At 73.1% G+C, this 114,280-nt stretch carries 100 protein-coding genes and 3 pseudogenes (2 of these 103 cut by a window edge); 47 read left to right on the top strand and 56 right to left on the bottom strand.

Going from position 1 to position 114,280, the window contains the following annotated elements; translation table 11 throughout:
• Both ACSNOA_RS29490 and ACSNOA_RS29495 read left to right on the top strand, forming a co-directional pair.
• On the top strand, window positions 1–1,045 hold the 3' portion of the coding sequence (locus ACSNOA_RS29490; protein ID WP_436663024.1) for a class I SAM-dependent methyltransferase. The gene continues 104 nt to the left of window position 1, outside the view; the window shows 1,045 of its 1,149 coding nt (coding positions 105–1,149); the start codon falls outside the window, past its left edge; its stop codon occupies window positions 1,043–1,045.
• Between the two features lie 320 nt (window positions 1,046–1,365).
• Window positions 1,366–1,782 (top strand): helix-turn-helix domain-containing protein, encoded by a 417-nt coding sequence (locus tag ACSNOA_RS29495; protein WP_436663025.1) that lies wholly within the window; start codon window positions 1,366–1,368, stop codon window positions 1,780–1,782.
• Window positions 1,783–1,950: 168 nt separating this feature from the next.
• On the opposite strand, the gene ACSNOA_RS29500 is transcribed toward ACSNOA_RS29495, so the two are convergent.
• The 4 genes from ACSNOA_RS29500 to ACSNOA_RS29515 form a co-directional block, all read right to left on the bottom strand.
• Window positions 1,951–2,871: a hypothetical protein gene (locus ACSNOA_RS29500; RefSeq protein WP_436663026.1), complete on the bottom strand. Its 921-nt coding sequence runs from the start codon at window positions 2,869–2,871 to the stop codon at window positions 1,951–1,953.
• Window positions 2,864–3,091, bottom strand: a complete 228-nt coding sequence (locus tag ACSNOA_RS29505) for a heavy-metal-associated domain-containing protein (protein ID WP_436663027.1) — start codon at window positions 3,089–3,091, stop codon at window positions 2,864–2,866. Before ACSNOA_RS29505 ends, ACSNOA_RS29500 begins: the two co-directional genes overlap by 8 nt.
• 134 nt (window positions 3,092–3,225) lie before the next feature.
• Window positions 3,226–5,394, bottom strand: coding sequence for a DEAD/DEAH box helicase (locus ACSNOA_RS29510; RefSeq protein ID WP_436663028.1), 2,169 nt, complete (start codon window positions 5,392–5,394; stop codon window positions 3,226–3,228).
• Window positions 5,395–5,450: 56 nt separating this feature from the next.
• Window positions 5,451–7,376 (bottom strand): BTAD domain-containing putative transcriptional regulator, encoded by a 1,926-nt coding sequence (locus ACSNOA_RS29515; RefSeq protein ID WP_436663029.1) that lies wholly within the window; start codon window positions 7,374–7,376, stop codon window positions 5,451–5,453.
• A gap of 164 nt (window positions 7,377–7,540) precedes the next feature.
• Here ACSNOA_RS29515 and ACSNOA_RS29520 point away from each other — a divergent pair, with 164 nt between their 5' ends.
• The gene (locus ACSNOA_RS29520; protein ID WP_436663030.1) at window positions 7,541–8,368 is read left to right on the top strand and encodes a hypothetical protein; all 828 of its coding nucleotides are present in this window, start codon (window positions 7,541–7,543) and stop codon (window positions 8,366–8,368) included.
• 60 nt (window positions 8,369–8,428) lie between these two features.
• Here ACSNOA_RS29520 and ACSNOA_RS29525 read toward each other — a convergent pair whose 3' ends face one another.
• The 6 genes from ACSNOA_RS29525 to ACSNOA_RS29550 all read right to left on the bottom strand — a co-directional run bounded on the left by ACSNOA_RS29525 (window position 8,429) and on the right by ACSNOA_RS29550 (window position 13,632).
• A complete protein-coding gene (locus tag ACSNOA_RS29525; RefSeq protein ID WP_436663031.1) occupies window positions 8,429–9,562 on the bottom strand; it encodes a branched-chain amino acid ABC transporter permease in 1,134 nt (377 codons plus the stop codon).
• On the bottom strand, window positions 9,559–10,449 hold the full coding sequence (locus tag ACSNOA_RS29530; protein ID WP_436663032.1) for a branched-chain amino acid ABC transporter permease: 891 nt from the start codon (window positions 10,447–10,449) through the stop codon (window positions 9,559–9,561). The genes ACSNOA_RS29525 and ACSNOA_RS29530 overlap by 4 nt, the downstream gene beginning before the upstream one ends.
• Window positions 10,449–11,225 (bottom strand): ABC transporter ATP-binding protein, encoded by a 777-nt coding sequence (locus tag ACSNOA_RS29535; protein ID WP_436663033.1) that lies wholly within the window; start codon window positions 11,223–11,225, stop codon window positions 10,449–10,451. Before ACSNOA_RS29535 ends, ACSNOA_RS29530 begins: the two co-directional genes overlap by 1 nt.
• Window positions 11,222–11,965 carry an ABC transporter ATP-binding protein gene (locus ACSNOA_RS29540; RefSeq protein WP_436663034.1) on the bottom strand — a complete coding sequence of 248 codons (744 nt, stop codon included), beginning with the start codon at window positions 11,963–11,965 and terminating at the stop codon, window positions 11,222–11,224. The genes ACSNOA_RS29535 and ACSNOA_RS29540 overlap by 4 nt, the downstream gene beginning before the upstream one ends.
• Window positions 11,966–11,969: 4 nt before the next feature.
• Complete coding sequence (locus ACSNOA_RS29545) at window positions 11,970–13,169, bottom strand: substrate-binding domain-containing protein (protein ID WP_436663035.1); 1,200 nt, start codon at window positions 13,167–13,169, stop codon at window positions 11,970–11,972.
• A 190-nt stretch (window positions 13,170–13,359) separates the two neighbouring features.
• Window positions 13,360–13,632, bottom strand: a complete 273-nt coding sequence (locus tag ACSNOA_RS29550) for a hypothetical protein (RefSeq protein WP_436663036.1) — start codon at window positions 13,630–13,632, stop codon at window positions 13,360–13,362.
• 286 nt (window positions 13,633–13,918) lie between these two features.
• On the opposite strand from ACSNOA_RS29550, the gene ACSNOA_RS29555 reads away from it, so the two are divergent.
• The gene (locus ACSNOA_RS29555; RefSeq protein ID WP_436663037.1) at window positions 13,919–14,149 is read left to right on the top strand and encodes a GntR family transcriptional regulator; all 231 of its coding nucleotides are present in this window, start codon (window positions 13,919–13,921) and stop codon (window positions 14,147–14,149) included.
• 622 nt (window positions 14,150–14,771) lie between these two features.
• Here ACSNOA_RS29555 and ACSNOA_RS29560 read toward each other — a convergent pair.
• Window positions 14,772–15,905, bottom strand: a complete 1,134-nt coding sequence (locus ACSNOA_RS29560; RefSeq protein WP_436663038.1) for a glycerophosphodiester phosphodiesterase — start codon at window positions 15,903–15,905, stop codon at window positions 14,772–14,774.
• 140 nt (window positions 15,906–16,045) lie between these two features.
• Between ACSNOA_RS29560 and ACSNOA_RS29565 the strand changes: the two genes are divergently transcribed.
• Window positions 16,046–17,380: a TrkH family potassium uptake protein gene (locus tag ACSNOA_RS29565; RefSeq protein ID WP_436663039.1), complete on the top strand. Its 1,335-nt coding sequence runs from the start codon at window positions 16,046–16,048 to the stop codon at window positions 17,378–17,380.
• A complete protein-coding gene (locus ACSNOA_RS29570) occupies window positions 17,370–18,038 on the top strand; it encodes a potassium channel family protein (protein ID WP_436663040.1) in 669 nt (222 codons plus the stop codon). The genes ACSNOA_RS29565 and ACSNOA_RS29570 overlap by 11 nt, the downstream gene beginning before the upstream one ends.
• Before the next feature lie 19 nt (window positions 18,039–18,057).
• On the opposite strand, the gene ACSNOA_RS29575 is transcribed toward ACSNOA_RS29570, so the two are convergent.
• The 7 genes from ACSNOA_RS29575 to ACSNOA_RS29605 form a co-directional block, all read right to left on the bottom strand.
• On the bottom strand, window positions 18,058–19,731 hold the full coding sequence (locus ACSNOA_RS29575) for a protein kinase domain-containing protein (protein WP_436663041.1): 1,674 nt from the start codon (window positions 19,729–19,731) through the stop codon (window positions 18,058–18,060).
• 70 nt (window positions 19,732–19,801) lie between these two features.
• The gene (locus ACSNOA_RS29580) at window positions 19,802–21,355 is read right to left on the bottom strand and encodes a fused MFS/spermidine synthase (RefSeq protein WP_436663042.1); all 1,554 of its coding nucleotides are present in this window, start codon (window positions 21,353–21,355) and stop codon (window positions 19,802–19,804) included.
• A gap of 36 nt (window positions 21,356–21,391) precedes the next feature.
• Window positions 21,392–22,408: a coiled-coil domain-containing protein gene (locus tag ACSNOA_RS29585; protein ID WP_436663043.1), complete on the bottom strand. Its 1,017-nt coding sequence runs from the start codon at window positions 22,406–22,408 to the stop codon at window positions 21,392–21,394.
• Between the two features lie 192 nt (window positions 22,409–22,600).
• Window positions 22,601–23,410: an inositol monophosphatase family protein gene (locus tag ACSNOA_RS29590; RefSeq protein ID WP_436663044.1), complete on the bottom strand. Its 810-nt coding sequence runs from the start codon at window positions 23,408–23,410 to the stop codon at window positions 22,601–22,603.
• Window positions 23,403–23,855: a response regulator gene (locus ACSNOA_RS29595; RefSeq protein ID WP_436663045.1), complete on the bottom strand. Its 453-nt coding sequence runs from the start codon at window positions 23,853–23,855 to the stop codon at window positions 23,403–23,405. The genes ACSNOA_RS29590 and ACSNOA_RS29595 overlap by 8 nt, the downstream gene beginning before the upstream one ends.
• Window positions 23,852–25,585, bottom strand: coding sequence for a sensor histidine kinase (locus ACSNOA_RS29600; RefSeq protein WP_436663046.1), 1,734 nt, complete (start codon window positions 25,583–25,585; stop codon window positions 23,852–23,854). Before ACSNOA_RS29600 ends, ACSNOA_RS29595 begins: the two co-directional genes overlap by 4 nt.
• Entirely contained in the window at window positions 25,582–26,772 is a 1,191-nt protein-coding gene (locus ACSNOA_RS29605; RefSeq protein ID WP_436663417.1) for a PP2C family protein-serine/threonine phosphatase, read from the bottom strand. The genes ACSNOA_RS29600 and ACSNOA_RS29605 overlap by 4 nt, the downstream gene beginning before the upstream one ends.
• A 325-nt stretch (window positions 26,773–27,097) precedes the next feature.
• On the opposite strand from ACSNOA_RS29605, the gene ACSNOA_RS29610 reads away from it, so the two are divergent.
• The gene (locus tag ACSNOA_RS29610; protein WP_436663047.1) at window positions 27,098–29,515 is read left to right on the top strand and encodes a M28 family peptidase; all 2,418 of its coding nucleotides are present in this window, start codon (window positions 27,098–27,100) and stop codon (window positions 29,513–29,515) included.
• A gap of 379 nt (window positions 29,516–29,894) precedes the next feature.
• Window positions 29,895–30,404 (top strand): SigE family RNA polymerase sigma factor, encoded by a 510-nt coding sequence (locus ACSNOA_RS29615; protein WP_436663048.1) that lies wholly within the window; start codon window positions 29,895–29,897, stop codon window positions 30,402–30,404.
• 837 nt (window positions 30,405–31,241) lie between these two features.
• Here the strand turns inward: ACSNOA_RS29615 and ACSNOA_RS29620 are convergent.
• Window positions 31,242–31,571, bottom strand: a complete 330-nt coding sequence (locus tag ACSNOA_RS29620; RefSeq protein ID WP_436660908.1) for a hypothetical protein — start codon at window positions 31,569–31,571, stop codon at window positions 31,242–31,244.
• A gap of 329 nt (window positions 31,572–31,900) precedes the next feature.
• Between ACSNOA_RS29620 and ACSNOA_RS29625 the strand changes: the two genes are divergently transcribed.
• Window positions 31,901–32,455, top strand: coding sequence for a hypothetical protein (locus ACSNOA_RS29625; RefSeq protein WP_436663049.1), 555 nt, complete (start codon window positions 31,901–31,903; stop codon window positions 32,453–32,455).
• Window positions 32,456–32,996: 541 nt separating this feature from the next.
• Here the strand turns inward: ACSNOA_RS29625 and ACSNOA_RS29630 are convergent.
• Window positions 32,997–34,052 (bottom strand): IS110 family transposase, encoded by a 1,056-nt coding sequence (locus ACSNOA_RS29630; RefSeq protein ID WP_436663050.1) that lies wholly within the window; start codon window positions 34,050–34,052, stop codon window positions 32,997–32,999.
• An 800-nt stretch (window positions 34,053–34,852) separates the two neighbouring features.
• Here ACSNOA_RS29630 and ACSNOA_RS29635 point away from each other — a divergent pair.
• Together ACSNOA_RS29635 and ACSNOA_RS29640 are read left to right on the top strand one after the other, a co-directional pair.
• Window positions 34,853–35,110, top strand: a complete 258-nt coding sequence (locus ACSNOA_RS29635) for a hypothetical protein (RefSeq protein ID WP_436663051.1) — start codon at window positions 34,853–34,855, stop codon at window positions 35,108–35,110.
• A gap of 222 nt (window positions 35,111–35,332) precedes the next feature.
• A complete protein-coding gene (locus ACSNOA_RS29640) occupies window positions 35,333–35,758 on the top strand; it encodes a hypothetical protein (RefSeq protein WP_436663052.1) in 426 nt (141 codons plus the stop codon).
• Window positions 35,759–35,762: 4 nt separating this feature from the next.
• Here ACSNOA_RS29640 and ACSNOA_RS29645 read toward each other — a convergent pair.
• A pseudogene (locus ACSNOA_RS29645) lies at window positions 35,763–35,891 on the bottom strand (IS630 family transposase); the annotation flags it as partial.
• 168 nt (window positions 35,892–36,059) lie between these two features.
• Here ACSNOA_RS29645 and ACSNOA_RS29650 point away from each other — a divergent pair.
• Complete coding sequence (locus ACSNOA_RS29650; RefSeq protein ID WP_436663053.1) at window positions 36,060–36,554, top strand: flavin reductase family protein; 495 nt, start codon at window positions 36,060–36,062, stop codon at window positions 36,552–36,554.
• 24 nt (window positions 36,555–36,578) lie between these two features.
• On the opposite strand, the gene ACSNOA_RS29655 is transcribed toward ACSNOA_RS29650, so the two are convergent.
• Window positions 36,579–37,322 carry a glycosyltransferase family 2 protein gene (locus tag ACSNOA_RS29655; protein ID WP_436663054.1) on the bottom strand — a complete coding sequence of 248 codons (744 nt, stop codon included), beginning with the start codon at window positions 37,320–37,322 and terminating at the stop codon, window positions 36,579–36,581.
• On the opposite strand from ACSNOA_RS29655, the gene ACSNOA_RS29660 reads away from it, so the two are divergent.
• The gene (locus ACSNOA_RS29660; protein WP_436663055.1) at window positions 37,306–37,839 is read left to right on the top strand and encodes a tyrosine-type recombinase/integrase; all 534 of its coding nucleotides are present in this window, start codon (window positions 37,306–37,308) and stop codon (window positions 37,837–37,839) included. The genes ACSNOA_RS29655 and ACSNOA_RS29660 overlap by 17 nt on opposite strands.
• 57 nt (window positions 37,840–37,896) lie before the next feature.
• On the opposite strand, the gene ACSNOA_RS29665 is transcribed toward ACSNOA_RS29660, so the two are convergent.
• From ACSNOA_RS29665 to ACSNOA_RS29675, 3 genes are all read right to left on the bottom strand, one after another.
• A complete protein-coding gene (locus ACSNOA_RS29665) occupies window positions 37,897–38,151 on the bottom strand; it encodes a Smr/MutS family protein (RefSeq protein WP_436663056.1) in 255 nt (84 codons plus the stop codon).
• Between the two features lie 120 nt (window positions 38,152–38,271).
• Window positions 38,272–38,640 carry a tetratricopeptide repeat protein gene (locus ACSNOA_RS29670; RefSeq protein ID WP_436663057.1) on the bottom strand — a complete coding sequence of 123 codons (369 nt, stop codon included), beginning with the start codon at window positions 38,638–38,640 and terminating at the stop codon, window positions 38,272–38,274.
• 107 nt (window positions 38,641–38,747) lie between these two features.
• The gene (locus tag ACSNOA_RS29675; protein WP_436663058.1) at window positions 38,748–39,509 is read right to left on the bottom strand and encodes an ROK family protein; all 762 of its coding nucleotides are present in this window, start codon (window positions 39,507–39,509) and stop codon (window positions 38,748–38,750) included.
• 63 nt (window positions 39,510–39,572) lie between these two features.
• On the opposite strand from ACSNOA_RS29675, the gene ACSNOA_RS29680 reads away from it, so the two are divergent.
• The 3 genes and pseudogenes from ACSNOA_RS29680 to ACSNOA_RS29690 all read left to right on the top strand — a co-directional run bounded on the left by ACSNOA_RS29680 (window position 39,573) and on the right by ACSNOA_RS29690 (window position 42,519).
• Window positions 39,573–41,210: an ABC-F family ATP-binding cassette domain-containing protein gene (locus ACSNOA_RS29680; protein ID WP_436663059.1), complete on the top strand. Its 1,638-nt coding sequence runs from the start codon at window positions 39,573–39,575 to the stop codon at window positions 41,208–41,210.
• A 38-nt stretch (window positions 41,211–41,248) separates the two neighbouring features.
• Window positions 41,249–41,494: pseudogene (locus ACSNOA_RS29685) on the top strand (hypothetical protein); the annotation flags it as partial.
• A 299-nt stretch (window positions 41,495–41,793) separates the two neighbouring features.
• Window positions 41,794–42,519: a methyltransferase domain-containing protein gene (locus tag ACSNOA_RS29690; protein ID WP_436663060.1), complete on the top strand. Its 726-nt coding sequence runs from the start codon at window positions 41,794–41,796 to the stop codon at window positions 42,517–42,519.
• 5 nt (window positions 42,520–42,524) lie between these two features.
• Here ACSNOA_RS29690 and ACSNOA_RS29695 read toward each other — a convergent pair whose 3' ends face one another.
• Window positions 42,525–43,532, bottom strand: a complete 1,008-nt coding sequence (locus tag ACSNOA_RS29695; RefSeq protein WP_436663061.1) for a LacI family DNA-binding transcriptional regulator — start codon at window positions 43,530–43,532, stop codon at window positions 42,525–42,527.
• A 145-nt stretch (window positions 43,533–43,677) separates the two neighbouring features.
• Between ACSNOA_RS29695 and ACSNOA_RS29700 the strand changes: the two genes are divergently transcribed.
• From ACSNOA_RS29700 to ACSNOA_RS29720, 5 genes are read left to right on the top strand one after another with little or no spacing between them, the layout of a single operon-like run.
• The gene (locus tag ACSNOA_RS29700; RefSeq protein WP_436663062.1) at window positions 43,678–45,189 is read left to right on the top strand and encodes an alpha-N-arabinofuranosidase; all 1,512 of its coding nucleotides are present in this window, start codon (window positions 43,678–43,680) and stop codon (window positions 45,187–45,189) included.
• A gap of 41 nt (window positions 45,190–45,230) precedes the next feature.
• Window positions 45,231–46,559 (top strand): ABC transporter substrate-binding protein, encoded by a 1,329-nt coding sequence (locus tag ACSNOA_RS29705; protein ID WP_436663063.1) that lies wholly within the window; start codon window positions 45,231–45,233, stop codon window positions 46,557–46,559.
• A gap of 6 nt (window positions 46,560–46,565) precedes the next feature.
• A complete protein-coding gene (locus ACSNOA_RS29710) occupies window positions 46,566–47,531 on the top strand; it encodes a carbohydrate ABC transporter permease (protein ID WP_436663064.1) in 966 nt (321 codons plus the stop codon).
• 10 nt (window positions 47,532–47,541) lie between these two features.
• Window positions 47,542–48,399 carry a carbohydrate ABC transporter permease gene (locus ACSNOA_RS29715; RefSeq protein WP_436663065.1) on the top strand — a complete coding sequence of 286 codons (858 nt, stop codon included), beginning with the start codon at window positions 47,542–47,544 and terminating at the stop codon, window positions 48,397–48,399.
• On the top strand, window positions 48,396–49,418 hold the full coding sequence (locus ACSNOA_RS29720; RefSeq protein WP_436663066.1) for a glycoside hydrolase family 43 protein: 1,023 nt from the start codon (window positions 48,396–48,398) through the stop codon (window positions 49,416–49,418). Before ACSNOA_RS29715 ends, ACSNOA_RS29720 begins: the two co-directional genes overlap by 4 nt.
• Window positions 49,419–49,504: 86 nt before the next feature.
• Here the strand turns inward: ACSNOA_RS29720 and ACSNOA_RS29725 are convergent, their stop codons facing one another.
• Window positions 49,505–51,016 carry an amino acid permease gene (locus tag ACSNOA_RS29725; protein WP_436663067.1) on the bottom strand — a complete coding sequence of 504 codons (1,512 nt, stop codon included), beginning with the start codon at window positions 51,014–51,016 and terminating at the stop codon, window positions 49,505–49,507.
• A 292-nt stretch (window positions 51,017–51,308) separates the two neighbouring features.
• On the opposite strand from ACSNOA_RS29725, the gene ACSNOA_RS29730 reads away from it, so the two are divergent.
• Both ACSNOA_RS29730 and ACSNOA_RS29735 read left to right on the top strand, forming a co-directional pair.
• Complete coding sequence (locus ACSNOA_RS29730; RefSeq protein ID WP_436663068.1) at window positions 51,309–52,967, top strand: family 10 glycosylhydrolase; 1,659 nt, start codon at window positions 51,309–51,311, stop codon at window positions 52,965–52,967.
• Window positions 52,968–53,147: 180 nt separating this feature from the next.
• Window positions 53,148–53,690, top strand: a complete 543-nt coding sequence (locus ACSNOA_RS29735) for a phospholipase (RefSeq protein WP_436663069.1) — start codon at window positions 53,148–53,150, stop codon at window positions 53,688–53,690.
• Between the two features lie 85 nt (window positions 53,691–53,775).
• Here ACSNOA_RS29735 and ACSNOA_RS29740 read toward each other — a convergent pair whose 3' ends face one another.
• Window positions 53,776–56,619 carry an ATP-binding protein gene (locus tag ACSNOA_RS29740; protein WP_436663070.1) on the bottom strand — a complete coding sequence of 948 codons (2,844 nt, stop codon included), beginning with the start codon at window positions 56,617–56,619 and terminating at the stop codon, window positions 53,776–53,778.
• Window positions 56,620–56,901: 282 nt separating this feature from the next.
• The gene (locus tag ACSNOA_RS29745; RefSeq protein WP_436663071.1) at window positions 56,902–61,287 is read right to left on the bottom strand and encodes a S8 family serine peptidase; all 4,386 of its coding nucleotides are present in this window, start codon (window positions 61,285–61,287) and stop codon (window positions 56,902–56,904) included.
• Window positions 61,288–61,579: 292 nt separating this feature from the next.
• On the opposite strand from ACSNOA_RS29745, the gene ACSNOA_RS29750 reads away from it, so the two are divergent.
• Window positions 61,580–62,584: a LuxR C-terminal-related transcriptional regulator gene (locus tag ACSNOA_RS29750; protein ID WP_436663072.1), complete on the top strand. Its 1,005-nt coding sequence runs from the start codon at window positions 61,580–61,582 to the stop codon at window positions 62,582–62,584.
• 2 nt (window positions 62,585–62,586) lie between these two features.
• The gene (locus ACSNOA_RS29755) at window positions 62,587–63,570 is read left to right on the top strand and encodes a helix-turn-helix domain-containing protein (RefSeq protein WP_436663073.1); all 984 of its coding nucleotides are present in this window, start codon (window positions 62,587–62,589) and stop codon (window positions 63,568–63,570) included.
• A 60-nt stretch (window positions 63,571–63,630) separates the two neighbouring features.
• Here ACSNOA_RS29755 and ACSNOA_RS29760 read toward each other — a convergent pair whose 3' ends face one another.
• On the bottom strand, window positions 63,631–63,852 hold the full coding sequence (locus ACSNOA_RS29760) for an FmdB family zinc ribbon protein (protein ID WP_436663074.1): 222 nt from the start codon (window positions 63,850–63,852) through the stop codon (window positions 63,631–63,633).
• A 57-nt stretch (window positions 63,853–63,909) separates the two neighbouring features.
• Between ACSNOA_RS29760 and ACSNOA_RS29765 the strand changes: the two genes are divergently transcribed.
• The 3 genes from ACSNOA_RS29765 to ACSNOA_RS29775 all read left to right on the top strand — a co-directional run bounded on the left by ACSNOA_RS29765 (window position 63,910) and on the right by ACSNOA_RS29775 (window position 69,818).
• Window positions 63,910–65,355, top strand: coding sequence for a lytic murein transglycosylase (locus ACSNOA_RS29765; RefSeq protein ID WP_436663075.1), 1,446 nt, complete (start codon window positions 63,910–63,912; stop codon window positions 65,353–65,355).
• 73 nt (window positions 65,356–65,428) lie between these two features.
• Complete coding sequence (locus ACSNOA_RS29770) at window positions 65,429–66,445, top strand: GNAT family N-acetyltransferase (RefSeq protein ID WP_436663418.1); 1,017 nt, start codon at window positions 65,429–65,431, stop codon at window positions 66,443–66,445.
• Window positions 66,446–66,542: 97 nt separating this feature from the next.
• A complete protein-coding gene (locus ACSNOA_RS29775; RefSeq protein WP_436663076.1) occupies window positions 66,543–69,818 on the top strand; it encodes a lamin tail domain-containing protein in 3,276 nt (1,091 codons plus the stop codon).
• A gap of 114 nt (window positions 69,819–69,932) precedes the next feature.
• Here ACSNOA_RS29775 and ACSNOA_RS29780 read toward each other — a convergent pair whose 3' ends face one another.
• The 6 genes from ACSNOA_RS29780 to ACSNOA_RS29805 all read right to left on the bottom strand — a co-directional run bounded on the left by ACSNOA_RS29780 (window position 69,933) and on the right by ACSNOA_RS29805 (window position 77,027).
• Window positions 69,933–70,637 carry a helix-turn-helix domain-containing protein gene (locus ACSNOA_RS29780; protein WP_436663077.1) on the bottom strand — a complete coding sequence of 235 codons (705 nt, stop codon included), beginning with the start codon at window positions 70,635–70,637 and terminating at the stop codon, window positions 69,933–69,935.
• Window positions 70,638–71,348: 711 nt separating this feature from the next.
• Window positions 71,349–72,332 (bottom strand): porphobilinogen synthase, encoded by a 984-nt coding sequence (hemB, locus tag ACSNOA_RS29785; RefSeq protein ID WP_436663078.1) that lies wholly within the window; start codon window positions 72,330–72,332, stop codon window positions 71,349–71,351.
• A gap of 15 nt (window positions 72,333–72,347) precedes the next feature.
• Window positions 72,348–73,928 carry a uroporphyrinogen-III synthase gene (locus ACSNOA_RS29790; RefSeq protein ID WP_436663079.1) on the bottom strand — a complete coding sequence of 527 codons (1,581 nt, stop codon included), beginning with the start codon at window positions 73,926–73,928 and terminating at the stop codon, window positions 72,348–72,350.
• Complete coding sequence (hemC, locus tag ACSNOA_RS29795) at window positions 73,925–74,920, bottom strand: hydroxymethylbilane synthase (protein ID WP_436663080.1); 996 nt, start codon at window positions 74,918–74,920, stop codon at window positions 73,925–73,927. Before hemC ends, ACSNOA_RS29790 begins: the two co-directional genes overlap by 4 nt.
• Entirely contained in the window at window positions 74,917–76,260 is a 1,344-nt protein-coding gene (locus ACSNOA_RS29800) for a glutamyl-tRNA reductase (RefSeq protein WP_436663081.1), read from the bottom strand. Before ACSNOA_RS29800 ends, hemC begins: the two co-directional genes overlap by 4 nt.
• Complete coding sequence (locus tag ACSNOA_RS29805) at window positions 76,257–77,027, bottom strand: redox-sensing transcriptional repressor Rex (protein WP_436663082.1); 771 nt, start codon at window positions 77,025–77,027, stop codon at window positions 76,257–76,259. Before ACSNOA_RS29805 ends, ACSNOA_RS29800 begins: the two co-directional genes overlap by 4 nt.
• A gap of 504 nt (window positions 77,028–77,531) precedes the next feature.
• On the opposite strand from ACSNOA_RS29805, the gene ACSNOA_RS29810 reads away from it, so the two are divergent.
• A complete protein-coding gene (locus ACSNOA_RS29810) occupies window positions 77,532–78,830 on the top strand; it encodes a sensor histidine kinase (RefSeq protein ID WP_436663083.1) in 1,299 nt (432 codons plus the stop codon).
• Window positions 78,831–78,855: 25 nt separating this feature from the next.
• Window positions 78,856–79,512 (top strand): response regulator transcription factor, encoded by a 657-nt coding sequence (locus tag ACSNOA_RS29815; protein ID WP_436663084.1) that lies wholly within the window; start codon window positions 78,856–78,858, stop codon window positions 79,510–79,512.
• 13 nt (window positions 79,513–79,525) lie between these two features.
• On the opposite strand, the gene ACSNOA_RS29820 is transcribed toward ACSNOA_RS29815, so the two are convergent.
• The 3 genes from ACSNOA_RS29820 to ACSNOA_RS29830 are packed head-to-tail and all read right to left on the bottom strand — an operon-like array spanning window position 79,526 to window position 82,104.
• Window positions 79,526–80,176, bottom strand: a complete 651-nt coding sequence (locus tag ACSNOA_RS29820; protein ID WP_436663085.1) for an HAD family hydrolase — start codon at window positions 80,174–80,176, stop codon at window positions 79,526–79,528.
• Window positions 80,177–80,198: 22 nt separating this feature from the next.
• The gene (locus ACSNOA_RS29825) at window positions 80,199–80,453 is read right to left on the bottom strand and encodes a glutaredoxin family protein (protein WP_436663086.1); all 255 of its coding nucleotides are present in this window, start codon (window positions 80,451–80,453) and stop codon (window positions 80,199–80,201) included.
• The gene (locus ACSNOA_RS29830; protein WP_436663087.1) at window positions 80,443–82,104 is read right to left on the bottom strand and encodes an AMP-binding protein; all 1,662 of its coding nucleotides are present in this window, start codon (window positions 82,102–82,104) and stop codon (window positions 80,443–80,445) included. Before ACSNOA_RS29830 ends, ACSNOA_RS29825 begins: the two co-directional genes overlap by 11 nt.
• Window positions 82,105–82,697: 593 nt before the next feature.
• On the opposite strand from ACSNOA_RS29830, the gene ACSNOA_RS29835 reads away from it, so the two are divergent.
• The 3 genes from ACSNOA_RS29835 (at window position 82,698) to ACSNOA_RS29845 (ending at window position 85,808) form a co-directional block, all read left to right on the top strand.
• Entirely contained in the window at window positions 82,698–83,657 is a 960-nt protein-coding gene (locus ACSNOA_RS29835; protein ID WP_436663088.1) for an ECF subfamily RNA polymerase sigma factor, BldN family, read from the top strand.
• Window positions 83,658–83,940: 283 nt separating this feature from the next.
• The gene (locus tag ACSNOA_RS29840) at window positions 83,941–84,834 is read left to right on the top strand and encodes a DUF5667 domain-containing protein (protein ID WP_436663419.1); all 894 of its coding nucleotides are present in this window, start codon (window positions 83,941–83,943) and stop codon (window positions 84,832–84,834) included.
• Window positions 84,835–84,935: 101 nt separating this feature from the next.
• Window positions 84,936–85,808, top strand: a complete 873-nt coding sequence (locus ACSNOA_RS29845) for an HAD family hydrolase (protein ID WP_436663089.1) — start codon at window positions 84,936–84,938, stop codon at window positions 85,806–85,808.
• Window positions 85,809–85,847: 39 nt separating this feature from the next.
• Here ACSNOA_RS29845 and ACSNOA_RS29850 read toward each other — a convergent pair whose 3' ends face one another.
• The 8 genes from ACSNOA_RS29850 to ACSNOA_RS29885 form a co-directional block, all read right to left on the bottom strand.
• Window positions 85,848–86,858, bottom strand: a complete 1,011-nt coding sequence (locus tag ACSNOA_RS29850; protein WP_436663090.1) for a lysophospholipid acyltransferase family protein — start codon at window positions 86,856–86,858, stop codon at window positions 85,848–85,850.
• Complete coding sequence (locus ACSNOA_RS29855; RefSeq protein ID WP_436663091.1) at window positions 86,855–87,928, bottom strand: NAD-dependent epimerase/dehydratase family protein; 1,074 nt, start codon at window positions 87,926–87,928, stop codon at window positions 86,855–86,857. Before ACSNOA_RS29855 ends, ACSNOA_RS29850 begins: the two co-directional genes overlap by 4 nt.
• Before the next feature lie 120 nt (window positions 87,929–88,048).
• Complete coding sequence (locus ACSNOA_RS29860) at window positions 88,049–88,150, bottom strand: 30S ribosomal protein bS22 (protein WP_007465623.1); 102 nt, start codon at window positions 88,148–88,150, stop codon at window positions 88,049–88,051.
• Window positions 88,151–88,438: 288 nt separating this feature from the next.
• On the bottom strand, window positions 88,439–88,648 hold the full coding sequence (locus ACSNOA_RS29865; RefSeq protein ID WP_007465625.1) for a helix-turn-helix domain-containing protein: 210 nt from the start codon (window positions 88,646–88,648) through the stop codon (window positions 88,439–88,441).
• A 393-nt stretch (window positions 88,649–89,041) separates the two neighbouring features.
• Window positions 89,042–90,328: a hypothetical protein gene (locus tag ACSNOA_RS29870; protein ID WP_436663092.1), complete on the bottom strand. Its 1,287-nt coding sequence runs from the start codon at window positions 90,326–90,328 to the stop codon at window positions 89,042–89,044.
• 158 nt (window positions 90,329–90,486) lie between these two features.
• Window positions 90,487–91,065, bottom strand: a complete 579-nt coding sequence (locus ACSNOA_RS29875; RefSeq protein ID WP_436663093.1) for a TetR/AcrR family transcriptional regulator — start codon at window positions 91,063–91,065, stop codon at window positions 90,487–90,489.
• Window positions 91,058–91,858: an alpha/beta fold hydrolase gene (locus tag ACSNOA_RS29880; protein ID WP_436663094.1), complete on the bottom strand. Its 801-nt coding sequence runs from the start codon at window positions 91,856–91,858 to the stop codon at window positions 91,058–91,060. The genes ACSNOA_RS29875 and ACSNOA_RS29880 overlap by 8 nt, the downstream gene beginning before the upstream one ends.
• A gap of 72 nt (window positions 91,859–91,930) precedes the next feature.
• The gene (locus ACSNOA_RS29885) at window positions 91,931–92,851 is read right to left on the bottom strand and encodes a proline dehydrogenase family protein (protein ID WP_436663095.1); all 921 of its coding nucleotides are present in this window, start codon (window positions 92,849–92,851) and stop codon (window positions 91,931–91,933) included.
• 130 nt (window positions 92,852–92,981) lie between these two features.
• On the opposite strand from ACSNOA_RS29885, the gene ACSNOA_RS29890 reads away from it, so the two are divergent.
• From ACSNOA_RS29890 to ACSNOA_RS29900, 3 genes are read left to right on the top strand one after another with little or no spacing between them, the layout of a single operon-like run.
• Complete coding sequence (locus ACSNOA_RS29890; protein ID WP_436663096.1) at window positions 92,982–93,248, top strand: hypothetical protein; 267 nt, start codon at window positions 92,982–92,984, stop codon at window positions 93,246–93,248.
• 1 nt (window position 93,249) lies between these two features.
• Window positions 93,250–94,416: a glutathionylspermidine synthase family protein gene (locus ACSNOA_RS29895; protein WP_436663097.1), complete on the top strand. Its 1,167-nt coding sequence runs from the start codon at window positions 93,250–93,252 to the stop codon at window positions 94,414–94,416.
• Window positions 94,417–94,435: 19 nt separating this feature from the next.
• Window positions 94,436–95,020, top strand: a complete 585-nt coding sequence (locus ACSNOA_RS29900) for a CGNR zinc finger domain-containing protein (RefSeq protein WP_436663098.1) — start codon at window positions 94,436–94,438, stop codon at window positions 95,018–95,020.
• A gap of 22 nt (window positions 95,021–95,042) precedes the next feature.
• On the opposite strand, the gene ACSNOA_RS29905 is transcribed toward ACSNOA_RS29900, so the two are convergent.
• Both ACSNOA_RS29905 and ACSNOA_RS29910 read right to left on the bottom strand, forming a co-directional pair.
• Window positions 95,043–95,849 (bottom strand): sugar phosphate isomerase/epimerase family protein, encoded by an 807-nt coding sequence (locus ACSNOA_RS29905; protein ID WP_436663099.1) that lies wholly within the window; start codon window positions 95,847–95,849, stop codon window positions 95,043–95,045.
• Between the two features lie 76 nt (window positions 95,850–95,925).
• Window positions 95,926–96,870, bottom strand: coding sequence for a Ppx/GppA phosphatase family protein (locus ACSNOA_RS29910; RefSeq protein ID WP_436663100.1), 945 nt, complete (start codon window positions 96,868–96,870; stop codon window positions 95,926–95,928).
• A gap of 79 nt (window positions 96,871–96,949) precedes the next feature.
• Here ACSNOA_RS29910 and ACSNOA_RS29915 point away from each other — a divergent pair, with 79 nt between their 5' ends.
• On the top strand, window positions 96,950–97,747 hold the full coding sequence (locus ACSNOA_RS29915) for a hypothetical protein (protein WP_436663420.1): 798 nt from the start codon (window positions 96,950–96,952) through the stop codon (window positions 97,745–97,747).
• Window positions 97,748–98,231: 484 nt separating this feature from the next.
• On the opposite strand, the gene ACSNOA_RS29920 is transcribed toward ACSNOA_RS29915, so the two are convergent.
• Together ACSNOA_RS29920 and ACSNOA_RS29925 are read right to left on the bottom strand one after the other, a co-directional pair.
• Window positions 98,232–98,915 (bottom strand): response regulator, encoded by a 684-nt coding sequence (locus tag ACSNOA_RS29920; protein ID WP_436663101.1) that lies wholly within the window; start codon window positions 98,913–98,915, stop codon window positions 98,232–98,234.
• Window positions 98,916–98,937: 22 nt separating this feature from the next.
• Window positions 98,938–100,218, bottom strand: a complete 1,281-nt coding sequence (locus tag ACSNOA_RS29925; RefSeq protein WP_436663102.1) for a sensor histidine kinase — start codon at window positions 100,216–100,218, stop codon at window positions 98,938–98,940.
• 198 nt (window positions 100,219–100,416) lie between these two features.
• On the opposite strand from ACSNOA_RS29925, the gene phoU reads away from it, so the two are divergent.
• Window positions 100,417–101,070, top strand: coding sequence for a phosphate signaling complex protein PhoU (phoU, locus tag ACSNOA_RS29930; protein ID WP_436663103.1), 654 nt, complete (start codon window positions 100,417–100,419; stop codon window positions 101,068–101,070).
• A gap of 58 nt (window positions 101,071–101,128) precedes the next feature.
• On the opposite strand, the gene ACSNOA_RS29935 is transcribed toward phoU, so the two are convergent.
• Entirely contained in the window at window positions 101,129–101,896 is a 768-nt protein-coding gene (locus ACSNOA_RS29935) for a phosphoglyceromutase (RefSeq protein ID WP_436663104.1), read from the bottom strand.
• A gap of 150 nt (window positions 101,897–102,046) precedes the next feature.
• On the opposite strand from ACSNOA_RS29935, the gene ACSNOA_RS29940 reads away from it, so the two are divergent.
• Window positions 102,047–103,369 carry an MDR family MFS transporter gene (locus ACSNOA_RS29940; RefSeq protein WP_436663105.1) on the top strand — a complete coding sequence of 441 codons (1,323 nt, stop codon included), beginning with the start codon at window positions 102,047–102,049 and terminating at the stop codon, window positions 103,367–103,369.
• A gap of 109 nt (window positions 103,370–103,478) precedes the next feature.
• Window positions 103,479–104,759, top strand: coding sequence for an MFS transporter (locus ACSNOA_RS29945; protein WP_436663106.1), 1,281 nt, complete (start codon window positions 103,479–103,481; stop codon window positions 104,757–104,759).
• A 486-nt stretch (window positions 104,760–105,245) separates the two neighbouring features.
• Here the strand turns inward: ACSNOA_RS29945 and ACSNOA_RS29950 are convergent, their stop codons facing one another.
• Entirely contained in the window at window positions 105,246–106,013 is a 768-nt protein-coding gene (locus ACSNOA_RS29950) for a hypothetical protein (RefSeq protein ID WP_436663421.1), read from the bottom strand.
• 244 nt (window positions 106,014–106,257) lie between these two features.
• Between ACSNOA_RS29950 and ACSNOA_RS29955 the strand changes: the two genes are divergently transcribed.
• The gene (locus ACSNOA_RS29955; protein WP_436663108.1) at window positions 106,258–106,380 is read left to right on the top strand and encodes a hypothetical protein; all 123 of its coding nucleotides are present in this window, start codon (window positions 106,258–106,260) and stop codon (window positions 106,378–106,380) included.
• Between the two features lie 87 nt (window positions 106,381–106,467).
• On the opposite strand, the gene ACSNOA_RS29960 is transcribed toward ACSNOA_RS29955, so the two are convergent.
• Together ACSNOA_RS29960 and mshA are read right to left on the bottom strand one after the other, a co-directional pair.
• On the bottom strand, window positions 106,468–106,980 hold the full coding sequence (locus ACSNOA_RS29960; protein ID WP_436663109.1) for a YbjN domain-containing protein: 513 nt from the start codon (window positions 106,978–106,980) through the stop codon (window positions 106,468–106,470).
• 64 nt (window positions 106,981–107,044) lie between these two features.
• Complete coding sequence (gene mshA, locus ACSNOA_RS29965; protein ID WP_436663110.1) at window positions 107,045–108,409, bottom strand: D-inositol-3-phosphate glycosyltransferase; 1,365 nt, start codon at window positions 108,407–108,409, stop codon at window positions 107,045–107,047.
• 189 nt (window positions 108,410–108,598) lie between these two features.
• On the opposite strand from mshA, the gene ACSNOA_RS29970 reads away from it, so the two are divergent.
• Entirely contained in the window at window positions 108,599–109,363 is a 765-nt protein-coding gene (locus ACSNOA_RS29970) for an SDR family NAD(P)-dependent oxidoreductase (protein ID WP_436663111.1), read from the top strand.
• Window positions 109,360–110,157: a class I SAM-dependent methyltransferase gene (locus ACSNOA_RS29975; protein ID WP_436663112.1), complete on the top strand. Its 798-nt coding sequence runs from the start codon at window positions 109,360–109,362 to the stop codon at window positions 110,155–110,157. The genes ACSNOA_RS29970 and ACSNOA_RS29975 overlap by 4 nt, the downstream gene beginning before the upstream one ends.
• Window positions 110,158–110,163: 6 nt before the next feature.
• Here ACSNOA_RS29975 and ACSNOA_RS29980 read toward each other — a convergent pair whose 3' ends face one another.
• Window positions 110,164–111,255 carry a UDP-N-acetylmuramate dehydrogenase gene (locus ACSNOA_RS29980; protein WP_436663113.1) on the bottom strand — a complete coding sequence of 364 codons (1,092 nt, stop codon included), beginning with the start codon at window positions 111,253–111,255 and terminating at the stop codon, window positions 110,164–110,166.
• Between the two features lie 70 nt (window positions 111,256–111,325).
• On the opposite strand from ACSNOA_RS29980, the gene ACSNOA_RS29985 reads away from it, so the two are divergent.
• From ACSNOA_RS29985 to ACSNOA_RS30000, 4 genes and pseudogenes are all read left to right on the top strand, one after another.
• A complete protein-coding gene (locus tag ACSNOA_RS29985) occupies window positions 111,326–112,087 on the top strand; it encodes a maleylpyruvate isomerase family mycothiol-dependent enzyme (RefSeq protein WP_436663114.1) in 762 nt (253 codons plus the stop codon).
• A gap of 166 nt (window positions 112,088–112,253) precedes the next feature.
• Window positions 112,254–112,454, top strand: a pseudogene (locus tag ACSNOA_RS29990) (family 1 glycosylhydrolase); the annotation flags it as partial.
• A 23-nt stretch (window positions 112,455–112,477) separates the two neighbouring features.
• Window positions 112,478–113,485, top strand: a complete 1,008-nt coding sequence (locus ACSNOA_RS29995; protein ID WP_436663115.1) for a LacI family DNA-binding transcriptional regulator — start codon at window positions 112,478–112,480, stop codon at window positions 113,483–113,485.
• 146 nt (window positions 113,486–113,631) lie between these two features.
• On the top strand, window positions 113,632–114,280 hold the 5' portion of the coding sequence (locus ACSNOA_RS30000; RefSeq protein ID WP_436663116.1) for a GNAT family N-acetyltransferase. It continues 257 nt past the right edge of the window; only the first 649 of its 906 coding nucleotides appear in the window; it begins with the start codon at window positions 113,632–113,634; the stop codon falls past the right edge of the window.

The raw sequence follows: 114,280 nt of genomic DNA on the forward strand, positions 1-114,280 counted from the left end.
CTCGGTGGTCCGGGCAGAACTGCGCCCGGTGACCCTCAAGGCGGGCGCCCGGTTGCAGATCTCCACCTCCGACGGCGCCCGTCCATACACCCGTAACGTGGCTCCCGGGCCGGAGACGGACGCCGCGCTGGACGCGCTGCTCGCGGAGCCGTTCGGCAACTGGCACGTGGAGACCGCCGACACGACGCTCCAGTTGCGGGTGACGAAGTCGGGTGAGGCGCAGGTGCACCGGGCCGCGACCGCCCGGCCGGCCGTCGCCCCCGCCGGGCACGACCGGGAGAAGGAGTACCTGCTCGACCCGGGCGACCCGATCTTCGCCGAGATCGGGGGCTCGGCTGCGAAGCGCCGGCAGGTCGACGCCTTCCTCCGGGCGCTCGCGGCGACGCTGCCCGACGAACTGACGGGCCCGCTGCGGGTGGTGGACCTGGGCTGCGGCAACGCGTACCTGACCTTCGCGGCGTACCGGTACCTGGCGGGGCGCGGGCTCGACGTGGAACTGGTCGGTGTGGACGTCCGGGAGGACCAGCGGCGCCGCAACACCGAGCTGGCCGAGCGGCTGGGCTGGGGCGAGCACGTCCGTTTCGTGGCCGGCACGATCGCCGACGCGGTGGTCGAGCCCGCCCCCGACCTGGTGCTGGCCCTGCACGCATGCGACACGGCCACCGATGAGGCGTTGGCCCGCGCGGTGCGGTGGGACGCCCGTTGGGTGCTCGCGGCGCCGTGCTGCCACCACGACGTCGCCGCGCAGCTGCGCGCCCGGCCGGCTCCGGCCCCGTACGAGCTGCTGACCCGGCAGGGCATCCTCCGGGAGCGGTTCGCCGACGTGCTCACCGACGCGCTGCGCGCCGGACTGCTGCGGCTGCACGGCTACCGCACCGAGGTGGTCGAGTTCGTCGACTCCCGGCACACCCCACGCAACCTGCTGATCCGGGCCCGCCGCACCGGGACCGAGCCCACCGACGAGCAGCGCCGGGACTACCGGGACCTCGTCGACCAGTGGCAGGTGACCCCGCGACTGGAGAGCCTCCTGTCACCGACGCGCTAGCGGAGGTGTCCACGAGCAGCCGCTTGATCTCCGAGTGCCGGACGGCCGCGCCGCGCTGGAGGCCATCCGCGTCCCGAGCGCCACGCCGACGAGGGTGGTCGTCACGGCGCCGGCGGGCGACGGCGCCGGTCAGGCATCGAGGTTGGTTGAACGACGGCAACCATCGTCGCACCGCGCGGCGTCCCGCAGACGTTGCGTGAAAAAAGGTCCCGTCCATGGGACAGTTTGTGCGGTCAGTCAATTGTTTCCGGGCCGCGCGGTACTACGCTCGGATGCGACATCGTCCCGGTGTACCGCCTCGGGAGGGAAGACCCGCACGAATGGGTTCCGCAGAGGTTTCGCCGCAGATGGCCTTCGCACGGTTCGTGCGGCGCGCCATCGACGACGCTCGTGACGAGCGAGGCTGGACCGTCACCGACCTGGCCAGCCACACCGGCGTCGGCCGCTCCACGGTCTTTCGGTGGTTGGCCGGCGACTGGCAGGACTACCCCGAACTGGCCAAGGTGCGCGGTTTCTGCGCCGCGCTCGACCTGCCGGTCGCCGCGGCGTTCCGCGCCCTCGGCCTGCCGGACGCCGGTCCCATGCCGCGTCGCCGCAGCGAGGAGGGGCCGGTCGAGGCGGACGTCCGGGTGATCCTGGACCGGCTCGCCGACCCGACGGTGCCGCTGGAGGAGAAGCACCACATCCGCGACCTGCTGCGCTACCTCGCCCGCCGCCCGATCCGGCGGGCCGGCTGAGCGGGCCGGCCGAACAAGTCGGCTGAGCGAGCGGCTGAGCGAGCCGGCTGAACAAGCCGGTTGAGCGGGCCGGCTGAGCGGCCCCGCTGAACGAAGTCCCCGGGACCCGCCGGCCACATCGGCCCGACCCGCGCGGCGGGCGGGCGCACCACCCCCCGCCGGTCCTCGTCACGGCACCGTGACCGTGAACTCCGCGGTCCGCACCACTCCGGCGACCTGGAAGTCGAGGTAGAGCCGGTAGCGGCCGGGGCCCGGCGTGGTCAGCGAGAACCGCACCGCCCCGTCGACGAGCTGCGACTCGGGGTGCACGTGCAGGTAGCCGAGGTCACCCTCACGCAGCGCCACCAGGTGGCCGTACGCCCCGAGATAGCGCTCCACCGGGGCGGTGGCGCCGTCGGCCGTGATCCGGAACGTCAGCGCCACGGTGGCGCCCGCCTGCGGGGTGCCCGCGTACTCGACGGTGAACCCGCCCACGGTGGTCGAGGTGGCGGCGGCCGGCAGCGGGCGCGGGTCGTACCGGCCGGGAACGGTCAGGTCGACGCCGAGGGTCAACGCCGTCTGCGCGCCGGTGTCGGCGACGGTGGTGAAGTCGGCGTACGCGCGCCAGGTGCCCGGCTGGGGCAGGGTGAGCGGCACCGACCAGGTGCCGTCGGGCGCCATCGTGGGGTGCAGGTGCTGGAAACCGGTGAGGTCGCGACGCACCACGATGAGGTGCAGGGGCTTGTCGTGCACGACGGCGAACCGGGTGACCGGCCGGCGCTGCGCGTCCCGGATCTGGAACCGGAAGGGTTCCGCCCGCCCGGCGGTGAACCCGGTGGTCAGCGGGGCGAGGGTGTACCCGGCGGCGCTGATCGCCAGCCCACCGGCGTCCGTGCTCGCGGACCCGTCGGCGACGGCGCCGTGGTCGTGGGGCGCGGTGCCCGGCGGATGCGTGTGGTCGGTCGTCTCCAGGCCGACCGCCGTGGCGGCGCCGCCGGAGTTGAGCCGTCCCAGACCGAAGCCGAGCAGCACGGCGAGCACCAGCCCGCCGACCGCGAGGGCCAACCGGAGCGTGCTGCGGTCGGGCGCGGCGGAGACCTGGTCAGGCACCGCCGTCGCCCAGCTCGTAGCCGGCCTCGTCGACGGCCGCCCGCACCACGTCGTCGGGCAGCGGCCCGAGGCTGGTGACCGTGGCGGTCCCGTGGCGCAGGTCGACGCGGACCTCCCGCACGCCGGGGAGCGTGGACAGCTCGTCGGTGACCGCGCGGACGCAGTGCTCGCAGGTCATGCCGGTGACGGCGTACGTGCGGCTGACGGGCTGCTCATCCATGCCGCCCACGGTACCGCCGGGCCGGGCCGGGGCCCGCCGGTCTCCGGGCGGCGTGGCGACGGTCGCACCTCACCGGGCACGGGAACTTTTCCCACCCGCCGCCCGACGGGAACCGGGCGGCGCGTCACCGCGGCTCAGCCGGCGACGGCCAACGCGAGCGGCAGCACGTCGGGGGCGCCGGCGCGGCGGAGGGCGCGGGCGAGGAGCGTCATGGTCCAGCCCGAGTCGACCAGGTCGTCGACGAGGAGCACCGGGCCGCCCAGGTCGGCGAGCGCGGCGGCCAGATCGGCCGGCACGGTGAAGGCGTCGTGCAGCGCGCGTACCCGCTGGGCGCTGTTTCCCCGCGCGCCCCCGGCGGCCGCGGCGGCCGGCGGAAGCTGGCCGAGCAGCGGCAGCCGGCCGACCGCGGCGATCCGGTCGGCGAGCGAGCCGACCAGGCGGGGCCGCCGGTGGGAGCCGGCCGCCACGACGGCGACGGGCCGGCGCGGCCAGGGATCGTCGCCGTGCGCCCACGCCTTCAGCACCTCGACCACGGCGGCGGCCACGTCGTCGGGGACCGGGGCGTCGGGGGCGTCCGGGCCGGTGAGGGCGCGCAGCCGCGCGCCCCAGCCGAGGTCGGAGAGCCGGCCCACGGCCCGCCCCGGCAGCGCCTGCTCTGCGGGGGCGATGCGTCCCTTCAGGGGTACGCCGACCGCGTCCAGCCCGGTGGGCCACAGCTTCTTCGGCGGGATCTCCACGCCGGGGCGGCCGAGGAACGTCTGCGCGCCGGTCAGCGCCTCGGCCGACACGTCGGTGGTGAACAACGGCTCGGCGCACCGGTCGCACCGGCCGCAGTCGGTAGCGTCGGCGTCGTCCAGGCACTCCCGGAGGAAGCGCATGCGGCAGCTCGTCGTGGTCGCGTACTCCCGCATGGCCTGCTGCTCGGCGGTGCGTGCGGCGGCGACGCGGCGCAACCGGGCCTCGTCGTAGGTCCAGGGCTCGCCCGTGGCGAGCCAACCGCCGCGCACCCGGCGCACCGCGCCGTCCACGTCGAGGACCTTGAGCATCAGCTCGAGCCGGGCCCGGCGCAGGTCGACCAGGGGTTCCAGGGCCTGGGTGGAGAGCGGCCGGTCGGTGTGCAGGGCGGCCAGCACGGCCCGTACCTGCTCCTCGGGAGGGAAGGCGAGCGAGGCGAAGTAGCGCCAGATGGCCGCGTCCTCGGCACCGGGGAGCAGCAGCACCTCGGCGTGCTCCACGGCGCGGCCCGCGCGACCGACCTGCTGGTAGTACGCGATCGGCGAGGGCGGGGCGCCGAGGTGCACCACGAAGCCGAGGTCGGGCTTGTCGAAGCCCATCCCGAGCGCGCTCGTCGCGATCAACGCCTTGATCTTGTTGTCCAGCAGGTCCTGCTCGGCGGCCCGCCGGTCGGCGTCGTCGGCCTGTCCGGTGTACGCGGCTACGGCGTAGCCACGGGAGCGCAGGAACTCGGCGGTCTCCCCGGCGGCGGCCACGGTCAGCGTGTAGACGATGCCGGAGCCGGCCAGCCGGTCGAGGTGGTCGGCGAGCCAGGCCAGCCGGTGTGCCGGGCTCGGCAGGTCGAGGACGCCCAGACGCAGTGACTCGCGGTCGAGTGCGCCGCGCAGGACGAGGGCGTCGCTGCCGTCACCCGTGCTGAGTTGTTCGGCGACGTCCGTGGTGACCCGGGCGTTGGCGGTCGCGGTGGTGGCGAGCACGGGCGTGCCGGCCGGCAGGTTGCCCAGGAAGGTCCGCAGCCGCCGGTAGTCCGGGCGGAAGTCGTGCCCCCAGTCGGAGACGCAGTGCGCCTCGTCCACCACGAGCAGCCCGGTCGTGGCAGCGAGCTTCGGCAGCACCCCGTCGCGGAAGTCCGGGTTGTTGAGGCGTTCCGGGCTGATGAGCAGCACGTCCACCGCCCCGGCGTGGATCTCGGCGGTGATCTCGTCCCACTCCTCCAGATTGGCGGAGTTGATGGTGCGGGCGCGGATCCCCGCCCGCGCCGCCGACTCGACCTGGTTGCGCATGAGCGCCAGCAGGGGCGAGACGATCACGGTCGGCCCGGTCGGGACGCGGTCGCCGTCCCGGTCGCGGTCCCGGCCGAGGTCCCGGTCGCGCAGCAGGGCGGTGGCCACGAAGTAGACGGCCGACTTGCCCCAGCCCGTGCGCTGGACGCAGAGCACCCGGCGCCGGTCGACCACGAGCGCCTCGATGGCCCGCCACTGGTCCTCGCGGAGCCGGGCGTGCTCGCCGGCCAGCCGCCGCAGCACCGCCTCGGCCCGCTCCCGCACCGCCACCCGATCCTGGCTCATCCGGCATTTCTACCAGCGACGACCGACGACACCATGCCCGCCGCCGGAGATCCTGGTCAGGATTCGGGCGGGGCCGCCGGCCCCCCGGTGCGAACCGACATCGGCGGCAGGAAGACGAGCAGGTCGCGGAGGGGTTCGGTGAGGTTGGGCGGCAGCATGCAACGGCCCGCGAGCTCCTCGATCGAGGCGTACGGGCCGCGTAGCCAACGGTCCACGGCCAGGTGCCGGCACTGGTCGGCACTCAGGCCGGGCAGCCTGGCGAGTACGTGCTCCGGTACCGAGTTGACGTCGATCAGGCCGCCGTCGTCGAAGGAGCGGGGCAGGTCGGGACGCCCGATCCGCAGCTCGCCCCGGGCCGCCGGGTAGTGGTAGAGCAGGTAGCGGGAGTGCTCGCGCCGGAGGCGACGCTCCTCCTCCCGGCTCTTGGCGATGCTCTTTCCTCCGGTGAGCGTCGCCCAGACCCCGCGGTTGAGCACGATCACGTGTGCCGCCCCGACGAACAGACTGATCGCCGCCAGCCCGACGAAGAGCGCCGCCGTGGCCATGGGCGGCTCGGCCTCGGGATTCTCGAGGTCGAGCAGGGACAGCTCGACGACGACCAGCGCCAGGTAGCCGACGCCGGCGAGCGCGAGCCGCCAGCTGCGCCGCCAGGCGGCGTACGCGAGCATCACCAGCCAGGTCGAGCAACCGAAGGAGAGCAGGACGAGGAGGGTGCCGACGACCGTGGCGGTGGCACTCGCCCACCGGGGCGCCGTGGTCCCACGCCGTGTCCCGCGCTGCGACGGCACCGGGTCGGTGAGCGGGGAGGGCGTGGGCGCCGGTGGGACGTACGGCGGAAGGGACGCCGGGTCGACGGATGGCGCGCCGAGCGGCGGCGGCACCGCGGACGTCGGCAGGATCCGCGCGTCGGACGGCGGCGCGGCCGGGCCACCGGGCGGAGCCGCGCCCTGTCCGGCGGGTGCCGGCAGCACGGTCGGGTGGACCGGCGGCTCGGCGGACATGGCCGGCGGCGACACGGGCGGAGCCGGCGCCGCCGGCGGCGGTTCGGGCGCTGCCGGCACGGCGGGCGGCGTTCCGGGCACGGCCGGCGACGATGCGGGCGCCGCGGGCGACGATGCGGGCGCGGCGGGCGACGATGCGGGCGCCGCGGGCACGTCCGGCGGCGGGGCTACGGCAGGCTCGGCGGGCGACGCCGCCACCTCCGCGGCGGGCAGCAGGGTCGGGTCGGAGCGGAGGATGCGCCGGTGCAGCTCCTGGAGCCCCTCACCCGGTTCGATGCCGAACTCCTCGCGCAGCAGGTCGGCGTGATCCCGGTAGGCGGCGAGCGCCTCGGCATGCCTGCCACTGCGATACAGCGCCAGCATGAGCTGGTGCCGCAGCCGTTCCCGCAGCGGGAAGTCGGCGACCAGCTCCACCAGCTCACCGACCAGCTCCCGGTGCCGGCCGAGGTCGAGGTCGAGGTCGGCGCGCGTCTCCAGGGCAGCGGCCCGCAGCTCCACCAGCCGATGCCGCGCCGAATCGAACAGTGGACCGGGCAACCCGGCGAACGGTTCACCGCGCCAGGACTCCAGCGCCGACCGCAGCTCGGCGACCGCCTGTGCGGTTCGGCCCTCCGAGCGCAACCGCTGCGCCCGCCGCACATCGCGTTCGAACCGCACGGCGTCCACCGACTCGGGCGGCACCCGCAGCAGATAGCCCGCGTCGGTCAGGGTCAGCACCTGCCCGGGCGTACGTGGGGAACGGCCCGGCTCCAACACCCGACGCAGGCCGGCCACGTACTTCTGCACCACGTTCGGGCCGTTCGCCGGCGGGTCCTCCGGCCAGACCGCCTCGATGATCTGCCCGGTGGGCACGGGCCGGCCCGGCGAGAGCAGCAGGACCGCCAGGACGGCGCGCTGTTTGCCGGGCCCGGTGTCGAGCTCCCGTTCGCCGTACCAGGCGCGCTGGGGACCGAGGACCTCGAAGCGCAGCGTTCCTGACATGCGAATTCCCGCTCCTGACAGCCCCCGTTCCCGTCGGCGGCAGCCGCACGACAGTCGGACCGCAGCACCGGCAGTCCGACCGAAGCATAACCGCAGCGATTCGGCAGCGACGGCCCCCAGCATCGTCATCGGCAACCGCCGGAACTGCGAGAAAGAGAACCGCGATGACAGAGCGCACCCGTACCGTCGGATTCCTCCGTCGGGCCACCGTCACGAGCGCCGCCCTGGCCGTGGCCGCCCTTGCCGGCGGCTGTGGACCCGGCGGTGGGACGGACCGGGCGGCCGAGCCGGGGCAGCAGCCCAGCGCCGCCATGACGCCGAAGGAGGCCCTGCTCGCCGCCGTGCCGGACGGCACGGAGGGAACGATCCGCTTCTCCGGGCGCGATTCCTCCAGCACCCTGTCCGGTGTGGTCGACCCGGCCGCGAAGGGCGCCGAGATCACCACCGCGGTCAAGGACGCCGACCTGGGTTTCACCACGACGCTGTCGTTCCGGATCGTGGCCGACGAGGCCTGGATGAAGGTGAAGTTCAGCAACACGAAGGGCCTCACCGGCTTCCCCAAGCTCCCGGACCGGTGGCTACGGCTGGACCGCGCCCGCATCACCGACGCCGAGAGCGCGCCGGTCTACGAGGGCGCGGACCTGGGCAACGCCGGCCCGCTGATCGAGGCGGCGACGGAGGTGAAGGAGGAGGCCGATCGCCGGTACGCCGGCACGATCGACCTCACCTCCGGCGAGGCGGCGAAGGTGCTGGACGCGGAGGAGATGACCGCGCTCGGTGCGAAGGCCGCGGCCGTGCCGTTCACGGCGCAGGTCGGCCCGGACGGCAATCTCGCCGCGCTCTCCCTCCAGGTGCCCGCCGCGGGTGGTCGGAAGGCGTACGAGTACCTGGTGCAGTACCGCGACTACGGCACCGCGCCCAAGGTCACCGCGCCGACCGGCACCGCCGCACAGGAGGCGCCGGCCGCGGCGTACGAGTTGCTGAACGGCTGACCCACCACGGTACGAGGGAGGCGACGCGCCCACACGGGGGGCCGCGTCGCCTCCCTGCCGTCAGGTGCCGCTCCTCCCCGGAGACCTCCCCAGGGAGCGGCGCAGCAGGGTCAGGCGGGGGGTGAGGCTGGCCAGGCCGCCCGGGAAGAAGTACACGGCCAGGATGAAGATCGTGCCGAGCACGAACAGTGGCTGGGAGAGCGGGCGGCTGAGCACCGCGGGCAGCGAGTCGACCGCCGCCGAGCTGCCGAACGCGGTGAGCCGGTGGTCCAGGTACATGTAGAGGATGCCGCCGAGCACCGGTCCCCACCGGGTTCCGGGCCCGCCGAGCACCACCATGACCAGCAGCGACAGCGTCAGCTCCGACGAGGTGATGTGCGGCGACGCCCCGCCGACGATGAGGCAGTAGACCACTCCCCCGGCCGCCGCGAGCCCGCCGGCCAGCGTGAACGCCACCAGCTTGTAGCGGTACGGGTCGAGGCCGAGCACGCCGATGCGCCGCTCGTCGTCGCGCAGGCCGGCCAGCACCCGCCCCGTCGGCGAGCCGCTCACCCGGTGCACCACGAACACGACCACGGCCAGGTAGGCGAGCGCCAGCCAGTACAGGTTCACCGTGTTGGTCACGCCGACCAGCCCGGCGGGCAGCCCGGAGACGTCCAGGGGCAGGCCCTCCTCGCCGCCCGTCAGCCCGCCGAAGTCGCGGGCCACCAGGATCGCGCCGACCTGCGCGAAGGCCAGCGTCACCATGGCGAACGCGATCCCGACCGTACGCAGCGCCACGGCGCCGAGCAGCGCCGCGAGGATGGTGCCGCCACTGATCGTGAGCAGCGCCGCCTGCCACAGCGGCAGTCCTGCCTTCGTGACGAGCACGTCGGTGCCGTACACGCCGGCCGCGAAGTAGAGCGCATGCCCGAAGGAGAGCATCCCGGTCCGGCCGAAGAGCAGGTCGTACCCGGCGGCGAGACCACCGAAGACCAGGCAGATGGCGAGCAGTTGCAGGGTGCCGGGAGAGTTCAGCGGACCCTCGAAGATCCCGGGGAGCTGCACCGTCGAGTACGGCAGGATCGCCGCGACCAGCAGCGCGACCAGCGGCAGGAACGGGCGTGCCCGGTGCCACCGGCCCCGCCCCGGGGTCAGCTCGGCGGGCACCGCCGCGGGCGGAGCGGGTACCTCGGGGCTCTTCACCTCGGTCATGCCGTTGCCACCTTTCCGGCGATGCCCTGCGGGCGCAGCAGCAGCACCACGGCCAGCAGCCCGACCACGCAGATGTCGCCCAGGCCGGAGGTGCCGTAGTAGTTGACGAACTGTTGCAGCAGGCCGACGGCGACCGCCGCGTACGCGGACCCGAGCACCGAACCCATCCCGCCGATGACCACCACGATGAACGCGAAGATCAGCAGGGAACTGCCCTGCCCGGGCGAGACGGTGCCGAAGTAGACCCCGCCCAGCGCCCCGGCGAGCGCGGCGGCGGCCCCGCCGATCGCGAAGACCAGCGTGAACGCCTTGCGGACGTCGATGCCGAGCGCCGTGACCATCTCCCGGTTCTCGACCCCGGCCCGGATCACCAGGCCGTAGCGGGTCCAATGAAGGAAGGCGAGCAGCGCGCCGAGCACCAGCACGGCCGCGACGATCAGCAGCAGGCCGCCGTTGGGCACCTGCGCGCCGAGGATCCCGGTCACCCCGCGCGTCCACTCCGGCCTCGGGAACGGCCGGGCGTCGGCGCCCCAGGCGGCCTGGAGCAGGGCCACCCCGGCCAGCGACAGGCCGACGGTGACGAGCACCTGTTCGATGGTGCGCGAGTAGAGCGGGCGGATCAGCACCAGTTCGACGAGGACGGCCACGAGGGTGCCGGCGGCCACCCCGAAGGCGACCGCGAGCACGAACCCGAACCCGTCGGCCCCGGCGCCCGGCAGGTTGCCCGCCGCCCACCACGTCGCGTACGCCCCGACGCCGAGGAAGAGCCCGTGCGCGAAGTTGAGCACGTCGGCCAGGCCGAAGACGAGGGAGAGCCCGGAGGCCACCAGGAAGTAGAGCGCCGCCAGGCCCAGCCCGGTCAGCGTCAACAGGATCACGGTGCCCATCAGTGCGCGTCCTTCCCCGCCGCGGCGGCCCGGCCCGACGCGTGGTGCGACTCGCCCGTGCCCACGCCGAGCAGGGACTTGGTGAGCGCCGTCTCCAGCAGCAGCTCCTGCGCGTCGCCGGTCCAGGCCACCTGGCCGGCGGCGAGCACCACGGCGTCGCGCGCGAGCCGCCGTACGACGGCCAGGTTCTGCTCGACCAGCAGCACCGGCACCGCCTCCGCGACGCGTTCGAGCACCTCGGTCACCTCGGTGACGACCTTCGGCGCCAACCCCTTGGTCGGCTCGTCGACCAGCAGCAACCGGTTGTCGTTGAGCAGCACCCGCCCGATCGCGAGCATCTGCTGCTGCCCGCCCGAGAGCGAGCCCGCCCGTTGCCGTCCGCGCCGCTCCAGCTCCGGGAAGAGCGCATAGACCTTGTCGTACGCCGGGGTCGTGCCCCGCCGTTCGGCGAGCCGCAGGTTCTCGGTGACGGTGAGGCCGGCGAAGACGCACCGGTCCTCCGGCACGTAGCCGAGCCCCCCGCGGACCAGCCGGTACGTGGGGCGGGCCAGCAGGCTCTGCGCGCCCATGCGGATGGTGCCGCGCACCTCGCCGTTGCGCGGCGTCAACCCGACGATCGCGCGCAACGTCGTGGTCTTGCCGACGCCGTTGCGACCGAGCAGCACGGTCACGCCGGTCGGAGCCACCGCGAACGAGACATCCTGGAGGATGTGCAGCCCGGCGATCCGGACCGACAGGTCCTCCACGGTGAGAACCGGCTCGTTCCTCGCGCTCACAGTGACTCCCCGAGGTAGGCCTCCTGGACGGTCGGGTTGGCCATGACCGTCTCCGGGGTGTCGCAGGCGAGCAGCGCCCCGTGGTGCATCACGGCGATGCGGTCCGCCAGCTCCAGGATCACGTCCATGTGGTGTTCCACCATGAGCACCGAGCGGCCGCTGTCCCCGGTCAGTGACCGGATCACCGTCACGAGTTCCGGCACGTCCTCGGCGCTCACCCCGGCCATCGGCTCGTCGAGCAGCATGACGCGCGGCTCGCCGGCGAGCAGCAGCGCGATCTCCAGCTTGCGCTTCTCACCGTGGGCCAGGGTGCCGGCGAGCGCCGTACCCCGGTGGGCGAGGCCGACCCGGTCGAGCGCCGCGTCGGCGGCGGCGGCCACCTCCCGGTCGGCCGCCGCCCGCCGCCACAGCTTCATCGAGCCCCCGCGGTGCGCCTGTACGGCGAGCCGGACGTTCTCCCGCACGCTGAGCGAGCCGAAGACCGACGACGCCTGGAAGGTACGGCCGAGCCCGAGCCGGGCCCGTCGGTGCGGTGGGAGGGTGGTGATGTCCTGCCCGTCGAGGGTCACCCGACCTTCCGTGGCCCGGCGCAGGCCGGTGATCAGGTTGAACAGCGAGGTCTTGCCGGCGCCGTTCGGGCCGATCACGCCGAGGAACTCCCCGGGCGCCAGGTCGAGGTAGACGCCGTCGACGATGGCGACCTCACCGATCCGCCAGGTCAGACCGCGGGTGGCGAGCATCAGGTCAGCCCTTCATCGCCACGACCGGCGGCGCGGTCTCGTCGCCGGTCAGGCTCTTCTGGGCGGTGGCCGTGAACTCGGTGCCGCTGCCCGTGAGCTTGGCCTGGTACATGGGCTGGAGCAGGGCGTGGTCCTCGGCGCGGACCGTGGTCTTGCCCTTGATCCCGTCGAAGCTCCAGCCCTCCAGGGACTTGACCATCTTGTCGACGTCGTCCCCACCCTCCTGCACGGCGCGGACCACCATCTGGGCGGCCGCGAAGCCGTCGGGGTGGAACAGGTCGACGGTGCCGACCTTCGCCTTGAGCGCCTTGGCGGCCTCGGTGTCGCTGGCCCCGTCGAAGTAGTGCGACAGGAAGGAGATCTTGGTGCCGGCCGCGCCGAAGGTGGGCCAGGAGGCACGGATGTCCAGGCCGGTGACGACCGTCGTGGACGAGAGCACGCCCTGCTGGTCGAGGGTCTGCCACATGGCCGGGGCGGTGGTGCCGGCCCAGGCGACGAAGAGCAGGTCCGGCTTGGCGGCCTTGATCTGGCTGGCGAACGGGGTGAACTCGGTGGCGCTGGCCGGGGCGCGCACGCTGCTCACGGTGGCGCCGGCGCCACCGATGACGGTCTTCACGGCCGCCTCGTTGGCGTCACCGAACGCGCCGTCCTGCGCGAAGACGACGACCTTCTTGCCGGCCGGGTCCCCGATGAACGACTTCGCGGTCACCACGTCCTGGTAGGACTGGCGGCCCGAGCGGAAGGTGTACTTGTTGGCGCCGGTCACCGCGTCCGTGGCGGCCGGCCCGGAGATGAAGAGGACCCTGTTCTGCGCCGCGATCGGCGCCACCTGGAGTGCCACGCCGGAGGCCGTGGAGCCAGCGATGATCTTGGTGCCCTTGCCGATCAGGTCCTTGGCGGCGGAGACGGCCTTGGCCGGGTCACCGGCGTCGTCCAGCTCGGTGATCTCGATGGCCCGGTCCCCGACCTTGTTGGTGCCCTTGGTCGCGTAGTCGAGCCCGGCCTTGAACCCCTCGATGTACTGCTTTCCGTAGCTGGCCAGGGCACCCGACTGCGAGTACACCAGACCAACCTTGATCGGGGCGGCGCTGTCGCCGCCGCCGGAGGCGGTGTCCTGCGGGCTGCCACAGGCCGTGGCGGCCAGGGCCGCGGCCATCATCGTGGCGGCGGAGAGGAACGCCCGCCGCGTCGTCCGGACCGTCATTGCGACTCCACGTGAGGACTCGGAGGGAGGGAACTCATTGTCGGCTCACGCTAGAAGTGACGTCACCCACGGGCTATGTGGTCGCAACACACAAGTAACAGAAGTAGGGTGGCCTGCCCTTACAGCGGCCCGCCCATACCCGCCTCCGCGGCCGCGCCGCGATGGGCGTCACCACCGTTCCCGTCGGACGTCATGTGTCGGCCCCGGCCATCGACCGCGGTGCCGGGCCACAGGGCCCGTCGTGGTCGGCCGGGCGCGGGCAGCGGCGGCCTCCGTCGAGCCGCGTGTCACAGAAGACCCGATGGCGTACGAACTGCGCGTCCTCCTCCGACACCGTCGTCTCGCCCGGATCCACGTCGGGCAGGAAGCCCAGCGCCCGGGTGATCGCCCGGGCGAACCGCTTCGCGGCGGCGAGATCGCGGGCGATCACGGGCAGGTGCACCACGAACCGCTCCCGGCTCATCCGTTCCCCCCTGCGGGCCGATCGGCTTGGAGGCGGCCCGGCCAGCGGATAGGGGACGCAGGCCGGGCCGCCGGCCCCGCGACCGCAGCCCACCTCGGCGGTACGACCACGGAGCCCATCTGACGTCCGCTCCCGAGGCTTGCCGAACCAACCGGAGCCGGACGCTGTCAACCTACACCAGTTACTTGTGTAGGTCGACCCCGTGCCGTCACGACACGATGGCTTGTTGCAGTTACTGGTGTAGGCCGGCATGATCGGAGACGCCGAACCAAACCGGAGTCTCCCCATGCCCACAGCTGAAGCGCCATACCGCCGGATCGCCAACGACATCACGGCGAAGATCAAGAGTGGTGAACTGAAGCCTGGCGAAAAGCTGCCGTCGACACGCGAGCTGGCCGAAGCCTACGAGGTCCACATGAACACCGCCTCCCGGGCGCTGTCACTTCTGCACGACCGTGAACTGATCACCGGGCACCCTGGGCGCGGCACCTACGTCGCCGACCGCCCGGCGCAGTAGCACCGACGCGCTGTCGCCCTGCCCCCGTCGACACCTGCCCCAGCCGACGCTGTCGACCTGCCCCAGATCTGGGGCAAGCCGGGGCCGGCGTCCGAAGGGGACCGACTTTTCCCCGATCAGGGTTGTGGATCACCGCGCGCCCGGCTCACGCTCACCCCGTGCGCCCCCGCACCCCGCCCGCGTTCGAACGCCCCCGGACCCATGATCCGCACAACTTCAGAGATGTAGCGGCCTCAGACCGCGCGGGAGGCAACTACATCCCTGAAGTTGCGCACACACCGCCCCGACGCGGCGGCGAGCAACCACATCCGGGGGGCGTCGACAGCCCGACCCGGGCCACAGCCCCTCCCACCCGACACCACACACCCCCACTCACCGCGCACGTCACACCTCCCACGCCGACGAGCCACCCACCCCGCGCAAGATCCGCACAACATCAGAGATGTAGCGGCCTCAGACCGCGCGGGAGGCAACTACATCCCTGAAGTTGCGCACACACCACCCGACGCGGCGGTGAGCAACCACATCCAGGGCACGCCGACGGGAGCAGCGAGAAGGGGGCTGGCCCGTCACCGAGGGGGGTGGTGACGGGCCAGCGGCTCACGTGATGCTCGGGAAGGTGTCAGGCGATACCGGCGCGGGCGGCCGCCGCGGTGTCCGGCTGGTCGGTGAAGACGCCGTCCAGGCCGAGGCGGAAGAACAGCTCGTACTCGCTGGTGATGTCGCCGCGGGCGTTCGGGTCGGTGCCGATCCGGAAGTCGACCGGCAGGAACTGGTTCTCCACCCGGAACGTCCAGGCGTGCACGATCAGGCCCTCGCGGTGGGCGTCCCGCACGACGGTGGTGGGGGCCAGCAGCTTGCCGGCGGCGTCCCGGGGCACGATGAGGTTCTTGTTGGCGCCGATGCCGTCGGCGTACGCGGCGATCCACCTCAGTCCGGCCGCCGACGCCAGGTCCTGGTAGTTGCGGGCGTCACCGGCGACCGTGAAGTCGTACGGGCGGCCGGCGGCGTCGAGCAGCTGCGCCAGCCGGACGTCGGTCATCCGGTTGAGCCGGCGCAGGTTCGCGGTCTCGAAGGACTGGATGATGACGGGCGAGTTCGCCCGGGTCAGCTTGTTGGCCCGCAGCACCTTCACGAGCGGCTCCTCGAGCGCCAGCCCGATCGACGCGAAGTAGGTCGGGTGCTTGGTCTCCGGGTAGATCCCGATGGTGCGGCCCCGCGCCCGCCCCTCGGTGCGGGCCAGGTCGATGACCTCCTGGAGGGTCGGCACCTCGAACCGCCCGTCGAACGCGGTGTTCGTGACCCGCACCTGCGGCAGGCGCTCCTTGGCGCGCAGCGTCTTCAGCTCGGCCAACGTGAAGTCCTCGGTGAACCAGCCGGTCACCGCGACGCCGTCGATGGTCTTGGTCGCCTTGCGCCCGGCGAACTCGGGGTGTGCCGCCACGTCGGTGGTGCCCGAGATCTCGTTCTCGTGGCGCGCGACGAGAACGCCGTCCCTCGTGGATACCAGGTCCGGCTCGACGAAGTCGGCGCCCATCCGAATCGCCAACCGGTACGCCTCGAGGGTGTGCTCCGGCCGGTAGCCGCTCGCGCCGCGGTGGCCGATGACCAGCGGCTGGTCGCCGGCCCGGGCGGCCGAGAGGTCGGCGGCCGAGCGGCCCGCGGCCGGCTCGGCGGACGCGGCCATGGTCGGCACGGCGACGGCCGCGGCGAGCAGCGCGCCGGCCACGCCGAGGGCGGAAAGGGTACGTCGCAACGCGGTCTCCTGTCGTCGGGGGGACCGCCTCAGGAGACCGCCTTCGATTGACCGGCAGTTGGTCGTCGACTGGCCGACAGGTGAATCTCCGGATTGCGCGTTCGGCCACCCCGCTACCGGCACGAAAGGAAGATTGTCTGGTGCGCCGGATCTTCCGTCATCCCGTACGCCTGGTGCCGTTCGGGTTCCTGGTGCCGATCCTGATCGGCACCGGGCTGCTGTCGATCCGCCCCGCCACCATCGAGTACCAGCGGCCGCCGTTCGTCACGGCGCTCTTCACGGCGACCTCCGCGCTCTCGGTCACCGGCATGGCGGTCAACGACACCCCGAACTACTGGTCAGGTTGGGGGCTGCTGGTCATCACCGTGCTGACCCAACTGGGCGGCCTCGGCATCCTCTTCGTCGCGGCGCTCGTCATCCTGGCCGTGTCCCGCCAGCTCGGACTCCGCAACCGGCTGCTCGTGCAGGCCGAGACCCAGGCGTTCGGCATCGGTGACGTGGCGCGCCTGCTCCGCCGGATCACCGTGACCGTCTTCGCCTGCGAGGCGGTGATGACCGCGGTGGTCGCCGGGCGCCTGTGGACGGCCTACCACTACACACCCGGGCGCGCTCTCTGGACCGGCCTCTTCCACGCCGTGCAGGCGTTCAACAACGCCGGCTTCGCCCTCTACACCGACGGCCTGCTGGCCTTCTCCCAGGATCCCTGGGTGGGCCTCCCGCTGGCGTTCGGCGCCATCGTCGGCGGACTCGGGTTCCCGGCGCTCTTCGAGGCGGTCCGCGAGTGGCGGAGGCCGGTCCGCTGGGCGGTCGCCACCAAGCTGACCATCTGGGGCACCGTCACGCTGCTGACCTTCGGCTTCGTCTGGGTGCTCCTGTCCGAGTGGACCAACCCGCTGACCATCGGCCAGTACGGCATGCGTGGCAAGGCGCTGGCTGCCTTCACCCAGGTCGCGCTCAGCCGCACCGGAGGGTTCGACGTCATCAACATCGATTCGCTCCAGGAGGAGAGCTATCCCCTGTTCGTGGCCCTGATGTTCATCGGTGGCGGCAGTGCCAGCACCGCCGGCGGGATCAAGGTCTCGACCTTCTTCCTGCTGGCGTTCGTCATCTGGGCCGAACTGCGTGGCGAGCCCGACGTCTCCGTGGGCCGGCGGCGGGTGGCCACGGCGAGCCAGCGGCAGGCCCTCACCGTGGCCCTGCTCAGCGTCGCGCTGGTCGCGCTCGGCACCGTGGCGGTGATCCTGCTGACCGAGGGAACCCGGTTCCACCAGGCGCTATTCGAGGTGACCTCGGCGTTCAGCACCACCGGCCTCAGCGTCGGGCTGGCCCCGTCGATGCCGGAGAGCGGGCAGCTCGTGCTCACCCTCCTGATGTTCATCGGCCGGGTCGGCCCACTCGCCCTCGGGTCGGCGATCGCGCTCAACACCCGCCACCGGCGGTACCGATACCCGGAGGAGCAACCCATTGTCGGCTAGGACCTCGAACGACGACAGCGTCGCGGTGATCGGGCTGGGCCGATTCGGCGCGCACCTGGCCGAGTCGCTGGCCCGGCTCGGGCACGAGGTGATGGCGATCGACCGCAACCCGGAACTCGTGCAGCGCTGGTCGGACCGGCTCGACCGGGTGGTACAGGCCGATGCCACGGAGGAGGACGCGCTCCGCCAGATCGGAATGCCGGACATCCCGCGTGCCGTGGTGGCCATCGGGGCGTCCGTCGAGGCCAGCGTGCTCACCGTGCTGGCCCTCGTGGAGGTCGGTGTGCCGCGGGTCTGGGCGCGGGCCACCTCGGCGGAGCACGCCAAGATCCTCTCGTCCGTGGGAGCCCACCACGTGGTCTTTCCCGAGGCGGAGACCGGCGAGCGGGTGGCCCATCTGATCGTCACCCGGATGCTCGACTTCATCGAGTTCGGCGACGACTTCGCCGTCGCCAAGGTGCGGGTGCCGGGCGCACTCGTGGGACGGTCACTGGCACAGATCCGGCCGATCGACCGCTACGGCGTACGGGTGATCGGCGCGAAGCTGCCGGGCGAGCCGTTCCGGTACGCCTCGGACACGACGGTGCTCGACGCGGGAAGCGTGCTGGTGGTGGAGGGCAGCATCGAGCAGGTTCAGGGCTTCGCCGGCCTGGAGTGAGGGCCACCCTTACCCGCCTTCACCCTTTTCCCGGACCACCTCCGGACTTCCCCTTCCCGGGCTCGTCCGCCTTCGGGGGCTTGGGCGGCTTCGGCGGCTTCGGCTTCGCGCCGCCGCCGGAACTGCCGGACCCACCGGACGTGCCGGAATTGCCGGACCCACCGCGCGTCGTGGTCGCCTTCGTGGCCGGCGCCTTGCCGGCGGCCGGCGACGTGACGGTGGCCGGCGTCGGCGCGGCACCAGCCACCCCGGACACCTGCACCTGGCACCGCTCGCCGCCCACGGTGAACGTCACCGGCAGCGGGTTGGCTCCCGTGTACCGGCCGGTGAGGCTCACCTTCTCGGTGGCGCCCGGTGCCAGGGCGGACCGGTCCGCAGGCGGGCGTACGACCACGGCCGACCCCTCCTGGCTCGCCGAGGCCGGGGTCGCCCGGGTCACCGTCTGCTCGCCGGGAAAGGTGAAGTTCATGGCCCAGTCACGCAGTTCCCGGTCGCCGGTGTTCGTCAGCGAGAGGTCGGCGCTGAAGTCCTTGCCCGAGTCCGCGCGCATCGCGTACGTCACCTGGCACGCGGGCGGCTTCTCCATCCCCATCCGGGCCTCGGTGGGCTGCTCGGTGCCGCCGCTGGCCGGGCTGCGCCCGGTCACCCCCCACAGCGCGGCCGTGACCGCCACGAGGCCGGCCGCCGCGGCGCCCGCCTCCAGCCGCCGGCGCCGGGTCACCGACCGCTTCTGCCGGGTACGCGAGAACGGAAGCGCGTCGGTCTCGGCCGACCAGGGCAGGATCGTCGTGCCGACGTTCGCCAGCGAGGCCGGGTCGACCGGTCCGGCGGCCGGTGACACGGGCACCACGGCCAGTACGCCGGCCGCGTCGGCGAGCGTCCGGGCCAGCTCGGCGGTGGGCGGCCGTTGCTCGGGGCGCTTGGCGAGGCAGCGGCGCACCAGGTCGGCCACCTCGTGGGGAAGCCCCGGCACCGCGGGCATCGGCTCCGGGTCGTTGTACATGTGCGCCCGCAGCATCTGGGTGGTGGTGCTGGCCTGCCAGGGCAGCCGACCGGTGAGCATCCGGTAGAGCAGCAGCCCCACGGCGTACACGTCGGTGGCGGGTGAGACCTGGCCGTTGTCGAGCCGCTCGGGCGCGAGGTACGCGGGGGTGCCGAGCAGCGTGCCGTCGGCGCCCTTCTCGCTCTCCCCTACCAGGGCGGAGATGCCGAAGTCGACGACCTTGACGCCGGTCGCGGTCAGCATGACGTTGCCCGGCGTGACGTCCCGGTGCACGACCCCGCGCGCGTGGGCGGTGGCGAGCGCCGAGGCGACCTCCGCCGCGATGGTCACCGCCTCCCGCCAGGGCAGCTGCCTCTCGCGGCCCAGCCGGCTGCTCAGCGAGCCGCCGTCGATCAGCTCCATGACGACGTACGGCACGGTCACCCCGGCCTGCTCGGCCTCCCCGTAGTCGTACACGTTGGTGATGTTCGGATGGCAGAGCCGGGCGGCGGCCTGCGCCTCGATCCGGATGCGGTGCCGGAAGGCCCGGTCGGCGGCCAGCCGGGACGCGAGCACCTTGACCGCAACCTGGCGGCCGAGCACCTCGTCGTAACCGCGCCAGACCACGGACATGCCACCCGCGCCGAGCTGTTCGATGAGCCGGTAGCGCTCACCGAGCGACCACATGCCGTTCCGGTCCCCTCCACCCATGGTGGGGGTTGTTGCCCGGAGCCGGCCCCGCTACACCTCAGTGGTCGAAATCGGTCCGCACGTCACTCGTTCAGGCGGTGGCCAGGAGCTGGTCGACGGGCGCGTAGTCGTCGGTGAGCACCAGCGCGTCGCCCACGAAGTCGTCCAGCTCGGCGTCGGCGATCAGGCTCGCGCGGGAGTCCACCTCGGCGAGCCGCCCGCGTACCGCCTCCAGCGGCAGCGGCGCGTCGGAGGCGACGATCACGAAGTTGGAGCCGTGCTCGCCGGCGATCGCCTCGGGCGGCCCGATGAGCGCCACGTGCCGGAACTCGGCGCCCACCGTGGCCAGTTCGCTGCGGATGAACCGCAGCGGCGGGTAGTCGATGACGTTCTGGATGTAGATGCCGTTCGGCCGCGTGACCCGCTGGATCTCCGCGGCCATCTCCCGGGTGGCCAGGTGCCACGGCACCACGAGGTGCCCGAACGCGTCGCCCACCACCAGGTCGCGGCTGTCGGTGGCCTCCGCGGCGACCAGCAGCCGCGCGTCGCCGGCCACCGCGCGCAGCGCCGGCCCCTGGCGTACGCCGAGTGCCTTCTCGCCCAGCTCGATGAGCCCGCCGTCGATCTCGAAGACGAGGTTGTCGGTGCCGGGCCGCGTGGCCGTCAGGTAGCGGGGCATCGTGAAACCGCCGCCGCCCAGGTGCAGCGCGTCGAGCCGCGCCCCGGCCGGCGCGGCCACGTCGGCGACCGCGCCGAACCACTTCGTGTACGCGTACTCCAGGTGGCGCGGGTCGGCCAGGTCCACGTACGAGTGCTGCGCCGAGTTGAGCAGCAGCGTCCGCCCGCTCGCGCGGCCCGGGTCGGCCTCCACCTTCGCGCAGTGGTACGCCGTCTCCACGTCGCACGGGTTCGGCGCGACAGTGGTCAGCCCGGCGCCGACCAGCCCGAGCACGGCCAGCGCCGCCTTGGCCCGGCCGCGGCCGGGCAGCTCGGTGGCTGCCCGCCGGTGCAGGTACCAGCCGAGGACCAGGCCGGTGACCCCGAGCGCCACGGCCAGCGAGAGCAGGATGACCGTGCTGGGCAGCGCGGCCACCAGCACGAAGCCGGTGAGCAGGGTCGCCGTGATGCCGCCGAGGGTGCCGATGCCGGAGAGCCGGCCGACCACCTGGCCGGTGCGGCGCAGGTCGGCGAGCTGGAGCTTGACCACCAGCGGCGTGACCGCGGCGAGCAGCGCCGCCGGCACGAACACGGCCAGCGCCACGAGCAGCAGGATGCCGCTCGCGGCCTCGCCGCGCAGCACCTCGCCCGCGTAGCGCACGACGGGGAGCGTGACGGCGGTGGCGATGCCGGCGAGCACCAGCGCGGGCGCCAGCAACGGCCGCGGGTCGCGCCGGTCGGCGAGCCAACCCCCCGACCACGCGCCGTACGCGATGGCGGCCAGCGCGATGCCGATCACCGAGCTGGTGACCTGGAGCGTCACCCCGACGTACGGGCCGACGAGGCGCAGGGCGACGGTCTCCAGCACGAGGACGGCACCGCTGGAGAAGAAGACCAGGAACGCGGCGAGCCCGTTGGGCAGCGCACGGCCGGTGACGGGAACGGTGGACGCGGACGGGGCCGCGACGTCGGGCGGTGAGGCGCTCATCGTCGCGATGGTACGCAGCCAACCCGCCCCCGCGGGTCAGTACATCGATAGATGAACGTGGTTCGTGTGGCTGGCGGCCGGGCTGCCGCTGCCGCTGTAGGAGCGCCAACCCGTGCCGGGGTGCCAGATCTGCCGGTACCAGATCACGTAGAGCACGCCGAGCCGGTTGGCGTTGCGGACGTGCCACGCGGCCAGGTTGTCGCCGTACGCCTTGTCGCCGCCTGTCGCGTTCTCGTCCTTGAAGCCGCCCGCGGCGGCGGAGAAGTCACACGCCCGCCCCTTCGGGTGCTCGCCACCGCCGCCGCTGCGGTGGCAGGAGACGTAGCGGGTGTAGCCGGCCGCCTTGGTCTGCTGGAGGGCGTTGAGGGTGCGCGGCGTGATGCAGCCGGAGGTGGTCGGGTCGTCCACCGAGCAGGACTCCGACGGCCACGAGCCGTCCGAGTTGCGGGGCGCCGGCTTGGCCGACGTGGAGCTGCCGCCGCTGAACCCGCCGCTGCTGCCCGAGCTCACCTCGGCGAGCGCCGCCTCGGCCTCACGCTTCTTCTTCGCGATCACGGCGAGCTGCTTCTGCTGCTCCCGCACCTCGGCGTCGACCGCGAGCTTGGCCTGCTGCGCCTGCTCGTGCGCGGCGGCGAGCTCACGCAGCCGCTTGCCGTCCCGCTGGGCCATCAGGTCCAGGTTGGCCGCCCGCTCGAGGAAGACCTCCGGGGAGGCGGTGTTGAGCAGCATCGACGTCGGGGTGAGCCGCCCCATCCGGTAGGAGCGGGCCGCCACCTCGCCGACCTGCCCGCTCAGCTCGGTGACCCGCCCCTGGAGGGTGGTCAGCTCGGTGGTCAGCTGCTTCTGCCGGCGCTTGGAGTTGTCGAGCTTCGCCTTGGCCTCGATGTGCGCGCGGGCGGTGGCGTCCAGCGCGTCGCGCAGCTTCTTGCTCCCGCCCTCGTCCGGTTCCGCGTACGCGGGCACCGCACCGGCGCCGAGCAGCAGCGCGACGGCGGCGAGCAGGGCGATCAACGGGCCGCGGGCGCGACGCCGGCTGGGCACTGTCCTGGGCACGACTGCGTCCTTCCATCGACCGCCGGCCCCCGGTTGATCCTGCGCGGCGGCGGCACCGCCGGCGCCGGACGGCGGCCTGCTGGCGGTGACCGCCGGTCACGATACCGGACCAGACGCCGCCCGCCGGTCCCGTGAACGCGCGCAGCACGAAACATCGACGGGGCGTGTCGGCGTTGTCGCCGAGCGCGCGGATCAGCCGTCGAGCAGGGCCTCGCGGACCTCCGTCCACACCTGCTCGTTCGCCGCCACGAGCAGGCCGTGGCCCTCGTCGGCCGGGTTGTACTCGGTGCCGTCGAACCGGCGGGCGACGCCACCCGCCGCCCGCACGAGCAGTGTGCCCGGGGCGTGGTCCCAGGGCAGCGTCCGCCAGAAGAGCGCGAACTGCTGCCGCCCGAGGAGGATGTCCAGGTACTCCCGCCCGGCGCAGTGCTGCCCGGGCAGCAACTCGCCGATCCGGTCCCCGCCGGCACGCACGCGGTCACGGGCGGACGGCGGCAGGAACCGGGTCATCGCCACGCCGCGCAGCCCACCGGGTCCCGGCGGGGCCTCGATGGCGGGCACCGGTTGCCCGTCGACGGACGTGCCCGCACCGGCCCGCGCCACGGCGAGCGTGTGGGCCAGCGGGTCGAGCACCCAGGCGCCGACCGGCCCGCCGTCGCTGAGCAGGGCGACCATCAGCGCGAACGGGCGGCGCCCGGCAGCGAAGTTCGACGTGCCGTCGACCGGGTCGACGAGCCAGACGTCCCCGGCGCCGCGCAGGTGCCGCAGCAGCTCCGGGTCCTCGGCGACCGCCTCCTCGCCGACCACCACCGAGCCCGGCCGCAGTCGGCGCAACCCCGCCGAGATGAGCTGCTCGGCCCGGCGGTCGGCGACGGTGACGATCTCACCGGGCGCCTTCTCGGCGACGTCGGCGTCGTCGAGCTTGCGGAACAGCGGGAGCACGACCTGGTCGGCTGCCTCCCAGAGCAGCGCGCCGACGTCGTCGAGCAGGGTGTCAGCCACGCGGCGGCAACTTGACCACGCTGACGAAGAACTCGTCGATCTGGCGCACCACCGAGATGAACCGCTCGAAGTCCACCGGCTTGGTCACGTAGGCGTTGGCGTGCAGCTGGTAGCTGCGCAGGATGTCCTCGTCCGCCTGCGAGGTGGTCAGCACGACCACCGGGATCCGGCAGAGCTGCTCGTCCTTCTTGATCTCCGCGAGCACCTCCCGGCCGTCCCGGCGCGGCAGGTTGAGGTCGAGCAGGATCAGGTCGGGGCTCACGGCGTCCGCGTACTGGCCCTCGCGGCGCAGGTACGCCAGCGCCTCGGCACCGTCGGAGACGACGGTCAGCCGGTTGCGCAGCTTGTGCTCCTCGAACGCCTCCTGGGTCATCAACACGTCGCCCGGGTCGTCCTCGACCAGCAGGACCTCGATCGGGCTCTTGCCGTCTGCCGGCGCGGTCATCCCACCGTCTCCCTCATGCCACCCGTTCTACCGCCTTCCGGCGCTTCCTCAGCCCGGTCCGGCCCGTCCGGCTGCTCCGGCGGCCCGCTCCGGTCCCCGGCCGGGGCCGGCGCCGCCTCCCCGGTTTCCTCGCCGGCGGTCTCGCCGCCGTCGGCCGCGGGCTCGTCGGCCTCCGCCTGGACGTCCTTCGGCAGCGCGGGAAGCGTGAACCGGATAGCCGCGCCCTCCGGGACGTCGGTGTCCACCCAGACCCGGCCGCCGTGGTACTCCACGATCTTCTTGACGATCGCGAGCCCGATCCCCGTGCCCGGGTACGCGTCCTTCGAGTGCAGCCGCTGGAAGATGACGAAGATCTTGTCGGCGAACTCGGGCTCGATGCCGATGCCGTTGTCCTGGCAGGTGATCTCCCACTCGGCGCCCACGAGCCGGGCCGAGACGTGCACCTTCGGCGGCACGTCGTGACGGCGGAACTTGATGGAGTTGCTGACCAGGTTGGCGAGCAGGTTGGTGAGCAGCGGCTCCTCGCCCTGGATGACCGGCAGCTCGGACCAGGTCAGCTCGGCGTCCGCGTACTGGCGGGCGGCCTCGGTCTGGCCGGCCACGTCGCCCATCACTTTGTTGAGGTCGACCTCGGTGAAGCCGGCGGTGATCCGGCCGATGCGGGAGAAGGCCAGCAGGTCGTTGATCAGACGCTGCATCCGCTGCGCCCCGTCGACGGCGAAGGCGATGTACTGGTCGGCCCGCTCGTCGAGCTGGCCGGCGTACCGCCGCTGGAGGAGCTGGCAGAAGCTCGCCACCTTGCGCAGCGGCTCCTGGAGGTCGTGCGAGGCCACGTACGCGAACTGTTCGAGGTCCCGGTTGGAGCGGGTCAGTTCCTCGGCCTGCTTCTGCAACTGGCCGTTGACCCACTCGATGCGCTCCCGGGCCTCCCGCACCTCGGCGAGGTCGGCAGCGATCCTGCGGCGCATGGCGTCCACGTTGTCGGCGAGCTGCACGAACTCCGGCGGGCCGGAGCCGGAGATCACGTGCTGGAAGTTGCCCTCGGCGACCTGCTCCACCTCGCGGGCGAGGACGGTGATGGGGCGCACGACCGTCCGGTCCAGCGAGAGCAGCAGCAGCGCGCCGGCGATCACCACCACCAGGGCGGCGGCGACCAGCACCACGGCCAGCAGGTTGCCCGTACGCCGGACGTCCCGGGCGTTGCTCTCCCGGGCCTGGAGGATCTCGGCCTGGAGGTCCTCCACGGCGGCGCGGACGTCGTCGAACTGCTGGCGGGCCGCCTGGGTGATGAGCGCCTGGCCGGCCGCCGTGCCCCTCTGCTCCGTCGTCGTGACCACGGGGACGGCCACCGCCTGCCGCCACTGCTCGGCCCGGCCCTCGACGTCGTCCAGCTCCTCGCCGATCTGCGGGTAGTCGTCCAGGAGCTTCCGCATCGAGGCGACCCGGTCGCGCTCCTGCTCGACCCCGGCGGCGTACGGCGCCAGGTCGTCACGGTCGCCGCTCACCGCGAAGCCGCGCACCGCGGTCTCCTGGTCCAGCAGGGCGTTGAGCAGCTCCTGCGACTGCACCCGCAGCGGGCCGGTCTCGTTGAGCAGCGCGTCGACCTGGGTGCGGTTGCGGGCGGCGAGGACGCCCTCGACGACGGCCAGCCCCGTCAGGAGGACGGCGCCTACCACGAGCAGCGCGACCACCCGCTGGCGGAGGCCCCAGCTGCGGACATCCAGCCTCACCGGCCACCACCCCGGGTGAGCAGGAGCATGGCGACGTCGTCGGCGAGCGGGCCGCCGTTGATCTGCTCGGCCCGCCCGACCAGCCAGGCCGGCAGGTCGGACAACGGCACCGCCCGGCTGTCCGGTTCGTACAGGAGCTCACTGAGGCCGGGCACGTCGAGCCGCTCGTCGCTGTCGCCCACGCGCCCCTCGATCAGGCCGTCGGTGTACATCAGCAGGGACCAGTCCTCGGTGTCGAATTGAAGGTCGTACGCGACCGGCGGGCGAGGCCGGACGCCGAGCAGCAGGCCACCGGGCGCCGGCACGGGCGACACCGCGCCGCCGGCGAGCAGCAGCGGCGGCGGGTGACCGGCCAGCCGTACGGTGGCCCGGTTGGCGGCCAGGTCGAGCCGAGCCGTCGCCACGGTCGCGAAGATCTCCTGGAGCCGGCGCTCGCTCATGAGCACCTGCTCCAACGCGGGCAGCACCTCGTCGTCGGACACGCCGGCCAGCACCAGCGCGCGCCAGGCGACCCGCAGCTCGACGCCGAGCGCCGCCTCGTCCACCCCGTGCCCGCACACGTCGCCCACCATCACATCCACCCGGTCGGGCCGAGTCTGCACCACGTCGTAGAAGTCGCCGCCGATGAGCGCGGCGTGCCGGCCGGGCCGGTAGAACGTGTGCACGGCCACCTGGTCGGTGGACATCAGCGGCTGCGGCAGCAGGCCCCGCTCGAGACGGGCGGACTCGGCCTGGCGCAGCTCGACCTCGCGCAGCCGGCGGGCGTTCTCGTCGGCGCGCTTGCGCTCGACCGCGTAGCGCAGCGCCCGCGTCAGCAGGACCCCGTCGACCTGGCCCTTGACCAGGTAGTCCTGGGCGCCCTCGGCGACCGCCACGATGCCCAGGTGCTCGTCGGTGCGCCCGGTCAGGACGCAGACCGCCGCGCCGCTGGCCATCTCCAGCACCTGGCGCAGCCCGTCCAGCCCCTGCGCGTCCGGCAGGCCGAGGTCCAGCAGCACGCAGTCGACGCCCATGATCCGCTGGCGCGCCTCGCTCAGGCTCGTGGCCACCAGGAGGTCGATCATCGAGTTGGTCTCGGCCAGCAGCTCGCCGACGAGGAACGCGTCCCCCTCGTCGTCCTCCACCAGCAGGACGCGGAGCCGCTCGCCCGGAGGAACGTGCGGATGCTGCCCGAGATCGCCCGGCACCCGGGGCACGACGGAAGGGCCGGCCAGGCCGGCCCCCCGGTACGGCCGGGTCACCGCCGCGAGACGCGGAAGATCGCTGGTGATGTCGGGCTCCTTCCGAGTGCCCTGCTGATCCTGTATTACACAACGGTCGCACACAACACGACCGCCTCGGTGCCGGCCCGCATGGGCCGGGTCACTACACGCTAGGGGACAAAGCGGGCCAGCATCGACCCGCGGGAGGCCACCGGTCCCGCCGGCGGGACGGCCGTCGCACCGGGCGTACCGCTGCCGGCCGGGCCGGGGCAGGATGGTGCCACCCTGGCCCCGTCCCCGAGGAGTCCCCGTGGGCGCACCCCCCACCCCGGCCGCGGACCGCGCGCCCGCCCACAACGTCGCCGGCGTGCCCGGCGCCGACCGCGCCCTGGCCCGGCCCCGACGGCGCCTGGTGGCCGCCGTCGCGGCACTCGTCGCCCTGGTCGCCGTCGGCGCGGGCAGCCTCGTGGACCTGCGCCCTCCCGCCCCGCTTCCGGTCGACGCCCCGGCCGACGAGTTCAGCGCCGGCCGGGCGTACCGGAACGTCGAGGCCATCGCGGCGCGCCCGCACCCGGCCGGCAGCGCGGCCAACGACCAGGTGCGCGCACACGTCGAGCAGGTCCTACGGGGTCTCGGCCTCGAGACACAGGTGCAGGACGCCGTGGCGCCGGAGGCCGGGCAGCTCAGCGGGGCGGCCGGCGGGGCCACCCTGGCCCGGGTCCGCAACGTGGTGGCCCGGCTGCCCGGCACCGACCCGACCGGGCGGGTCTTCCTGGTCGCCCACTACGACTCCGTGCAGACCGGCCCCGGTGGCAACGACGACGCGGCCGGCACCTCCGCGATCCTGGAGGTGGCCCGGGCGCTGGCCGCCGGGCCACGGCCCCGCAACGACATCGTCCTCGTGCTCACCGACGCCGAGGAGGCGTGTCTGTGCGGCGCGTCCGCGTTCGCCTCCGCCCACCCGCTCGCCGCCGACGGCGGGGTGGTGGTCAACCTGGAGGCGCGCGGGTCCAGCGGGCCGGTGATCATGTTCGAGACGTCCCGGGACAACGCGAAGCTCGTGGACGTCTTCAGCCGGGCCGCGCCGCACCCGGTGGGCACCTCCTTCGCCGTGGAGATCTACCGGGCGCTGCCCAACGACACCGACTTCACGGCGTTCCTCGCGGAGAACTTCGTGGGGCTCAACTCGGCGTACATCGACGGTGCGGCCGTCTACCACACCCCGCTGGACATCCCGGCGCGGATGGACCGGGCCAGCCTCCAGCAGCACGGGGACAACGCGCTCGGGCTGGCCCGCGAGTTCGGCCGGATCGACCTCACCGACCTGCGGGCCGGCGGCGACGCCACGTACTTCCCGGTGCCCGGCGCGCTGGTCCACTACCCGGGCTGGCTCACCCTGCCGCTCGCCCTGCTCGCGCTGGCCGCCGTGATCGCGCTCGGCTGGCTGGTCCGGCGGCGGGGCCGCAGCTCGGCGGGCCGGCTGGCCGCCGGCTTCGGGCTGGCGCTGGTGCCGATCGTGGCCGCCCCGCTCGCCGCGCAGGCGCTCTGGGCCGTGGTCACGGCGATCCGGCCCGGCTACGCCGAGCTGCTCGACCCGTACCGCCCGACCTGGTACCGGCTCGCCGTGCTGGCGGTCGCCGCCGCGGTCGTCCTCGCCTGGTACGCGCTCACCCGCCGCTGGATCGGCCCGGCCGCGCTGGCCGTGGGCGGGCTGGGCTGGCTGGCCGTGCTCGGGGTGCTGCTCGCCGTGGCGGTGCCGGGCGGGGCGTACCTCACCACCCTGCCGGCGCTGGCCGGCGCTCTCGGCGGCCTCGTGGCGCTCCGCACCCGCATCGACGGCCCGTGGCCGGTGGTCACCGTGACCGTGGCCGGCGCGGTGGGCGTCGCGATCCTGCTGCCCACGGTGGTGCTGCTCTTCCCGGCGCTCGGCATGGCGATGGCCGGGGTCGGGGCGCTCGTCGCGGCGCTGCTCGGGCTGGCCGCCCTGCCGGTGGTGGACCTGCTGCACCCGCAGGCCGGCGGGCAGCGCGGCCTCGTGGCGCTGCGGGCCCGCCGGCTCGGCGCGCTGCCGGCGCTCGCCGCCGCGCTGGCGGCGGTGGTCTGCGCCGGGGTAGGGCTGCGCGCCGACCGGTTCGACGCCGCGCACCCCGCGCCCACCCATTTGATGTACGCCCTGGACGCCGGCACGAACTCGGCCCGATGGCTCACCGACGAGACCGACCCGCAGCCCTGGACGAGCCAGTACGTGGACGGCCGCACGTCCGCGGCCGACTTCCCGGCCCTGGGCGACCACGAGTTCTCCGGTGGCCCGGCGCAGCCCGCGAACCTGCCCGCCCCTCGGCTGGACGTGCTCGCCGACAGCACCGCGGGCGGCGAACGGACGCTGCGCCTACGGCTCACCCCCCAGCGCCCGGTACGTCTCGCCAGCCTGCACGTCGACACCACCACCGCGACGGTGCTCCGCGCCGAGGTGGCCGGCCGCGCGGTGCCCGTCGAGGCGCGCGACGGAAAGTGGGGCTTCGGGATCGTCTTCCACGCGCCGCCGCCGGAGGGCCTCGAGGTGACGCTCACCGTCGCGCCGAAGGGCGAGCGGGTGGACCTGCGCGCCATGGACGCGAGCGACGGGCTGGACGGGCTGCCGGGCTTCCACCCCCGGCCGGCTGACGTCGGGATCGTGGGCTCGCACAGCTCGGAGATGCTCGCCGTGGCCCGCACGTACCCGGTCTGACCGGGCCTGGCCGATCGGCCGGGGGCTGGTGGGCTGGGGTGGCCGGGGTCGCCGGGGCGGCCGGGGCGGCCGGGGCGGCCGGGGCGGCCGGCTTCAAGATCCGCGCAACTTCCCGGAAGTTGTTGTCTCCCTGACTCGGGAGGCAGCTATTTCCGTGAAGTTGCACGGATCATGGCGATGCAGATCGAAAGTCGAGGCTCTCACCCGACCACCGTCAGCCGGGCGCCAGACAGGGCGGCGTCGACCAGGCCGTGGGTGCCTTTGCCTGACGAGCGCCGTACCGCCCCAACCGGAAGCTAGAAAACTTTGACGAGGCAGCGGATAGGTCCGTCAACCCCAGGCGTCTGTATCAGTGATCGAGGATCAAGGGGCGGGTTGATTGGACAAGGACGAGAGCGCACGGCTGACCGAGTTCGTGGCGAGCCGCACTCCCGCACTGATGCGGGTCGCGTACCTACTCACGGGAGATCCGCGCGGCGCGGAAGATCTCCTTCAAGCGGCGTTGGCTAAGACCATCGCGAAGTGGCCGACCCTGCGCAACGCCGACCCGGAGGGGTACGTCCGGGCGGTCATGTACCGGGAGCAGGTGAGCCTGTGGCGGCGGCTACGTCGATACCGGGAGATCCTCCGTATCTCTGCTGACGAGGGGATCGAACCGGATCCGAGCAGTGATACCGACATACGGCTCACCATGCGTGCGGCGCTGCGCCGGCTGCCGCCGGCGCAGCGCACGGTTCTGGTCCTGCGCTATTACGAGGACCTGACCGAGGCCCAGATCGCAGATGCCCTGGGCTGCTCCGTCGGCACCGTCCGAAGCCGAACGCATCGTGCGATCGGTCGACTACGCCAACTGCTGCCGGACGTGCACCGCCTGGAGGTGATGCGGTGACCACCGCGTTTGAAGACCTTATCCGCTCCACCCTCTCCGAACTAGCCGAGGAGGCGCCGACAGTGGCAGACCAGTTCAGCCGCGCAGAACGACGGGCCCGGCGACGCCGTCGCACAACCCTGGCACTGGGGGCGGCCGGCACGCTGGCCGCGGTGCTCATCGCTGCGCCGATCGCAATCGCTGCGACCAGTTCCGACAACCACCGTCCGACCGCGCCGACCGCACCGCCGACCCCGTCGGGCTACCCGACCGCACCGCCGACCCCATCCGGTTACCCGACCGCACCGCCGACCCCGTCGGGCTACCCGACCGCACCGCCGACCCCTACTTCAGTGCGATAGCCAGTCGGTGAACCACTAGGCCCCGGTCGTCCGAGATGACGCGCTCCGCGGCTCGTTAGCCAACTCGGCGGTAGCGCACCAGGTCGGGGAGCCGGGGCTCTTACTTCCAGCGGTATTGATCACCGGCGGCGGCGTAGTCGATCAAATCGGACGACATGGCCTTTGAGCTGCTGCCATGCCTGGCATTAATGGTCGACGATGGGTGCTGCGGGGCCACCTCGGACGGCCTCAAAACGGCATGATCTTGATGGCGCTTCCCAGCCTGCTGTCGTGAGCCTGGGTGATCAGCACTGCGGCTCGACTGCCACACACGATTTAGGAACGGGGTAGCGCTCGCCGCGCAGATCTGCCTCCTACCAGGACATACGCCCGATAGCCTGCCAGGGTCGCGCCTAATTATTCCGCAGATCCTGCGGATCTTGTCGGGCCGGTCGAACCTCTCCAGGTGGCGGTCCAGCTCGCGGCCCACCTGACGGCTTCGCCAACCTGGTCGCCGTCACGGTTGGGCGCGGCGGATCAGCAACCGGCCGCCGAGCAGTAGCACGACTCCGCCGCCGAGTGCGGTGCCGCCGATGATCAGCCCGTCCCGCAGCCCACTTTCCTTACGCCGCACCATTTCCTCGTAGCTGACCGACTCACCCTGCCCGTTCCGAATGATGTGGCACCGGTTGTCAGGGCGCATAACCTTCCCATCACACGTCGGCGGTCCGCCGTCGGAGCTGAGCACGCCGCCTAACAACGCGACCAGTCCAGCACCCACAGCACCAACCCCGAGAGGCAGCATCAGCACGCCAATCACCGCCATCGCGATCCGACCGGCTGCCATTGCGACTCCCTTCGCGCTTACAGTGGGCGGGCGCGGCGCTTCCAGCCGTCTGCGGCCAACTCTAAGGCATCCGGCGACCCGGTCGAGTTGCGGTGCATGTCGATGATCGCCTCGCGGAAGGCGCAGCGCACACCGCGGTCAAGGGACGGGCAACGCCTGATCCGCACATACGAGTCAGTCCCCTGGCGCTGGTCCAACCCTTGGTCCTCATGCCGGACCGGGTGCCCCGGTCCGCCGTCGTCCGCTGATGCTCGCTGGTTTGGCTGCTCGCTTGGCTGCTCGACCGGCAGCCTCCTGGCTACTGGCCTTTGAGTTGTAGCGTCCGCTGCATGCCTCGCATCATCCGCCGCGCCGTCAGTCTGGCCATGATCCTCTCGGGCGTGCTCATGGGCACCTATGGCGCACAGACGTTCGCGACGGCCGTGGGCCTGGCCGGCACCGGCGGCACACTCACCGTCGCTTCCTGCCGGGTGGACATTTCCTACAGCGACAGTGACCGCGACGCCGAGGACCGCTACGAGACCCGGCGATGCTCGGGCAAGTTCACAGCCGACGACGGCTCGGCCCCGGAGCCTCAACGAGAGCTTGCCAGCGACACAGCGCACCCGGGCGACCGAATCAAGGTCCGCGACAACGGCACCGTCTATCTGGAGCTGGGCGCAGGATCGGTGATCGCGGGCGCAAGCATGGTCTTCATCGCCCTCGGATTGACACTGGGGGGAGTGCTCGGACTTGTGACCGGCCAATTCCCTCTGCGCGGTTACGAGGGCTACCGTTTCTACACCGCCATCCATGCCCTTCCCTATGGCCGCGCTGCCTTCTGGGCATGGCTCGGGGTATTGGCTGCGGGGCTGATCGGCCTCGTGCTGACGGAGGTGCTCTGACTGACGAGCGATCCTCCTGCCAAGCGCCCAGACGTTGAAGCGGGACTTAGAGCCGCTGCCTCGCCATCAGCGCGAACGGCTCCCAACGCCTGCTCACACGACGTCTCGGGTTGCCAACGTTGATGGCTAGTTCACGACCTTTCACGATGTCTTGTGCCCCGAATGTGCCCCACACTGCCAGGGGGCTCTCTCGAATCGCCCTGGCCGGCGGTGGTCGTGACCTTGCGGCCAGGCGGTCACTCTCCCCGCCAGTTCCCGTCAATCCCCCGCTGCGACCCATCGACCTGCCATGGATCTGGCACGCTTCGCCCTCGTGAGCGTGGCTGGCCGACCCGGCCGATGCCGGCCGGAGGTCGCCAGCGGGCCGGGCCCACCCCGGACACCCTGGGACAGCCTGGGACACCACGATCGCTACAAGCGGCTACTGAGGAAACACGACAGTCGGCTCCCAGATGTAGAGATATAGACTGGTGCAGGAGCTTTGATGCCCGTCGCCCTGAAATGCCGTCTCTCGTCTGCCATCCCGATGCTCCTATGGAGGTCAAGGGGCGATTGCGGCGAAGTCGGCGCGTAGGGCGGTGTAGACGTCGCGGACGATGTAGCGCTTCAGGCAGCGCAGGATTTCCTGCTTGCTGAGGCCTTCGGTGATGCGTCGTTGCAGGTAGGCGCGTGTGCGTGGGTCGTAGCGCATGCGGCAGAGTGCGATGGTGTGCAGGGCGTGGTTGGCGCCGCGGTCGCCTCCGCGGTGCAGGCGGTGGCGGCGCACCCGTCCAGAGCTTGCGGGGATGGGTGCTGCGCCGCAAAGGTGGGCCAGCGCCGCTTCGGAGTGCAGTCGGTCTGGGTTGTCGCCGGCGGTGGTGAGCAGCTGGGCCGCGACTTCGGGGCCGACACCGAACAGGGCCGTGGTGCGGGGCGCCGCTTTCTGGACGAGGGGTGTCACCTGCCGGTCGAGGGTGGTGATCTCCTCGGTGAGGGCGGTGACCCTGCGGGCGAGCCCGACCAGGGCTGCGGCGGTGGCGTGCTCCGGCTCGTGAAGTCTGGCCGGGTCGTAGGTCAGTGCGGCGGACCGGTTGACCAGCACGGCGGCGCTGACCCTGGTCAGGCGGGCTCGCAAAGGCTCGGGGGCGGCGGCGACCAGGCCGCGCATCTGATTTAGGGCGGCGGTGCGGGCCTTGACCGCTCCTGGGCGGGCGACCCTGAGGGCGCGAATCGCCTCGACCGGCCCGGTGCGGGTCTTCGGGGTGCCCATCGCGGTGCCGGCGAGGGTGGCCCGGGCGGCGGCGACAGCGTCGATCGGGTCGGACTTGCCCTGTGCGCGACGAGCGCGGCGGTCAGGCCGGTCCACCTCCACGACGGCCATCTTCTTGCTGGTCAGATAGCGGGCCAGCCCGGCCCCGTAGCTGCCGGTTCCCTCCACGCCCACGGCCGCGACCCGCCCGAAGGAGCGCATCCAGGCCAGCAGATCGGTGTAGCCGGCGGTGGTCGCCGGGAACTCGGCGTCGCCCAGGAGCCCGCCGGTGCTGTCGATGACGGCGGCGTGGTGCGTGTCGCGGTGGGTGTCGATACCACCGATGACCGATCGCTTCTTGGCTGCCATGCTGGTGGGGTCCGCCTTTCTCGGTCGAGTCGAGAACACGTGGACACGTCACCGGTCAGGCGATGCGGACAACACAGTGGTGGGTGCCTCTCGCACAGGCTCCTATCAAGTCACGACGCCTGACCGGTGACATTGCCGGGGCCACCGAGCTGGCCGACGAATCGGGATCAGGACAGCAACCGTCCGTCTGCCGGTGAGTCAGACCAACCCGGCGACCCACCCCACCATCCTCACTGTCTGCCGTCGACCCGCCCCTCTTGGGGAGCGGGCCGCCGCCCGGCCCGCCACGACGGGCGGACCTTGACGGCTCGTACGGACGCTGGCGGGTCGGGCGGTGGTCTGCTCGGCTCGCCCGGGTCGATGGCAGGCGGGATGGCCCCGCGCAACCACCCACGGACCGTGACGCGCCGACGGAGCCCCGGTCATCCTGGAGCCGGAGCGCCCCCGCCGGAGGCGCAGTAGCCGCAACCCCGCGCCCGCCGCCAACTCGCCGACGCGGCTGGCGTGCGCTCCCTTGCGTCGCGCGGGCTCGTGGCCGCGCGGCCCGGCCGGCTGCCGGCCCACCGTCCCACGGTCAACGGCCTTTCCGTTCTGCGGCGGCCCCTTGGGCTCCCCGCTCTCCGCGCCAGCCGCCGGGCATCAGGCGTGACGGCCGCAGAGCGACAGCGGCAGCGGCCGGCGCGCGCCCAGGCGGCGGCGCGTGCGGCCCGCCAAGGGCCGCCTTGACGACGTACAGAAACTTTGAACAACTTCGCCGGCAGCCGGCCAACCCGAACAGGTGTTCGACTAGGCTTCTCCGGGTGGAGGTACGCGGTCGCTGGTGGAACGGGAGCTGGGACCGCATAGCCCGACGCGACATCTGGCTGACATCAGACGGTCGGGCCTGGCGGGTTCGTGGCCGCCTCGGCGGTGATGAAGGGCGCGAGGTCATCCACGACTTCGCCGACGAACGGTCTGCGCGCGCGATGGTCGAGCAGATGATGAGGGCGTCGAGCGGGACGTGGCGCGATCTCACCGAGGCTTTGCGGCAGGAGTCCAGCCGCCGGCGCAGTGACTAGTGCGGTGACCACATACGTTTGCCGGCTCTCAGTTCGGTTGCCAGTGCCGCGGCGCGGTCCAGGCGGCGATACGGGCACGCCGCCAGTCATGGTCTGGACCCGGTGCGGCGGACGTCCGTGGAACCGCATTAGCATCGATGCGGCGCGGGCGGGGCACTGCCCGACCGGAACGGGGGGCCAGTGGGCGCGGCGAGACCGGCATCGCTCTGGCGGTGGGTCGGCGTGCCCCGGTGGATTCGGGTCGTCGTGATCGTCGCCGTCTGCGTCCTCGGGTACGGCGGGATCGTCCACCTGGGCGACCTGCTCGGCGTCCGGCCGGGCGGTCCCAGCCCGTCCACCCCCACCTGGCTGATGCTGTACTTCACCTCGCTGACCGTGTTCGATCCGCTCGCGGCACTGTTGCTAGCGCTGCGCCGGATCGAAGGGCTGCTGCTCGGCTGTGCCGTGTTTGGCAGCGACGCGGCGGCGAACGGGTACGCCAACTACGTGCTGGACACCACGCCGGGGATCACGCCCGGCCGGATCGGGCAAGCGGTGATCACGGCGCTTGCGGTCGCCCTGATCGCGGCGGCGCCCACGGTCGCGCCCTGGCTGCACGGGCCGAGACGTGCCGGCGAGTGCGCTATCCATAGACGTCATCGGGTCTGATCGGTCAGGCGGCTTTCGTGCGGGGTCGGCCCCAGCGGTGTTGGCGTTCGCTGCGGACTCGGGCGCGTTCTCGGCGTTGAGCGGCGAGGACGTCGGGGTGGCGGGCGTTGGTGTTGCGCCAGCGTAGGTGTTTCTACAACATCATCGCCGTCGAGGGTGAGCCCCTACCGCCTGTCCCGGCGGACGGCGCCCGGCGTGTCACCAACCCGGTGAACGTTCATGGACAGCCCCACTAGCCGCGTCTGAGTGGCTATCGGGTTTCCTACCTACGATGGCCGTACCGTCTCGGGAGGAGGCATTCATGGGGGAGCGCGCTGGCCTCGATCCGTTCCTGAACGGGCTGGACAGTCCGATGTTCGTCGTCACCACTGTCGACCCGCGATCAGGCGAGCGTGCCGGCTGCCTGGTCGGCTTCGCCTCGCAGTGCAGCATCGAACCGGACCGGTTCGTGGTGTGGCTCTCGCAGAACAACCACACGTACCGAGTCGCCATGCACGCTGACTGCTTAGCCGTGCACGGTCTGGCCGCCGACCAGCGGGCTCTCGCCGAGCTGTTCGGTACCGAGACCGGTGACGAGGTGGACAAGTTCGCCCGGTGCTCGTGGCGACCAGGCGGCTCGGGTGTTCCCATTATCGAGGACTGCCCGCGCCGGTTCGTCGGCAGAATCCTCGACCGGACTGCATGGGGCAACCACACTGGTTTCTTGCTCGAACCCCTGTCGGCTGCGGGTGAGCCCGACCCGCCTCCGCTGATGTTCTCCGCCGTCGCGGACCTGCGCGCCGGTCACAAGGCCTAACGCGCGTACTCCTCGATTCTGCGGCTAGAGCTGCTTCCAGAGGTCCCCAAGCGCGAGAGCGCGTGCCTCGATCAGTTGCATACGAGGCAACCACTCGCTCGGCTCGGTCCAGTTGGCCTGGCCGGTGATCTGGTCTGGGTGCTTCCGGTAGAGCAAGCCCGGTTCGGCGATGAAGAATCCGTCCGCAACGACTGACGCCGCGAGTAACAAGCCGGTGTCCTCGCCACCGGGTAACGCCATCCACCCGCCTAGCGCGAGTGCTAGCTCTCGTCGAATGCACAGCGTGGCCGGATGGACCGGCAGTCGGTAGTTGTTCTGCTGGAAGTAGCCGAGCACATCAGTCCGTCGCAGCTTCCCTCCGGGCGGGTCCGCGTGCTGCCACCCGACCGTCGATCCGTCCGGCATCAGGTCAAGGACACTCGATGTCGTCCAGCTAACGTCCGCCCGGTTAGTCAGTGCATCGATCTCCCGTGCCAGCGCACCAGAGGTGAGCTGGTCGTCGGCATCGAGAACTCTCAACAGGGCGCCATCGCTACGGGCCATGGCCATGTTGCGGGCGACGCCCGGACCGCCCGGCCTGCCGGTTGCAACCCGGATGCGAGGGTCCGCGGGCAACGCGTCGGCCACCTTGCCGGTGCGTCCGTCCTCCTGGACAAGCCACTCCCACGTCCACCCGTCTGGCAGCTCCTGCAAACACAACGATTCGTATGCGCTGGCCAGGTAGGGAATGCTCGGCGGGTGAACCGGAGTGATGACTGAGATCTTCACTCAGACCACCGCGCAAGCTTCGTGGTGTAGACGAACTCCGAAAGGCGGCAAGTCGCGGGAGGTCCCTCTACCGCGTTCGGTGGCCGCCAGGTTGAGGCGGCATGCCGAGGATTGCCCGCCGGTCGCAGTGACGCTGCCCTGGGGAACTCTGACGGGCGAGCCACGAACCGTCGAGCTGTACCTGACCACCCCCGCCGGGACGGCGCTGACCCGCTCGATATTCAACTCCGGCGTTTGGAAACCCGCCATCCGCGCTACCGGCATCCCTGACGACCGGCACAACGGCATGCACGTGCTCCGGCACACCTACGCCTCGGTGCTCCTGGATGCCGGGGAGAGCATCAAAGCCCTGTCGGCATACCTGGGCCACGCGGACCCCGGCTTCACCCTCCGGACCTACACCCACCTACTGCCGACTAGCGAGGACCGGACCCGCCGGGCCATCGATAAGGCGCTCGGCGAGGACCAAGCCGACGAAGACGGCACGGAAGCCCGTGACGGCCTGGAAACGGCATGATCATGGTTCACCGGCCGTCCGTGGGGCTTGCGATGCAGGTCAGAGGGCGTTTCGTCACTACTTCCAGCGGAAGTGCACGAAGAGGCGGCCGAAGTTCTTCGAGTCCTTCTCCACCCGGTGGTAGAGCTGCTTGACGTCCTTCTGGTCGAGGAACCGCAGCACGCGCTTCTTGAGCTGCCCGGAGCCCTTGCCCGGAATGATCTCCACGAGGGTGGCCTTCTTCTCCACCGCCTCGTCCATGATCCCCCGGAGCGCACGGTCGATGTCGTGGCCCTTGTTGAAGATGTCGTGGAGATCGAGCTTGAGCTTCACCCGTCCATCCTAGGCGCGGCCGGGAGTCGACCCCGGAAACGTCGAAGGGCAGCCCAGCAGGGCTGCCCTTCGTCCGGTTGCGCCGCCGACGGCGTTTCAGTGACCGTCGCCTACGGCGTTTCAGCGTCCGCCGCCCACCCGGGTCTCGACCCGGCGCAGGGCCGTGCGGTAGTCGTCGTTGCGGCTGTGCATGGCGGCCGCGATCCGCAGGTGCCGGAGCGCGTCGGTGTGCCGGTTCAGGCGCTCCAGCGTCCGGCCCAGCACGTGGTGCGCGTAGTGGTCGCTCGGGTCCCGGTCGACCAGCTCGCGCAGCTGCTCCTCGGCGCGGTTGAGCTGGGCGGACTGGAAGTACGCCCGGGCGAGCAGCTGCCGTACCGAGGAGTTGTCCGGTTCGGCCTCGACGATCGGCTCGAGCAGCCGGGCCGCTCCGGTCGGGTCACCGGCCTCGAAGAACAGGGTCGCCCGCCGGTACTCAGCCAGGAGATCCATTTCGACCCACCCCCTCGTCTCACGTCGTCTTTTCCCCGACGCTGGCACAACACCGCCGAATCGGCGAGTGTTCCCCCGGCGGCAGGGGGCGGCGGACCGCCCGCCGGTCAGGCCGGACGGGTGGCCGCCAGGTCCCAGGCGCGCACGCCACCCACGATGCCGGCCGTGTTCGGCACCACCACCACGTCGTCGCCCATCCGGGCGAGCTGCTCGGGGCGGATCAGGCGCGAGTTGCCCCCGCCCAGGTAGAGCCGGTCCCAGCGGAACACCGGCCGCAGCCCGTCCACCACCCCGCGGACCCGCCGGGACCAGAACGCGTCGCCGAGCCGGCGGCGTTCCGGCTCCCCGATGTAGGTGTCGTAGGTCATGCCCCAACGCACGGGCGCGTGCGACAGCTCCAGGTGCGGCGCGAGCACCCCGCCGTCGAAGAGGGCGGAGCCGAGCCCCGTGCCGAGGGTGAGCACGAGCTCCAGCCCGGTGCCGGCGACCACCCCGGCGCCGTGCACCTCGGCGTCGTTGAGCACGAGCGCGGGCACCCCGAACGCGTCGGCCAGCGCGGACCGCACGTCCCACCCGGACCACTCGGCGAGCAGGTCCGGGTCGATCTTCGTACGCGGCCCGGCCCGGGTGACGTAGTGCGGGGTCGCCACCACCACGCCGTGCCGGAGCATGCCGGGCATGCCAACGGTCACCCGGTCGGCCGGGGGCAGCTGGGCGCCGAGGTCGAGCAGGGTCTTGACGAAGAGCGCGGTCGGCAGCGGGTACGGCGTGGGCACGCGCAGCGGACGCGTCCGCATCGTTCCCTTCGCGTCCAGGACGGAGGCCTTGATCCCACCGCCGCCGCAGTCGATCGCCAGAGTGGTCACCACCCGTGCAGTGTGCCCCCTTCCGAGCGGGAACGGCGGTACCGGGCCGGATAGGCTCGCCTCCTCATGAGCGCCACGTTGATCGTCAAGGACCTCTCCGCCGGGCACGGCGACCGTCCGCTCTTCTCCGGGCTGGACCTGGTGGTCGCGCCCGGGGACGTGGTCGGGCTCGTCGGGCCGAACGGGGCCGGGAAGTCGACGCTGCTGCGTACCCTCGCCGGGCTGCTGCCCGTGGAGGCCGGCAGCGTGACGCTGAGCCCGCCCACGGCGAGCATCGGTCACCTGCCGCAGGAGCCGGACCGGCGTCCGGGCGAGACCGTACGCGGCTTCCTGGCCCGCCGGACGGGCGTGGCCCCGGCGCAGGCCGCCCTTGACGCCGCCACCGAGGCGCTCGCCGCCGGGGCGGACGGCGCCGACGACCGGTACGCCGACGCGCTGGAGCGCTGGCTCGCCCTCGGCGGCGCGGACCTGGAGGAACGCGCCGAGCAGGTCGCCGCCGAGCTGGGGCTCACCGTCGACCTGGACCAGGAGATGACCGGCCTCTCCGGCGGCCAGGCCGCCCGCGCCGGGTTGGCCTCGCTGCTGCTCAGCCGGTACGACGTCTTCCTGCTCGACGAGCCCACCAACGACCTGGACCTCGCCGGCCTGGAGCGGCTCGAGGAGTTCGTGACGGGGTTGCGGGCCGGCACCGTGCTGGTCAGCCACGACCGGGAGTTCCTGACCCGGACGGTCACCCGGGTGCTCGAACTGGACCTGCCGCAGCAGCAGGTCAACCATTTCGGCGGGGGCTACGCGGCCTACCTGGAGGAGCGCGAGGTGGCGCGCCGGCACGCCCGCGCCGACTACGAGGAGTACGCCGACACCCGCGCCGCCCTGGAGGCACGCGCCCGGTCGCAACGGGCCTGGATGGAGAAGGGCGTCAAGAACGCCCGGCGCAAGGCCACCGACAACGACAAGATCGGCCGGAAGTTCCGCGCCGAGGCGACGGAGAAGCAGGCGGCGAAGGCGCGGCAGACCGAGCGGCTCATCGAACGGCTCGACGTGGTCGAGGAGCCCCGCAAGGAGTGGGAGCTGCGGATGGAGATCGCCGCCGCGCCCCGCGCGGGCGCCGTCGTGGCCGCGCTCCGCGACGCCGTCGTACGCCGCGGCAGCTTCACACTCGGGCCCGTGAACCTCCAGATCGACTGGGCCGACCGGGTGGCCGTCACGGGCGCGAACGGCTCCGGGAAGTCCACGCTGCTGGCCGCGCTGCTCGGGCGGCTGCCGCTGGACGCCGGGCACGCCACGCTCGGTCCCGGCGTCGTCGTCGGCGAGGTGGACCAGGCGCGCGGGCTGTTCCTCGGGGACGTGCCCCTGATCGACGCGTTCCGCGCGGCCGTGCCGGACCTGTCGCCGGCGGACGCCCGGACCCTGCTCGCGAAGTTCGGCCTGCGCGCGGGCCACGTGCTCCGGCCGGCCGCGACGCTGTCTCCCGGCGAACGGACCCGGGCGGCGCTCGCTCTCCTCCAGGGGCGCGGCGTGAACCTGCTGGTGCTCGACGAGCCGACCAACCACCTGGACCTGCCCGCCATCGAGCAGCTGGAGTCCGCGCTGGCCAGCTACCCGGGGACGCTGCTGCTCGTCACCCACGACCGGCGGATGCTCGACGCCGTGGCCACCAACCGGCGGCTACGGGTGGACGCGGGGCGGATCGCCGAGGATTGATCCGTGCCTCCCGCCCGGGACGGGGGAAGAATGACCCCATGCTCAAGTGGGAGTACGCGCTGCTGATCCGGCGGCGGCAGGCCGCCACGAACGACCTCGGCTGGGAGGTCGTCTTCGTCTGGTACGGCCCGGACGGCTCGATGGTCGACGTCACCCCGTACGGGGACACCGCGCTGGCCCACCTGAACCGGGCGGGCGACCAGGGCTGGGAGCTGGTCGCCATGAGCGAGGACCCGTCGCTGCCCGGCAACAACGAGCTGCACCGTTACCACCTGAAGCGGCCGAAGCCGGCCGCTCCCCCGCCGCGGCAGCGGATGCGGATGGGGGGCCGGGCGCGCCGCGGGGTCGGGGGCTGACGCCTTCGGGCTTCGGGCTTCGGGCGCCGGGCTCCGGGTTCCGGGCGCGGCGGTTGTCTCCGGGGGGCGTGATGCCGCAGAGGCATATTTATGACTCTGCGGCATCACGCTCGCTCGGCACACCTGCCCCGGGCCGGCCCGCCGTTGGAACGGCGACGGGCCGCACCACCCGCCGTCGGCAGGCATATCGGACGGAGATGCGGGTAACGGGCGGCCGGAGGTGGCCCATGGTCGCGTTGGCACAGACCCCGCCGTCCGGCGACCGGCTGCGGGCGGTCGACGAGTTCCTCGCCGAGGCGTGGGCGGACGAGGCCGGCCACGACGACCGGTTGCACGGTCTCGCCGTCGAGGTGCGCTTCGACCGCGGGGTCGCGCACGTGACCGGCGAGGTCGCCGACCAGGCCGAGCTGCGGCTGGTGCGGGAGCGCATCGGCCGCCTCGCGGGGGTGTTCGGCGTCTGGTGCCGGGTCCGCGTGGGCGGGCACGATCCGGTGGTCGTCGACCTCGGTTGCGGGGCCACCAAGCAGTGGCCGGGCAACCTGGGGCTCGACATCTTCCCGGCGCCCGGCGTCGACGCCGTGGCCGACCTGTCCGGCTCGCTCCCGCTGGCCGACGACTCGGTCGACGTGTTCTTCGCCGTGCACATCCTGGAGCACCTGATCGACTTCCTGCCCCTCGTCGACGAGTGCCACCGCGTGCTGCGGCCGGGCGGCGTGCTGCACGTCATGAGCCCCTGGTGGGGGCACGTGAACGCGGTGGCCGACCCGACGCACGTGCGGCTGCTCGACGTACAGACGATCAAGGGCGTCTGCCTCCAGCGGCCCCCGGGCACGCCGCGCTGGTATCCCCTGCACGCCGGCTGCGACGGCGCGTCGATCTTCGCCGACCTCACGCCCGTCCCGGCCGACGCCGACCCACCGTCGAAGGCCCACCTGGCGCGCTTCTTCGACTGAGCGCGCTAGCGGCCCCGGGTGCTCTCGCGGGGCTCCAGGCGGTACGGGGCGGAGAGTTCGCGGGCCGGGGCGGCGGGGTCGCCGTCGATGCGGTTGGCCAGCAGCTCGACGGCGAGTCGGGCGATCCGCTCCTTGTCCGGGGCGATCGTGGTCAGCGTGGGCACCGAGAAGCGCCCGTCCTCGATGCCGTCGAACCCGGCCACGGCGACGTCCTCGGGGACGCGCAGGCCCGCCTCGTGCAGCGCCCGCAGGGCGCCGAGGGCGAGGGTGTCGTTGAAGCAGAAGACGGCGTCGGGGCGTACGCCGGAGGTCAGCAGGGTGCGCATGGCGGCCGCGCCGTCCGCGCGGTGCCAGGCCGGTGCGGGCGCCACGAGTGCGTCGTCGTAGCCGAGGCCGGCCTCCTCGAGCGCGACCCGGTAGCCGTCCAGGCGCAGCCGGGCGCTGGCGCCCTCCGGGGTGCGCTGCGAGCCGATGGCGGCGATGCGGCGCCGGCCGAGCCCGACGAGGTGGGTGGTGATCTCCCGGGCGGCGGCCACGTTGTCGATCACGACGTGGTCGGCGGGGCCGTGGTCGACGCGCTCGCCGAGCAGCACCATGGGCGTGCCGTCGAGGTTGGTGAGGTCGTCGGCGGTGAGCGCCAGCGGGCTGAAGATCAGGCCGTCGATGAGGTGGTCGGTGATGCCGGAGGCGACCACCCGCTCCTGCTCGCGCGCGCCACCGGTCTGGTCGATGAGCACCGTCCAGCCGAGTTCGGCGGCGGCCGTGACGACGTGCCGGGCCAGCTCGGCGAAGTACGGGATGTCGAGCTCGGGCACGGCCAGCGCGATGACGCCGGTGCGGCCCTTGCGCAGGTTGCGGGCCGAGAGGTTGGGGCGGTAGTTGAGCTCGGCGATGGCCTCCTCGACCCGGGCCCGGGTGTCGGGCCGGACGTGCACGTAGCCGTTCACCACGTTGGAGACGGTCTTCACCGACACCCCGGCCCGTTCTGCGACGTCCTTGAGCCTGTGCCGCACTCCGCAACCTCCCCGCTGCAACCACCGGCACTCTACCTCGTGAACAGGTCTTTACAACGTTGACTACAACGTTGTAGAAACCAGGGACACCGGGTGAGCGGTGACTACGGTCACCCGGCATCAGAAATGACGAAAGGTGACATTCGTGCGGACCGCGCAGCTCACGATCGACCCCGCCTTCGCGATCGGACCCGCCGACCGGCGACTCTTCGGCTCCTTCGTCGAGCACATGGGTCGGTGCGTCTACGGCGGGATCTATGAGCCCGGCCACCCCGAGGCCGACGCCCGCGGGCTGCGGCGCGACGTGCTGGACCTGACCCGGGAGCTGGGCGTCTCGGTGGTGCGCTACCCCGGCGGCAACTTCGTCTCCGGCTACCGCTGGGAGGACGGCGTCGGCCCGGTGGGCGACCGCCCGCGCCGGCTCGACCTGGCCTGGAAGACGATCGAGACCAACGCGTTCGGCCTGCACGAGTTCATGACCTGGGCCGACGAGGCCGGTGTCGAGCCCATGATGGCCGTGAACCTCGGCACGCGGGGCGTGCAGGAGGCGCTGGACCTGCTGGAGTACGCCAACCACCCGGGTGGCACCCACCTGTCCGACCTGCGGCGCAAGAACGGCGCCGAGGACCCGTTCGGGGTCCGGCTCTGGTGTCTCGGCAACGAGTTGGACGGCCCGTGGCAGGTGGGGCACAAGACCGCCGACGAGTACGGCCGGCTGGCCGCCGAGACGGCCCGCGCCATGAAGATGATCGACCCGTCGATCAGCCTGGTCGCCTGCGGCAGCTCCAACCGGCGGATGCCGACCTTCGCCTCCTGGGAGGCGACCGTGCTCGAGCACACCTACGAGCACGTCGACTACATCTCCGCCCACACCTACTACGACCCGTCCGACGGGGACCGGGCCAGCATCCTGGCCTCGGCCGTGGACATGGACAACTTCATCAACGAGGTCATCGCCACGGCCGACCACGTGGCGGCCCGGCAGCGGCAGAAGCGCAAGCTCAAGATCTCGTTCGACGAGTGGAACGTCTGGTACGAGTCCCGCCTCCAGGCCGACCTCGACCGGCGCGGCTGGGTCGAGGCGCCGGCGCTCATCGAGGACGACTTCACGGCGGTCGACGCCGTGGTGGTCGGCGACCTGCTGATCACCCTGCTCCGGCACGCGGACCGGGTCGGCGTGGCCTGTCAGGCGCAGCTCGCCAACGTGATCGCGCCGATCCGCACCCGCAACGGCGGGCCGGCCTGGCGGCAGAGCATCTTCCACCCGTTCGCGCTGACCGCCCGGTACGCCCGGGGCACGGTCCTGCGGACCGAGCCGGTCTCGCCGCGCTACGAGACGAAGCGGTACGGGGACGTCCCGGTGCTGGACACCGTGGCCGTGCACGACGAGGAGACCGGTGACCTGACCGTCTTCGCGGTGAACCGCGGCGACGCGGAGCTCGCGCTCGACCTGGACCTGCGCGGCATCGCGGGACTTTCCGGTCACTCCCACGTGAGCCTCGCCGCCGGGGACGACCCGGCGGCGACCAACACCGAGGCCGAACCGGACAGGGTGACGCCCCGGGAACTGAACACCCCCACCATCGACGCCGGCCGGTGCTCGGTGCGCCTGCCGGCCGCCTCCTGGAACGTGCTGCGCTTCGGAAACCGGCCCTGACCAGGCACACTTCAACCCGTCCCCCCAAGGAGAGATACGGCATGATCCACAACGAAATGAGCCGACGGCGGCTCCTCGGCCTCGGCATCGGCCTGGGCGCCGCGGCCACGCTGACGCTGGCCGGCTGTGGCGGTGGCGACGACTCGTCCGGCCCGGCGGCCGGAAACGGTGGCAAGGACTACACCGGCCCGAAGGTGGACCTGAAGCTGTGGAACGGGTTCACCGGCGGCGACGGTGAGATCTTCAAGACGCTGGTGAACCAGTTCAACTCCGAGCACCAGAACATCGCGGTGTCGGTGGCCACGTACCAGTGGGAGGACTACTACAACAAGCTCCCCGGCGCGGCCTCCAGCGGCAACGGGCCGGACATCGCGGTCATGCACATGGACCAGCTCGCCACCTTCGCCGCCCGCGGTGTGATCACCGAGCTGGACGACGTGGCCAAGACCCTGGAGCTGACCGAGGCGGACTTCGCGCCGACGGTCTGGAAGGGTGGCCTCTACAACAACAAGCGGTACGGCATCCCGCTGGACATGCACCCGCTCGGCTTCTACTACAACAAGTCGGTCATGCAGAAGGCGGGCCTCGACCCGAACAAGCCCCCGACGACCAGGGACGACTTCACGGCGGCGCTCACCGAGCTGAAGAAGTCGGGCGTCCAGGGCTTCTGGATCAGCCCGTTCCAGTTCACCGGCGGCATGTCCTTCTACTCGCTGGTGTACCAGTTCGGCGGCAGCCTCTTCGACGCCGAGGTGAACAAGGCCACGTTCAACTCGGACCAGGCCGTCGAGGCGTGCACCTGGATGGTCGACATGATCAAGCAGGGGCACTCGCCGTCGAACGTCGGCCAGGACGCCGAGTACCTGGCGCTGAAGAGCGGCAAGAACGCCTTCACCTTCAACGGCATCTGGCAGATCAACGACCTGAAGAAGAGCCCCGAGGTGCAGTGGGGCGTCGCGCCGCTGCCGCAGATCGGGAGCAAGCCGGCCGCCTGGGCGAACTCGCACAACTTCACGATCGTGAAGCAGCGGGCCAACAACGCCAACAAGATCTCCGCGTCGAAGGTCTTCATCAACTGGCTGAGCCAGCACTCCCTCGACTGGGCCAAGGGCGGCCAGGTGCCGGCCCGCAAGACTGTACGGGACAGCGCCGACTTCACGGCGCTGGCCGAGGTGAGCGCGCTCGCCCCCGAGCTGGAGTACGCGGCCTTCCCGCCGGCGACCCCCGGCCTGGGCGAGGTCCTCACGACCTTCTACAACTCCTTCAACGAGGCCGCGCTGGGCAAGAAGTCGCCCAAGCAGGCGCTCGACGACGGCGTGGCGAAGGCCAACAAGCAGCTCGAGGACAACCGCAAGAAGTACGGGAGCTGATTCTCCGTGGCGGACGTGATCGAGGTCGGGGCGGCGCGCGGTGACGCGCCGCCCCCGGCGGCCAGCGCTGCCCGCCGGCGCGCCTCGGCGGGCCGGACGGGACGGCTGACGCCGTACCTGTTCCTCGCGCCGTACCTGGTCCTGTTCACGGTGTTCGGCCTGCTGCCGATCCTGCTCGGGATCTGGCTCAGCCTGCACCAGTGGGACTTCCAGTTGCCCAACCGGCCGTTCGTGGGGCTGGACAACTACAAGGAGTTGTTCTCCAGCGACTCGGCCGTGTACGGCGACTGGTGGCAGAGCGTACGGGCCACGGCGATCTTCACCGTCCTGTCGGTGCCGCTGCTCGTGGTGGTGCCGCTGGGGCTCGCGGTGCTGCTGAACCGCTCGTTCCCGGGTCGGACGTTCTTCCGGGCCGTCTACTTCGCCCCGTACGTGCTGGGCGTCGCGGTGATCGGCCTGCTCTGGCGGTTCCTGCTCGACGCGAACCTGGGTCTCGTCAACCGGCTGCTCGGGGTGCTGGGCCTGCCGGCGGACACCCCCTGGGTCACGGACGTGCCGTGGGCGTGGATCTCACTGGTCGGCGTGACGGTCTGGTGGACGTCCGGCTTCAACGCCGTGATCTACCTGGCCGGGCTCCAGGACATCCCGCAGGAGCTGTACGAGGCGGCGAAGGTGGACGGCGCGACGGCCTGGGAACGGTTCCGCCACGTCACGCTCCCCGGGCTGCGCCCGGTGCTGCTCTTCGTCATGACCACGACGATCCTCGCCTCGGCGAACGTGTTCGGGCAGTCGTTCCTGATCACCCAGGGCGCGCCGGGCACGGAGACCCGCACCGTGGTCTGGTTCATCGTCGAGGAGGGGCTGCGCGACAACGACGCGGGCCGGGCCGCCGCCATGAGCATCGTCTTCGCGCTGATGCTGGCCGTGGTCAGCCTCGCCAACTTCCGCCTCTTCCGCTACCGGGAAGACTGAGGGGACTGCCATGACGACGCCCACGCGCACCACGGGCGGTTCGGCGACCGCGCTGCGCCGCGCCGGCCTCTACGCCATCCTGGTGATCCTCGCCCTGGTCTTCCTGACCCCGCTGGTCTGGATGGTCATCACCTCGCTGAAGACCTACGACGGCGCGCAGCGGATCCCGCCGACCTGGCTGCCCGATCCGATCTCGGGGTACGGCTACCAGCAGATCCTCAACAACTCGGCGAACCCGGTCCTGCGCTGGTTCCTCAACAGCATGCTGGCCGCCACGCTGCACTCGCTGCTGGTGCTGGCGACCGCCTCGATGGCCGCGTACGCCCTGGCCCGGATGCGGTTCCGCGGCCGCGGGGCGAGCTTCGCGCTGATCGTCGGGACGCTCTTCATCCCGCCGACCTCGCTGATCGTCCCGAACTTCCTGATCGTCGACACGCTCAACTGGATCGACACGCTGACCGTGGTGGTGGTGCCCGGCGCGGCCAGCGCGTTCGGGGTGTTCTTCCTGCGGCAGTTCTTCCTCTCCCTGCCCCGGGAGCTGGAGGAGGCCGCGGTGCTCGACGGGGCGAACCAGTGGCAGATCTTCTACCGGGTGGTGCTGCCGCTGTCCAAGCCCGCGCTGGCCACCCTCGCGGTGCTGTCGTTCCTGACCAACTGGAACGACTTCCTGTGGCCGATCTTCGTGCTGTTCAGCCCGGAGAAGCTGACCCTGCCGCCCGGCCTCGGCCTGCTCCAGGGCTCCTACGTGACCGACTACCCGGTGATCATGGCGGGGGCGGTGCTGGCCAGCGTGCCGGTGCTGATCCTCTTCGTGCTCGCCCAGCGGCACATCATCCAGGGCGTTTCCCGCAGCGGCCTGAAGGGATGACGGCCGGGTCACTCCGGCGACGTGGTGCGGCGGCGGTCCTCGCCGCCGCACTGCTCGTCGCCGGCTGCGGCGGCGACGACCACGGCGGTTCCACGAGTACGGGGAGCGACCCGAGCATGTTCACCAATCCGGTCATCCGGACCGACGCCCCCGACCCGCAGGCGATCCGGGTCGGCGACACCTGGTACCTGTTCCACACCAACGCCGGCGGCCACAACGTGCCCGTGCACACCTCCCCCGATCTGGTCGACTGGTCGGAGGCCGGCGACGCCCTGCCGGAACTGCCCGACTGGGCGGACGCGGGGAAGACCTGGGCGCCGGAGGCGATCCAGCTCGGCCCGGACCGGTTCGTGCTCTACTACACGGTCGCCGGCCGGGAGTCGGGCCGGCAGTGCGTGGGGCGCGCGGTGGCCACCGCACCGCAGGGCCCGTACCGGGACGACTCGACGGGGCCGCTCATCTGCCAGGCCGACCTCGGCGGGGCAATCGACGCGAGCCCGTTCCGGGACACCGACGGCAGCCTGTGGCTGCTGTGGAAGAACGACGGCAACGCCATCGGGGTGGACACCTGGATCTGGTCGCAGCGCCTGTCGCCGGACGGGCTGACCCTGGTCGGTGAGCCGACGAAGCTGCTCAAGCAGACCGAGCCGTGGGAGGGGACCCTCGTGGAGGGGCCGTTCCTGCACCGCCAGGACGGCAGGTTGTACCTGTTCTTCGCGGCGAACGCGTACGACCGGGCGGAGTACGCCGAGGGCTACGCGGTCTGCGAGTCGCCGAGCGGGCCGTGCGTGAAGGCGCCGGAGAACCCGATCCTGAAGACGAACGACGTGGCCTCGGGGCCCGGGCACGCCTCGATGGTGGTCAAGGATGGCCGGACCTGGCTGCTCTACCACGCCTGGCCCCCCGGCCAGGAGGGCAGCACCGACCCGGGCCGGCAGACCTGGCTCGACGAGGTCGTCTGGACCGACGGAAAGCCCGTGGTGAAGGGCCCGACCGGCACTCCCCAACCCCGCCCCTGACCGTCGACCGTGACGGTGATCATGAGGTTTGCGGCAAGTTCGATCTTTCAGATCCGCCGCAAACCTCATGATCACCAGGGTGGGGGTCAGCTGCCGGCGACCGGTTCGCGGGGCTGCGGGGCGGCGCCCTGTTCGCGGCGGGCCAGGCGGTTCTTCCGGTAGCCGTACCCGAAGTAGATGAGCCCGCCGAGCACCATCCAGGCCAGGAACCGCAGCCAGGTCTCGACCGAGAGGTTGAGCATCAGGTAGAAGCAGGCCAGCGCGGACGCGATGGGCAGCACCGGAGAGAACGGCACGGTGAACGGCCGCTCCAGGTCGGGCCGCTTGCGCCGCAGGATCGGCACCGCCACCGAGACCAGCACGAACGCGCAGAGCGCGCCGATGCTCACGAGGTCGGCCAACGCGGACAGCGGCAGCAGGCCGGCCAGCAGCGCGACACCGACGGTCATGATCGCCGAGATGCGGTACGGGGTGCCCCAGCGCGGGTGCACCTTGGCGATCGCCGGCGGGATCAGCCCGTCCCGGGACATGGCGAAGCCGATCCGGCCCATGGCCACGAGGTCGACCAGGATGACGCTGGTGAGGCCGGCGATGGCGGCGATCGAGACGAGAACGGCGGCCCAGCCGGCGCCGACCGACTCGAAGGCCGCGGCGATCGGGGCGCCCCGGTCGATGTCGGTGTACTTCACCATGCCCACCACGACCAGCGAGACGCCGATGTAGAGAACGGTCGAGACGAGCAGCGTGCCGAGCAGCCCGAGCGGCAGGTCGCGGCGCGGCTTGCGGGTCTCCTCGCCGAGGTTGGCCACCGCCTCGAAGCCGGTGTACGCGAAGAAGACCACCGCGGCCGCGCTGAGCACCCCCACGAACCCGAAGACGGATGGTTCCAGGCCGAAGATGGCCTGGGTGACCGGCTGCTTGATGCCGCCGTCCCCGCCGGTGGCCGGCTCGGCGGGCGGGATGAACGGGCTGAGGTTGGCGGCCTTGACGAAGAACAGGCCGGCGACCACCACGAACACGCAGATTGCCACCTTGACCAGCACCAGCAGGTTGGTGACCCGGGCCGATTCGCGGATGCCGACGATGCCGACCATGCCGAGGATCAGCACGATGGCGATCGCGCCGACGTTGACGACGCTGCCCTCCTCGCCGAACCAGGTGGTGGGCAGGTTGAGCAACTCGGCCAGGTAGCCGGACCAGCCCCGGGCGACCACCGCGGCGCCGAGCGCGAACTCCAGCAGGAGGTCCCAGCCGATGATCCAGGCGACGATCTCGCCCATGGTGGCGTACGCGTAGGTGTACGCGCTGCCGGCCGCCGGCACGCTGGAGGCCAGTTCGGCGTAGCAGAGCGCGGCGAGCAGGGCGACCACGCCGCCGATGGCGAAGGAGATGACGACGCCCGGCCCCGCGCTGTCCCGGGCCTCGATCCCGGTCAGCGTGAAGATGCCGGTACCGATGACGATGCCGATGCCGAAGCCCGTGAGGTCGAGCGCGCCGAGCCGTCTCTTGAGGCCCGGCCCGCCGTCTTCGCCGTCCGCCTCGCTCTGCGCGAGCACGTCCTTGATCGGTTTCGTACGCAGCACGGACACCGCGTTCACCCCTCCCACCGTGCGACCACCACCGTGGCGGCCGGTGACGGGCGTTGCTACCCAATACGCATCACCGCCAACCGCCACGCTCTTCGCGAATACGGGCATGGCCGGGAGCCGTACCGGACGGGCGGGACGGGGGGACATTCGATGGGACGGACGGACAGATCCGGCGCGGAACCCTTGCGCAGGGCGCGCGCCGTGTGAAAATTTCCTACCAGCGGCACATAGCCAACGGCGAATCTTGCCGCAGGCGCCGCGACGCCAGGACAACGGGAGCCCCAACGAAGGGACACACCCCATGAAGGCAACTCGGCTCGGCGCGGCCGGGCTCGCCGCGGCGCTGCTCGGCGCGCTCGTCGCCGCGACCCCCGCGACCGCCGCGCCCGACGCTGCGAGCGCTACCGCCACCACCGCGTGCACCACGGACCCGGCGACGCCCAAGCGACAGTTCCGGGCGATGTGGATCGCGTCCGTCACCAACATCGACTGGCCCAGCAAGGACTCCTGGACGGCCCCGGACCGGGTCGCCAAGCAGAAGGCCGAATACCTGGCCTGGCTCGACCTGGCCCAGAAGCTCAACCACAACGCCGTCGTGGTCCAGGTCCGCCCGACCGCCGACGCGTTCTGGCCCTCCGAGATCGAGCCCTGGTCGGAGTACCTGACCGGGGTCCGCGGCCAGAACCCGGGCTGGGACCCGCTGGCCTTCCTCGTCGAGGAGTCGCACAAGCGCAACCTGGAGTTCCACGCCTGGATGAACCCGTACCGGGTCTCCATGCCGGCTCCGGGCGGCGCGGGCGCGGACATCTCGAAGCTCGCCCCGAACCACCCGGTACGCCAACACCCGGACTGGGTGTTCGCCTACCCGCCGGCCGGGGTCGCCGGCAGCCGGCTCTACTACGACCCCGGCGTCCCCGAGGTCCGCGAGTTCGTGCAGACCGCGATGATGGACGCCGTCAAGCGGTACGACATCGACGGTGTGCACTTCGACGACTACTTCTACCCGTACCCGAGCGGCACCTACCAGGTGCCCGACGACGTCACGTTCGCGGCGTACAACCGGGGCTTCACCGATCGTGCGGACTGGCGACGGGACAACATCAACCTGCTGGTCAAGGAGATGAACGCCAGGATCAAGGCGGCCAAGCCCTGGGTGAAGTTCGGTGTGAGCCCGTTCGGCATCTGGCGGAACGCCTCCGCCGACCCGCTGGGCTCGGACACCACCGGCAGCCAGTCGTACGACATCATCTCCGCCGACACCCGCAAGTGGGTCAAGGAGGAGTGGATCGACTACATCGTCCCGCAGCTCTACTGGTACATCGGTCAGTACCCGGCGGCCGACTACGCGCGGCTGGTGCCGTGGTGGGCGGAGACCGTCCGGGGCACGAAGGTGCAGCTCTACATCGGACAGGCCGACTACAAGAGCGGCGACCCGGCGTACGGGACGTTCTGGATGAACCCGCGTGAGCTGTCCGACCACCTGACCCTCAACCGGTCCTACCCGGAGGTGCAGGGCAACGTGCACTTCTCCGCGGTGCAGGTGCGGGCCAACCGGCTCGGCGCCACCGACATCTACGCCACCGAGCACTACTCCCGGCCCGCGCTGATCCCCACCATGTCGCACCTGCCGGCGAAGCCGCTGCTCATGCCGGTGGTGACCCGCGCCACGCGGGAGGACGGCGCGGTCCGGCTCAGCTGGCGGCAGCCGGCCGACGGGGTCGGGCCGTTCGGCACCGCCGCGTCGTACGCCATCTACCGTTTCGACGGGGTGAAGCTGGCCGGCGCCTGCGACCTGGCCGACGCCGCGCACCTCGTGGACACCGTACGCGGCACCGGCGGCACGCAGTCCTGGGTGGACACCACGGCCGAGCCCGGCCACCGGTACACCTACTACGTGACCGCGCTCGACCGGCTGGCCAACGAGAGCCCGGCCAGCCCGCCCGCCTTCGTCCTGCGCTGACCCACGCGGACGCGAATGCCCCGGGGTGCCTCCCGCACCCGGGGCATTCGTCTGTTTCGACGCATGTCACCAATAGTCCGGGTCGGCGCAAGATCTGCGTCCATCGATTGATCGACACTGGTCGACATCCGGTGACCCGCCGGTAACTTCCTCGCACCGCACACCCCCGCGGAGGTCCCAGTGCCCAGACGTCTCGCCACCCTCCTCACCTCGGGCGCGCTCGCGCTGCTCGTCGCGTTCGGCCTCGCCTCCCCCGCCGCTGCCGCCGTCTCCCGCGAGCAGAAGCTCGCCGTCCTCTCCGGCTGGACGCAGACCAGCGCCAGCAGCTACAACGCCTGGAACGCGGCCCGCCTCAACAGGGCCGCCTGGTCCGAGTACGCCTTCGACTGGTCCACCGACTACTGCTCGACGAGCCCCGACAACCCGCTCGGGTTCACCTTCGAGCTCGCCTGCTACCGGCACGACTTCGGCTATCGCAACCACAAGGCGATGGGCGTGTTCGCCGCCAACAAGTCCCGCCTCGACAGCGCCTTCTACGAGGACCTGAAGCGGGTCTGCGCCACGTACAACTCGGTCGTCCGGCCGGCCTGCCTCAGCCTGGCCTGGACCTACTACCAGGCGGTCAGCATCTTCGGCTCGGTGGCCGCCGTCAACCCGGCCGACATCGAGCGCGCCGCCACGATGAAGGCCGACGCGGAGCGCCGCGCCGGACTGCGCGCCTGACCACGCGCGGGCCCGTGCCGCCGGCGCCGGCGGCACGGGCCCGTCGGCGGTACGCCACCTCGCCGGCACCCGGGCCGGCGCGTGTTCAGGCCCGCTCGGTCTGGCCGGCCGGTCGGCGCTCCGGCTCCGGCCCGGCCTGGCGGGGCGCCGTGCGGGTCGGTCCGGCACTGAACCGGGTGGAGTCCGCGGCCAGGTCCGGGTGTTCGACGTCCAGCGCCAGTTGGGCGGCCTCCTCCAGGCTCAGCTCGGCGCCCTCCCCGTACGCGTCGTCGAACGACGCGTCACCCAGGCGCTGCCGCAGCTCGGCCTGCCACTGCGACCAGTAGCCGCCGTAGATCCCGGGCGTGCACCGCAGGTGCGCGCCGGTCGCCTGGGCGGCGCCGAACAGCCGTGCGGCCAGGAGCTGGTCGCCACCGGCCGCACAGCGCACGGCGATGGCGTTCAGGGTGTCGCAGGCCCGGCCGTGGAAACCGTGAGCCATCCGCGACCGCAGCGCCACGAGCAGGTGCTCGTGCGCGGCGATCAGGTCCTCCCGGGCCAACGCCACCATGCCGAGCAGCATGTCGACCGAGCGCCGGCCGCGCTCCACCGGCCGGGCGGCCTCGACCGGCCGGGCCGCCCCGAGCAGCTCCGCCGCCTCGTCCAGCGCGCCGCGCCGCCACAGCAGCTCGGCAAGGCTGTAGACGGCGAGCAGCGCGTCACCCAGCACGTCCTCGCTGTGCGCCCAGTCGATGACCTCACGGCAGACCCGCTCCGCCTCGGCGAACTGGCCCATGTCGACAAGCGGCGCGGCCCGGCCGGCGAGCACCCGCGCCAGCAGGCCGGCGTCACCGGCCTGCCGGGCCGCCGCCTCGGCGCGCTGCGAGTAGCGCAGCTCCTCGGCGAACTCGCCGTCCGCGCCCGCGTGCAGCGAGTGCATGTGGTACGCGGCCGCCAGCTCGGCCTCCGGGATCCGCTCACCCGTCTCGGCGATACGCCCGTAGAGCCGGAACAGCCACAGCCGCCCCTCCCGGGCCAGCCCGCGCTCCCGCCACCACTGGTCCAGGCCGCCGGCCAGCCGCAGCCCCGCCGCCGCGCTGCCCCCGGTGGCGCACCAGCGCAGCGCCGCGCGCAGTTCGCCGGCGAGCGGGTCGAGGGCGTACAGGGACAGGGTGACCGGTCGGCCGTCGGGGCCGAGGTGCGCCCGCTCGAGGGCGTGCGCCGACCAGGCGACGTGCCGGTTCCGGGCGGCCTGCTCCTCGCCGGCCTCGGCGAGCCGCCGCGCCGCGTACGCCCGGATGGGGTCGAGCATCCGGTACGTGCTGCCCGACGCGTGCGGCTCGGCCAGCACCATCGACTTGTCCACGAGCACCGAGAGCGGGTCGAGCGGATCGTCGCCGAGCAGCCACTCGACCGTCGCCAGGTCCACCGGACCGGCGAAGACCGACAGCCAGCGCAGCAGCCGTGCCGCCCGCGGCCCGAGCGTCCGGTAGGACCAGGTGACGGTCGCCTGCATGGTGAGGTGCCGTTCGGTGGCGGAACGCTGCACGGCCCGGGTGGCCGGGGTGGGCGGCGACAGGCCCGCCGCCGCGGCCACCAGGTCCACGGTGTCCTGCTGGTTGCCCATCCAGCCCCGGTCCAGGGGCGGCGGCTCGGGGTCGTCCCGCCCGGCGTCGAGGGTGCCGAGCACGTCGTCGAGCCGCTCCGCGAGCTGCCCGACCGAGAGCACCCGCAGCCGGGCCGCGGCCAGCTCGATGGCGAGCGGCAGGCCGTCCAGCCGCTGCACCACGCGGCGCAGGTCGGCCGACTCGGCCGGGTCCGGCTGCCGCCCGCCGCGCGCCGCCGCCGTCCGGTCGAGCAGCAGGGCGATGGCGTCGCTCTCGCCTCCGTCCACGGCCGGCTCGACCGAGAGCGGCGGAATCCGCCACACCACCTCGCCGGGCAGGCCGAACGACTCCCGGCTCGTGGCGAGCACCCGCACGCCGCGACCGCCCGCGAGCAGCCGGGAGATCACCTCGGCGGAGGCGGCCGGCTGGGCGTCGCAGGTGTCGAGGAGGACCAGCATCCGGCGTGCGGCCGCGTACTCCACGAGGGTGTCCACCATGGGCCGGCCCGGCTCGGGGCGCAGGCCGAGCACGGCGGCGATCTCGAACGCCACCAGCCCCGGGTCGGTCACCGCCGCGATGTCGACGAACCAGACCCCGTCCGGGTACGCCTCGACCACCCCGCAGGCCAGCTCCACCGCGAGCCGGGTCTTCCCCGCGCCGCCCGCCCCGAGCACCGTGACGAGCCGGTGCTCCTCCACGAGCCGGCGCAGCTCGGCCCGCTCTGCCTCCCGGCCCACGAACGACGTGACCTGGGTGGGCAGGTTGTGCGCCACCGCGTCGGCGGTGCGCGGACGCGGAAACTGGCGCTCCAGGCCGGGCGCGACCAGCTGGAAGAGCCGTTCCCGGTCGTCGAAGCCGCGCAGCCGGTGCAGGCCGAGGTCGAGCAGCGAGGCGCCGGCGGGCAGCGGGTCGGCGCGGCGCGCCGTGGACGCCGAGCAGAGCACCTGGCCGCCGTGGGCCGCGGCGGCGACCCGCGCCGCGCGGTGCACCTCCGGGCTCGCGTACTCGCCGTCGCGCGGCTCGGCGTAGCCCGTGTGCAGGCCCATCCGCACGCGCGGCGCGGCCTCCGGAGTGGGCCAGTCGTGGTCGCTCAGAGCCCGCTGAGCGGTGAGACAGGCGGTCAGCGCGGCGGTCGGGTCCGCGAAGGCCAGGAAGAACGAGTCGCCCTCGGTCAACAGCTCCGCGCCTCCGGTGCCGGCCAGCGTCCGGCGCAGCAACCGGCGGTGCTCGCGCAGCACCGGGCGGTAGTCCGGGCCGAGCAGTTGGGCCAGCCGGGTCGAGCCCTCGATGTCGGTGAAGACGAAGGTCACCCACCCGGTCGGGAGCTGGATCCGTGCCGCCATGCGTCGACCTCCGCCCGTGACGTCGGATTCATGCTGCCCGAAGCCGTGCGGTCACGCATCGTGAGAACGGCCGGCCGGGCTCGGACTCAAGGTGCCACTCGGCATCGCCTGGGGCAAGGTCGGCCCACCGCTCGGTGGGTTCCCCGGCGCCGCGTGGGGCCCGGCGCCGTCCCTCAAGCGACGGTACGGCCAACCGGGGTCGGGACCCGTCGCGGGACGGGAACGGGCCAGCCCGGCCGGTCCGGGAGGATCGGCCGGGCTGGCCCGGGTGCCGCTCGGCGCTCAGCCGGCTCGCAACCCGAGGTCGACGGTGCTCCTGGCACCCCGGATCGTGGTCACCGTGGACGCCGGCTGGTAGCCGGGAGCGGTGACGGTGATCCGGACCGTCTGGTTCTTCGGCAGACGCAGCTCGTAGCGGCCGTCCGCGCCGGTCGCCGCGGTCCAACTGGCCGGGCCGCAGTCCGGCTGGTCGGGCTGCCGCTCGCCGCCGCAGACGGTCACCGTCGCGCCGGGGACCGCAGCGGCCGTCGCCGCGTCGGTCACCATCCCGCTCAACGTCGCCCAGGACGGCGGCGCCTCGACGTGGCCGGTGACGGCGACGGCGCGTGGGGCGTACGGCGAGTCCGTGAGCACGGCGAGCCGCGCGGCGTAGTCACCCGGCCGGGAGACCACGTCGCCGTCGACCCGGACCGCCACGCGGACCGATCCGCCCGGCGCCACGTCGAACTCGGTCCGGTCCAGCGACAGCCACGGCACGTCCGCCGCACCGCCGCAGTAGTCGTAGCCGGGCAGCGCCTCGGCACTGAGCTGCGGGTCCCAGAGGGTCACGCTGCCCCCGACCCGGTACGCCCCGCAGCCGCTGCCACCCCGGTAGGTGGGGTAGTTCACGTTGGGCAGCCGGCTCCACGCGTTCGTGAGCGGGTCGTACTCGATCGACTCGTTGGTGACCATGGCCTCCTGCAGGCCGCTGAAGAACTGCATCTTGTCGTTGGCGCCGCTCACGCCCATCGCCCAGTTCGGGTAGGGCAGGTCGGCGCCCCGGGTCCAGGCGCCGGTGGCCGGGTCGAACAGGTACGTGGACCGCAGCGGCGTGCTCGTCCGCCCGTCGTAACCGCCGGCGCAGACGACCCGTCCCGCGATCCCTGCGCAGCCCAGCCGGTCCGACTCGACCGGGTAGTCCGCGAGCCGGGTCCAGGCGTCGGTCTTCGGGTCGTACCGGTAGACCGTCCTGGCGCTCGTGGGGCAGCCGTCGACGCATCCGCCGACGACGTACAGGTGACCGTCGAGCGCCGCGATGCCGGCGGTGCTGATGGTCTGCGGCAGGTCGGCCGCCCGGCTCCAGGCGTCCGAGGCCGGGTCGTAGACGTACACGGTGCGGCGTTGCTGCTGGTCGACGCCCCAGCCGCCCACGACGTACATCCTGCCGTCGAGGAACATGCCCGAGGCTCCGGCGATCGCCTCCGGCGCGTCGGCGATCGGGCTCCACGCGAGGGTCACCGGGTCGTAGACGTACCCCTGCCGGGTCATCCCCTCGAGGAACGCGGTGGTCGTTCCGCTCACGGAGTAGAACTTGCCCGCGTCGGAGGCGGCGACGTTGTCGACGATCCGGGTCGGGTAGTTGGCGATCCTGGTCCACGGCCCGACGGCCGGGGTGGCCGCCTGCGGCGCGACCGCCGGTTCCGCCGGCTGGCCGGGCGGCGCCTTCGGCGGGGCTCCGCGCGGCGGCAGTTCGACCGCGATGCGCCGCAGCGGCGCGCCGGGCTGCCCGGCCACCCGCTCGCCGGACGGGTCGCCGTGGCCGACGACCTGCTCGCCCAGCTTCACGTGGATCGGGGCCTTCCCGTCGTTGCCGAAGGTGAGCGTGCGGGTGACGGCCTTGCCCATCCGCGTCGTGGCGTCGATGTTCTCCGCGCTGACCGTGAGGTGCCCGGCCCGCAGGCGCCAGTCCCGTACGGTGACCGCGTCCGCCGGCACCGCGATCCGCTGCTTCGCCGTGGTGTAGCGACCGTAGTCGACGGTCAGGGTCGGGTCGGTCCGCGAGGTGAACATCCAGTAGGCGCCGTCCGGCTGGTTCGGGTCCTGCGGCGTGGCCGCGCTGACCACGGGCTGCGCCGGGTTCGAGGTGTCGACCACCTTCGCGCCGTTGATCGGCTCGCCGGTGTTGTCGTCGCGCACCACACCGGTGACCAGGCCGCCGGGGACCGGGCCGCAGGTGCCGACCGTGACCTCGTCGACCTGCCACAGCGACACGTCGTGGCCCGTGTAGTGGAAGCGCAGCCGCACCTGCGACCGGTTGGCCGCCTGGGGCACCGGGATGCTCACCGGCGTGACGACGTTCTCGGTCGTCTTCCGCCAGATGGTGCTCCAGGTCGCCCCGCCGTCGAGGCTCAGGTCGACGTCCGCCTGCCCGCTGGCCGTCTCACCGAGGTAGAGCGCCTTGAAGGCGATCTGCGGCGCGCCCTGCGTGGACAGGTCGAACACGGGCGAGACCAGGTCGGTGTCCTGAGCCGCCAGGTTGGTGTGCCAGGGATCGGCGGCCGCGAAGTCCCCGGTGCCGCCGGTGAGGTTCGGCAGGCCCGGCGCGTCGAACTGCCAGGTGTGCCCGGAGTGGTTGTTGTCGGTGATCGTCCACCCCGCACGCTTCGCCGGGTCGGTCCAGCCCTCGAAGTCCGCCTGGAGCGGGTAGGAGTAGCCGGGCGCACGGCAGGACGTTTCGTCGATCTGCGCCCCGATGTCCTTGACCAGGGCGCCCTCGCCGACCGGCACGTCGACGGCGCTGGTCTGGTAGCCGGGGTAGAGCGGCGTCACGGTCAGGTGGTAGGTGGAGTCGGCGGGCAACGCCAACTCGTACCGGCCGGTCTTCGGGTCGGTGAACCAGGGTCCGGTCGGAAGGCCGGGGGCGCTGATGCGCGCGTAGAGCGGCCAGCCGTGCGCCGACCCGTCGGTCACCGTGCCGCTGACCGTCACCTCGGCCGTACGCGTCAGCGCGATGTCGCCCGTGACGGTCGCGTCGGCGGTGACGGTCGCCGTCGCGGTGCCGTCGCCGTAGCCGTACGAGCCGGCGGTGACCGTGTAGCGCCCGACCGACAGCGTCGCGGCGTAGCGGCCGTCCGCGCCGGTGGTGACCGTACGCTGGATCGGGCCGCTGATCCGCACCTCGGCGCCGCCGACCGGGTCGCCGGTCCTGGCGTCGGTGACGCGTCCGGTCAACCGGCCCGTCTCACCCCGCGGCGCCTGCCCGATCGCGGCATAGATGTCCAGCTTGCCCTGGCCCCAGACGTTGTTGTTGGCCGGCGTGCCGCCGCAGCTGGTGTCGTTCACGTCGACCGCGACCTGGTCGAGCAACGCCGTCGTGGCGGGGATGTCCCCCACGAGGTTCGGGGCGGCCGACCAGAGCAGGGCGATCGCGCCGGACACGTGGGGGGTTGCCATCGACGTGCCGCTCAACGCCCCGTATCCGCTGCCCGGGATGCTGGAGCGTACGTCCACGCCGGGCGCGGCGATGTTCGGCTTGGTGACGCCGTTGGCGCCCGGGCCGCGGCTGGAGAAGTAGCCGATCCGGCCGTCGACGTCGAACGCGCCGGCGCTGTAGGTGGTCTCGTAGTCACCGGGGGTGCCGGAGGTGTCGCAACCGGACTGGCCGGCGTTGCCGTTGGCGAACATCGGGAAGATGCCCGAGGCCCGCCAGGCGGCGACCACGTCGCTGAACCACGGGTCGCTCGTGGGGCCGTTGTCCGTGCCCCACGAGTTGTTCACGATGTCGGGCCGCAGGTCCGGCCGCGGGTGCTGGCCGGACAGGTCGGTCGGTGCCAGCATCCACTGCGCCGAGGAGAGCAGGGCGAAATCCGAACAGCCCCGCTCCTCGCAGCCCTTGGCGGCGATCCAGCGGGCGCCGGGCGCGACACCGATGCGGTTGCCGGGGCCGCCGTCGCCCACCATCGTTCCCATGGTGTGCGTCCCGTGCTCGTTGTTGTCGCAGGGGGCGAGCGACGGTGAGCCGCAGACCTGGGACGGGTCGTACCAGTTGTAGTCGTGCGAGAAGCCGGCCTCGCCCATGTTGCCCCGGTACGACTTCACGAGAGCCGGGTGGTCGTACTGCACGCCGCTGTCGATGCTCGCCACGACGATGCCCTCGCCGCGCGTGTGGTAGTCCGCCCACACCCGGTCCGCGCCGATCGCGTGGACGCCCCACTCCACCGAGTCGACGTCGGCGACCTCCTGCGCCTTCAGCGGCTCCGGCAGCGTGTACGTGTGGTCGACCTGGATGGTCGTGACCTCGCTCTCGTCGGCGAGGGTCTCGGCCAGGTCGAGCGTGCCCTGCGGGACGTAGACGGTGTTGGAGGCGTAGAAGGTGTGGAACTCGACGCCCGCCGCCCGCAGTCGAGCGACCACGTCGGCCTGGCTACGTTCGGCGGTCTTCCGCAGCGCCTCGACGACGGCCGCGCCACGCTGGTCCCAGTCCTTGACCGACGACGCCGCGGTCAGGTCGGCCCGGTCGTGCAGGCGCACCCAGAACGGCTGCACCGGAAGGCTCTTGAGGCTCGCCCGCAGCTCCGGCTGGATCTTCTCCGGCGCCGCGTCCGCGGGCTGCCCGGCGCCGGCGGTCACGGCCGTCACGCCGGCCACGAGGCCGAGCACCGCCACCAGTCCGAGAAGCTGGGACCGCATGCCCCGCCGGACGGTACGGGGGCTCACCGGACGCCGCCGCGGCGCGGACCGCCGGCGTGGCCGGTGGACGGTGGCGGGGACGGTTCTCTCGTTAACACGCTGCTCTCCTCCGGCGAGTCGACTCACGACCACGCCCGCCGCTGAGCGGTTCGGTCGGTTCGCGAGTGTGCTCCGGCACGGGCACCAGGACTCCGGCGAGCGCGCCTGCCGACGATGCCACCACCGCGGACCGGGCAGAAGGCACCTGCGGCGTCCGGATCACGCCACCGGCGTGAAGAGGCTGGACAGATCGATGACGCTGCCGCACCATGATCCGGTGCTCCAGATCATGGGGGTCACCGCTGCCGAGCAGGCCCTCTACGAGTGGTTGCTCGCCCATCCGGCGAGCACGCTCGACGGCCTCGAACTCCGGTGGGACGCCCCGGTCCGCCCGCTGCTCGGTCGACTGGAGGAGTTGGGGCTCGTGCTGCGGCTGCCCGGGGCGCCGGCGAGCTTCCAGGCCGTCGCGCCGGACGAGGTGGCCGAGGCGCTGGGCCTCACCGGCGAGCGCGCCCTGTCCCGCGCCGGCGCCCGCCGTGCCCGGCTGGCGGCCATCTTCCACAACGGTCAGCGCCGGCACGACGTGGGGGACCTCGTCGAGTTCCTGCACGGGAAAGCGGCGATCAAGCGGGCATTCGCCGACGTCCAGCTCAGCGCACACCGCGAGGTACGGGTCTTCGACGCCCCGCCCTATGTGGACGGCCCACCCCTCAGCGACCCGGTGGAGCCGGACCTGCTCCGCCAGGGCGTCCGTTACCGGGTCATCTACGACCGCCGGGGCCTCGACGACCCCGGGCGGCTCGCCGACTTCACCCTGGGGCTCTCCGTCGGCGAGGAGATCCGGGTGTCGACCGTGCCGATCAAACTGGTGCTCAGCGACCGCCCTCTCGCCCTGCTGCCCGTCGACCCGGAGGGCGTCGAGTCCGCCATGCTCGTCCGGGACCCGGCGCTCACCGAGGCGCTCGGGGCGCTGTTCGAACTCACCTGGGCACAGGGCGTCCCGATGCACGTGCGCGACGGCCACCCGCAGCTCGTGGAGGTCGGGGACGCGCCCTCGCCCGCCGAGGCGGAACTGCTGCCCCTGCTCGCCGCCGGGCTCACGGACGCGGCGATCGCCGCCCAGCAGGGCTGCTCCGAGCGTACGGTGCGCCGCCGGATCAGCACCATGATGCGACGGTTGGGCGCCGCGAGCCGGTTCCAGGCCGGTTACCAGGCCATCCGTCGCGGTTGGATCACCACCTCGGGAGACCCGGCCTGACCATGCAGCCCGACGGGAACCTCGGCGCGGCCGGCCTGGACGCGGTCGAGTCGGCGGCGTACGAACTCGTCGTCGCCCAGCCGGGCACCACCGAGGCGGGCCTCGGCCGGTCCTGGCTCCGGTCCGACTCGCTCGGTGACGCGCTCCGTACGCTCACCGCCGCCGGTCTCGTGCACATCGGCGACGGCGAGCCACCCACCTACACGGCCGTCGACCCGAACGTCGCGCTCGACGCGCCACTGCGGGCGTACGCCGAACGCCTGGCGGCCGCCCGCGACCACCTCCACCGGCTCGCGGGCATCCATCGGGCGCACGCCACGTTGACCGACCCGAACGCCGTGCTGGAGGTGGTCAGCGGCCGGACGGCGGTGCTCAAGCGGTTCGCCTGCCTGCAGCGCGCCGCCCGGACCGAGATCCGCTGCCTCGACAAGCCTCCCTACCTGGACGTCTCCAGCACGACGAGTCTCGGCGTGGAACCGTTACGGCGGGGCGCCCGGGCCCGGACGATCTACGAGCGCTCGTCGCTGGAGCAGCCGGGCGCGCTGCGCGGCCTCGAGCAGCTCGTCGCCGCCGGCCAGCAGGCCCGTGTGCTGCCGACGCTCCCGATCAAGCTCTACCTCGCCGACGATCGCTACGGCATGGTCGTCCGCCACACCGCCGGCGCGGACGTGAGCGCGGTCCTCCTCGGGACCAGCGCGCTCCTCGACGGCATGGGCCACCTCTTCGAGGGGCTGTGGCGCTCCGCGCTGCCCCTGCGACCGGCGGCCGCCGCGGCGCCGGCGGCGAATCACCGCCCCGTGGTCGAGCACCGGCGGCTCGTCGCCCTGCTGCTCTCCGGCCTCACGGACGAGGCGATCGCCCGCCAACTCGGCGTCGGCTACCGCACCGTGCAGCGTCACATCGCGGCGCTCATGGCCACGCTCGGCGCGCGTACCCGGTTCCAGGCCGGCGTGCAGGCCGCCCGTCGGGAGCAGGACCTCCCGTAGGACCCGGCGGCGGACCGACGCCGCGCCTTCCCGGCGGTCGAGCCGATCACATGCCGGTCGTCAGCAGCCGCACGCGCCGCCGCAGCAGCCGCCCCCGGCGGAGGCTCCGGCACCACCGGACGCGCCACCGCCGCCGCGACCCGTGACCGCGACCGTGGAGAGCAGCTTGACCGTGTCGAGGTGCCCCTGTGGACAGGCCGCCGGATCACCGGCCTGGACCATGGGGCGGTTGATCTCGAAGGTGTCGCCGCAGGCGCGGCAGCGGAACTCGTACCGGGGCATGGCACCAGGGTACGGGCGGGACCTGACGTTGCGGGAGTGATGGGTGATACTCGACGGGTGGTGGACGGCGAGGACAAGACGCTTCGACCCCTACGACCAGCCGCGCCGCTCGACGGGCCGCTCGCCGAGTCCGGCGCGGCGCCCGATCCGGCGTTGCGGCAGGTCCCCCGTCCGCGCCGCCCCTGGCTGAGATCCGAGACCCCGGACGACGCCGAGGCGAGCACCGGGCCGACGAGCGGAACGGACGCCCCGGGCGAGGGTCGGGCGACAGGCGACGCCGACACCGGACCCGGGGGCGGTGCCGATGGTCCGAAGGCCGACGCCGACACCACGGGGCTCGCCGCTCCCGGCACCACGAGCACCGAGTCGAAGGCCGACGGCGGCGCGAGCACCGACCCGGAGGCGGACGGCGTAGACGCCGGTCCGAAGGCCGACGCCACCACCGACCGCAAGGCCGACGGGGCAGACGCCGATCCGAAGGCCGACGGCACGAGTGCGGACCCCGGCACGGGCGACGACTCGAAGGCCGGCGGCACCCTGGGCGCCGACGAGAAGGCCGCACCGCGGTCCCGGCGGCACCGGGTGCCGTTCGCGCACGCCGTACGGCTCGGCCCGCGCAAGGCCGCCGTGACCGCCGCCCGGGCGACCCGCGCCTGGTCCCGGCGGCCCAGCGGGCGGCTCACCCTGCCCGGGCTGTTCCTGCTCGCCCTGGTGGCGGCGACCGCGGTGGCAGGCGCGCTGGTCGTTCCGGCGGCGATCCGGGCGCCACGCCAGGTCGCGGTCGACGCCACCGACGCGCCGCCGGGCGCGCTCGCGCCGAGCCTGTCGCCGTCGGCGCTGCCGTCCGGGCTGCCCGGTGGGATCCTGCCCACCACGGCGCCGCCCACGGGCGCGGCGCCGACCGGGGGGCCGGTGAGCCCGGTGGGCGGCCGGCCGGCCGACGCGCTGGCCGACTGGGCCCGGCAGGTCGGCGCCAAGGTCGGCATCGCGCCCGTCGCCATGCAGGCGTACGGCTACGCCGAGCTGGTGCTCGCCCAGACCAACCGCAGTTGCGCGCTGAGCTGGACGACGCTGGCCGCGATCGGTTTCGTCGAGTCGGACCACGGGCGAGCCAACGGCGCCACCCTGGGCCAGGACGGGCGCGCCACTCCGGAGATCATCGGTCTGCCGCTCGACGGGCAGGGCGGCCGGATGCGCATCATCGACACCGACCGCGGTGAGCTCGACAAGGACACCGCGTTCGACCGGGCGATCGGGCCCATGCAGTTCATCCCGACCACGTGGCAGGAGATCGGGGCGGACGCGGACAACGACAAGCAAAAGGACCCGCACGACCTGGACGACGCCGCCCTCGCCGCCGGCAACTACCTGTGCAAGGGCGGCCGCAACCTGAGCATCCCGGCGGACTGGTGGAACGCGATCCTGTCGTACAACGACGTGCGCCCGTACGCCCAGAAGGTCTTCGACACCGCCAACCGTTACGGGCAGGCCAGCCGTACGTGAAGTGATCGTCCGCATACATTTGGAGAACCGGACACTTCCCCCGGGCCGCTGTTAGCGGCAAGCTAGACGGGTGATGGTGCGTGAGTGGGACGCGCGGACCGCGTCGTCCGCCGAGATCGCATCGCTGCTGGACACGCTGAACGCGGTCCTCGCGGCGGATCTGCCGCAGGACCCGCCGTGGCGGGAGAGATCCCTGCGGGAATACCTCACCGAGGTGATGCCGGGCCAGCGGCGGATCTCCTGGGTCGCGCAGGCCGAGCCGGCCGCCGACGGCACGCCCGGCCCCATCCTGGGCCAGGTGCACGTTCTGCTGCTCGGCGACATCGGCGTGCTGGAGGTGCTCGTGCACCCCTCGGCCCGGCGCACGGGCCTCGGGCGCGACCTCGTACGGGTCGCGGCGCGGCGGGTCTACCAGGAGGGCTTCTCGTCGATCGGCGTCGAGGTGGTCGGGGACACCCCGGCGGTGGGCTTCTACGAGTCGCTCGGCTTCACCCGGGAGTACGTGGAGACCCGCAGCGTCCTCGACCTGTCCTCGGTGGACTGGGCCGAGCTGGCCGAGATGGCGGGCGGGGTCGGCGCCGGCTACCACCTGGAGTTCCACCCGGGCGGCCCGCCCGACGAGCTGCTCGACGCGTACGCCCGGGCGAAGGCCGAGGTGCGCGACGTCGAGGATGGAGAGCTGCGTCCCAGCTCGTACGACGCGCAGCGGCTGCGCGACAGCCTGGACTGCCTGCACCGGCGCGGGATGAAGCCGTACATCGTGCTGGCCCTGCACGAGCAGACCGGCGAGGTGGCCGGCCTCACCGAGGTCGTGGTGCCGGCGCAGCACCCGACCCGGGCCGACCAGTACGACACGATCGTGGTGCAGGATCACCGCGGCTACGGCATCGACCGGGCCATCAAGGCGAGGATGCTGCTGGAGCTGCGCTCCCACGAGGCCGAGTTGACCGAGGTGCAGACCTGGAACGCGCAGGCCAACGAGGCGATGTTGAAGGTCAACGCCGAGTTGGGCTACCAGCCCGACCGGGACTGGTGCGAATACAGCATCGACGTGGCCGAGCTGGTGCACCGTCTCGACGCCGGTCAGTAGACGCGAAGTTCACGAATCCGTCCGGTTGGGGATGGACGACGGTCAACGACGCCCCTTAACGTGCGTTAGTTCACCGTCCGCCCATCGTGGAGGCCTCATGCGCCCGCGCCGCACACTCGCCGCGCTCGCGACCGCCGCCGCCGTCACCACCACGGCCATCGGCGTCGCACCCACCGCGGCCAGCGCCGCGCCCACCGACCTGTTCATCTCCGAGTACATCGAAGGCTCGTCGAACAACAAGGCGCTCGAACTGTTCAACGGCACCGGCGCACCCGTCGACCTGGCAGCCGGCGGCTACTCGCTCCAGCTCTACTTCAACGGCTCCACCAGCGCCACGAGCTTCCCGCTGACCGGCACGGTCGCGTCGGGCGAGGTGTTCGTGTTCGCGGCGGCCTCGGCCGCGCCGGCCATCCTCGGCCAGGCCGACCAGACCACCGGCGCCGGCCTGTTCAACGGCGACGACGCCATCGTGCTGCGCCGAGGTGACGTCGTGGTCGACTCGATCGGCCAGGTCGGCGTGGACCCGGGCACCGAGTGGGGGTCGGGCGTCACCAGCACCGCCGACAACACCCTGCGCCGTCTGAGCACGGTGACGGCCGGCGACACGGACCCGTCCAACCCGTTCGACCCGGCCGCGCAGTGGGCGGGCTTCGCCACCGACACGTTCGACGGCCTCGGCGCGCACTCCGTCGACGGCGGTGGTCCGGTCGACGTGCCCGCCACGGTGACCTGCGGTGGGGCCCTCGTCACGGCCGCCGGCACGGCGGCCACCCGGGAGGTCACGGCCACCGACCCGGACGACACGATCGTCGACCTGGCGGTCACCGCGGTGAGCCCGACTCCGGCCACCGGTTCGATCAGCCGCACCGCCGTGACGCCTGCCGACGGGCTGGGCGGCACTGCCCGGGCCACGGTGAGCGCCAGCGCCGACCTCGCGGCCGGGGCGTACACGGTCACGCTGACCGCCACCGACGCCGGCGGCGGCACCGCGACCTGCACCCTGTCGGTGCAGGTGACCCGCGAGCTGACGGTCGGCGAGGTGCAGGGCCCGACGTCCGACAGCGAGTCCGGCGCGGCCGACCGGTCACCGCTCGCTCCGGCGAGCGGCAACGGCACGAGCAGCGCGCTGTACGACGTCCGCGGCGTGATCACGCAGCGCACCCTGGCCCGCACCTCGGCGGGTGAGGCGCAGTACGGCTTCTTCCTGCAGAGCCGGCGGGGCGCCACCGACGGCGACCCGACCAGCTCGGACGGCATCTTCGTGTTCATGGGCGCGTTCACGTCGCTGATCGGCGGCTACGTGCCGACGGTCGGCGACGAGGTGGTGCTCCGCGCTCGCGTGTCGGAGTACTTCGCCATGACCCAGCTGTCCAGCGCCTCGCTGGTCCGCAAGCTCGCCTCGGGCCTCGACGTCAACGCCGAGGTCGAGGTGACCGACGCGGCGCCGCCGGCCGACCTGGCCGCCGCGGGGCGCTTCTGGGAGCGGCACGAGGGTGCCCGGCTGCGGGTCCGCTCGGGCAGCGGCGCGGTGAGCGGGCGGGACGTCTTCGCGTCCACGGCCGACGCGGAGGTCTGGGTCGTCGACCGGGACGACCCGGTGCTGGACCGCGCCGACCCGTACGCGCGCCGGGTCTTCCGGGACGCGCACCCGCTGGACAACGACCCGACGCGGCTCTTCGACGACGGCAACGGCCAGCGCGTGCTGCTCGGCAGCATGGGTGTGAAGGGCACCACCGGTGACAGCGGCACGCTGATCGCGCCGGCGCGCACCTTCGACACCGTGGCGCAGGACGCCTTCGGCGGCGTGTACTACTCGTTCGAGAAGTACGGCGTGCAGGTGGAACAGATCGAGTTCACGGCCGGTGCGGACCCGTCGCGGAACAACCCGCCGAAGCCGGCCGACCGGTCCGAGGAGTTCGCCGTCGCGACCTACAACGTGGAAAATCTCTACGACTTCCGCGACGACCCCTTCGACGGCTGCGACTTCACGGGCAACCCGGGCTGCACGGGTGTCCGCCCGCCGTTCGACTATGTGCCGGCCAGCGAGGCCGACTACCGGGAGCACCTCACCTCGCTCGCCGACCAGATCGTGACGGACCTGCACGCGCCGGACCTGATCCTCGTGCAGGAGGCCGAGGACCAGGACATCTGCACGGTCACCGGCGGCGCGCTGGCCTGCGGCGGCACGGACAACGCCGACGGCGCGCCCGACACGATCCAGGAGCTGGCGCTCGCGGTGGCCGCGGCCGGTGGCCCGGCGTACGCCGCCGCGTACGACCGCACCGGCGCGGACGCCCGCGGCATCACGGCGGCGTTCCTCTACCGCACGGACCGGGTGCGCCTCGCTCCCGCGGCGGCCGGAGATCCGGTGCTCGGGTCGGCGCCGACCGTCCAGTACCGGGCGGCGGGGCTGCCGGCGAACGCGGACGTGCAGAACCCGAAGGCGCTCAACGCGCTGCTGCCGGCCGACGTGGACACGTCGACCGGGACCGACGGCGACAACGTCTTCACCCGCGCGCCGCAGGTCGGCAAGTTCAGCGTGGCCGCGGCGCCGGGCTCGGCCGAGCGGTTCACCGTGTGGGCGGTCAGCAACCACTACTCGTCGGGGCCGGACAGCCGGGTCGGGCAGCGGCGGGAACAGGCCGCGTACGGCGCGGCGATCGTGACGGCGATCGAGGCGGGCGACGCGAACGCCCGGGTGGTGTACGGCGGTGACCTGAACGTCTTCCCGCGTCCGGACGACCCGATCGCCACCGGCGCCCAGCCCACCCCGTCGGACCAGTTGGCCCCGCTCTACGCGGCCGGCCTGCACAACCTGTGGGACGACCTCGTCGCCGACGTCCCGGCGTCCGCCTACTCGTACAGCTTCGAGGGGCAGGCGCAGACGCTGGACCACCTGTTCGTCAACGACGCGCTGCACGACGACCTCGTGCAGGTGCGGGCCGCGCACATCAACGCCGACTGGCCGGCCGAGCACACGGGCGACGGGTCGCGCGGCTCCAGCGACCACGACCCGCAGGTGGCCCGGTTCCACTCCCGCGCCGCGCTGGGCGTCGCCGACGTGTCGGTGGCGGAGGGCGACAAGGGCGACCGTCAGCTCACCTTCACCGCCACCGTGTCGCGGCCGCTGTCGCAGCCGGTGCTGGTCTGCGCGGCCACGTACGGCACCACGGCCCAGGCCGGCTCGGACTACGAACCGTACGTGGGCTGCAAGGTGCTGGCCGCCGGGCAGACCTCGCTGGCGTTCCCGGTGACCGTGCACGGTGACCGCAAGCGGGAGTCGGACGAGAAGCTGACCCTGCTGGTCGCCGGGGTGCCCGGCCTGCGGCTGACCGACCCGCTCGCCACGGGCACGATCCGCGACGACGACTGACCGGCACGAACGCTCCACGGCGGCCCGCCGATCCCCGGATCGGCGGGCCGCCCGCGTTCGGGGCCGCCCGCGTTCGGGGCCGCCCGCGTTCGGGGCCGCCCGCGCGGAGCGGCCTCAGCCCACTCGCCACCAGCGGGGCGGCGGCGGAACGTCCCGGTATTTGGCCACCCGCACCTCCCACTGGCTGCGCCGCCGCATCGCGTCCCGAACTCGCCGGTTGCGGTAGAACGTCTCGGGCGGGCGCGCGAGCCCGTAGACGTCCGCCCACCACTCCCCCGGCTCGGGGTCGAGGATGGTGTCGAGGTGTGACGGGTACCGCCGTTCCGCACCGTCACGTGTGTCGGCCCGGTCGCGCATGGGGCGGAGCACGCGACCGCACTCGTTGACGACGGCCAGGCGGTAACCCGCGACCGAGATGATGCGCCGGAGCAACGCGATGCTGGGGACCATCCGGCCGGCCTCGATGCGACCGACGGTGGCGTGGTTCACGCCGGCCCAGCGGGCCAGCTCCCGCTGGCTGAGATCGGCACGGCGGCGGACCGCCCGGACGATGCCCGCCGCCGGCCACGGCACGTCGAACGGCTCGGTGACGAGCACCGGTGCCGCGGTAGCGGCCGACAGCGGGTCGATCTCGCTCCGGTCCAGCTCGCTCCGGTCCGGCTCGCTCCGGTCCGGCTCGCCCTGGTCCGGTTCGCCTCGGTCTGGCTCACTCTCGCCGCTCGGCGGCGGGTCGAACTGCGCTGCGGCGGGCCCGGGATCGGCCGGGTTGCCACCCGGGACGGCGGCGTCGGGGCCGCCCGGACTCGGCGAATCGGTCATGGAGTCACCGTCCCGGGCGGCGGAGCGCGCCGCAATCCCGCTCGCTCCGCCTGTGGACAACGCGAGGCCCTGTGGACAACCGCTGACTCTCCGACGACCGGCGCGCCACCCGAAGCCATCACGCGGCGTGATCGGCGGTCATCGACGACGACTTCTCACCGAGAGTGACGGCGATTGGCTGCTTACCGAGCGCGTCCCAGGCCGGCGGACAGCAAATATCGCGCTGACCAGCGACTTCTCCACACGGATCCCACCCGAGGCCGGCACCCACCTCGCCTCCTTTGCTCTGCACCCCTATAGGCACCGCTCGCGCACAGTAGCTGTTGCATATGGGGGTGCAGAGCAAAGGACGGAAAGGGGTGTGGGTGGGGGCGGCGCGAACGTCACGCTGGGTAATCAGGTTGGTCCGCCCGGGCGGTGCAGCGCGTCGGACGGAAGTCATCGCGCCCGGGCTGGGGACCAGCCCCGCACGCCCGGCCCGCCCTGCGCCCGGGCCGCCCTGCGCCCGGCACGCCGGGCTCCGCACACCGCACACCGCACGCCCGGCCCGCCCCGCAGACGCAGGCCGGGCACGCACCGCAGACCACACGCCCGGCCCGCCCCGCAGACCGCACGCCCGGCTCACCGCGGCGAGACACGCCGGAGCGCGCGCCCGACGCGCCCGCCTCCCCGCGGTCCGCGGACCGGGCCAGGCGGACGCGTCCGCGTCGATCAGTAGCTCTCGCGGAGTAGCCGGGCGGCCTCGACGGCCCAGTAGGTGAGGATGATCTGGGCACCGGCCCGCCGGATCGACGTGAGCGTCTCCAGCATGGCCCGCTCCCGGTCGATCCAGCCGTTCGCGGCGGCCGCCTCGACCATCGCGTACTCGCCGGACACCTGGTACGCCGCGACCGGAACGTCGACCGCCGCGCGGACCGCCGACACCACGTCGAGGTACGGCAGCGCCGGCTTCACCATCACCATGTCGGCGCCCTCGGCGACGTCGAGCGCGACCTCGCGCAGCGACTCCCGCAGGTTCGCCGGGTCCTGCTGGTAGGCGCGCCGGTCGCCCTCCAACGCCGACTCCACGGCGTCGCGGAACGGCCCGAAGAACGCCGAGGCGTACTTCACGGCGTACGCCAGCACGGCCACGTCCTGGTGACCCGCGGCGTCCAGCGCCCGGCGTACCACCCCGACCTGGCCGTCCATCATCCCGGACGGCCCGACCACCCCGACCCCGGCGTCGGCCTGCGCCACCGCCATCTCCGCGTACGCGGCGAGCGTGCGGTCGTTGTCCACCTCGCCGTCCGGCGTGAGCAGGCCGCAGTGCCCGTGCGAGGTGAACTCGTCGAGGCAGAGGTCGCTCATCACCACGGTGGCGTCGCCCACCTCGGCCACCACGTCGCGGATGGCCACGTTGAGGATGCCCTCGGGGTCGATACCGCCGGAGCCGACCGGGTCCCGCTCCGCGGGCACGCCGAAGAGCATGATCCCGCCGATCCCCGCCTGCACGGCCTCGACGGCCGCCTTGCGCAGCGAGTCACGGGAGTGCTGGAGCACCCCCGGGAGCGACGCGATGGCCCGGGGCTCGGTGAGCCCCTCTTTCACGAACATCGGCACGACCAGCTCGGCCGGGTCGACGCGGGTCTCGGAAACCAGCCGCCGCAGCGCCGGGGTGCGGCGCAGACGGCGGGGCCGGATCTCGGGGTAACCCACGATTCCTCCTGACGACTACCGGAACCTCAGGGCGGTCGGGCCCTGCACCTTCGAGCCGCGGCGCTGCTTGGCCGGCATGGCGGCGAGCTTCTCGCGCAGCTCGACGGCGTAGGCGGCGAGCGCCTCCACCAGGTCGGGCACCGAGGCGTGCTGCGGCTGGACGTCGACCCGCAGGCCGAACTCCGTCGCCGTCTCCGCCGTCTTGGGCCCGATAACGGCAACAACGGTACGCGCGTGCGGCTTCCCGGCGATGCCGACCAGGTTCCGGACGGTGGAGGACGAGGTGAAGAGCACCGCGTCGAACCCGCCCGACTTGATGGCGTCGCGGATCTCGGCCGGCGGCGGGGCCGCGCGGACGGTCCGGTACGCGGTCACGTCGTCCACCTCCCAGCCGCGCTCGGTGAGCCCGGCGGCGAGCGTCTCGGTGGCGATGTCGGCACGCGGCAGCAGCACCCGGCCGACCGGGTCGAGCACCTCGTCGTGCGGTGAGAACTCGGCCAGCAGGCCCTCCGAGGACTGCTCCCCGGACGGGATCAACTCCGGCTGGATGCCGAACGCACGGACCGCGTCGGCGGTCGCGTCGCCGATGCACGCGATCTTCACGCCGCCGAAGTGCCGTGCGTCGAGGCCGTGCTCGGCGAACTTCTCCCAGACCGCGCGGACGGCGTTCACCGAGGTGAAGACCACCCAGGCGTACCGGCCGTCGACCAGGCCCTTGACGGCCCGCTCCATCTGCGCCGGGGTGCGCGGCGGCTCCACGGCGATCGTCGGCACCTCGCACGGGATGGCCCCGTACGCCCGCAGCCGCGCGCTCATCACGCCGGCCTGCTCCTTGGTGCGGGGCACGAGCACCTTCCAGCCGTACAGCGGCCGGTTCTCCCACCAGCTGAGCTTGTCCCGCTGCGCCACGCCCTCGCCGAGGGTGAGCACCACCCGGCCCGTGAAGCCGAGCGCCGCCGCCACGAAGCTGTCCACCGTCGAGCTGGTCGTGTACTGGGTCTCGCCGGTGCCGTCGCCGGTCACCCCGACCGAGGTGGCGCCGTCCACGCCCGCCGCGAGCAGCCCGTCCCGGACGGCGGCGAGATCACCGGCGTCCACCGCGAGCGCCAGCGAGCCCCGGGCGACCGCCGCGGCCAGCGCCTCGAAGTCCAGCGTGCTGACGTCCTCGACGTCGGCCGCGGTGCGTACGCCCGGCAGCGGCACGCCCGCGTAGGTGGCCACGCCCTCGGCCTGGCCCACACCCGGCACCACCTCGAAGTGCGCGGCGGTGCGCGCGACGGCCTGCACCTCCTTGACCACCGAGTCGTGGCCGAACGGGTCCCCGGCCACCAGGTGCACCGCGTTCTGGCCGGCACGGGCCGCCGAGATCAGCACCTTGGCCACGTCGCCCGGCGCGCCCTCGGCCGGGGTGAACTCGGCGTCCTCGCGGGCCTCGGCGCGCACGGCGGCAAGCAGCGACTCGGGGACTCCCCGGTCGTACACCACCTGGTCGGCGTCGACCAGGGCGTCGTGCGCCCGGCGGGTCAGCAGGCCGGGGTCGCCGGGGCCGGCCCCGACGAACGCGATCCGGCCTACGGGCTTACGGGTGCGGGTCATTCTGTGCTCCCAAATTGCTGGGTCCCCGGGCCGGTGTGTCCTTCGTGGCCGAGGATCGAGTCGGCGCCGAGGTCGAGGAGCTCGGCGGCGAGTGCCTTGCCGATCTCCGCCGCGTCGGCGGGCGTTCCGGTGCGGGACAGCCGGAGGTCACGGGTGCCGTCCGGGCTGATCACCGCCCCGCGCAGGTAGATCTCCTGGTGAACATCGCCCTCGGCGCCAGAGCCGGTCGGCTCGCCTTCGGCGACGATGGCGTAGGCGGCGACGGGTGCGCTGCACCCGGCCTCCAGGGTGGCCAGCAGCGCCCGCTCCGCGGTGATCGCGGCGCGGGACGGTGCGTGGTCGAGCACGGCGAGCAGCTCGATCAGATCCGTGTCGTCGGCCCGGCACTCCACGGCCAGGGCGCCCTGGGCGGGCGCCGGCAGCATGAGCATCGGGTCGAGCGTCTCGGTGATCTCGCCGGCCCGCCCCAGCCGGGCCAGCCCGGCCCGGGCCAGAACGACCGCGTCGAGGTCGGCGGACGGACCCAGCACCCGCCCCAGGCGCGTGTCGACGTTGCCGCGGATCGGCGTGACGTCGAGCTGCAGCCCGAGCGCGTGGAGTTGGGCGATGCGGCGCAGCGCGCCGGTGCCGACCGTGGCGCCCGGCGGCAGCTCGGCCAGCGTACGGCCGTCGCGGGCGACCAGCGCGTCACGCGGATCCTCCCGGGGCGGCACCGCCGCGATGTGCAGCCCGACGGCGCCGGCGGTGGGCAGGTCCTTGTAGGAGTGCACCGCGAAGTCGATGGTGCGGGCCACCAGCGCGTCCCGCAGCGCGGAGACGAAGACGCCGACGCCCAGCCGGTGCACGGGCGCGTTCGAGCGGTCGCCAGCGGTGACCACCTCGACCAGCTCGACGGGGCGCCCGGTGGCCGCGGTCAGCGCCTCGGCCACATGACTGGACTGGGCCGTCGCGAGGGCGCTTCCTCGGGTGCCGAGGCGCAGGGGGGCGGTCATCGCTCACCTCCGGTGGACGGAGTGGGATCGGTCTCCACGACGTCGGGGACGGTGTCGACCGGGGACGTCTGTGGCACCTGGAGGTCGAACAGCTCGCGGAGCAGGGCCGCGTACTGGTCGCCGCCGGGCTCCGCGGCCAACTGGCGGACGCGCACCGTCGGCTGGTGCAGCAGCCGCTGCACCACCCGGTGCACCGTCCGGGCGACCTCGGCGCGCTGGTCGTCGCTGAGGTCCGGGCGCCGCTGTGCCAGCCGGCGCAGCTCGGCGGTGACCACGTCGTCGGCACGGCCGCGCAGGGCGGCCACGGTGGGGGCCACGTCGGCGCCGCGCAGCCAGGTGAGGAAGCCCTCGACCTCGCTGCCGACGATGCGCTCGACGGCGGCGGCCTCGCTCGCGGCCGGGCCGTCGGCGAGCAGCGCGGCCATCCGGTCGATGTCGATCACCTCGACACCGGGCAGCTCGGCCACGCCGGCCTCGACGTCGCGCGGCACGGCCAGGTCGAGCAGGACCAGCGGCCCGCGCTCCGGCGCCCGCTCGGCCAGCGCCCGGGCCACGACCGACCGGGTGAGGACCGGTTCCGTGGCCGCGGTGGCGGCCACTACGATGTCCACTGTGGAGAGCGCGCTCGGCAGCTCGGCCATCGGGACGGCCGTGGCGCCGTACGACTCGGCGAGCCGGACGGCCCGGTCGGCCCCCCGGTTGGTGACGCTGAGCGGCGCGGCGCCGAGCCGCGAGAGCGTGGCCACGCCCAGCGAGCCCATCGCGCCGGCGCCGACGACCAGCGCCGGACGGCCGGCGAGGTCGCCGTCGAGATGACCGGCCGCCAGCTCCAGCGCGGCGGTGACGACGCTCTGGCCGGCCCGGTCGATGCCGGTCTCGGCGTGCGCGCGCTTGCCGACCCGCAGCGCCTGCTGCATGAGCTCGTGCAGCAGGCGGCCGGCCGAGTCGGCGCCGGTGGCCCAGTGGTACGCGTCGCGGAGCTGGCCGAGGATCTGCGCCTCGCCGACCACCATCGAGTCGAGCCCGGTGGCGACCCGGAACACGTGGTCCACGGCCGCGGCGTCGTAGTGCACGTAGAGGTGGTTCGCGAGCGCCGCGGCCGGGCAGTCGGCCTGCTCGGCGAGCACGGCGCAGATGTCACCGAGACCGCCGTGGAAACCGGACACGGCGGCGTAGACCTCCACCCGGTTGCAGGTGGAGACCAGCACCGCCTCGCTCACGTACGGCTGCGCGACCAGGCGGTCCAGCGTGCGGGTGAGCTCTGCGGGCGGCACCGCCAGCTGCTCCAGCGTGGCGACCGGGGCGGTGCGGTAGGACGCGCCGACGACGAGGAGTTTCACGTGCCGATCGCCTCCTGGGAGTCGGTGGCCGCGAGCCCACCCGGCAGAGCGGTGAGGGCGGACCCGCCGGTGGCGGGGAGCGCGGTCAGCGACGCCTTGCGGTGCTCGTGGAAGGACAGGATCTGCAACTCGATGGCGAGGTCGACCTTGCGTACGTCGACCCCCTCCGGAACCGAGAGTACGCAGGGCGCGAAGTTCAGGATGCTCGTCACGCCGACCGCGACGAGTTGGTCGGCCACCGGCTGGGCGGCGGCCGCCGGAGTGGCGATCACGCCGATGGCGATCGACTCCTCGGCGGCGACCCGGGGCAGCTCGTCGACGTGCCGCACGACCAGGCCGTTGATCTCCTCGCCGACCCGGGCCGGGTCCGCGTCGAAGAGGGCGGCGATCCGGAATCCGCGGCTCTTGAAGCCGGCGTAGCCGGCCAGGGCGTGACCGAGATTACCCACGCCGACCAGGGCGACCGCCCGCCGTTGGGTGAGCCCCAGCACCGACTCGATCTGCTCGATCAGCAGCGCCACGTCGTAGCCGACGCCGCGGGTGCCGTACGAGCCGAGGTGCGAGAGGTCCTTGCGGAGCTTCGCGGAGTTCACGCCGGCGGCACTGGCCAGCCCCTCGCTGGAGACGGTCTCGTGGCCGGTGTCGGCGAGGTTGTGCAGGGCGCGGAGATATTCCGGGAGCCGCGCGACGGTCGCCTCCGGCAGGTCCGGGAGCGCCGGTACGGCACCGGCGCTACCGGGCGCGCCAGGGTGACGGTGCTGACTCATGAGACTCCGTGCGGTGCGATCCTCGGCCAACTCCGGTGGTCGGCCGTTTCGGGACTCCCGCTGGCGACCGAGGGTGCCGGCTGTGCTAGCAGGGCGCGTCGGAATTACAGAGTAGGCGCTTGTGAAGACGTGCACAAATCGCGATCTTGTCAGGTCGCGACGCGGCTTCACCTGGGCCTCCATTCCGCAAGATCGATCGGCAGCCGCCAGCGGCGCCGCCCGGCGATTATTGCTCAATTGCGACTTCTCTGACCAATCCCGCGCCGCCGCGCTCCGCATTTCCCGCGATCTTGCACTTACCGCCCCGGCACACCGGGAGGAAAGTGACGAAGCTGGGTCCGAAACCGCAAGATCGCGGGGGTGGAGGGGCGGGGGCGGGGGGCGGGGGCGGCGGGGAAAGCGGGCGCGGGCGGCGGAGGGCGGGCGCGGGGTAGGGGCAGCCCTACGGTGGGGAGGCCGGGCTGCGGGATGGGTCGGAGGGCCCCGGCTGCCTAGCCTTTGGACATGACCGCCGTTCCCGCTGCCGCCGACCCGCCGAGGCTGGCGCCCACCGTCACCCGCCAGCTCTTCCTCGACTCCGGTTACGTCCTGCTCGGCTTCCCCCTGGCGCTGGCCAGCTTCATCGTCCTCGTGGTCGGCCTGTCACTCGGCGCCGGCCTCGTGGTGACCGTGATCGGTCTGCCGATCCTCAGCGGCGTCCTCCACACCGCCCGGGGCTTCGCCGACATCGAAAGGCTCCGCCTGCCGTCCGTGCTGGGGCAGCCCCGCGTACGGCCGACCTACCGGTCGGCCGAGCCGGGCGCCAGCGCCTGGCGACGGATCTTCGTGCCGATCAGCGAGACCCAGTCCTGGCTCGACCTCGCCCACGGCATCTTCAAGCTGGTCGTGGCGGTGGCCACCTTCGTGATCACCGTGACCTGGTGGGCCGGTGCCGTCGGAGGCAGCCTCTACTGGACGTACGACTGGACCCTGCCGCACGGGCAGGGCGACACGGACCTGCCCGAGCTGCTCGGTCTCGGCAGCTCCACGGCGGCGCGGGTCGGCCTGCACACGGCGTTCGGGCTCTTCTTCCTCATCACCCTGCCGATCGTGATCCGGGGCTGCGCGTTGCTGCAGGCCCGCTTCGCGCGGGCCATGCTGACCGGGGTTGCCGAGATGCAGGACCGGATCACGACCCTGGAGGAGCAGAAGCGGGCCGCGGCCTCCGCCGAGGCGGCCGCGCTGCGCCGGCTGGAGCGGGACATCCACGACGGCCCCCAGCAGCGGCTCGTCCGGCTCGCGATGGACCTCAGCCGGGCCCGGCAGCAGCTCGCCACCGACCCGGAGGCGGCCGGACGGACGCTCGACGAGGCGGTGACCCAGACCCGGGACACGCTGTCGGAGCTGCGCGCGCTCTCCCGCGGCATCGCGCCGCCGATCCTCGTCGACCGCGGCCTGCCCAGCGCGCTGGCGGCGCTCGCGGGGCGCGGGCTCATCCCGATCGAGCTGTCCGTCGATCCCGGACTGGGCACCCCGGAGGGGCGGCTCGACCCGGCGGTGGAGAACACCGCGTACTTCGTGGTGGCCGAGGCGCTCACCAACGTCGCCAAGCACAGCCGGGCCACCGAGTGCCAGGTCGCCGTGCTGCGGTCGGGACGGCGGCTCAGGGTGAGCGTGGGCGACGACGGCCAGGGCGGCGCGCACGTCGCGAAGGGCCACGGGCTGGCGGGCATCGCCGACCGGATCCGGGCCGCCGGCGGCGAGCTGGTGGTGGTCAGCCCGCCGGGCGGTCCCACCGAGATCCGCGCGGACCTCCCGCTGTGAGGCGGACGTGATAGACAACACCACCATGCGCATCGTTATCGCCGACGACGCCGTCCTGCTCCGGGAGGGGCTGGTCCGGCTGCTCACCGAGCACGGGCACGAGGTGGTGGCGGTGGTCGGCGACGGCGACGCGCTGGTCGAGGCGGTGGTGGCCCACCGGCCGGACGTGTCGATCGTCGACGTGCGGATGCCGCCCTCGCACACCGACGAGGGGCTACGCGCCGCGGTGCAGGCCCGCACCCTCGTGCCGCGCAGCCCGATCCTGGTCCTCTCCCAGTACGTCGAGGTCTCGTACGCCGACGACCTGCTCGCGACCACCGGCGGCGCCGGCGGGGGCGGTATCGGCTACCTGCTCAAGGACCGGGTGGCCGCGATCGACGAGTTCCTGGACGCGGTGCGGCGGGTGGCCGGCGGCGGCACCGTGCTCGACCCCGAGGTCGTCGGCCAGCTCTTCGCCCGGCGCCGGCGCGACGACCCGCTGCGGGAGCTGACCCCGCGGGAGCGGGAGGTGCTCGCCCTGATGGCCGAGGGGCGGTCCAATACGGCGATCGCACGGACGCTGGTGGTCAGCGACGGCGCGGTGGAGAAGCACGTGCGCAACATCTTCACGAAGCTCAACCTGCCGCCCGACACCGAGCAGCACCGCCGGGTCCTGGCCGTGCTCGCGTACCTGCGCGACTGACCGGCGGGGCCGGTCAGGCCAGGGATCGCGCCAGCGTCACGGCCTCGGTGAGCGTGTCGGCCACCGGGTGGCCGGACGCGCGCAGCCGGGCCGGGTCCGTGAAGCCGCCGGTGTAGAGCACGGCCCGCGCCCCGACGGCGCCCGCGGCGTCCGCGTCGTCGACGGAGTCGCCGATCAGCACCACCGAGCGGCCGTCCACGCCCAACTCGGCGAGGTGCTTCTGGAGCGACTCCGCCTTGGGGCCGCCGCCGAGCCCGCCGCGGAACCCGTCCACCCGCAGGAAGGTCTCGGTCAGCCCGAAGCCCCGCACGGTGGGCACCAGCTCCTCGTGGAACCACATGGAGAGCAGCGACTGGGTGCCGGGCCACGCGGCCATGGCGGCCCGCGCGTCCGCGGCCAACTCACACGTCGTCAGCCCGTTGCGGTACGCGTCGTGGAAGATCCGGTCCAGCCGGCCGAACGCCTCCTCGTCGACGGCCCGGCCGAGCACGTCGGCGTAGTACTCGGCCACCGGTCGACGGAAGCGCACCCGGTGCTCGTCGGCCGACACGGTCGGGCCGCCCACGCTGGCGAACGCGGCGTTCGTGGAGGCCACCACGAGGCTGAGGTCGTTGAGCAGGGTGCCGTTCCAGTCCCAGACGAGGTGGGGGTGCGCAGGGGTCATCGCCGAACCCTACCGCCGGCGCTCACAGTTGCGGTGTGGTGAGATCGCGCAGCAGGCGCTCCTCCTCCACCCGCCAGTAGCCGTGCTCCTTGCCGTCGAGCAGCACGACGGGCAGCCGGTCGCCGTAGTCGCGCTCGAGGTCCAGGTCGTCGGTGACGTCCCATTCGACCCACCGGTCGCCGGTGACGGCCACCACCCGCTCCAGCGCCGTCCGGGCCTCGTCGCACAGGTGGCACCCGGGCCGGGTGATGAGGGTGAGTCGGGCGTCACTGGCCATCGGGCACCTCCGTACGTGGGTCGACCGGCGCCGCCGGCGACGGCACCGCGGGTGCCGCCGGTGCGGTCGCCGACCGGAGCTGGGTCTTGCGGACCTTGCCGATCACGGAGTACGGCAGCGCGTCGACGAACTCGACGCTTGTCGGACACTTGAACCGGGCCAGGTTCCGCGCGCAGTGGGCGAGCAGCTCGTCGGCGGTCACCGGCTCGCCGGCGGCCCGCACCACGTACGCCCGGACAGTCTCGCCGGTCCGGGGGTGCGGCACACCCAGTACCGCCGACTCGGCCACCCCGGGATGCGCGACGAGCGCCAACTCGACCTCGTGCGGGTAGACGTTGAAGCCGTTGACCAGGATCAACTCGCCGAGCCGGTCGACCAGGAAGAGGTCGCCGTCCTCGTCGGCGTAGGCCACGTCACCGGTGGCCCACCAGCCCGCCGCGTCCGGGCCGCCGCGCCCGTCGGGCCAGTACCCGGCGAACAGGTTCGCGCCGCGCACCACGATCTGCCCGGGGTCGGTGCCCACGGCGACGTCGGAGAGGTCCGGCCCGTCGGTGTCCTCGTCCGGCGTGGCCTCCCCGTCGTGCCAGAGGTCCGTGCCGTCCGCGCCGACCAGGCGCAGCTCGACGCCGGGCAGTGGCCGCCCGATGGAGCCGGCCTTGGGCGCCCCACCGACCAGCGTGGAGGTGAGCACCGGCGCGGTTTCGGTGAGGCCGTAGCCGACGTGCACCGGGCGTCCGGTGGCCGTCGTGAAGCGGGCCGCGACGGCCGGCTCCAGCGGCGCCGCGCCGCAGACCACCACCCGCACCGACGCCAGGGCCGCCGCGAGCGCGTCCGCGTCCGTCGTCGACCAGACGAGGACCATCGACGGTACGCCCACGAGCACGCTGACCCGGTGCCGGGCGATCTCGGCGAGCGCGGCGTCCGGGCCGACGTCGTCCACCAGCACCCCGGTCGCGCCGTGGTGGATCACCGCGCCGAGCCCCGAGTTCAGCCCGTACGCGTGGAACAACGGGAGGGCCAGCAGGACGGTGTCGTCCGGCCCGACGACGGGCGGCTCGATCCGGCCCACCTGTTCGAGGTTGGCCAGCAGCGCCCCGTGCGAGAGCATCGCGCCCTTGGGCCGACCCTCCGTGCCGGACGTGTAGAGCAGCACCGCCAGGTCGTCGCGTCCGCGTACCGGGAACTCGTCGGGGTCGCCGGCCCTCCCGGCAGGCGCGGACGGCGGCCGGGTGTGCACGGCGGTGAGCGCCGGCAGCTCCGCGGCGACGGTGGTGACCAGGTCGCGGACCCGTTCGGTGGCGACGAGCACGGCCGCGCCGGAGTCGGCGAGCACGTGCCGCAGCTCCGGCGCCGTGGAGCCGGGGTTGACGGGCACCGCGACCAGCCCGGCGCGCAGGGTGGCGAGGTAGGTGACCACGAAGTCGGGCGTGTTGGGAAGGGCGATGGCCACCCGGGCGGGCCGCCCGCTCCCGTCCGGTCCGGGCGCGGCGGCGGCCAGCGCACGGGCGACGGCGGTCACCGACGCGTCCAGTTCGGACCATCCGATGCTGCGGTCCCGCCAGCGCAGGGCCGGTCGGTCGCCGTCGGCGAGGGCCGTCCGGCGTACCCGGTCGGCGAGGTTCGGCACGGAGCTGCCCGCTGCGTCCTGCACGGTGGCTGAGTCTGGCACAGCGGACCGCTGGCGGCCATGCCCTCCGCCGCCGGCCCGCCCCGGCCCCGCGCGGGGTCGCCGGCGGCGGGAGGACGGTCCCGTGCACGGGACGAAATTGTGTGCCGTGGACGGTCCGATGAGGTCCCGTGGACGGGACGCTCCGACACGCCGGGAGCCGTCGTCGTCGGCCTGTCGGCTACCCGACCGAGAGGGGGCACGCGGAGACCGGCGTCGCCTTCCTGACCAGGGCTTCCACTCCGGACCACCGAAACCGTCGAAAGTCAACCGCACACGACGGACAACCGGTCCGCCATCTGTGCGACACGGAGGGAAATACTTCGGCCCTGTGTAACGGACTTGCCACGCGCGGGTGACGTTGGCCCTATCATCACTCGGGTCGGCTCACCCCATTTGCCGTGAGTCGACACCCCTCAGCCCGAGGAGGCCCCCGTGCCCGTCAGCGCATTGGACCAGCACCTCAAGGGGAACTGCCGCCCGCCGGCACACCCCCGACCCGCTCTGCCCGAGCGCGGCGCACCCGTCCGGTGTGCCCGTCCGGCGCGGTCGGCGGCTGGTGGGACGGGGGCGACACGATGACCACGTTCGGCTACGCGGACCGGCCGCTCGGCCTGACCGGCCCGACCCCCCGCACCGGCGTCAACGAGCGCTCCGCCGGCGCGCCGGACGACAGCGGCAGCCTCGCCGTGGCGGGCGACGGCACGGCGAAGCGGGTTCGCAACCGGCCGCACCACAACGAGCCCCCGGCACGGCCGGCCGTGCCGGGCGGAAACGCGAAGCCGGCCGGTGGCCGGGTGGCGGCGCCCGCACGCCCCACGATGCCCGCGCAGAGCCGCCGGGTCGACCACTCCCCCGCCGTGAGCGACCCGTCGGCCGGCGAGACGGCCGTGCTGCCCGCCGTGCCGGCGGCCCCGGCCCCCGCCGGCACCGGCAGCGCCACCGGCTACCCGAGCCGCCCCGACCCGTCCGACCCGGCCACCGAGGTCTGGGCGCTCGTCGAGCGCGCGCAGGCCGGGGAGGCCGAGGCGTTCGGGCTGATCTACGACCGGTACGTCGACACGGTCTTCCGCTTCGTCTACTTTCGCGTCGGCAACCGGCAACTGGCCGAGGACCTGACCTCCGACACCTTCCTGCGGGCGCTCAAGCGGATCGGCAGCTTCACGTGGCAGGGCCGCGACCTGGGCGCCTGGCTCGTGACCATCGCCCGCAACCTGGTGGCCGACCACTTCAAGTCCGGCCGGTACCGGCTGGAGGTCACCACCGGCGACGTCCTCGACGCCGACCGCGAAGACCGCGGGCCCGAGGGCAGCCCGGAGGCGGCCGTCGTCGAGCACATCACCAACGTCGCCCTGCTGAGCGCCGTCAAGCAGCTCAACCCGGAGCAGCAGGAGTGCATCGTGCTCCGGTTCCTCCAGGGCTTCTCGGTGGCCGAGACGGCGCGCGCCATGGGCAAGAACGAGGGCGCCATCAAGGCGCTCCAGTACCGCGCGGTGCGGGCCCTGGCGCGGCTCCTGCCCGACGGCTTCCAACCGTAGTCCCGTCGGCGGGACCGACCGAGTCCGACCACGTCCGCGCAGCTCGGCGGCCGTCCCGCAGGGTGATCCTGGTCACTTTCCGTGATTTCGGCCCCGGCGGGCCCGTAACCCGTGCCCGGTCCGTTCCGTTTCTCCGGGTGCGACCGGTGGTTGCCCCGGTATCCCCCCGGGCTCCCGAGGTCGACGGGCGTGCTTTCGCCCGCGACCTCACCTCTGCGGCTTCACGCTGCCGCCGGTCGTCGGCCACCACGGCGGCCGACCGGCCGTGACCAGCGAGAGGGAGGTGCCTGCGGTGGACGACATCCTCTTCTCCCGCCGGCGCGCGGAGCGCTTCGCTCAGCTTCTCGACGAGGCCAACGGCGGCCGACGACACCACGTCCGGTCCCGCGTCGACGACCAGCTCGCACCGCTCGTGGCGGTCGGGCAGCGGCTCGTCGCCGAGCGTCCGACGGTCGAGGTCGACCCGGAGTTCCGCACCGGTCTGCGCGCCATGCTGCTGGCCACCGCCGAGCGCGAGGGGCTGGGCCGGCCGGTTGCCGCCGCGACGGCCGAACCGGCCGGTCAGCGACCCGCCGCCGCGGGCGTCCGCGGTCTGCTGCCCGCGGTCACGGCCCGCCGGGCCCGGGCCCGGGGCGCCATCCTCGTCGGTGTGGCGGCCGGCGCCATCGCCGTCTCGGGCATCTCCGCGGCCAGCGAGAACGCGGTGCCCGGCGACGCGCTGTACGGGATGAAACGCTCCACCGAGCGTGCCCAGCTCGCCCTGGCCAGCTCGGACATCAGCCGTGGCCAGCTCTTCCTCGACTTCGCCCGGACACGGCTCGGCGAGGCCGCCGAACTGCGCGGCGACCACGCCGGGTTCAGCGCGGTGCTCGACGACATGGACGCCGACACCCGCCAGGGCGTACGGCTGCTCACCAGCGCCGCCGTGCAGCGCGCCGACGCGGCCGGCCTGGAGGCGGTCAACACGTTCGTGACCGCGCAGCGGCGCGCGCTGAACGACCTGCTTCCCGGTGCCGCCCGGGCCGACCGGGAGCGCACCCGCGATTCGCTGGCGCTGCTGGACGCCGTCCGCCAGCGTTCCGACGCCCTGCGGGCCGCCATCGGCTGCAACCGTCCCGCGCCCGTGGCCAGCGACACCCTCGGCCCGGCCCCCACGGCCTGCCCCACCGGCCGCTGACCGACCGCAGCACAGTTCACCGCACGGATCCCCGCCCGTCGGCCGCGTCCGGCTACCCTCGCTGGAGGCACACGTCGCGCCGGTCGAGGGAGGGAGGTCGCGTGGCCCGCAGCCGGAAGGTGACGGTCAGCACCGACGTCCACGGTCACACCGCCGGCTGGGCGGAGACCGACCTCGCGCCCGTGCCCGCGGCGCCCGATCCGGCCGCGGCCGCCTTCTTCGACGTGGACAACACGATGATGCAGGGCGCCTCGATCTACTGGTTCGCCCGCGGGCTGGCCGCGCGCGACTACTTCACCACCTCCGACCTCGCCCGGTTCGCATGGCAGCAGCTGCGGTTCCGGCTGCTCGCCCGGGAGCACGCCGGTGACATGTCGCAGGCCAGGGACGCGGCGCTCGCCTTCGTCGAGGGCTGGCGGGTGGACGACGTGGAGCGCCTCGCCGAGGAGATCTTCGACGAGCTGATGGCGCCGCGCATCTGGGCCGGCACCCGGCAGCTCGCCCAGCGTCACCTGGATTCCGGGCAGCGGGTGTGGCTGGTCAGCGCGGCGCCGGTGGAGATCGGCCGGGTCATCGCGTCCCGGCTCGGTCTGACCGGCGCGCTCGGCACGGTCGCCGAGATCGTCGACGGCGCGTACACGGGCCGGCTGGTCGGAGACCTGATGCACGGGCCTGCGAAGGCCGAGGCGGTGGCCCAGCTCGCCGCCGTGGAAGGGCTCGACCTGGGGCGTTGCGCCGCCTACAGCGACTCGGCCAACGACCTGCCGCTGCTCTCGGCCGTCGGCCGGGCGGTCGCCGTGAACCCGGACGGCGCGCTGCTGCGGCGCGCCCGGGAGCACGGCTGGGAGGTCCGCGACTTCCGCACCGGGCGGCGGGCCGCCCGGATCGCCGTGCCGTCCACCGCGGCGGCCGGCCTGGTGGCCGGTGCGGTCAGCGCCGGGCTGGCGCTGCACCGCCGTCGCCGCGCTACCTGACCCCCACCCGCACGCCTCCGCCCGCGAGACGTGCCCGGCTCACGGGCCGAACGGGTCCGGTCGCCGTTCGAGCAGCCGGTGCAGCGTCTGCTGGATGGTCTCCCGCACCTGGTCGGCGAGGTTGAACACGACGAGCGGGTCGTCGGCGGAGTCGGTGAGGTGCGCCGTCGGGATCGGCGGGCAGAACTCGATGAGCCACTTGCTCGGCAGGGGGATCATGCCGAGCGGCCCGAGCCACGGGAACGTCGGCGTGACCGGGAAGTAGGGCAGCTTCAGCAGCCGGGCGAGCGGCTTGATGTCGGCGAGCATCGGGTAGATCTCCTCGCCGCCGACGATCGCCACCGGCACGATCGGGGTGCCCGTGCGCAGCGCGGCCGAGACGAAACCGCCCCGGCCGAAGCGTTGCAGCTTGTAGCGGTCCGAGTAGAGCTTGCCGATGCCCTTGAAGCCCTCGGGGAAGACGCCGACCAGCTCGCCGGCACCGAGCAGGCGCTCGGCGTCCGGGTTGCAGGCCACCGTGCCGCCCGACTTGCGGGCCAGCTCGGAGACGACCGGCATCCGGAACACCAGGTCGGCGCCGAGCAGGCGCAGGAAACGGTGGGCGGGGTGCTGGTCGTGCAGGGCCGCCGAGAGGATCAACGCGTCGAGGGCGACCGTGCCGGAGTGGTTGCCCACGACGAGGCCGGCGCCGTCGGCCGGGACGTGCTCGATGCCGGTCACCTCCGTGCGGAACCAGTCCCGGTAGAGCACCCGCAGCAGCGGGTGGAAGAGGGACTCGGTGAGTTCCGGGTCGAAGCCGAACTCGTCGACCTCGTAGTCACCGGCGAGCCGCCGGCGCAGGAACGCCAGACCGCTCGCCACCCTCCGGTCCCAGGGGTCGCCCGGCCGGTCGGCCACCGCCGGCCCCTCCGGGGCCGAACCGTCGCCGGCGTCGCCGGGGCGTCGGTGCCCGTTGCGCCGCGCCGGCTCCGCGTCCGGCCCGGGCGGGTCCAGCGGTACGTCGAACCGGCCCGCCTCGGCGCCGTCGCGCTCCTGACCCGGCCCGGTCATGTCCGCTCCCGCACGGCGGCCCGCACCTGCCGGATCCCGTCGAGCACCCGCTGCTCCGCCGTGGCGAGCTGGTCCCGCGTCACGACGGCGCCACCGTGGTGGGCACGGATGAAGTCGTCGAAGGCGGCGGCCGTCGAGCGCGGGGTGAAGCCGTACTCCCGCTCGAGGTGGCTTGTGTCGACCACCCGGCCGTGCACGAAGAGGTCGACCTGGTCCAGGCCGTAGCGCCCGAGGCGGAGGGTGCGGGCGAGGGCGGCGGCACCGGAGAGGCCGGGTTCCAGCACGGGCACGGCCACCCGGCCGGCCCGCCGGATCGCCTGCGAGAGGGAGAGCACACCCGGCCCGGCCACGTTGTACGTGCCGGGATGGTCCTCGACGACCGACCGGTGCAGCACCTCGAGGGCGTCGTCGAAGTGCAGGAACTGCAGCCGGGGGTCGCGGCCGAAGACGGTCGGCACCACCGGCTGGGAGAAGTAGCGGGTCAGCGTCGTGTCGGCGGTGGAGCCGATGAAGGGCGCGAAACGCAGCACGGTCGCCGTGACGTCGGGCCGGCGACGGCGGAACCCGCGGACGTACCCCTCGATGTCCAGGATGTCGCGGCCGAACCCGCCGCGCGGCACCTCTCGCGGCTCGGTCTCCTCGGTGAACACGGCCGGGTCGCGGAAGGACGCCCCGTACGCGGCGGTCGACGAACGGACCACGAGCTTGCGCAGCCGGGGCGCCCGCTGGCAGGCGGCGAGCAGCTGCATCGTGCCGATGACGTTCTGGTCCTTCATCGCGGACCGGCCGCCGTGCTGCGGGTCGGGCGCGGTGACCAGCGCGAGGTGCACCACCGCGTCGACGTCGAGGTCGGCGAGGAGGCCGCCCAGCGAACCGCCGTCGATCCGGATCCGCTCCACCCCGCCGAGCAGGTCGGCGAACTCGCCGCCGGACTCCGGCGGGTCGATGCCGATGACCCGCTCGATCCTCGGATCGGCGACCAGGCGGGCCGCCACGTGCGCGCCGAGGTAGCGACCCACCCCGGTCACGACGACGACCCCCGGAGCACCGAGGGTGCCACCGGGGGTCATGTCTCGCACCTACCCCGGCAGGCGGGATCGAGCCGGGACGACCACGGCCTGATCACCTGAGCCTCCGAGGGTCGACAGGTGGCAAGTGAACCGCTGCCGGGCCGAATGCCCGGCGCGGGGTCACTTGCCGAGACGGCGACGCTGGACGCGGGTCTTGCGCAGCAGCTTGCGGTGCTTCTTCTTAGCCATGCGCTTGCGGCGCTTCTTGACCACCGAGCCCATACGACAGCCTTTCGATGCAACATGCGGGGCGGACCGGAGAACACCACGCGGGGTGGTGTCGGCGACCGCTTGCGGACAACGGACCGGACCAGCTCGGGCGGCAGGGCGCACCGGGGTGCGGTCACGGTCGGGGTCCAGGGTAGCGGGAGAGCGTCAGCAGGACCAACGCGCCCCCGTCGATGCGCCGGCCCGAGCTGCCGCGGGCCGACGACCGGGGCGTCACACGGGCGGCCCCGCACGGCGAGCGCCTTCGCGTCTCAGTGGTGGCGTGGCGGCTGGTCCGGTGGCTCAGGCGGTCTCCTGAAAGGCACCCCGGAGATATTCGTGCACCGCGTGCTCGGGCACCCGGAACGACCGGCCGACCCGTACGGCGGTCAGCTCACCGCTGTGCACCAGGCGGTAGACCGTCATCTTCGACACCCGCATGACCGTCGCCACCTCGGCGACGGTCAGGAACTTGACCTCCGACAGTCGACCGTCGGACTGCGACCCGGCCATGGCTCACCCGACCCCATCCCATGCCCGGCGCGTGCCCATGCCGACGGGATGCTCCCGCCCGGACCGGCGACGCGCGTGTTACCAGTACGGTAGCGGGGCCGCTGTGACCGGCGCGATCCCTTCGTACAACTGATCATGATTCGGGCCCGGGTTCACCCGTTCTGAGCTGCCGGTATCCGCCCTCGCGCGCCGTGCGTCCCGTTGCCGGGACCGGCGTCGCGCCGCGGAGGCGCCCGGTGGCTCCGGCGGCGCCACCGGAGCCACCGGACGGGTGCCCCGGGCCGCTTCCGGACGCGGCACCGGGGCTCCGCGCTGGGAGCGGGCACCAGTGTCTCAGGTGTCCCGGACGCGCTCGACGCCGGTGGATCATGAGCCGTCCACCGGCGGTTCCGCTCACGCCACGCGGGCCCGGACATACGCCACGCACTCGTCGTGCAGCGCCGGCCAGGGCTCGCCGAAGACCTGCTCGGCAGCGCGGTCCACCGGCACGCGCTCGTGCACGACGGCCCTGAAGAAGTCGAGCAAACGCGGCTCGCCGAAGCGGTCGACGAGGTGCCGGACGGCCAGGTAGCCGACGCCGTAGCTGCCGGCGACCCGCTCGGCGGACGCGTCGTCGGCGGGAGCGAGCCCGTCCAGCCGCCCGTTCCAGCCGCTCTGGACGAGTCGCCGCACGTCGCCGAGCCCCTCGTAGCGGTCGACCGTCCGGCCGGTGGCGCCCGCGTACTCGGCCAACCCCTCCACCAGCCACCAGGTGGCCGTGCCCGGGTAGCCCCGGTCGGGCAGCGACGCGGCGTGCGTCAGCTCGTGCCGGAGCAACTCGTCGACACCGGCGGCGGCGCCCTCCGAGTTGAGCACCACCTCGTGGTGGCCACCGCCGACGGTGACCGCGTACCCACCGGTCCACTTCGGCCGGCCGCCGCCGTACCAGCGCTTCCACTCGGCCGGCCCGGCGTAGAAGATCCGGTACCGGTCGGGCGGCTCGGCGCCCAGCGCGTACCCGTCGGCCACCTTCGCGGCCGCCTCGGCCTGGGCCAGGAGGCCGGGCAGCTTCGCGCGCAGGGCCGGAGTGGTGGCCACGACGGTACGCGCGCCGGTCGCGACGACCAGCTCGCTGACCTCCCACGGGCGCGTTCCGGTCTCGACGGACTTCGACTCCTCGACGGCGACGAGCCGGGGCTGTCCGCCGTCGTCGCGCCACCGCGTGCCGGCGAGCACCGGGCTCGGCTGGCAGCCGGGCACCACGAAGCAGTACTGGAAGCGCACCAGCAACCGCCACTCGCCGGGACGGCCGGCGGCCTCGGCGGGCAGGCCGGTCACCTCGGCCCGCCAGGTGGTCACCTTCAGCGCGCGCAGCGCCGCGAAGCGGCGACGGAGATCGGCGTGGGCGGCCGGCTCGGCGACGGCGAGGAAGCCGGCCTGGTCGCCGGCCAGCAACGCGGCGGATTGCCGTCGCAGCACGGCCGCTATCCGGTCGGCCAGCTCGCGCCCGGCCCGGGTCGCCGGATCGTCGGCGCCCGAGCCGGCACGGCGCAGCACGGCCGGACCGCCACGTTCGCTGAGCACGCCGGCCACCAGCACGGCGGGCAGGCCACAGGCCAACAGCAGCAGCACGACCACGGTCAGAACCGTCCACAAGGGGCGAAGCCGGCGCGGGCGGGGCTCGTCCAGACCGTCGTTCACCCGGCGAAGGGTACGGCCATGCGCCCGATCCGGCGAGGGCGGCGTCCCGCTCGCGGCGGCCCGCTCACGCCGGGCGGCCGGCGGGACGGAGCGCGGCCACGGTCACCGCCCGCAGGGGCAGCAGCGCGAGCCCGGGCAGCGCCGGCCGAGCCCACCGATCACCGTTCCGGCTTCCGGGGCCAGGACCGGAAGGACGTGTCCATGGCGGTGACGAGCTGCTCGTACGAGCGGTCGACGTCGCGGGGCAGGCCGAAGCCGCCGGCTGCCTCCAGGGAGACGAAGCCGTGCAGCGCGCTGCGCAGCACCCGTGCGGCGTCCACGGCGTCGTCGCCGGTCAGCCCGTAGCCGCGCAGCACCGCGTAGATGGCGCCGACCGCCCGCTCCCCTGCGGCCACGTGCTCCGGGTCGGCCTGGTCCGGCACCCGTTGGGTGGCGGGGTAGCGCCCGGGGTGCCGGCGGGCGTACGCCCGGTAGGCGTCGGCGATGGCGCGCAGCGCGTCGGCCCCTGCCCGTCCCACGCCGGCCGTCGTCAGCTCGGTGGCCAACTCGGCGGTGACCAGCGCGGAGAGCTTCTGCGCGAGCGCGTCGGCGCCCCGGATGTGCTTGTAGAGGCTGGGCAGCGCGACGCCCAACCGACCGGCCAGCGCCGCGAGGGTCAGCTGCTGGTAGCCGACCTCGTCGACCAGCCGCGCGGCCTCGCGCACCACGGCCTGCTCGTTGAGCCCGGCCCTAGGCACCGGTCACCACCGCCAGGAACGCGGTGAGCTGCTCGGCCGTCCGTTCCGGCTGGTCGGCGTGCGGGTAGTGGCCGGATTCGGCGATCATCCGCGCCTCGGCCGTGGCGAACAGCCGCCGCGCGGCCCGGGCCTCGGCGCCGGGATCGGGGAAGTCGGGATCCCGGGCGCCCATCAGCACGAGGACCGGCTGCCGGACCTCGGCCGTCCGCGCGGTCCAGTGCGGCTCGGCCGGGGCCACCACGCCGCGTACCGCCGCCATCCGCCCCGGCTCGCGCAGGTTGGCGACCAGGGCGCGGCGGTGGGCGGCGTCGTCGGTGGGGCGGGTGACGGGAAAGAGGGTCCGGTGGAACCTGCCGAACAGCCGTGGACTGCGCAGCACCACGGCCTGCGCGAGCCGCATGACCGGGTTGGGCTTCGCCCGGTCGACGAACGCGCCGATCTGCACGATCCCGGCGACCAGCTCGGGGGCGTCGGCGGCCGCGAACACCACGGCCGCGGCGCTGGACGAGCTGCCCACCAGGACGGCCGGCGCGCCCCCGAGGGCGCGGACCACGGCCAGCAGGTCGCCGCCGACCTCGGCCGGGGCGTACGTCGGCCAGCCGGCGCTGGACTCGCCGTGGCCCCGCACGTCGACGGCGGCCACCCGGTAGCCGGCCGCCACGAGCAGCGGGACCAGGTGGCGGAAGGAGCCGCGGTTCTCCCCCATGCCGTGCGAGAGGACCACCAGCGGCCCGGCGCCGTGGACCTCGTACGCCACCCGTCCGCCGGGGCGCTCCCCGTAGCTAGCGCTCATAAACAGAAAGCTAATGTCATTAGCCTGAATCGTCAAGCGGAGCCGTCGCGGCGAGCGGGATCGGGACGGCGACTACTTCTTCGAGAGCAGGGCGCGGCCGAAGAAGGCCAGGTTGGCCGGGCGCTCCGCGAGCCGCCGCATGAGGTAGCCGTACCACTGGTCGCCGTACGGGACGTAGGTGCGCAGCGTGTAGCCCTCGCCCACCAGTCGGGCCTGCTCCTCGGGGCGGATGCCGAACAGCATCTGGAACTCGAACCGGTCCGGCGTCCGGTCGAACCAGCGGGCCCGGTCCTCTCCGATGGCGATGAGCCGCGGGTCGTGCGTGGCCAGCATCGGGTAGCCGTCGCCGGACATCAGGATGTTCATGCACCGCACGTACGACTTGTCGACCTCGCGGGCCGACTGGTAGGCCACCGACTCCGGCTCCCGGTAGGCGCCCTTGCACAGCCGCACCCGGGACCCGGCCGTGGCCAGCTCCCGACAGTCCGACTCGGTCCGCCGCAGGTACGCCTGGAGCACCGCCCCGGTCGACGGGTAGTCCTTGCGCAGCCTCGCGAGGATGTCGAGGGTCGAGTCGGTGGTCGTGTGGTCCTCCATGTCGAGGGTGACCGTGGTGCCCGCCGCGTCGGCCGCCGCGCAGATCGCCCGCGCGTTCTCGTACGCGAGCTGCTCGTCGAACAGCTGCCCGAGCGCCGAGAGCTTCACGCTGACCTCGGCCCCCGGGGTGAGTCCGGCCCCGCCGAGCAGCCCCAGCAGCTTCAGGTACTCGTCACGGGTGGCGTTGGCGTGGTCGGGCGTGACGGTGTCCTCACCGAGGAAGTCGAGGGTGACGGCGAGACCGTCGTCGACGAGGGCGCGGGTCGCGCGCAGCGCGTCGTCGGTCCGGGCGCCGGCCACGAACCGGCGGACGACGTCCCGGGTGAACGGGGCCGTCGCGACGAGCCGCTCGACCTGGGATGACCGGGAGGCGGCGAGGATGACGGAACGGAGCATGAGCCGAGCGTAACGCCCGCGCGCGGGCCCGCGCCGAGGGGCGGCCGGCTGGCGCCGGAGGGCGTCCGAGGCACCCCGGACGGCCGGCCGCGGGGCGGCGGCGGTGGCGCGGATCGGCTACAACGATGCCGTGGAACGACACCCCCACCGCCGGCTCCGGTCGGCCTCCGTGCAGCTCGGCGCGCTCACCGCGCTGGCGCTCGCCCTCTCCGGCTGCAACCTCACCTCCGACGACGACGATGACGACTGCGCGCTGGGCCCGACCGGCGGCGGCGACACCGTGGCGCTCGGGATGCGGCTCGCCGACCCGGCCGCCGCGCGGACCACGCCGGAGCCGGCCGCCGCCGTTCCGGACCGTGGCGGGTTCGGCACCCACGTCGCCTCCTGCGGCGGCTGAGGTGCGCCGGGAGCAGGCGACGCCCCGCCCGGGCTGGGACGCCACCGTCCGCGCGCAGGGGCTCGTGTACGTCGACACCGAGCTGCCCGACGGCGGGGTCATGTCGTACTGGGACGAGACGGCCGCGTACGCCTTCGACCTGGACGAGGTGCTGCGGCTGGAGGAGGCCACGGAGGAGCTGCACCGGATGGCGGTGGCCGCCGCCGAGCACGTCGTGGCGCGCCGCAGGTACGCCGAGTTCGGCATCCCGGCGTGGGCGGCCGAGGCCGTGGCCCGGTCGCTGCGTGAGGGGCCGCCGACGCTCTACGGGCGCTTCGACCTCTGGTACGACGGCAGCTGGCCGCCGAAGCTGCTCGAGTACAACGCCGACACCCCGACGGCGCTGGTCGAGGCGGCGATCGTGCAGTGGTACTGGCTGGAGGACGCCCGACCCGACCGCGACCAGTGGAACAGCCTGCACGAGCGCCTCGTCGGCGCCTGGGCGAAGATCGGGGCGGGGCTGCACGACCGGCGGGTGCACGTCGTCTGGTCGAGCGAGGAGGAGTCCGGCGAGGACCACATGACGGCCGGCTACCTGGCCGAGACGGCCCGCCAGGCGGGGCTGGCCGTCGAGCTGCTGCCGATCCAGCAGATCGGCTGGGACGGCCGCCGCTTCGTCGACGCGGCGGACCGGCCGGTCACCACCTGCTTCAAGCTCTACCCCTGGGAGTGGATGCTGGCCGAGCCGTACGGGCGGCCGGCGCTGGACCCGGGCACCCCGACCACCTGGATCGAGCCGGCCTGGAAGCTGCTGCTGTCCAACAAGGCGCTGCTCGCCGTCCTCTGGGAGCTCTACCCGGGGCACGAGTACCTGCTCCCGGCGTACCTCGACGGGCCGCGCGGCATGACCGAGTACGTGGCGAAGCCGCTGCTCGGCCGCGAGGGCGGTTCCGTGCGGATCGTCACTCCCGCCGAGGAGATCACCAGTCCCGGGATCTACGGCGACGAGGGCTGGTGCTACCAGGAGTTCCGCCCGCTGCCCGAATTCGCCGGCAGCCGGATGGTGCTGGGCAGCTGGACGGTCGACGGCGAGTCGGCCGGCGCCGGGATCCGCGAGAGCGCCAGCCTCATCACGGACGGTTACGCGCGGTTCCTGCCGCACTACATCGACGCACCGCGTCCCGACTGAGTCGTCTACCGTTGAGGGCGTGAACTTCGACGCGTACGCCCGGACCGGCGTTGACCTCGTCAACGCCCGTCTGGACGACCTCGACGACCTGCGGGCCCTCTTCCCCGACACCAGCGCCTGGATGCGCGAGGAGGTCGGGGACCGGGACCTCACCATCTTCCGGCGGGCGCAGAAGCGCCTGCGCGACGTCTTCGAGTACGGCACCTCCGGGCGCGACGCCGAGGCGGTGACCGAGCTGAACGCGCTGCTCGAGGCGTACCCGGTGCAGCCACGCATCTCGGGCCACGACTCCAGCGACTGGCACATGCACGTGACCAGCCGGGGCGCCTCGGTGAGCGCGGAATACCTGGCCGGCGCCGTCTGGGGCCTCTCCGTCTGGCTCTGCGAGTACGGCAGTGCCCGGTTCGGCGTCTGCGCCGACGAGCGCTGCGGCAACGTCTACCTGGACACCTCGTCGAACTGCTGCCGGCGGTTCTGCTCTGAGCGGTGCGCCACCCGGTCCCACGTGGCCGCCCACCGGGCCCGTAAGCGCGCCGCCATCGGCGAGCAGGTCCCGGTGGCCGCCCAGCCGGCGGCCGCCGAGTCGCTCACCCCGGCCCTCTGACCCCGCCGCCCCGGCGGCGCGGTCAGGCGTCGACCGGGGACGGCGTGCTCAGGTGCTGGCGGGCGAAGTCCAGCGCGGCGCGCAGGTCCGCCTCGCGCACCGCGCGGCTCCGCGCGCCCCGGGTCGACACCTCCACGGCCACCGAGCCGGTGAAACCCCGCCCGGCCAGCGACCGGAGCAGCTCGGCGCAGGGCTGCGTGCCCCGGCCGGGGACGAGATGCTCGTCGCGCCCTTCGCCGGTGCCGTCGCCCAGGTGCACGTGCGCCAGCGCGGCGCCCATCCGGTCGGCCATCTCCAGCGAGTCGGTGTGTGACGCGGCGCAGTGCGACAGGTCGAGGGTGTAGGCGGGGTAGCCGGTGTCGGTCGGGTCCCAACCCGGCACGTAGGGCACGAACTGCCGCCCGGCCATCCGCACCGGGTACATGTTCTCCACGGCGAGGCGCAGCCCCGGGTGGCGGTCGGCGATGTCGCCGAGCCCCTCCCGGAAGGTGCGGGCGTAGTCGCGCTGCCACGTGAACGGCGGGTGGACCACGACCGTCGGCGCCTCCAGCGTCTCGGCCAGCTCGGCGGACCGGCGCAGCCGCTCCCACGGGTCCGGGCTCCACACCCGCTGCGTCACGAGCAGGCACGGGGCGTGCACCGACAGCACCGGCACCCCGTAGTGCCGGGACAGGCCGCGCAGCGCGCCCGCGTCCTGGCTCACCGCGTCGGTCCAGACCATCACCTCGACCCCGTCGTAGCCGAGGGCCGCGGCCAGCTGGAAGGCCGCCGCGGTCCGCTCCGGGAAGACCGAGGAGCTGGACAGGAGCACCGGGACGCGGGAAGTCACACAAGCCAGGGTAGCCCGGTCACGCCCGGACATCGTGAACGAGCGACCGCGGAGGGGGCGGAACGGACGCCGCGGCTCAGCCCGGGCCGATCTGGTCGAGCCGGCGCAGGATCACGCCCTCCCGCAGCGCCCACGGACAGATGTCCAGCTTGTCGACGCCCAGCCGGCGCATCACCGCCTCGGCCACGACGGCGCCGGCCAGCAACTGGTGGGCCCGACCGGCGCTGACCCCTTCCAGCTCGACGAGATTGCCGGGCGGAATGTGCCGGATGAAGCCGATCACCTGCCGGAGACCGGTGCGGGTGAGGCTGCGCCGGGCCCAGAGGCCGGCGCCGGAGGGGGCCGCTCCGGCGAGCCGCGCCAGGGTGCGGAACGTCTTCGAGGTGCCGACCGGCCGCTCCCAGCCCACGTCGACGATCTCCTTGACCACGGGGTCGAGCAGGCTCTCGGCGTACTCCCGCAGCTCCTCGACGGCCCGGGCCGGCGGCGGCGCGGTGTCGTCGGGCGTGATGCCCAGCCGTTCCCGGCTCAGCCGCCCCGCGCCCAGCGGCAGGGAGACCGCCGCGTCCGGGTCCTCGTCGATGCCGGCGGCGATCTCGAGCGAGCCGCCGCCGATGTCGAGCACCAGCAGTCGCCCGGCCGACCAGCCGAACCAGCGCCGCACCGCGAGGAACGTCATCCGCGCCTCGTCCGCGCCGGAGAGCACCTCGAGGCGTACGCCCGTCTCGTCCCGGACGCGGGCCAGCACCTCGGCCGCGTTGGTGGCGTCGCGCACGGCCGACGTCGCGAAGGCGATCAGGTCGTCGGCGTTGAGGCCGGCGGCCGCCGCCTTGGCCATGCTCACGGCCCGGACCAGCGTGTCCGCGCCGAGCGTGGTCAACGCGCCGTCCCGGCCGATCTGCTCGGCGAGGCGCAGCACCACCTTCTCGGAGTGGGCCGGCCAGGGATGCGCGCCGTGGTGTGCGTCCACCACCAACAGGTGCACCGTGTTGGAACCGACGTCGAGGACCCCCAGTCGCATGTGTCGACCCTATTGGCAACACGTTTCCCCGGCTCGACGGCCCGCTCCGGTGAGCGGGCGTAGGCTGGGCCGGGTGACGATGGAGCTCCGCGTACTGGTCGACGACCCGGGCGATCCGCGCAGCCGCGAGGTGCCGCTGGACTTCCCCCGGGAGTGGATCGAGTTCACCGACCCGGCGGATGAGAGTCACCTCGTCCGGGCCGACCTGACCTGGCTGCTCTCCCGCTGGACCTGCATCTTCGGTCGGGGCTGCCACGGCATCATCGCGGGTCGGGCCGCCGAGGGCTGCTGCTCACACGGCGCCTTCTTCACCGACTCGGACGACGAGAAGCGGGTCCGCGCCGCGGTCAAGCGGCTCACCCCCGAGACCTGGCAGCACTTCCGGCGCGGGTTCAAGAACTGGACCGACGACGACACCATCGACGGCAAGAACCCGGCCCGCCGGACGGCCACCCAGGGCCCGGACGGGCCCTGCGTCTTCCTCAACGACGTCGACTTTCCCGGCGGTGGGGGTTGCGCGTTGCACGCACAGGCCCTCCGCGACGGGGCGCACCCGCTGGAGTACAAGCCGGACGTGTGCTGGCAGTTGCCGATCCGCCGGGACCAGGAGTGGGTGAAACGGCCGGACAACACGAAGGTGCTGGTGTCCACGCTCGCCGAGTTCGACCGCCGCGGCTGGGGCGCGGGCGGGCACGACCTGGACTGGTGGTGCACCTCCTCCACCGACGCGCACGTCGGCGCCGACCCGATGTACGTCTCCTACGGCCCGGAGCTGACCGCGTTGATCGGCGCACCCGCGTACGCGAAGCTCGCCGAGCTGTGCGGGGCCCGCGTCCGTCAGGGCATGGTGGCGCCGCACCCGGCCGATCCGGCCTGACGGCCCCACGGCGGCTGAGCGCTCGTCGCCTCGCCGCCCGTCGCCTGGCCGGCCCGTCGACTGGGCGACGCCGGCCGCGGTGCGTTCCGCTATCGCGCCGGTCGCGCGCGGTCGCCCCGGTCGCGGTCGCCCTGGTCGCCGGTCATGCCCGGTCGCCAGCATCCCGTTACGTAGCGTGAACCGACGGACTGGGGGCGGCGCCCCCGTCGCCGTCCTTTGCTCTGCATACCTATAGGCACCAGGCACTCTGCGCAATCGCCGGAGGCGGTACCGGCACACGGGGTCCCTTAGAAAGGCCCAGCTCAAACGGGTGGTGCACATGGGGCTGCAGAGCAAAGGACGGCGAGGGGTGTCGTGCCACCCGGACTGGCCGCCACGCAGGGTCACCCCGAGGGAGTGCGGGCGCGCAACCACGAAGCGTCACGCCCGAGAAAAGCCGACGGGGCCCGCGCCGGCGCGCGGGCCCCGTCCTCTCCGCCGCCGATCAGGGCTCGAACTTGTAGCCCAGACCGCGCACGGTGACGATGTACCGCGGCGCCGACGGCTCCGGCTCGATCTTCGAGCGGAGACGCTTCACGTGCACGTCCAGCGTCTTGGTGTCGCCGACGTAGTCGGCGCCCCAGACGCGGTCGATGAGCTGGCCCCGGGTGAGCACCCGCCCGGCGTTGCGCAGCAGCAACTCCAGCAGCTCGAACTCCTTGAGCGGGAGCTGGACGGGACCCCCGTCCACGGTCACCACGTGGCGCTCGATGTCCATGCGGACCGGGCCGGCCGCCAGGGTCGGGGCACCCGACTCGGCCGCCTCCGGGCTCTGCCGGCGCAGCACCGCCCGGATCCGGGCCACCAACTCGCGGGGCGAGTACGGCTTGGTCACGTAGTCGTCGGCGCCGATCTCCAGGCCGACGACCTTGTCGATCTCACTGTCCCGCGCCGTGACCATGATGATCGGCACGTGCGAGCGCTGTCGGAGCTGCCGGCAGACCTCGGTGCCCGACATTTCGGGCAGCATCAGGTCGAGCAGCACGATGTCGGCGCCGGTCCGGTCGAACTCGGTCAGGGCCGTGGGGCCCGTCGCGGCGACCGAGACCTCGAAGCCCTCCTTGCGGAGCATGTACGACAGGGCGTCGGAGAACGACTCCTCGTCCTCGACCACCAGAACGCGGCTCAACGGGTTTTCCTTTCCATTGCTGTCAGACCTGCCGAAGCTCGGCCGAACCGGGCTCGATCCCAGCCGCCGGTAGTGTCGCCAGAAGGTCTTCCGGGGGACGGGCGGGCAGCCGAAGGGTGAACGTCGACCCCCCACCAAGAGTGCTCGACACATCGACCCGTCCGCCATGGTTGCTCGCGATGTGTTTCACGATGGCCAGCCCGAGCCCGGTGCCGCCGGTGGACCGGGAACGTGCCTGGTCGGCCCGGTAGAACCGCTCGAAGATCCGGTCCACGTCGGTGGGGGCGATCCCGATGCCCTGGTCCGCCACGGCGATCTCGACGTGGTCCTCGACACCCCGGGTGGTGATCCGTACCGTCGTGCCGTCGCCCGAGTAGTTGATGGCGTTTTCCGCCAGGTTGGCCACCGCCGTGGCGAGCTGGGTGTCGCTGCCGTACGCGGTCAGCCCCCGGTCGCCCTCCACGACGACCTCGATCCCCCGGGCGGCGGCCGTGGTGCGCGTGCGATCCACCACCTCGGCGATGACCCAGTCCACCGAGACCGGCTCGGGCGCCGGCTGCGGCTCGGCGCCCTGCAACCGGGTCAGCTCGAGCAGCTCCTGCACCAGCCGGCCGAGCCGGGTCGACTCGTGCTGGATCCGCTCGGCGAAGCGGCGGGCCGCGACCATGTCCTCCGACAGGTCGGGCGCGGCGTCGGTGGCCGGCTCGGTGGCGTCCAGCAGCGCCTCGGCCAGCAGTTGCAGGGCGCCGATCGGCGTCTTCAGCTCGTGGCTCACGTTGGCCACGAAGTCGCGCCGCACCCGGGCCAGCCGGTGCGACTCGGTCACGTCGGCCGCCTCCACGGCGATGTAGCCGCCGCCGACGCCCATGGCGCGCAGGTGCACGCCGAGGGGGTTGTCCCCGGCGCTGTCGCGGCCCCGGGGCAGGTCCAGCTCGATCTCGCGCCGGATGCCCGTGCGCCGGACCTGCCCGGCGAGCGTACGGATGAGGGGATGGGGTGCGATCGAGCCCGGGGTCGTGCCGGTGCGCAGCAGCCCCATGGCCCGGGCGGCGGGGTTGACCAGGACGGGAACGTCGTCCGGGTCCAGCACCACGACGCCGGCCCGGAGCGAGTCCACGGTGCGGCGGCCGAGGCCGGCCTGCGGATCTTCGGCTATGGCGGGCCCCCCCGTGCTCCATGGGGAGCTGTCGCCCCCGGTCGACCTGCCGCGGCGGCCCGGAGCCCGGAACCGGGACAGCAGCAGCCCGGCGACCAGACCGGCCACCAGCGCCACGGCCACCACGACCGCCACCACCCATTCCACCTGGCGATCGTAGGGTCATTGTTAACCTGGCTACCGCCCAGAAGGGGATGAACCAGACTCGCTTCCGGCAAAGTTCACTCATGCGTCTGGCGTCGTTCACCAGGGTTAATGTCGGATCCGCCCGTACGGCCTACCGTGGTCCGCACCGCCCACATGCTGCGCCGGCACCCGCCGGCGACGATTCCACAGGACGTGACAATGCGCGACGAGTTCCGGGCCGACCTCCACATCGTCAGCCAACTGCTGGTCGACATGGCCGAGGGGACCCGGTCCGCCATGCGGCAGGCCACCCGGGCCCTGCTCACCGCCGACCGGCAGGCGGCCGAGACGGTCATCGAACGGGATGCCGAGATCGACGACCTCTACCGGCACGTCGAGGAGCGGGTCTGCGACCTGCTGGCCCGGCAGGCGCCCGTCGCCTCCGACCTTCGTGCCATGATCACGGCTCTGCACGTGGCCGCCGACCTGGAGCGCATGGGCGACCTCGCCGACCACGTGGCGAAGACCGCCCTGCGCCGGCACCCCTCCCCGGCCGTGCCCGCCGAGCTGCGGCAGATCTTCACGGAGATGGCCTCGATCGCCGACCGGATGGCCGAGAAGATCGGCTCCGTGCTGGCGAAGCCCGACGCCGACATCGCGGCCGAACTCGACCGGGACGACGACGCCATGGACGAACTGCACAAGAACCTCTTCGGCGTGCTGCTCGGCGACGACTGGCCGTACGGGGTGGAGACCGCCATCGACGCCACCCTGCTCGGTCGTTTCTACGAGCGGTTCGCCGACCACGCGGTGAACGCCGGCGAGCACGTGGTGTACCTGATCACCGGCGAGACCGCCCCCACGCCCAACTGAGACCCGCACACGACGAAAGGCCCCCGGTGACCCGGGGGCCTTTCGTCGTACGGCTGGCTCAGCGGCCCTGGTTGGCCACCGCGGCCGCGGCCTCCTTGGCGGCCTCCGGGTCGAGGTACGTCCCGCCCAGGACCTGCGGGCGCAGGTGGGGGTCCAGGTCGTACCGCAGCGGGATGCCGGTCGGGATGTTGAGCTTCGCGATCGCCTCGTCGGAGATCTGGTCGAGGTGCTTCACGAGGGCGCGCAGCGAGTTGCCGTGCGCGGCCACCAGCACCGTACGGCCCGCCAGGATGTCCGGCACGATCGAGTCGTACCAGTACGGCAACATCCGCTCGACCACGTCCTTGAGGCACTCGGTCCGCGGCATCAGCTCGGTCGGCAGCAGCGCGTAGCGGGGATCGCCGACCTGGGACCACTCGTCGTTGTCGTCGATGGGCGGCGGCGGGGTGTCGTACGAGCGCCGCCAGAGCATGAACTGCTCCTCGCCGTACTCGTCGAGGGTCTGCTTCTTGTTCTTGCCCTGGAGGGCGCCGTAGTGCCGCTCGTTGAGCCGCCACGACCGGCGCACCGCGATCCAGTGCCGGTCGGCCGCGTTCAGCGCCAGCTCGGCGGTGCGGATCGCCCGGCGCAGCACGCTCGTGTGCACCACGTCCGGCATGAGACCGTGCTCGCGGAGCAGCTCGCCGCCGCGCCGCGCCTCGTCCTCGCCCTTGGCCGTCAGGTCGACGTCGACCCAGCCGGTGAAGAGGTTCTTGGCGTTCCAGTCGCTCTCGCCGTGCCGCAGCAGGACCAGCGTCCCGACGGTGGGCCCCTCGCTCGCTGTCATGCGGATCATCCTGCCGTACGCCGCGGCCGGACATGCGGCGACCCGTCGTGACGACCACCACGTGGAAAAGCTGATGACCAGCGCTCGCGCCCACGACTAGGTTGTAAGGCGCTTGAGATAGATCGGTCATTACCAAACCGGGGGGCGCGGATGCGGACGGTACGAGGCTGGCTGGGTGAGACGGCGGGTGGCCTGCCAACACGGTTCTGGTACCTCTGGACCGGCACCCTGATCAACCGGCTCGGGTCGTTCGTGCTCGTGTTCCTCGCCATCTACCTGACCCAGGAGCGCGGCTTCTCCGCGTCCCAGGCGGGTCTCGTGATCGGCCTCTGGGGCGTCGGCGGCGCGTTCGGCACCACCGCCGGCGGCATGCTGGCCGACCGCTGGGGTCGGCGGCCGACGCTCTTCACCGCACACCTCGGCGCGGCCACCATGATGCTGGCGCTCGGGCTGGCTCGCCCGCTCTGGGCGGTCGCGCTCGGGGCGCTGCTGCTCGGCGCGTTCGCCGAGGCGGCGCGCCCGGCGTTCGGCGCCATGATGATCGACGTGGTGCCGGAGAAGGACCGGCTGCGCGCCTTCTCCCTGAACTACTGGGCGATCAACCTCGGCTTCGCCTCGGCGGCCGTGCTCGCCGGCTTCGCCGCACAGGCCGGCTACCTGCTGCTCTTCGTGGTCGACGCGGCCACGACCCTGGTCACCGCGATCATCATCTTCACCCGCGTGGGCGAGACCCGGCGGGCGGCCGGGCCGGTCGTCACCAAGGACACGAAGGCCCCCGCGGGCGCCCTGCGGACGATCCTGGGCGACCGCATCTACCTCGGCTTCGTGGCGCTCAACCTCTTCGCGGCGCTCGTCTTCCTCCAGCACATCTCGATGCTGCCGATCGCCATGGGCGATTCCGGCCTGAGCCCCGCCACGTACGGCTCGGTGATCGCGCTCAACGGCGTCCTCATCGTGGTGGGCCAGCTCTTCGTGCCGCGCCTCATCCGGGGCCGCAGCCGCTCGCACGTGCTCGCCCTGGCCGCCCTGGTGACCGGCGTCGGCTTCGGGCTCACCGCGTTCGCCGAGGCCGCCTGGATGTACGGGCTGACGGTGCTGATCTGGACGGTCGGCGAGATGCTCAACTCACCCTCCAACGCCACCCTCATCGCCGAACTCTCCCCCGCCGACCTGCGCGGTCGCTACCAGGGCGTCTTCTCGCTCTCCTGGCAGATCGCCGGCGCGGTCGCGCCGATCCTCGGTGGCGTGGTCCGTGAGCACGCCGGCAACACGGCGCTCTGGGCGGCGTGCGCGGCGATCGGCGGCCTCATGGCGGTGGCCCACCTGGTCTCCGGCCCGGCCCGCGAGCGGCGTGCCGCGGCGCTGCGCCGCCCCGCACAGCCGGTCGTCCCGCTCACCACCATCGAGCCGCCGGCGCCGCAGGCGGCCGAGGCCGCGGCGACCGCCCCGGCCGAGCCCGTCCGGGCGAGCTGACCGACGCGACCCGGCGGAGGTACGCGGCCGGCGTCGGCCCGACGGGGAGACGGCACGTCCGATACGGTCAGGACGAAACAGTTAGGAAACCGAACTGTCTGGAGGACCTGTGCACGCCCTGCGGCGCTGGTGGGACGACACCGCGGGCGGCCTACCGGCCACCTTCTGGTACCTCTGGGCCGGCATCCTCATCAACCGCGCCGGCGCGTTCGCGATGCTCTTCCTGTCGCTCTACCTCACCGACGCGCGGGGCGCCAGCGAGGCCGTCGCCGGCGCGGTGGTCGGGGCGTACGGGGCCGGTGGCGCGATCGGCGTACTGCTGGGCGGGGTGCTCACCGACCGGTGGGGCCGGCGGGCCACGCTCCTCGCGGCGCACGTGACCACCGCCGGTCTGATGGTCGCGCTCGCCCTCAGCACCCACCTGGCGCTCATCGCGGCGCTGTCGGCGCTGGTCGGGATGGTGCACTCGATGCCCAGCCCGGCCTTCGTGGCGGCGATCGTCGACCTGGTCCCCGAAAACCGGCGCTCGCGCGCCTTCAACCTCCAGTTCTGGGCGTTCAACCTCGGCATGGCGGTCGCCTCGCTCCTGGCCGGCGTACTGGCCGAGGCCAGCTTCCTCGCGCTGTTCCTCGTCGACGCCTGCGCCACGCTGGCCACCGCCGCGGTGATCGCCTGGAAGGTGCCGGAGACCCTGCACCGCCGGGCCACGCCGGCGCCGCTGCCCGCCGCGCCGCCGGGCCGCCGGCCGGGCCTGCTCACGCCGCTCACCGACCGGGTCTTCCTGACGTTCGTGGGGCTCTCGTTCCTGCTGGCCGTCCTCAGCATGCAGACCTCGACGATCATGCCGCTGGCGATGCGCGCGGACGGGCTCGGCCCGTCGGCGTACGGCCTCGTGGTGGCCCTCGGTGGCGCGTTGATCGTGCTCGGCCAGCTCTTCGTGCCCCGCCTCATCGACCGGCATCGCAAGCACGTCGTGCTCGCGGTGTCCACCGGCCTGATGGCGATCGGCTTCGGGACGCTGACCGTGGCCGACGGGCTCGGGGTGTACCTGGGCGCGGCCGTCGTCTGGACCATTGGCTCGATGCTGGCCGCGCCTCCGAACGCGCAGATCAACGCCGACCTGGCACCACTCGAGCTCCGAGGTCGCTACCAGTCGGTCTTCTACCTGACCTTCCCCGCCGCCTCGTTCGTGGCGCCCACGCTGGGCGGGGTGAGCCTCCAGTACCTGGGCGCCGCCCACTGGCTCATCGTGGGCGGCCTCGGCGTGCTCGCCGCCGCGGGTCACCTGCTCGCCGGGCCGCCACGCGAGCGGCGGGTGGCCGCGCTGCTCCGGAGCGCGGCTCGCGGCACCGGCCGGACGCCGACCGAGGACCGGGTCGCGGCGGTCTAGCAAGCGCGTCCATCCCGGCGCCCGCAGCGCGCGGTCGACGACGCCGTCGTTTGCGCCCCATATCTGGGGCAGCTCGACAGCGGCCACTGGGTGAACCGGCCAGCCTCCAACCTCGCATTCAACGCGAAGTGCCCACCACGCCGATGGCAGTGGTGGGCACCCGCGAAGAGTGGGGCCGGCGGCGGCGGGCAGACACTCACCCCCGTAAGCGTCGCCCGCTCGCGCCGCCGGTCCAAACAGGTGGGCACCGTCCCCCAACGGTTGATCCACCCGTCCCTCGCGCCTCGCCTGGTGCACGGATCTGATCGATCCGCCGCTCCCCCGAACGTTTCCAAGCGTGGCACGGCGCAATAAAGCTAATTCGCCCGGATTACGGTTTCAACCCGCTTCGGGTGTCTCGCCGGTCACAGCCGACGGGACCCGCTGCTCCGGGCCTCGGTCGTGACAACAGCGCATACCCGCCGGGCATTCCCGCAAACACGTGCGTCAGGCGTCCTCCCGCTCGGGCGACTCGGTCCGGAAGAAGTTGCTCTGCCGACCGTCGCGCATCTGCTCCTGATAGATCAGGTTCAGCCGGCGCAGGTCGAAGGTGTGGAACCACTCGTCCCAGGTGATCTCACGGATCCGGCTGCTCTCCCGATAGCCCGGAATGTTGAACGTGAGCACCCCCGCACGGCCTTCCCGCTCGGTGCCGGCGATCGTGGCCGGTCTGGCCCCACGCTCCTCGGCCCAGCGCTGGATGACCTCGTGGTTGCTCGTGACGAGGCTCCGCCCGGGACGCTCCGGCCGGTCCGCCGGTGACGAGATGACCTGCGACGAGCTGGCCGACCGGGAGGTGCTGCGCCCGGCCCGGAGGCCGCCGGCCGCCGCCGTCGCGGCCGCACCACCGCCCGTGGTCTTCCGTGCCGGAGCGGTCTTCTTCGCCGCGGCCGCCTTGCGCGCCGGCGCGGCCCGCTTTCCGGGCGCGGTCTTCGTGGCCGCCGCCTTGCGGGCGGGCGGGGCCTTCTTCGCGGCCGTCGTCTTCTTGGCGGCCGTCTTCCGCGCCGTCGTGGTCCGCGCCGTCGTCGTCTTCCGCGCCGTCGTGGTCTTCCTCGCGGCGCTCGTCCTCTTGGCCGCGGTGGTCTTCTTCGCCGGCGCCTTCTTGGCAGCCGGTGCCTTCTTCGCCGCCGTCGTCTTCCTGGCGGCCGGCGCCTTCTTCGCGGCGGCCGTCGTCTTCTTCGCGGCGGCCGTCTTCTTGGCCGCGGCCTTCTTCACGGCCGCCTTCTTCGCCGGCGCGGTCTTGTTGGCCGGCACCGCCTTGGCGCGGCTCGGTGCGGCCCGGCCGGCACGGGCGCCGGCCGTCTTCTTCGTGGCCGCGGCCCGGCCCGCCGGACCGGTGGCCTTGCGCGCGGCGCCGCCACGGCCCGCCGACCGCATCGCCCGCACCAGCTCCTTCACGAGGTCCGGCTTACGCATTGTGGAGATCCCCGAGACACCGTGCTTGCGGAGCTGACCCCGGATGTCGTCCACCCGCATCCGGGAGATCTCCGACTCGGAGATCCCGGGCGTGTTCGGTGTCCGGTTCCCCGCCTGCTGCCTGGTTCTGGTCGCAGTCCCGCCGCGACCCGAGCTGTTCCGCTGAGCCATGAGACGCTCACGCTCCTCGACAGTCCGTCCTCGGCGCGCGGAGGGTCCCAAACCTGCCGCACCGCGCGGTGCGGCATACCCCTCAGGACGGGTCCGAACCTCCGGACGGCTCGAAGAGGTGGGCGAAAGCGGCGAGGTTCGCGGTGGATTCGCCGCGCTTGACCCGCCATTCCCATTCCCGGCGGATCGAACTGCCGAAGCCGATCTCCAGCATCGTGTCGAAGGACTCGTCGGAATACGTCAGCACGGCCCCGAGCAGCCGGTCCAGCTCCTCGGCGTCGACGCCGGCCGGGTTGACCCGACCGGTCAGATAGACGTCGCCGACGGCGTCGATGGAGAAGGACACCCCGTACATGCGGGCGTTGCGCTGGAGCAGCCACGCCCAGAGATCCTCGCGCCGCTCGTCCGGCTGGCGCATCACGAACGCCTCGATGCGCAGCGCGTGTTCACCCACGATCAGGTTGCAGATCGTCTTGAGCTTGTGCGTGCCGGGCAGGGTCACGGCGTACGACTGCGGGCCCGTCGCCTCCCACGCCAGGTCGCGCTCGTCGCAGACCGACTCGATCAGGGCCGCAAGATCGCTCTTCCCGCTCACCGGACCCACTCTACGGCCGGGGTCGCCACCGCACCGGATGGCAACCACCGCCCGGCCACCCGCTTCACCAGGAGCAGGACAGGGCCGGGTCGCCGGCGAGCTGGGCCGCGAGACGGTCGCGGTGCGACACCATGGCCTCGCCGTACACGTCGAGCAGGTTGGAGACCGTCCGGTCCCAGGAGAAGCTGCGGGCGTGCCGTTCGGCACCGCGGGACAGCGCCCGGCGAAGCGCCCGGTCCGGCAGCAGACGGGCGAGCGTACGCGCCCAGTCGGTCGGGTCGTGCCCGTCGATGAGCACCCCACTGACCTGGTCGCGTACGGCCGTCACCAGGCCGCCCACGGCGGCGGCGAGCACCGGCGTGCCGCAGGCCTGGGCCTCCAGGGCGACCAGCCCGAACGACTCGTTGTGCGACGGGACGGCGACCAGGTCGGCGGCCCGGTACAGGGCCGGCAGGTCGTCGCCGGTCTGGGGCGGCAGGAAGCGCACCCGGTCGGTGACGCCCAGCGAGGCGGCCAGCTCGATGAGGGCCGTGGGCCGGTCCAGCCCACTGCCGCTCGGGCCACCGCAGATCACGACGGTCAGCTGCTCGGCCAGCGCCGGGTCGTGGTCGCGCAGCGCGGCGGCGGCGCGTACGAGCACGTCGGGGGCCTTCAACGGCTGGATCCGGCCGACGAACGCCACCACGTAGCCGTGGGCGGGCAGGCCCAGCCCGCGCCGGGCCGCGACGGCGGCGTGGTCCCGGTCGCCGGACGCCGGCCGGAACCGGTCCAGGTCCACTCCCGGCTGGACGACGCCGACCCGGTCGGGCGCGGCCGCGTACCGCTCGATGAGGTCGCGGGCCTCGACGTCGGTGTTGGCGACCAGCCGGTCGGCCTCGGCCACCACCTGCTCCTCGCCGATCACCCGGGCCTTCGGCTCCGGCCGGTCCCCGACCGCGAGCCGCGCGTTCTTGACCTTGGCGAGTGTGTGCGCGGTGTGCACGAGCGGTACGCCCCAGCGCTCCTTCGCGAGCCAGCCGACCTGCCCGGAGAGCCAGTAGTGCGAGTGGATGAGGTCGTAGTGACCCGGCGGCCGGGCCGCCTCGGCACGCAGTACGCCGGCGGTGAACGCGCAGAGCTGCCCGGGCAGCTCCTCCTTGGTGAGGCCCTCCAAGGGACCGGCCGTGATGTGCCGGACCTGGACGCCGGGCGCCATCTCGACCACCGGGGGCAGGTCACCGGAGGTGGCCCGGGTGAAGATCTCCACCTCTACGCCCGCCCGGGCCAGTCGCCGGGCGACCTCCAGGATGTAGACGTTCATGCCGCCGGCGTCGCCGGTGCCGGGCTGGTGCAACGGCGACGTGTGCACCGAGAGGGTGGCGATTCGCCGGGGCCGCGGCCACGGACGTGCTCCTCGCTGACGACCGACGCCGGTGTGCAGTTCCGCCACGTCCGCTCCCCTGGTCACGGTTGATGCCGTCTCGCACGACCGGCGCTTGGGTCAACCTGTACGCCGGATGTCATCTTCCCCATCGGCGCTCGGAAATGCGCGGCGGCGGTCGCCCGGCGTGACGGACCTCATTCGAACGCCGGCACGCCCGGGGTAAGAGCGAGTCCGCCGCCGGGTCACAATGTCCGGATGACCTCTGTCGCGATCGTCACCGGAGCGTCGAGCGGGATCGGCGCGGCCACCGCCCGCCGCCTCGCCGCCGAGGGTTTCCACGTGCTCGCCGCGGCCCGGCGTACCGACCGGCTGGACACGCTCGTCACCGAGATCGAGGCCGCCGGTGGCCGGGCCACGGCCGTGGAGTGCGACGTCACCTCGGACGCGTCGGTGGCCGCGCTGGCGGAGGCGGCCGCCGCGCTGCCGGAGCCGGTGACCCTGCTCGTCAACAACGCGGGTGGCGCCCGCGGCCTGGACCCGGTCGAGTCCGGCTCGGTCCGTGACTGGCAGTGGATGTACGACGTCAACGTGCTCGGCACGCTCCGGGTCACCCAGGCGCTGCTGCCGGCCCTGGAGGCGTCCGGGGCCGGCACCGTGGTGATCGTGTCGTCGACGGCCGGCTTCACGGTGTACGAGGGCGGTGGCGGCTACACCGCGGCCAAGCACGCGCAGACCGCGATCGCCGGCACGCTCCGGCTGGAGCTGTGCGGCCGTCCGGTGCGGGTCGTCGAGATCGATCCGGGGATGGTGAAGACCGAGGAGTTCAGCCTCGTGCGGTTCGGCGGCGACGCCGAGCGGGCCGAGGCCGTCTACGCCGGTGTCGCCGAGCCGCTGGTGGCCGACGACGTGGCGGACTGCATCGCCTGGTGCGCCACCCGGCCGCACCACGTGAACGTGGACCGGCTGGTGGTCCGTCCGCTGGCCCAGGCCGCGCAGCACAAGGTGCACCGGGTCGGGTGACCGCGGCGGGGCGGCGCCGGCCCTACGGGGTGGTCACCCGGGGCACCACGAACCCCAACCGGCTCCGCCGGGTGGACAACTGGATCGTGGCCACCTGCGGGGACCTGCTCCGCGCGGCCACCGATCCGCTGGTGGTGGACCTGGGCTACGGCGCCACCCCGGTCACCGCCGTGGAGTTGCGCGCCCGCCTGGCCGCGGGGGCGCGGCGGGACGTACGCCTCGTGGGGCTGGAGATCGACCCGGAGCGGGTGGCCGCCGCGGCGCCCGCCGCCGACCCGCCGGGGCTCACCTTCGCCCGGGGCGGTTTCGAGCTGGCCGGGCTGCGCCCGGTGCTGGTGCGCGCGTTCAACGTGCTGCGCCAGTACGACGAGAGCGAGGTGGCCGGGGCGTGGCGGACGATGACCGCCGCGCTCGCCCCGGGCGGTGTGCTGGTCGAGGGCACCTGTGACGAGCTGGGCCGGTTGTGCGGCTGGCTCCTCATCGACGCCGACGGGCCGCGCTCGCTGACGCTGGCCGCCCGGCTCGCGACCCTCGAAAGCCCGGCCGAGCTGGCCGAACGGCTGCCCAAGGCGCTGATCCACCGCAACGTGCCGGGCGAGCGCGTGCACGACCTGATCCGCGCACTGGACGACGCGTGGCGGGACGCCGCGGCGTACGCCACGTTCGGCCCGCGGCAGCGTTGGCTGCACGCCGTCGGGTCGCTGAAGGAGGGCGGCTGGCCGCTGCTGGACCGCCCGGCCCGCTGGCGCCTCGGCGAGCTGACCGTCCCGTGGCCGACGGTCGCCCCCCGCTGACCCCCGTCAGATCGTGCAGTTCACGAGCACCGGTTCGGGGTGGAGCGTCACGCCGAAGCGGGCGTGCACGCCGTCGCGGATCTCCCGGGCGAGGGCGACGAGGTCGGCCGTGGTCGCGCGGCCGCTGCGGTTGGTGAGCGCCAGGGTGTGCTTGCTCGAGATGGCGGCGCCGCCGGGCCCCGGGTGCCCCTTGCCGAAGCCGGCCTTGTCGATGAGCCAGGCCGCGCTCACCTTCACGAGGTCGCCGGGGCAGGGCCAGGACGGCGGCTCGCCGATGTCGGCGGCACGCGCGCGGAGCAGGTCGTACGCGGCGCGGTCGAGGACCGGGTTGGTGAAGAACGAGCCCACCGAGCGGGTGTCCGGGTCACCGGCGTCGAGCACCATGCCCTTCCCGGCGCGCAGCCGCAGCACGGTGGCCCTCGCGTCGGCCAGCGGAACCCGGTCGCCCACCTCGACGCCGAGCGCCCGGGCCAGTTCGGCGTAGCGCACCGGGCCGGAGAGCGGCGAGCGGGTGAGCCGGAAGTCGACGGAGAGCACCACCCAGCGGTCGCTGTACTTGAAGATGCTGCTCCGGTAGGCGAAGCCGCAGTCGGCGGCGGCGACCCGGCCGGCGGTCCCCTCGGCCCGGTCGTACACCTCGACGCCCGTGATCGTCTCGGCGACCTCCTGGCCGTACGCGCCGACGTTCTGGATCGGGGTGGCGCCGGTGGAGCCGGGGACGCCGGAGAGGCACTCCAGCCCGGACCAGCCGTTGGCCACGGTGGCGGCGACCAGGTCGTCCCACGGCTCGCCGGCTTCGACCCGTACGGTGACGGTGTCGGCGTCCTCGGCGACCACCCGCAGCCCGCGGGAGCGCACCAGCACCACCGTTCCGGGGAAGCCGTCGTCCCCGATGACCACGTTGCTGCCGCCCGCGAGGACCAGGACGGGCTCGTCCCGCGTGCCCGCGTCGCGTACCGCTCGTACGATTTCCTCGGCGCTGGCGCCTGGCACGATGCGGCCGGCGGGACCGCCCATGCGCAGGGTGGTGTAGCCGGCCAGCGCGCTCATGTCGGTCGCGTCGGCTCCGGTTGTCGGCTGGGCGTAGACGTCTGACACACCCTTCACCCTAGGCTGAGGGGTAGCCGCGGCACCCACTGGTAGCCGGGTCACCCCCGGGAGGATGGCGATGAGCAGAGTGCATGGCACGAAGGACTTCTGGATCGGTGCGCTCCGAGTGGAGGGTCCGGCCTTCGCGGCCGCGGTGGCGGAGGCGCCACCCGAGACACCGGTGCTCTCCTGCCCCGGCTGGACCGTCGCCGACCTGACCCGGCATCTGGGCGGTTTCTACCACTGGGTGGCCTCGTTCGCCGGCTCCGGCCAGGCCATCGCGCCGCCGCAGCGACCGGACCTGGGCGAGCCGGACCCGGGCGTCACGCCGTTGCAGTACTGGCAGCAGGGTTACGACCGCCTCATGACGCTCTTCGACGGGCTCGACCCGGAGGCCACGGCGTGGAACTGGGCGCCGCAGCCGAAGAAGGCCGGCTTCTGGCCGCGGCGGGCGGCGCACGAGACGGCGGTGCACCGCTGGGACGCCCAGCTCGCCATCGCGGCGGGTGAGCCGGTCGAGGCGAAGCTCGCGGCCGACGGGGTGAGCGAGGTGCTCGACACCTGGCTCCCCGCGGGCCGGCGCCGCGCGGGCGGGTCGTGGCAGGGCGTGGTGCAGCTCGCCGCCGTCGACGCCGCACAGCACTGGTATCTGCGGCTGCGCGGCGAGGGGGTGGCGCTGCTGGACACCGACACCCTTCTCGATCACGACGACCACCACGCCCGGGCGCACGTGAGCGGCACGGCGAGCGACCTGCTGCTCGCCCTGTGGGGCCGGGTCAGCTTCGACACGCTGGACGTGACGGGTGACAGGACCCTGCTGGACGGGCTCCGGGTGAGCTGAAAGCGCAGAAAAGTGGCCGTTCCGGACGGAACGGCCACTTTTGTGCATACGCGGTGGGGCGGCGGCACGGACATATGGTGAAGGACACATCACCCTGCCGTGAGAGCGTTTTCACGCGTCCGTGCCGACACGATCCGTCGACCTGACGGAACGAGCCGACGTTCTGCGGGACGCGGCGCACGAGGCGATTTCCGGGGGCGTGGAGCTGCGCGAGTATCTCGTATGGTCGTTGCTGGACGACTTCGGGTGGGCGGAGGGTTACCGCAGGCGGTTCGGGACCGTGCACGTCGGCTACCTGACCCAGCGCCGCACACCGAAGTCCAGCGCCCGGTGGTCCCAGGAGGTGATCTCCCGGAACGGGCTGTGAACGCGAGCGGGGGGATGTCGGCGATGACGACGGCGCAACGACCGACGCTTGAAGCGGTGGCCCGCCGGGCCGGGGTCTCCCGGGCGACCGTCTCGCGGGTGGTGAACGGCTCGACGACGGTGGCCGAACCGATCCGGGAGGCGGTGCACCGGGCCGTGGAGGAGCTGGGGTACGTGCCGAACCTGGCCGCACGCAGCCTCGTCACCCAGCGGACCGACTCGATCGCCCTGGTCATGCCGGAGGCGGCCACCCGGGTCTTCTCCGACGACCAGGTCTTCCCCGGCATCATCCGGGGCGTGAGCCAGGAGCTGGAGGCGGCCGACAAGCAGTTGGTGCTGATGCTTGCCGGCTCGCCGGCCGGGCACGCCCGGGTCGAGCGCTACACGACGGGCCGGCACGTCGACGGCGTGCTGTTCGCCTCGCTGCACGGCGCCGACCCGCTGCCCGGCATGCTCGCCCGGCTCGGCATCCCGGTGGTGTGCAGCGGCCGGCCGCTCGGCGACGTCCCGGTGCCCTACGTGGACGTCGACCACGTCGGCGGGGTGACCCGGGCCGTGCGGCACCTCCTCGACAGCGGCCGGCGGCGGATCGCGACCATCGCGGGGCCGCAGGACATGGTGGCCGGCATCGAGCGGCTCACCGGGTACCGGGAGGCGATGGCGGCGGCCGGGCTGCCGGAGCGGGTGGCCACCGGCGACTTCACCCGGGAGTCCGGTGCCGCCGCGATGCGCCGCCTGCTCGACGCGCATCCGGACCTGGACGCGGTCTTCGCGGCGTCCGACCTGATGGCGCACGCCGCGCTGCGTACGCTCCGTGAGGCGGGCCGGCGGGTGCCCGACGACGTGGCGGTCATCGGCTTCGACGACATCGAGACGGCGGCCTACACCGAGCCGCCGCTCACCACCGTCCGGCAGCCGATCCAGGAGATCGGCCGGCAGATGACGCGGCAACTGCTGCGGCTCGCGGCCGGGCAGACCGTCGAGCCGGCGGTGATGCTCCCCACCGAGCTGATCCTGCGCGACTCCGCCTGAGCCGGGTCGTCGTTTATTTCGGTCGAGTACCGGGCGGCCCGGCGGTAGCCTCCCGCGGGTGACCGGACCCGCGCGCCTGCTCCCCGTCCCCGCCCCTCCCCACGTCGCCGAGTGCGTCCGCACCGTCGAACGACCGGTGCGCCACGATGGCTGACGCGACGGTTCGCACCGCCCGGCCGGACGACGCCGAGGCCGTCGTGGCGCTGCGTGCGCTGGTCTACCCGTACCTGGTGCGCGGGGTCGCCTCGACGCGGCAGATGATCGCCGCGCCGCCGCCGGGCGAGGAGTGGACGGCGTTCGTGGCCGAGGTCGACGACCGGTTGGTGGGCTGGGTGTCGGCGTACCGGAACATCCGGACGTCCGAACCCGACTTCGGCGAGGTCTCCCTGCTGCACACGCATCCCGAGCACCGCGGCCGCGGGGTCGGCACCGCCCTGCTGGCCGCGGCACTCGACCACCTCCGTGCCCTCGGCGTACGCCGAATCCGCACCTGGGCGCTGGAGGAGGCCCTGCCGTTCGCGCGCCGGCACGGCTTCACGCCCAGCCGGGAGATGCGCTACTCGGCGCTCGACCTGCGGCCGGCGCCGCCCATGCCGCCCGCGCCGCCCGGCGTACGGTGGCGGCCGCTCAGCGAGCTGGCCCCGGAACGGATGTACGAGGCGGAGGTCGCCACGGCCGCGGACGAGCCGGGCGACGTGCCCTCCGACGCGATCGACTACGACACCTGGCGGCACGACGTCTGGGAGAACATCGGCCTCGACAGGACCGCCAGCACGGCGGCCGAGGTGGACGGCG

Origin of the sequence: Micromonospora sp. URMC 103, assembly GCF_051386435.1 — a bacterium.
GTDB lineage: Bacteria > Actinomycetota > Actinomycetes > Mycobacteriales > Micromonosporaceae > Micromonospora.

Coding starts and splice junctions, on each gene's coding strand:
- ACSNOA_RS29865 (WP_007465625.1), bottom strand. CDS start 88,648: ATGGCCGGGTCGCAGTCCGACGGTCGACTGTCGGAGGTCAAGTTCCTG.
- ACSNOA_RS29770 (WP_436663418.1), top strand. CDS start 65,429: ATGGTGCGTGAGTGGGACGCGCGGACCGCGTCGTCCGCCGAGATCGCA.
- ACSNOA_RS29505 (WP_436663027.1), bottom strand. CDS start 3,091: ATGGATGAGCAGCCCGTCAGCCGCACGTACGCCGTCACCGGCATGACC.
- ACSNOA_RS29885 (WP_436663095.1), bottom strand. CDS start 92,851: ATGCTCCGTTCCGTCATCCTCGCCGCCTCCCGGTCATCCCAGGTCGAG.
- ACSNOA_RS29515 (WP_436663029.1), bottom strand. CDS start 7,376: ATGTCAGGAACGCTGCGCTTCGAGGTCCTCGGTCCCCAGCGCGCCTGG.
- ACSNOA_RS29555 (WP_436663037.1), top strand. CDS start 13,919: ATGCCCACAGCTGAAGCGCCATACCGCCGGATCGCCAACGACATCACG.
- ACSNOA_RS29720 (WP_436663066.1), top strand. CDS start 48,396: ATGACGGCCGGGTCACTCCGGCGACGTGGTGCGGCGGCGGTCCTCGCC.
- ACSNOA_RS29575 (WP_436663041.1), bottom strand. CDS start 19,731: ATGGGTGGAGGGGACCGGAACGGCATGTGGTCGCTCGGTGAGCGCTAC.
- ACSNOA_RS29970 (WP_436663111.1), top strand. CDS start 108,599: ATGACCTCTGTCGCGATCGTCACCGGAGCGTCGAGCGGGATCGGCGCG.
- hemC (WP_436663080.1), bottom strand. CDS start 74,920: ATGACCGCCCCCCTGCGCCTCGGCACCCGAGGAAGCGCCCTCGCGACG.
- ACSNOA_RS29995 (WP_436663115.1), top strand. CDS start 112,478: ATGACGACGGCGCAACGACCGACGCTTGAAGCGGTGGCCCGCCGGGCC.
- ACSNOA_RS29745 (WP_436663071.1), bottom strand. CDS start 61,287: ATGCGGTCCCAGCTTCTCGGACTGGTGGCGGTGCTCGGCCTCGTGGCC.
- ACSNOA_RS29650 (WP_436663053.1), top strand. CDS start 36,060: ATGGGGGAGCGCGCTGGCCTCGATCCGTTCCTGAACGGGCTGGACAGT.
- ACSNOA_RS29690 (WP_436663060.1), top strand. CDS start 41,794: ATGGTCGCGTTGGCACAGACCCCGCCGTCCGGCGACCGGCTGCGGGCG.
- ACSNOA_RS29740 (WP_436663070.1), bottom strand. CDS start 56,619: ATGGCGGCACGGATCCAGCTCCCGACCGGGTGGGTGACCTTCGTCTTC.
- ACSNOA_RS29660 (WP_436663055.1), top strand. CDS start 37,306: ATGACTGAGATCTTCACTCAGACCACCGCGCAAGCTTCGTGGTGTAGA.
- ACSNOA_RS29550 (WP_436663036.1), bottom strand. CDS start 13,632: ATGAGCCGGGAGCGGTTCGTGGTGCACCTGCCCGTGATCGCCCGCGAT.
- ACSNOA_RS29935 (WP_436663104.1), bottom strand. CDS start 101,896: ATGACAGCGAGCGAGGGGCCCACCGTCGGGACGCTGGTCCTGCTGCGG.
- ACSNOA_RS29525 (WP_436663031.1), bottom strand. CDS start 9,562: ATGACCGAGGTGAAGAGCCCCGAGGTACCCGCTCCGCCCGCGGCGGTG.
- ACSNOA_RS29910 (WP_436663100.1), bottom strand. CDS start 96,870: ATGCGACTGGGGGTCCTCGACGTCGGTTCCAACACGGTGCACCTGTTG.
- ACSNOA_RS29775 (WP_436663076.1), top strand. CDS start 66,543: ATGCGCCCGCGCCGCACACTCGCCGCGCTCGCGACCGCCGCCGCCGTC.
- ACSNOA_RS29680 (WP_436663059.1), top strand. CDS start 39,573: ATGAGCGCCACGTTGATCGTCAAGGACCTCTCCGCCGGGCACGGCGAC.
- phoU (WP_436663103.1), top strand. CDS start 100,417: ATGCGCGACGAGTTCCGGGCCGACCTCCACATCGTCAGCCAACTGCTG.
- ACSNOA_RS29670 (WP_436663057.1), bottom strand. CDS start 38,640: ATGGATCTCCTGGCTGAGTACCGGCGGGCGACCCTGTTCTTCGAGGCC.
- ACSNOA_RS29850 (WP_436663090.1), bottom strand. CDS start 86,858: ATGACCGGGCCGGGTCAGGAGCGCGACGGCGCCGAGGCGGGCCGGTTC.
- ACSNOA_RS29520 (WP_436663030.1), top strand. CDS start 7,541: ATGACAGAGCGCACCCGTACCGTCGGATTCCTCCGTCGGGCCACCGTC.
- ACSNOA_RS29860 (WP_007465623.1), bottom strand. CDS start 88,150: ATGGGCTCGGTGGTCAAGAAGCGCCGCAAGCGCATGGCTAAGAAGAAG.
- ACSNOA_RS29540 (WP_436663034.1), bottom strand. CDS start 11,965: ATGCTCGCCACCCGCGGTCTGACCTGGCGGATCGGTGAGGTCGCCATC.
- ACSNOA_RS29620 (WP_436660908.1), bottom strand. CDS start 31,571: ATGGCAGCCGGTCGGATCGCGATGGCGGTGATTGGCGTGCTGATGCTG.
- ACSNOA_RS29835 (WP_436663088.1), top strand. CDS start 82,698: ATGACCACGTTCGGCTACGCGGACCGGCCGCTCGGCCTGACCGGCCCG.
- ACSNOA_RS29595 (WP_436663045.1), bottom strand. CDS start 23,855: ATGACCGCGCCGGCAGACGGCAAGAGCCCGATCGAGGTCCTGCTGGTC.
- ACSNOA_RS29805 (WP_436663082.1), bottom strand. CDS start 77,027: ATGAGTCAGCACCGTCACCCTGGCGCGCCCGGTAGCGCCGGTGCCGTA.
- ACSNOA_RS29715 (WP_436663065.1), top strand. CDS start 47,542: ATGACGACGCCCACGCGCACCACGGGCGGTTCGGCGACCGCGCTGCGC.
- ACSNOA_RS29855 (WP_436663091.1), bottom strand. CDS start 87,928: ATGACCCCCGGTGGCACCCTCGGTGCTCCGGGGGTCGTCGTCGTGACC.
- ACSNOA_RS29630 (WP_436663050.1), bottom strand. CDS start 34,052: ATGGCAGCCAAGAAGCGATCGGTCATCGGTGGTATCGACACCCACCGC.
- ACSNOA_RS29545 (WP_436663035.1), bottom strand. CDS start 13,169: ATGACGGTCCGGACGACGCGGCGGGCGTTCCTCTCCGCCGCCACGATG.
- ACSNOA_RS29750 (WP_436663072.1), top strand. CDS start 61,580: ATGACGCTGCCGCACCATGATCCGGTGCTCCAGATCATGGGGGTCACC.
- ACSNOA_RS29985 (WP_436663114.1), top strand. CDS start 111,326: ATGAGCAGAGTGCATGGCACGAAGGACTTCTGGATCGGTGCGCTCCGA.
- ACSNOA_RS29820 (WP_436663085.1), bottom strand. CDS start 80,176: ATGACCCCTGCGCACCCCCACCTCGTCTGGGACTGGAACGGCACCCTG.
- ACSNOA_RS29940 (WP_436663105.1), top strand. CDS start 102,047: ATGCGGACGGTACGAGGCTGGCTGGGTGAGACGGCGGGTGGCCTGCCA.
- ACSNOA_RS29880 (WP_436663094.1), bottom strand. CDS start 91,858: ATGAGCGCTAGCTACGGGGAGCGCCCCGGCGGACGGGTGGCGTACGAG.
- ACSNOA_RS29915 (WP_436663420.1), top strand. CDS start 96,950: ATGGAGCTCCGCGTACTGGTCGACGACCCGGGCGATCCGCGCAGCCGC.
- ACSNOA_RS29825 (WP_436663086.1), bottom strand. CDS start 80,453: ATGGCCAGTGACGCCCGACTCACCCTCATCACCCGGCCCGGGTGCCAC.
- ACSNOA_RS29705 (WP_436663063.1), top strand. CDS start 45,231: ATGATCCACAACGAAATGAGCCGACGGCGGCTCCTCGGCCTCGGCATC.
- ACSNOA_RS29760 (WP_436663074.1), bottom strand. CDS start 63,852: ATGCCCCGGTACGAGTTCCGCTGCCGCGCCTGCGGCGACACCTTCGAG.
- ACSNOA_RS29730 (WP_436663068.1), top strand. CDS start 51,309: ATGAAGGCAACTCGGCTCGGCGCGGCCGGGCTCGCCGCGGCGCTGCTC.
- ACSNOA_RS29495 (WP_436663025.1), top strand. CDS start 1,366: ATGGGTTCCGCAGAGGTTTCGCCGCAGATGGCCTTCGCACGGTTCGTG.
- ACSNOA_RS29580 (WP_436663042.1), bottom strand. CDS start 21,355: ATGAGCGCCTCACCGCCCGACGTCGCGGCCCCGTCCGCGTCCACCGTT.
- ACSNOA_RS29810 (WP_436663083.1), top strand. CDS start 77,532: ATGACCGCCGTTCCCGCTGCCGCCGACCCGCCGAGGCTGGCGCCCACC.
- ACSNOA_RS29625 (WP_436663049.1), top strand. CDS start 31,901: ATGCCTCGCATCATCCGCCGCGCCGTCAGTCTGGCCATGATCCTCTCG.
- ACSNOA_RS29755 (WP_436663073.1), top strand. CDS start 62,587: ATGCAGCCCGACGGGAACCTCGGCGCGGCCGGCCTGGACGCGGTCGAG.
- ACSNOA_RS29780 (WP_436663077.1), bottom strand. CDS start 70,637: ATGACCGATTCGCCGAGTCCGGGCGGCCCCGACGCCGCCGTCCCGGGT.
- ACSNOA_RS29955 (WP_436663108.1), top strand. CDS start 106,258: ATGTCGTCCACCCGCATCCGGGAGATCTCCGACTCGGAGATCCCGGGC.
- ACSNOA_RS29510 (WP_436663028.1), bottom strand. CDS start 5,394: ATGAGCCAGGATCGGGTGGCGGTGCGGGAGCGGGCCGAGGCGGTGCTG.
- ACSNOA_RS29815 (WP_436663084.1), top strand. CDS start 78,856: ATGCGCATCGTTATCGCCGACGACGCCGTCCTGCTCCGGGAGGGGCTG.
- ACSNOA_RS29530 (WP_436663032.1), bottom strand. CDS start 10,449: ATGGGCACCGTGATCCTGTTGACGCTGACCGGGCTGGGCCTGGCGGCG.
- ACSNOA_RS29790 (WP_436663079.1), bottom strand. CDS start 73,928: ATGACCCGCACCCGTAAGCCCGTAGGCCGGATCGCGTTCGTCGGGGCC.